This is a genomic window from Hymenobacter norwichensis DSM 15439, assembly GCF_000420705.1.
GTDB classification, from domain to species: domain Bacteria; phylum Bacteroidota; class Bacteroidia; order Cytophagales; family Hymenobacteraceae; genus Hymenobacter; species Hymenobacter norwichensis.
The window spans coordinates 288,356-403,698 of the sequence record NZ_ATVL01000007.1 but is presented as its reverse complement, the minus strand read 5'-3'; the positions used below and the strand labels follow the sequence as shown (position 1 = coordinate 403,698).

Annotated in this window: 97 protein-coding genes (1 of these 97 cut by a window edge); 58 read left to right on the top strand and 39 right to left on the bottom strand. The window is 56.8% G+C overall.

Annotated elements, in window-relative coordinates; genetic code table 11:
• Positions 1 to 1,223: the 3' portion of a citrate synthase gene (locus G536_RS0107855; RefSeq protein WP_022823041.1), read on the top strand. Its footprint begins 67 nt before the window's first position; the window shows 1,223 of its 1,290 coding nt (coding positions 68-1,290); its start codon lies off the left edge, out of view; the stop codon is at positions 1,221 to 1,223.
• A 76-nt stretch (positions 1,224 to 1,299) separates the two neighbouring features.
• On the opposite strand, the gene G536_RS0107850 is transcribed toward G536_RS0107855, so the two are convergent.
• The 8 genes from G536_RS0107850 to G536_RS0107815 all read right to left on the bottom strand — a co-directional run bounded on the left by G536_RS0107850 (position 1,300) and on the right by G536_RS0107815 (position 13,142).
• Complete coding sequence (locus G536_RS0107850) at positions 1,300 to 1,662, bottom strand: hypothetical protein (RefSeq protein ID WP_022823040.1); 363 nt, start codon at positions 1,660 to 1,662, stop codon at positions 1,300 to 1,302.
• Between the two features lie 321 nt (positions 1,663 to 1,983).
• Positions 1,984 to 2,343: a hypothetical protein gene (locus tag G536_RS0107845; RefSeq protein WP_157530487.1), complete on the bottom strand. Its 360-nt coding sequence runs from the start codon at positions 2,341 to 2,343 to the stop codon at positions 1,984 to 1,986.
• 269 nt (positions 2,344 to 2,612) lie between these two features.
• Positions 2,613 to 4,553, bottom strand: coding sequence for an OmpA family protein (locus G536_RS0107840; RefSeq protein WP_022823038.1), 1,941 nt, complete (start codon positions 4,551 to 4,553; stop codon positions 2,613 to 2,615).
• An 11-nt stretch (positions 4,554 to 4,564) separates the two neighbouring features.
• Positions 4,565 to 5,146 (bottom strand): 7-carboxy-7-deazaguanine synthase QueE, encoded by a 582-nt coding sequence (locus G536_RS0107835; RefSeq protein WP_084708576.1) that lies wholly within the window; start codon positions 5,144 to 5,146, stop codon positions 4,565 to 4,567.
• 212 nt (positions 5,147 to 5,358) lie between these two features.
• Positions 5,359 to 6,270: a bifunctional 5,10-methylenetetrahydrofolate dehydrogenase/5,10-methenyltetrahydrofolate cyclohydrolase gene (locus tag G536_RS0107830; RefSeq protein WP_022823036.1), complete on the bottom strand. Its 912-nt coding sequence runs from the start codon at positions 6,268 to 6,270 to the stop codon at positions 5,359 to 5,361.
• A gap of 10 nt (positions 6,271 to 6,280) precedes the next feature.
• Positions 6,281 to 6,472, bottom strand: a complete 192-nt coding sequence (locus G536_RS0107825) for a hypothetical protein (RefSeq protein WP_022823035.1) — start codon at positions 6,470 to 6,472, stop codon at positions 6,281 to 6,283.
• Positions 6,473 to 6,575: 103 nt separating this feature from the next.
• Complete coding sequence (lepA, locus tag G536_RS0107820; RefSeq protein ID WP_022823034.1) at positions 6,576 to 8,363, bottom strand: translation elongation factor 4; 1,788 nt, start codon at positions 8,361 to 8,363, stop codon at positions 6,576 to 6,578.
• A gap of 519 nt (positions 8,364 to 8,882) precedes the next feature.
• Positions 8,883 to 13,142: a T9SS type A sorting domain-containing protein gene (locus tag G536_RS0107815; RefSeq protein ID WP_084708529.1), complete on the bottom strand. Its 4,260-nt coding sequence runs from the start codon at positions 13,140 to 13,142 to the stop codon at positions 8,883 to 8,885.
• 589 nt (positions 13,143 to 13,731) lie between these two features.
• On the opposite strand from G536_RS0107815, the gene G536_RS0107810 reads away from it, so the two are divergent.
• The 9 genes from G536_RS0107810 to G536_RS0107780 all read left to right on the top strand — a co-directional run bounded on the left by G536_RS0107810 (position 13,732) and on the right by G536_RS0107780 (position 24,611).
• Complete coding sequence (locus G536_RS0107810; protein ID WP_022823032.1) at positions 13,732 to 14,139, top strand: GlcG/HbpS family heme-binding protein; 408 nt, start codon at positions 13,732 to 13,734, stop codon at positions 14,137 to 14,139.
• Positions 14,140 to 14,198: 59 nt separating this feature from the next.
• Positions 14,199 to 15,431: a formaldehyde dehydrogenase, glutathione-independent gene (gene fdhA, locus G536_RS0107805; RefSeq protein ID WP_022823031.1), complete on the top strand. Its 1,233-nt coding sequence runs from the start codon at positions 14,199 to 14,201 to the stop codon at positions 15,429 to 15,431.
• A 154-nt stretch (positions 15,432 to 15,585) separates the two neighbouring features.
• Complete coding sequence (locus G536_RS0107800; protein ID WP_022823030.1) at positions 15,586 to 17,436, top strand: glycoside hydrolase family 15 protein; 1,851 nt, start codon at positions 15,586 to 15,588, stop codon at positions 17,434 to 17,436.
• Between the two features lie 128 nt (positions 17,437 to 17,564).
• Positions 17,565 to 17,918, top strand: a complete 354-nt coding sequence (locus tag G536_RS0107795) for a hypothetical protein (protein WP_022823029.1) — start codon at positions 17,565 to 17,567, stop codon at positions 17,916 to 17,918.
• Positions 17,919 to 18,013: 95 nt separating this feature from the next.
• Positions 18,014 to 18,616, top strand: coding sequence for a Uma2 family endonuclease (locus G536_RS0107790; RefSeq protein ID WP_022823028.1), 603 nt, complete (start codon positions 18,014 to 18,016; stop codon positions 18,614 to 18,616).
• Positions 18,617 to 18,675: 59 nt separating this feature from the next.
• Positions 18,676 to 19,185, top strand: a complete 510-nt coding sequence (locus G536_RS26865; protein ID WP_022823027.1) for a hypothetical protein — start codon at positions 18,676 to 18,678, stop codon at positions 19,183 to 19,185.
• Positions 19,186 to 19,292: 107 nt separating this feature from the next.
• Entirely contained in the window at positions 19,293 to 22,781 is a 3,489-nt protein-coding gene (locus G536_RS0107785) for a methylmalonyl-CoA mutase family protein (RefSeq protein ID WP_022823026.1), read from the top strand.
• A gap of 94 nt (positions 22,782 to 22,875) precedes the next feature.
• Positions 22,876 to 23,484 (top strand): hypothetical protein, encoded by a 609-nt coding sequence (locus G536_RS32075; RefSeq protein WP_157530485.1) that lies wholly within the window; start codon positions 22,876 to 22,878, stop codon positions 23,482 to 23,484.
• Between the two features lie 338 nt (positions 23,485 to 23,822).
• The gene (locus G536_RS0107780) at positions 23,823 to 24,611 is read left to right on the top strand and encodes an MBL fold metallo-hydrolase (RefSeq protein WP_022823025.1); all 789 of its coding nucleotides are present in this window, start codon (positions 23,823 to 23,825) and stop codon (positions 24,609 to 24,611) included.
• A gap of 268 nt (positions 24,612 to 24,879) precedes the next feature.
• Here G536_RS0107780 and G536_RS0107775 read toward each other — a convergent pair whose 3' ends face one another.
• Complete coding sequence (locus tag G536_RS0107775) at positions 24,880 to 25,368, bottom strand: YciE/YciF ferroxidase family protein (RefSeq protein WP_022823024.1); 489 nt, start codon at positions 25,366 to 25,368, stop codon at positions 24,880 to 24,882.
• A gap of 709 nt (positions 25,369 to 26,077) precedes the next feature.
• On the opposite strand from G536_RS0107775, the gene G536_RS26860 reads away from it, so the two are divergent.
• Together G536_RS26860 and G536_RS26855 are read left to right on the top strand one after the other, a co-directional pair.
• Complete coding sequence (locus G536_RS26860; RefSeq protein WP_022823023.1) at positions 26,078 to 27,877, top strand: peptidoglycan D,D-transpeptidase FtsI family protein; 1,800 nt, start codon at positions 26,078 to 26,080, stop codon at positions 27,875 to 27,877.
• A gap of 250 nt (positions 27,878 to 28,127) precedes the next feature.
• The gene (locus tag G536_RS26855) at positions 28,128 to 29,954 is read left to right on the top strand and encodes a peptidoglycan D,D-transpeptidase FtsI family protein (RefSeq protein ID WP_022823022.1); all 1,827 of its coding nucleotides are present in this window, start codon (positions 28,128 to 28,130) and stop codon (positions 29,952 to 29,954) included.
• Positions 29,955 to 30,030: 76 nt separating this feature from the next.
• Here G536_RS26855 and G536_RS0107760 read toward each other — a convergent pair whose 3' ends face one another.
• The gene (locus G536_RS0107760; RefSeq protein WP_022823021.1) at positions 30,031 to 30,387 is read right to left on the bottom strand and encodes a hypothetical protein; all 357 of its coding nucleotides are present in this window, start codon (positions 30,385 to 30,387) and stop codon (positions 30,031 to 30,033) included.
• A 257-nt stretch (positions 30,388 to 30,644) separates the two neighbouring features.
• Between G536_RS0107760 and G536_RS30460 the strand changes: the two genes are divergently transcribed.
• The 9 genes from G536_RS30460 to G536_RS0107715 all read left to right on the top strand — a co-directional run bounded on the left by G536_RS30460 (position 30,645) and on the right by G536_RS0107715 (position 40,372).
• Positions 30,645 to 31,727, top strand: a complete 1,083-nt coding sequence (locus G536_RS30460; RefSeq protein ID WP_022823020.1) for an OmpA family protein — start codon at positions 30,645 to 30,647, stop codon at positions 31,725 to 31,727.
• A 55-nt stretch (positions 31,728 to 31,782) separates the two neighbouring features.
• Positions 31,783 to 32,250: a hypothetical protein gene (locus tag G536_RS0107750; protein WP_022823019.1), complete on the top strand. Its 468-nt coding sequence runs from the start codon at positions 31,783 to 31,785 to the stop codon at positions 32,248 to 32,250.
• 31 nt (positions 32,251 to 32,281) lie between these two features.
• Entirely contained in the window at positions 32,282 to 33,100 is an 819-nt protein-coding gene (locus tag G536_RS0107745) for a polysaccharide deacetylase family protein (protein ID WP_022823018.1), read from the top strand.
• 144 nt (positions 33,101 to 33,244) lie between these two features.
• Positions 33,245 to 34,699, top strand: coding sequence for a capsule assembly Wzi family protein (locus tag G536_RS0107740; RefSeq protein WP_084708528.1), 1,455 nt, complete (start codon positions 33,245 to 33,247; stop codon positions 34,697 to 34,699).
• A gap of 149 nt (positions 34,700 to 34,848) precedes the next feature.
• Positions 34,849 to 34,986 carry a hypothetical protein gene (locus G536_RS32070; protein ID WP_022823016.1) on the top strand — a complete coding sequence of 46 codons (138 nt, stop codon included), beginning with the start codon at positions 34,849 to 34,851 and terminating at the stop codon, positions 34,984 to 34,986.
• Positions 34,987 to 35,241: 255 nt separating this feature from the next.
• The gene (bamJ, locus tag G536_RS0107730) at positions 35,242 to 35,874 is read left to right on the top strand and encodes a BamJ family beta-barrel-assembly machinery protein (protein ID WP_022823015.1); all 633 of its coding nucleotides are present in this window, start codon (positions 35,242 to 35,244) and stop codon (positions 35,872 to 35,874) included.
• Between the two features lie 87 nt (positions 35,875 to 35,961).
• Positions 35,962 to 36,564, top strand: a complete 603-nt coding sequence (locus tag G536_RS0107725) for a hypothetical protein (protein WP_157530483.1) — start codon at positions 35,962 to 35,964, stop codon at positions 36,562 to 36,564.
• Positions 36,565 to 36,687: 123 nt separating this feature from the next.
• Positions 36,688 to 38,622, top strand: coding sequence for a KUP/HAK/KT family potassium transporter (locus tag G536_RS0107720; RefSeq protein ID WP_026879948.1), 1,935 nt, complete (start codon positions 36,688 to 36,690; stop codon positions 38,620 to 38,622).
• A 178-nt stretch (positions 38,623 to 38,800) separates the two neighbouring features.
• Positions 38,801 to 40,372 carry a S8 family peptidase gene (locus G536_RS0107715; RefSeq protein WP_022823012.1) on the top strand — a complete coding sequence of 524 codons (1,572 nt, stop codon included), beginning with the start codon at positions 38,801 to 38,803 and terminating at the stop codon, positions 40,370 to 40,372.
• Between the two features lie 235 nt (positions 40,373 to 40,607).
• Here the strand turns inward: G536_RS0107715 and G536_RS0107710 are convergent, their stop codons facing one another.
• Positions 40,608 to 42,407 carry a M61 family metallopeptidase gene (locus G536_RS0107710; protein WP_022823011.1) on the bottom strand — a complete coding sequence of 600 codons (1,800 nt, stop codon included), beginning with the start codon at positions 42,405 to 42,407 and terminating at the stop codon, positions 40,608 to 40,610.
• Positions 42,408 to 42,682: 275 nt separating this feature from the next.
• On the opposite strand from G536_RS0107710, the gene G536_RS26845 reads away from it, so the two are divergent.
• The gene (locus G536_RS26845) at positions 42,683 to 43,237 is read left to right on the top strand and encodes a C40 family peptidase (RefSeq protein WP_022823010.1); all 555 of its coding nucleotides are present in this window, start codon (positions 42,683 to 42,685) and stop codon (positions 43,235 to 43,237) included.
• A 639-nt stretch (positions 43,238 to 43,876) separates the two neighbouring features.
• On the opposite strand, the gene G536_RS0107700 is transcribed toward G536_RS26845, so the two are convergent.
• On the bottom strand, positions 43,877 to 44,158 hold the full coding sequence (locus G536_RS0107700) for a hypothetical protein (protein ID WP_157530481.1): 282 nt from the start codon (positions 44,156 to 44,158) through the stop codon (positions 43,877 to 43,879).
• 646 nt (positions 44,159 to 44,804) lie between these two features.
• Here G536_RS0107700 and G536_RS0107695 point away from each other — a divergent pair.
• From G536_RS0107695 to G536_RS0107685, 3 genes are all read left to right on the top strand, one after another.
• Positions 44,805 to 45,245 (top strand): DUF2147 domain-containing protein, encoded by a 441-nt coding sequence (locus tag G536_RS0107695; protein WP_022823008.1) that lies wholly within the window; start codon positions 44,805 to 44,807, stop codon positions 45,243 to 45,245.
• A 131-nt stretch (positions 45,246 to 45,376) separates the two neighbouring features.
• Entirely contained in the window at positions 45,377 to 45,847 is a 471-nt protein-coding gene (locus tag G536_RS0107690; RefSeq protein WP_022823007.1) for a DUF2147 domain-containing protein, read from the top strand.
• A 170-nt stretch (positions 45,848 to 46,017) separates the two neighbouring features.
• On the top strand, positions 46,018 to 46,650 hold the full coding sequence (locus G536_RS0107685; RefSeq protein WP_022823006.1) for a hypothetical protein: 633 nt from the start codon (positions 46,018 to 46,020) through the stop codon (positions 46,648 to 46,650).
• Between the two features lie 92 nt (positions 46,651 to 46,742).
• Here G536_RS0107685 and G536_RS0107680 read toward each other — a convergent pair whose 3' ends face one another.
• Positions 46,743 to 48,785: a M1 family metallopeptidase gene (locus tag G536_RS0107680; protein ID WP_084708526.1), complete on the bottom strand. Its 2,043-nt coding sequence runs from the start codon at positions 48,783 to 48,785 to the stop codon at positions 46,743 to 46,745.
• A gap of 231 nt (positions 48,786 to 49,016) precedes the next feature.
• Between G536_RS0107680 and G536_RS0107675 the strand changes: the two genes are divergently transcribed.
• Positions 49,017 to 51,206, top strand: coding sequence for a T9SS type B sorting domain-containing protein (locus tag G536_RS0107675; protein ID WP_169515058.1), 2,190 nt, complete (start codon positions 49,017 to 49,019; stop codon positions 51,204 to 51,206).
• A gap of 101 nt (positions 51,207 to 51,307) precedes the next feature.
• Here the strand turns inward: G536_RS0107675 and G536_RS0107670 are convergent, their stop codons facing one another.
• The 3 genes from G536_RS0107670 to G536_RS26840 all read right to left on the bottom strand — a co-directional run bounded on the left by G536_RS0107670 (position 51,308) and on the right by G536_RS26840 (position 52,793).
• The gene (locus G536_RS0107670; RefSeq protein ID WP_022823003.1) at positions 51,308 to 51,952 is read right to left on the bottom strand and encodes a cytochrome c oxidase subunit 3; all 645 of its coding nucleotides are present in this window, start codon (positions 51,950 to 51,952) and stop codon (positions 51,308 to 51,310) included.
• A 240-nt stretch (positions 51,953 to 52,192) separates the two neighbouring features.
• Positions 52,193 to 52,540 (bottom strand): hypothetical protein, encoded by a 348-nt coding sequence (locus tag G536_RS0107665; RefSeq protein ID WP_022823002.1) that lies wholly within the window; start codon positions 52,538 to 52,540, stop codon positions 52,193 to 52,195.
• Complete coding sequence (locus G536_RS26840; protein WP_022823001.1) at positions 52,533 to 52,793, bottom strand: hypothetical protein; 261 nt, start codon at positions 52,791 to 52,793, stop codon at positions 52,533 to 52,535. The genes G536_RS0107665 and G536_RS26840 overlap by 8 nt, the downstream gene beginning before the upstream one ends.
• Positions 52,794 to 53,146: 353 nt before the next feature.
• On the opposite strand from G536_RS26840, the gene G536_RS0107655 reads away from it, so the two are divergent.
• The 4 genes from G536_RS0107655 (at position 53,147) to G536_RS0107640 (ending at position 57,439) form a co-directional block, all read left to right on the top strand.
• Positions 53,147 to 53,938, top strand: coding sequence for a TapB family protein (locus G536_RS0107655; RefSeq protein WP_157530479.1), 792 nt, complete (start codon positions 53,147 to 53,149; stop codon positions 53,936 to 53,938).
• 79 nt (positions 53,939 to 54,017) lie between these two features.
• Entirely contained in the window at positions 54,018 to 54,527 is a 510-nt protein-coding gene (locus tag G536_RS26835; RefSeq protein WP_022822999.1) for a DUF4920 domain-containing protein, read from the top strand.
• 182 nt (positions 54,528 to 54,709) lie between these two features.
• Entirely contained in the window at positions 54,710 to 56,875 is a 2,166-nt protein-coding gene (gene ligA / locus G536_RS26830) for an NAD-dependent DNA ligase LigA (RefSeq protein WP_022822998.1), read from the top strand.
• A 183-nt stretch (positions 56,876 to 57,058) separates the two neighbouring features.
• Positions 57,059 to 57,439: a rhodanese-like domain-containing protein gene (locus G536_RS0107640; RefSeq protein WP_022822997.1), complete on the top strand. Its 381-nt coding sequence runs from the start codon at positions 57,059 to 57,061 to the stop codon at positions 57,437 to 57,439.
• Between the two features lie 100 nt (positions 57,440 to 57,539).
• Here G536_RS0107640 and G536_RS0107635 read toward each other — a convergent pair whose 3' ends face one another.
• Positions 57,540 to 58,475, bottom strand: a complete 936-nt coding sequence (locus G536_RS0107635; RefSeq protein WP_026879946.1) for a polysaccharide deacetylase family protein — start codon at positions 58,473 to 58,475, stop codon at positions 57,540 to 57,542.
• Positions 58,476 to 58,600: 125 nt separating this feature from the next.
• Between G536_RS0107635 and dapA the strand changes: the two genes are divergently transcribed.
• Positions 58,601 to 59,464 (top strand): 4-hydroxy-tetrahydrodipicolinate synthase, encoded by an 864-nt coding sequence (gene dapA, locus G536_RS0107630; protein ID WP_022822995.1) that lies wholly within the window; start codon positions 58,601 to 58,603, stop codon positions 59,462 to 59,464.
• Between the two features lie 75 nt (positions 59,465 to 59,539).
• Here the strand turns inward: dapA and G536_RS0107625 are convergent, their stop codons facing one another.
• The 4 genes from G536_RS0107625 to G536_RS0107610 all read right to left on the bottom strand — a co-directional run bounded on the left by G536_RS0107625 (position 59,540) and on the right by G536_RS0107610 (position 62,556).
• Complete coding sequence (locus G536_RS0107625; protein WP_022822994.1) at positions 59,540 to 60,280, bottom strand: hypothetical protein; 741 nt, start codon at positions 60,278 to 60,280, stop codon at positions 59,540 to 59,542.
• An 83-nt stretch (positions 60,281 to 60,363) separates the two neighbouring features.
• A complete protein-coding gene (locus tag G536_RS0107620; protein WP_022822993.1) occupies positions 60,364 to 60,837 on the bottom strand; it encodes a hypothetical protein in 474 nt (157 codons plus the stop codon).
• 3 nt (positions 60,838 to 60,840) lie between these two features.
• Positions 60,841 to 61,575 carry a (Fe-S)-binding protein gene (locus G536_RS0107615; protein WP_022822992.1) on the bottom strand — a complete coding sequence of 245 codons (735 nt, stop codon included), beginning with the start codon at positions 61,573 to 61,575 and terminating at the stop codon, positions 60,841 to 60,843.
• Between the two features lie 120 nt (positions 61,576 to 61,695).
• Positions 61,696 to 62,556, bottom strand: coding sequence for a hydroxymethylglutaryl-CoA lyase (locus tag G536_RS0107610; protein ID WP_022822991.1), 861 nt, complete (start codon positions 62,554 to 62,556; stop codon positions 61,696 to 61,698).
• A gap of 347 nt (positions 62,557 to 62,903) precedes the next feature.
• On the opposite strand from G536_RS0107610, the gene G536_RS26825 reads away from it, so the two are divergent.
• Positions 62,904 to 64,235 carry a M23 family metallopeptidase gene (locus G536_RS26825; protein WP_022822990.1) on the top strand — a complete coding sequence of 444 codons (1,332 nt, stop codon included), beginning with the start codon at positions 62,904 to 62,906 and terminating at the stop codon, positions 64,233 to 64,235.
• A gap of 198 nt (positions 64,236 to 64,433) precedes the next feature.
• Here the strand turns inward: G536_RS26825 and G536_RS0107600 are convergent, their stop codons facing one another.
• The 3 genes from G536_RS0107600 to G536_RS26820 all read right to left on the bottom strand — a co-directional run bounded on the left by G536_RS0107600 (position 64,434) and on the right by G536_RS26820 (position 67,720).
• Positions 64,434 to 65,036, bottom strand: coding sequence for a hypothetical protein (locus tag G536_RS0107600; protein WP_022822989.1), 603 nt, complete (start codon positions 65,034 to 65,036; stop codon positions 64,434 to 64,436).
• A gap of 267 nt (positions 65,037 to 65,303) precedes the next feature.
• Positions 65,304 to 66,026: a hypothetical protein gene (locus tag G536_RS0107595; protein ID WP_022822988.1), complete on the bottom strand. Its 723-nt coding sequence runs from the start codon at positions 66,024 to 66,026 to the stop codon at positions 65,304 to 65,306.
• Positions 66,023 to 67,720, bottom strand: coding sequence for a S8 family serine peptidase (locus tag G536_RS26820; RefSeq protein ID WP_169515057.1), 1,698 nt, complete (start codon positions 67,718 to 67,720; stop codon positions 66,023 to 66,025). Before G536_RS26820 ends, G536_RS0107595 begins: the two co-directional genes overlap by 4 nt.
• A 329-nt stretch (positions 67,721 to 68,049) precedes the next feature.
• Between G536_RS26820 and G536_RS26815 the strand changes: the two genes are divergently transcribed.
• Complete coding sequence (locus G536_RS26815) at positions 68,050 to 68,877, top strand: OmpA/MotB family protein (protein ID WP_022822986.1); 828 nt, start codon at positions 68,050 to 68,052, stop codon at positions 68,875 to 68,877.
• 863 nt (positions 68,878 to 69,740) lie between these two features.
• On the top strand, positions 69,741 to 69,974 hold the full coding sequence (locus tag G536_RS0107580) for a hypothetical protein (protein WP_022822985.1): 234 nt from the start codon (positions 69,741 to 69,743) through the stop codon (positions 69,972 to 69,974).
• Positions 69,975 to 70,085: 111 nt separating this feature from the next.
• On the opposite strand, the gene G536_RS0107575 is transcribed toward G536_RS0107580, so the two are convergent.
• Together G536_RS0107575 and G536_RS26810 are read right to left on the bottom strand one after the other, a co-directional pair.
• A complete protein-coding gene (locus G536_RS0107575; RefSeq protein WP_026879945.1) occupies positions 70,086 to 71,465 on the bottom strand; it encodes a M20/M25/M40 family metallo-hydrolase in 1,380 nt (459 codons plus the stop codon).
• A gap of 108 nt (positions 71,466 to 71,573) precedes the next feature.
• Positions 71,574 to 72,137 (bottom strand): histidine phosphatase family protein, encoded by a 564-nt coding sequence (locus tag G536_RS26810; RefSeq protein ID WP_084708522.1) that lies wholly within the window; start codon positions 72,135 to 72,137, stop codon positions 71,574 to 71,576.
• 243 nt (positions 72,138 to 72,380) lie between these two features.
• Here G536_RS26810 and G536_RS26805 point away from each other — a divergent pair, with 243 nt between their 5' ends.
• The 10 genes from G536_RS26805 to G536_RS32065 all read left to right on the top strand — a co-directional run bounded on the left by G536_RS26805 (position 72,381) and on the right by G536_RS32065 (position 83,724).
• The gene (locus tag G536_RS26805; protein ID WP_022822982.1) at positions 72,381 to 73,514 is read left to right on the top strand and encodes an ABC transporter ATP-binding protein; all 1,134 of its coding nucleotides are present in this window, start codon (positions 72,381 to 72,383) and stop codon (positions 73,512 to 73,514) included.
• Entirely contained in the window at positions 73,511 to 75,082 is a 1,572-nt protein-coding gene (locus tag G536_RS0107560; protein WP_022822981.1) for an ABC transporter permease/substrate-binding protein, read from the top strand. Before G536_RS26805 ends, G536_RS0107560 begins: the two co-directional genes overlap by 4 nt.
• Positions 75,083 to 75,257: 175 nt before the next feature.
• Positions 75,258 to 75,815, top strand: coding sequence for a hypothetical protein (locus G536_RS0107555; protein ID WP_022822980.1), 558 nt, complete (start codon positions 75,258 to 75,260; stop codon positions 75,813 to 75,815).
• Between the two features lie 120 nt (positions 75,816 to 75,935).
• Entirely contained in the window at positions 75,936 to 78,248 is a 2,313-nt protein-coding gene (locus tag G536_RS0107550) for a TonB-dependent receptor (RefSeq protein ID WP_022822979.1), read from the top strand.
• A gap of 138 nt (positions 78,249 to 78,386) precedes the next feature.
• Positions 78,387 to 79,265, top strand: a complete 879-nt coding sequence (locus G536_RS0107545) for a heme/hemin ABC transporter substrate-binding protein (RefSeq protein WP_022822978.1) — start codon at positions 78,387 to 78,389, stop codon at positions 79,263 to 79,265.
• A complete protein-coding gene (locus G536_RS0107540; RefSeq protein ID WP_022822977.1) occupies positions 79,265 to 80,341 on the top strand; it encodes a FecCD family ABC transporter permease in 1,077 nt (358 codons plus the stop codon). The genes G536_RS0107545 and G536_RS0107540 overlap by 1 nt, the downstream gene beginning before the upstream one ends.
• Before the next feature lie 5 nt (positions 80,342 to 80,346).
• A complete protein-coding gene (locus G536_RS0107535) occupies positions 80,347 to 81,129 on the top strand; it encodes a heme ABC transporter ATP-binding protein (protein WP_022822976.1) in 783 nt (260 codons plus the stop codon).
• 177 nt (positions 81,130 to 81,306) lie between these two features.
• Entirely contained in the window at positions 81,307 to 81,990 is a 684-nt protein-coding gene (locus G536_RS0107530) for a response regulator transcription factor (protein WP_022822975.1), read from the top strand.
• An 89-nt stretch (positions 81,991 to 82,079) separates the two neighbouring features.
• Positions 82,080 to 83,429, top strand: coding sequence for a sensor histidine kinase (locus G536_RS0107525; protein WP_022822974.1), 1,350 nt, complete (start codon positions 82,080 to 82,082; stop codon positions 83,427 to 83,429).
• 85 nt (positions 83,430 to 83,514) lie between these two features.
• A complete protein-coding gene (locus G536_RS32065; RefSeq protein WP_157530477.1) occupies positions 83,515 to 83,724 on the top strand; it encodes a hypothetical protein in 210 nt (69 codons plus the stop codon).
• 182 nt (positions 83,725 to 83,906) lie between these two features.
• Here G536_RS32065 and surE read toward each other — a convergent pair whose 3' ends face one another.
• A complete protein-coding gene (surE, locus tag G536_RS26800) occupies positions 83,907 to 84,779 on the bottom strand; it encodes a 5'/3'-nucleotidase SurE (protein WP_022822972.1) in 873 nt (290 codons plus the stop codon).
• 237 nt (positions 84,780 to 85,016) lie between these two features.
• Between surE and G536_RS0107510 the strand changes: the two genes are divergently transcribed.
• The 5 genes from G536_RS0107510 to G536_RS0107490 all read left to right on the top strand — a co-directional run bounded on the left by G536_RS0107510 (position 85,017) and on the right by G536_RS0107490 (position 90,018).
• Entirely contained in the window at positions 85,017 to 85,676 is a 660-nt protein-coding gene (locus tag G536_RS0107510; protein ID WP_022822971.1) for a hypothetical protein, read from the top strand.
• Positions 85,677 to 85,796: 120 nt separating this feature from the next.
• On the top strand, positions 85,797 to 86,231 hold the full coding sequence (locus G536_RS0107505) for a DoxX family protein (protein ID WP_022822970.1): 435 nt from the start codon (positions 85,797 to 85,799) through the stop codon (positions 86,229 to 86,231).
• Positions 86,232 to 86,309: 78 nt separating this feature from the next.
• Positions 86,310 to 88,058: a M14 family metallopeptidase gene (locus G536_RS0107500; RefSeq protein WP_022822969.1), complete on the top strand. Its 1,749-nt coding sequence runs from the start codon at positions 86,310 to 86,312 to the stop codon at positions 88,056 to 88,058.
• Between the two features lie 162 nt (positions 88,059 to 88,220).
• On the top strand, positions 88,221 to 89,117 hold the full coding sequence (locus tag G536_RS0107495) for an ABC transporter ATP-binding protein (RefSeq protein WP_022822968.1): 897 nt from the start codon (positions 88,221 to 88,223) through the stop codon (positions 89,115 to 89,117).
• Positions 89,118 to 89,256: 139 nt separating this feature from the next.
• The gene (locus G536_RS0107490) at positions 89,257 to 90,018 is read left to right on the top strand and encodes a hypothetical protein (protein ID WP_022822967.1); all 762 of its coding nucleotides are present in this window, start codon (positions 89,257 to 89,259) and stop codon (positions 90,016 to 90,018) included.
• 36 nt (positions 90,019 to 90,054) lie between these two features.
• Here the strand turns inward: G536_RS0107490 and G536_RS0107485 are convergent, their stop codons facing one another.
• The 7 genes from G536_RS0107485 to dnaG all read right to left on the bottom strand — a co-directional run bounded on the left by G536_RS0107485 (position 90,055) and on the right by dnaG (position 98,809).
• Positions 90,055 to 90,837, bottom strand: coding sequence for a hypothetical protein (locus G536_RS0107485; protein WP_022822966.1), 783 nt, complete (start codon positions 90,835 to 90,837; stop codon positions 90,055 to 90,057).
• Positions 90,838 to 90,992: 155 nt separating this feature from the next.
• Positions 90,993 to 91,565 carry a cupin domain-containing protein gene (locus tag G536_RS26795; RefSeq protein ID WP_022822965.1) on the bottom strand — a complete coding sequence of 191 codons (573 nt, stop codon included), beginning with the start codon at positions 91,563 to 91,565 and terminating at the stop codon, positions 90,993 to 90,995.
• A 213-nt stretch (positions 91,566 to 91,778) separates the two neighbouring features.
• Positions 91,779 to 93,062 (bottom strand): bifunctional 3,4-dihydroxy-2-butanone-4-phosphate synthase/GTP cyclohydrolase II, encoded by a 1,284-nt coding sequence (locus G536_RS26790; protein WP_281170603.1) that lies wholly within the window; start codon positions 93,060 to 93,062, stop codon positions 91,779 to 91,781.
• A gap of 188 nt (positions 93,063 to 93,250) precedes the next feature.
• Entirely contained in the window at positions 93,251 to 94,054 is an 804-nt protein-coding gene (gene proC, locus G536_RS0107470) for a pyrroline-5-carboxylate reductase (RefSeq protein ID WP_026879943.1), read from the bottom strand.
• 57 nt (positions 94,055 to 94,111) lie between these two features.
• Entirely contained in the window at positions 94,112 to 95,290 is a 1,179-nt protein-coding gene (locus G536_RS0107465; protein ID WP_022822962.1) for a glycosyltransferase, read from the bottom strand.
• A gap of 11 nt (positions 95,291 to 95,301) precedes the next feature.
• A complete protein-coding gene (locus G536_RS26785; protein ID WP_022822961.1) occupies positions 95,302 to 96,528 on the bottom strand; it encodes a glycosyltransferase family 4 protein in 1,227 nt (408 codons plus the stop codon).
• Positions 96,529 to 96,736: 208 nt separating this feature from the next.
• On the bottom strand, positions 96,737 to 98,809 hold the full coding sequence (gene dnaG, locus G536_RS0107455; protein WP_022822960.1) for a DNA primase: 2,073 nt from the start codon (positions 98,807 to 98,809) through the stop codon (positions 96,737 to 96,739).
• A 268-nt stretch (positions 98,810 to 99,077) separates the two neighbouring features.
• Between dnaG and G536_RS0107445 the strand changes: the two genes are divergently transcribed.
• Both G536_RS0107445 and G536_RS0107440 read left to right on the top strand, forming a co-directional pair.
• Positions 99,078 to 99,896: a DUF6597 domain-containing transcriptional factor gene (locus G536_RS0107445; protein WP_022822958.1), complete on the top strand. Its 819-nt coding sequence runs from the start codon at positions 99,078 to 99,080 to the stop codon at positions 99,894 to 99,896.
• A gap of 61 nt (positions 99,897 to 99,957) precedes the next feature.
• Positions 99,958 to 101,544, top strand: a complete 1,587-nt coding sequence (locus tag G536_RS0107440; protein ID WP_022822957.1) for an FAD-dependent monooxygenase — start codon at positions 99,958 to 99,960, stop codon at positions 101,542 to 101,544.
• A 91-nt stretch (positions 101,545 to 101,635) separates the two neighbouring features.
• On the opposite strand, the gene G536_RS0107435 is transcribed toward G536_RS0107440, so the two are convergent.
• Positions 101,636 to 102,919 (bottom strand): hypothetical protein, encoded by a 1,284-nt coding sequence (locus G536_RS0107435; RefSeq protein WP_022822956.1) that lies wholly within the window; start codon positions 102,917 to 102,919, stop codon positions 101,636 to 101,638.
• Positions 102,920 to 103,051: 132 nt separating this feature from the next.
• Between G536_RS0107435 and G536_RS0107430 the strand changes: the two genes are divergently transcribed.
• From G536_RS0107430 to G536_RS26775, 6 genes are all read left to right on the top strand, one after another.
• Complete coding sequence (locus tag G536_RS0107430; RefSeq protein WP_022822955.1) at positions 103,052 to 104,155, top strand: sensor histidine kinase; 1,104 nt, start codon at positions 103,052 to 103,054, stop codon at positions 104,153 to 104,155.
• A 106-nt stretch (positions 104,156 to 104,261) separates the two neighbouring features.
• Positions 104,262 to 104,564 (top strand): hypothetical protein, encoded by a 303-nt coding sequence (locus G536_RS0107425; protein WP_022822954.1) that lies wholly within the window; start codon positions 104,262 to 104,264, stop codon positions 104,562 to 104,564.
• Between the two features lie 2 nt (positions 104,565 to 104,566).
• Entirely contained in the window at positions 104,567 to 105,751 is a 1,185-nt protein-coding gene (locus G536_RS30455; RefSeq protein ID WP_084708521.1) for a sensor histidine kinase, read from the top strand.
• 48 nt (positions 105,752 to 105,799) lie between these two features.
• Positions 105,800 to 106,498: a LytR/AlgR family response regulator transcription factor gene (locus G536_RS0107415; protein ID WP_022822952.1), complete on the top strand. Its 699-nt coding sequence runs from the start codon at positions 105,800 to 105,802 to the stop codon at positions 106,496 to 106,498.
• A gap of 337 nt (positions 106,499 to 106,835) precedes the next feature.
• The gene (locus G536_RS0107410) at positions 106,836 to 107,936 is read left to right on the top strand and encodes an Mrp/NBP35 family ATP-binding protein (RefSeq protein WP_022822951.1); all 1,101 of its coding nucleotides are present in this window, start codon (positions 106,836 to 106,838) and stop codon (positions 107,934 to 107,936) included.
• A 129-nt stretch (positions 107,937 to 108,065) separates the two neighbouring features.
• Positions 108,066 to 108,401, top strand: a complete 336-nt coding sequence (locus tag G536_RS26775; protein WP_022822950.1) for a NifU family protein — start codon at positions 108,066 to 108,068, stop codon at positions 108,399 to 108,401.
• A gap of 418 nt (positions 108,402 to 108,819) precedes the next feature.
• Here G536_RS26775 and G536_RS26765 read toward each other — a convergent pair whose 3' ends face one another.
• Positions 108,820 to 110,802, bottom strand: a complete 1,983-nt coding sequence (locus tag G536_RS26765) for a hypothetical protein (protein ID WP_157530475.1) — start codon at positions 110,800 to 110,802, stop codon at positions 108,820 to 108,822.
• A 413-nt stretch (positions 110,803 to 111,215) separates the two neighbouring features.
• Here G536_RS26765 and fahA point away from each other — a divergent pair, with 413 nt between their 5' ends.
• Positions 111,216 to 112,502, top strand: coding sequence for a fumarylacetoacetase (gene fahA, locus G536_RS0107395; protein ID WP_022822947.1), 1,287 nt, complete (start codon positions 111,216 to 111,218; stop codon positions 112,500 to 112,502).
• 224 nt (positions 112,503 to 112,726) lie between these two features.
• Here fahA and cobC read toward each other — a convergent pair whose 3' ends face one another.
• From cobC to cobT, 3 genes are read right to left on the bottom strand one after another with little or no spacing between them, the layout of a single operon-like run.
• Positions 112,727 to 113,305: an alpha-ribazole phosphatase family protein gene (gene cobC / locus G536_RS0107390; RefSeq protein ID WP_026879941.1), complete on the bottom strand. Its 579-nt coding sequence runs from the start codon at positions 113,303 to 113,305 to the stop codon at positions 112,727 to 112,729.
• The gene (locus G536_RS0107385; RefSeq protein ID WP_342664755.1) at positions 113,290 to 114,084 is read right to left on the bottom strand and encodes an adenosylcobinamide-GDP ribazoletransferase; all 795 of its coding nucleotides are present in this window, start codon (positions 114,082 to 114,084) and stop codon (positions 113,290 to 113,292) included. The genes cobC and G536_RS0107385 overlap by 16 nt, the downstream gene beginning before the upstream one ends.
• Positions 114,081 to 115,151 carry a nicotinate-nucleotide--dimethylbenzimidazole phosphoribosyltransferase gene (gene cobT, locus G536_RS26760; RefSeq protein WP_051166913.1) on the bottom strand — a complete coding sequence of 357 codons (1,071 nt, stop codon included), beginning with the start codon at positions 115,149 to 115,151 and terminating at the stop codon, positions 114,081 to 114,083. The genes G536_RS0107385 and cobT overlap by 4 nt, the downstream gene beginning before the upstream one ends.
• Positions 115,152 to 115,343: the final 192 nt, after the last annotated feature.

Here is a 115,343-nt window from a genome sequence, read left to right as displayed (position 1 = left end):
AACACGAAAAAGCATTCGACATCGGGAAGTTGCGCGACCAGACCGGCTACGTTACCTACGACCCCGGCTACAAGAACACGGGTGCTACCAAGAGTGCCATTACGTTCCTCGACGGCGAAGAAGGCATTCTACGCTACCGGGGCTACCCCATCGAGCAGCTAGCCGAAAAATCGACTTTCCTGGAAGTTGCCTACCTACTGATTTACGGTTCGCTACCTACCCAAGCCGAGTTCGATGCCTTCAGCTACGAGGTAACCCAGCACTCCTTGGTACACGAAGACATCCGCAAAATTCTCGATGGTTTCCCATCGTCGGCTCATCCAATGGGCATTTTGTCGTCTATTGTATGTTCGCTCACCGCCTTTTACCCCAAGAGCATTGCGCCAGAGCTGAGCAAGGAAGAGCTGAATCTGAATATCGTGCGCCTTATCGCCAAGCTGCCTACCATTGCGGCTTGGAGCTACAAGAATTCGGTGGGTCACCCATACGTATACCCACGCAACGAGCTGGACTACACGTCCAACTTCTTGTATATGATGTTCAGCTACCCCACTGAGCAATATCAGCAGAACCCGGTGGTAGTAAGCGCATTGAACAAGCTGCTCATCCTGCACGCCGACCACGAGCAAAACTGCTCGACCAGCACTGTGCGCCTTGTGGGCTCAGCCAATGCCAGCCTCTACGGCTCGGTATCGGCAGGTATCAATGCCCTGTGGGGTCCCCTGCACGGCGGCGCCAACCAAGAGGTAATTGAAATGCTTGAGGCTATTGAAGCCGATGGTGGTGACACCAGCAAGTTCATTGCTAAAGCCAAGGATAAGAATGATTCATTTCGCCTCATGGGCTTCGGCCACCGGGTGTATAAGAACTTCGACCCGCGCGCCAAAATCATCAAAAAAGCGGCCGATGAGGTGCTACAAGCCCTTGGTATGCAAGACAGCCCACTGCTGAAAATAGCGCAGGAGCTAGAGCAAGCTGCCCTTACCGACCAGTATTTCATTGACCGCAAGCTGTACCCGAACGTAGACTTCTACTCGGGCATCATCTACAAAGCGTTGGGTATCCCTACCGAGATGTTCACTGTTATGTTTGCCCTCGGCCGCCTTCCCGGCTGGATTGCCCAGTGGAAAGAGCTACGCGAAAACAAAGAGCCTATCGGCCGCCCACGACAGATTTATACTGGCGAATTGGAGCGCGATTACAAGAGCATCGAAAACCGCTAAGGCAAGTAGCAGTACCGCACAAAAAAGCCGACCCTCCGTGGAGGGCCGGCTTTTTTGTGCGGTACTGTTGCGGGGGCTACCGGCCACTGAACGCCATTTGGTTGATTTTGGCTTGGTTGTAAGCAACCATCTGACGTGGACCAATGATGGCGGTAAGGTCCCACTCATAGTGTGACTGTAATTCGGCCATTTTCTTATCGAGAGCTACCGGATCAGTAGCCAGGCTTGCTTGCAGTTCCTGCATTTCTGTGATCATGCGCAGGTTGAGCTGACGCACTCTCACGTACTGACCTTCGCTGAGTTGCGCTTTTTGAGCCAGTTGCTTGGTCAACTGGGTAGCACGTGCTTCGGCTTTGCCTTGGTCGCCAGGACCAGCTACCACAGGCTGGGCAGCGCTTACCAGTAGAGCTAATGCTACAAGAGTGGAAAAGTTTTTCATAATAACGGGAATTTGGGGTTGGAAAAACGGAAATGTTGAGCTTCAGGAAGTGCTATTATGCGCATCCATGAATATCTTGTACTGAATATACCATTTTATCAAATAAACACAAATATTATTATTGATTTATTTACGCAAACGTTACTGTATTAGCACATTCATTACCATTCGCTTACTATAGCTAATGTATCACTGAGGCCATCGTAACCAGCTTGACCGGTAAGTACTAATTTTCACCTAGCTATCGACGCAGGTAATGGTCTGCCTACATGGCAGCGCTATGTCCCGCACGTGAGCACAACGCTGCTACGCAGTGACTTGCTAGCGCGGTTCCGTAAGGGCAGTCATGTTGTTGCGGGCCTGGTTGAACAAGGCTAGCTGCGCCGGCCGCATTAGGGCGGTTAGCTCTAGCTCGTAGCGAGCCTGAGCTACCGCCAGACGCTCATCGAGGATGGCGGGCTCGGCCGCAAAATGGGTTTTCAGGTTCTCCATTTCCGTGAGCATCCGGATGTTCAGGGTCTTAACCTGTACGTACTGTCCTTCGTCGAGGTGGGCTTTCTCTACCTGAATACGGGCCAAGGCCGTAGCTCTGGTTTTAATGGAAGCTTCCCGGTCGGTAGCAGCATAGGTGGCAACACCCAACATAAGCGCAAACCCAGCAAGTAAAAGGGGTCTTTTCATGATAGCATGATTTTAAAGGGTAAACAATGATTAACTCAAACTCCTAAAGCAGTCAGATACTGGCAACATCCTATCTACTTTGGAATGTCCAAATATACGAGAATATTTAAAAATAAAACGAAAATTTATAACTATTCTAATCTATTAGTTTGATGAAAGTGTATTGTTTACTTCATCCTCAGCAACTTAATAGTTCAATTAAAAAGAAATACTACAAATAAAAAAAGCCCAGCAATTTGTATTGCCGGGCTTTATGCATGTAAATAATGTTAGAGAATGCGCAACTCTATTCGGCGGTTTTGTTGCCGGTGTGCCTCCGAATCGTTTGCGACCAGCGCTTTGCTTTCGCCATAGCCCTTGAAACGGAGACGCTCGGCTTTCACGCCCTGGCTGAGCAGATACGTGTATACAGCCTTCGCCCGGTTCTGCGACAAGGCCAAGTTATCGTCGTCAGAACCTACGTCGTCGGTGTGCCCACTGACTTCCACCTGCACATCGGGGTACTGCTTCATAAAGCCCACTAGCCGGTTGAGTTCCGTTCGCGACTTGGGCTTCAACTCGTACTGATTGGTATCGAAGAACAGATTGTTGAGCACGATGCTACGGCCCGAGCGCACCGGCTCTAAATAGATGTCGAGCGTCAGCGGGTCGAAGGCGTGCTTGTCGGAGTAGTCGAAGCTGAGGCTCTTCATCAGGTACTTGTCGGCGGCGGCGTACATAGCGTACTGCCGGCCTTCGTTCAATACCACCGTGTAATCCCCGTTTTCTGCGTCCGAGGTGACAAACTGAGTTAGTTCGTCAGTATTCAGGTCGTAGAGTTGTACGTCGGCTTTAATGGGCTTCTTGGTGGCCGCATCGAACACCCGACCTTGGGTGTAGGTGCTGGTTTCGCGCGCACGGACGGACGGCGGCACCTCAAACGCAAACAGTTCTACCGGTCGCTCCCGCTCCATCCGAACACCTGGCTCGGTTGCTCTAGAGCGTGAGCAAAAGCCGCGTCGGTTATCGGAAGCAATGAAGAGCGAGGCCTCATTCTCGTGAGTATTAAGCGGATAGCCGAGGTTTTGCGGCTCGCTCCAACGGCCAGCGGCCTGCAATTCACAGCGAAACACATCCAGGCCACCCATGCCCACCAGCCCGTCAGTGACGTAGTAGAGCGTGGTGCCGCTGGCGTGAATAAAGGGCGCCATATCCTTGCCGGGTGTGTTCACGGGCTGGCCCACATTACGGGCCGGGCTCCAGTTGCCATCGGCGCCTAGGGTAGTCACATAGATGTCTTCCTGACCTTGGCCGCCCCGGCGAGTGGAGGTGAAGTACAGCGTGCGCCCATCCGCCGACAGCGTGGGCTGAGAGTCCCACTCGGGTGAGTTGACCGTGCGCCCCAGATTCAGCGGCTTACTCCAGTTGTTACCGGTTCGCCGCGAAATATACAAGTCGCAGTTTCCTACAGAATTAGGCCGGTCGCAGGAAGCAAACACCAGGGTTTTTCCGTCGCCTGAAATAGTGCCGGCACCTTCGTTATAGGGGGTATTGATGAAGGACGAAATGGAGGCCGGGTCGCCAATGGAACCGTCCTTGTTAGTTTTGGCAATGAAAAGGTCTTCGCCGCTTTCCGCAGTTGGGCGGCCCGTAAACAGCAGGAAACGGTTATCGGCAGTAAGCGCGGGGAAGTACTGAAACCGGAAGGTATTGAGCGGGGCCCCCAACCGCTGGGGCTGCACACCAACGGGAGCGGCTATGGCCTTTAAGGCAAACTCACAGTTCAGCAGCTGACGCTGGGCCCGAGCGGCGTTGCGCTGGCCTTTAGGTCCCGATTTCAGCAACCGTTTGTAGCTATCGGCCGCAATCTGATACTCCCCGAAGCTCATAGCCAGTTCACCGAGGTTAAAGTAATCGGTGGCTCTATTGGAGTCCATGGGTAGCTTGGCCAAGCCGTCACGATAGGCCTCGAAAGCCGGACGGTTTTCACCCATAGCTTTCAGCAACGAACCGCGCATGATGTGCGGCTCCCCCAGCGACGGAAACTTCTCATTGAGCACCGTGAGGGTTTCAATGGCTTTATCGAAGTTGCGCTCTTTGGCCTGAGACTGCGCCTTGTCCCAGAGGCTGCGGGCCTTGGTATTGGTGGTGCTCAAGGAGGCTTGCGCCGCGGCTCCCAGTGGCAGCAAGGTGCAGGCCAACAGCAGCGGCACTGATAACAATCGGCGCATAAAGCAGAAGCCTAAGGGATATCAAGAAATTTGTGGGTCTGCAACGAGACCTGCCAACGCGGATTTGCCTTTACATAGTCTACAATAAGCGGCATCATTTGCGCGGATTTACTCCACTCAGGCTGCAAGTACAGCCGGCATTCTGGCCCTACCAGCGCGGCGTGTTCTTCGGCCCATTTAAAGTCCGACTTGTTGAACACAATGATCTTCAACTCGTGAGCCTCGGCCAGCACAGAGGGTAGCGGTGTTTTAAACTTCTTGGGTGACACACAAATCCAGTCCCACTCCCCGCTGAGCGGATAGGCGCCACTCGTTTCAATCCAGTTCTGACAGCCCGCTTCGTGTAGGGCCTGGGTTAGGGGACCCAGGTTGTGCATTAGCGGTTCCCCACCTGTAACTACTACATTGCGGCCGGCATGTGCAGTAGCAGCGGCTACAATGACGTCGAGGGTTAAGCGTGGGTGGGCATCTACATCCCATGATTCTTTCACGTCGCACCAAACACAGCCCACATCACAGCCGCCGAGGCGGACAAAGTAGGCAGCGCGCCCGGTGTTGTAGCCTTCACCCTGAATGGTATAAAACTGCTCCATTACGGGCAGGACAAGTAGTGGGGCCGCGGCCAGGTTTGAGGGGCCCAATACAAGAGGAAGTTCGTGCAGCAAAACGGTATTCAAACAAGTAAAGCCAGGTAGTTGGCCGTTGTTCCGAACGTGTGCACATTCGGTTTTCGTTCCAGCAACCTGACTCTAAAAGTAGTACAACGCCCTGAAATTCAAAAGCTCGGAGCGCTATATATTGGATTTTAGCGCGGATAAACCTCGCCTTTACATGCTTTCAAGGTATTGAGTAGCAACATGGCAATAGTCATGGGGCCGACCCCGCCGGGCACCGGCGTGATGTACGAGGCAAGCGGAGCCACTTCATCGAATTTGACGTCGCCTTTCAGCGCCCAACCCGTTTTGCGGTTGGCATCTTCCACGCGGGTCGTACCCACGTCAATAACTACGGCGCCTGGCTTCACCATGTCGGCCGTGACGAACTCCGGCCGGCCCAGAGCGGCCACCAGAATATCAGCAGTTTTTGTGATGCTGGCCAGGTTCTGCGTGCGGGAGTGGCATAAAGTAACTGTGCAATTACCAGGCTCTAAGTTCTTAGCCAACAGAATACTAACCGGTGTACCCACTATGTTGCTACGCCCGATTACCACGCAGTGCTTTCCATCGGTAGGCAGCTTATAGCGGCGCAGCAGTTCCACAATGCCCGAAGGCGTAGCGGGCAGTAACGCTGGCAGGCCAGCCACCATTCGCCCCAGGTTCATTGGGTGAAAGCCATCCACGTCCTTTTCGGGGCGCACCGCTTCCAATACCTTTTCCGAGGAAATATGGCGGGGCAGCGGCAGCTGTACAATGAAGCCATCAATACTGGCATCCTGGTTCAGCTCCTCCACTTTGGCTAGCAACTCGGCTTCGGTTATGTCGTCTTCGTAGCGGAGCAAGGTGCTCTCGAACCCAACCCGCTCACAGGCCAATACCTTGTTGCGCACGTAGGTTTCGGAGCCGCCGTCGTGGCCGACGAGGATGGCGGCAAGGTGCGGCACTTTGCCACCGGCAGCTTTGATGGTGGCTACTTCGGCGGCTATTTCCGCTTTGATGGTTTCGGCAGTTTGCTTGCCGTCGATAAGCTGGTAGGTGGTGGCGTCGGGGGCCATGGTCATGGGCAGTAAGTTATTGCGGCTGGTTGGCCGGGGTTTCGTTCTTCTTCTCTTCGTGCAGACGGATGGCGGCGGTGCCGGCTTCCATCAGTTCTTTTTCCATAGCGGGCCAATCATCCCGCCACCGGAATTTGCGCTCCTGGCCTTTAATAATTTTCTCTAGTTGAGCTTCGCTCGTACAGTTCTGGGTGAGGCTGGCAGACATTGGATTGATGGTAAGTCATAGCACACCGTGTCAAGAAGTGTATGAGGTGAAAAAATCTATTGGGCACAAAAAACGCGGCTCCGAAAAAGCCGCGTTTCAGGTATTAATCAATCTTCAATACAGCCAAGAAGGCTTCTTGGGGTATCTCTACGGAACCGACTTGGCGCATCCGCTTTTTACCTTCTTTCTGCTTTTCAAGTAGTTTACGCTTGCGGCTAATGTCGCCGCCGTAGCACTTGGCAATTACGTTTTTGCGCAGGGCCTTCACGGTTTCGCGGGCAATAATTTTTTGCCCAATGCTGGCCTGAATGGCAATTTCAAACATCTGACGCGGCAGTAGCTCCCGAAGCTTCTCGCAGAGGCGGCGGCCCCATTCGTAGCTCTTGGAGCGGTGCACAATGGCCGACAAGGCGTCTACTTTCTCGCCATTAAGCTGAATATCTAGCTTCACCATATCTGACTCACGGAAGCCAATCAGCTCATAGTCAAGGGAAGCATAACCGCGGCTGATGGTCTTGAGTTTATCGAAAAAGTCGAACACAATCTCCGACAGCGGTAGCTCGAAACTCATTTCCACCCGCTCCGAAGTCAAGTAGCTCTGGCCTTTGATAATGCCGCGCTTCTCCATGCACAGCGTGATGATGGGGCCTACGTAATCAGCAGCGGTGATGATTTGCGCCTTGATGTAGGGCTCCTCAATCAGCTTGATCATGTTCGGCTCCGGCATTTCCGACGGCGCGTTGATGGTCAGGGCCTGATCTTTGGTTCCGATGGCGTGGAACTGCACCGAGGGCACAGTGGTAATCACCGTCATGTTGAACTCCCGCTCCAGCCGCTCCTGCACAATTTCCATATGCAGCATGCCCAGAAAGCCGCAGCGGAAGCCGAAGCCCAGCGCCACCGAAGTTTCAGGCTCCCACACCAGCGAGGCATCGTTGAGCTGAAGCTTTTCCATGCACGAACGCAACTCTTCATACTCGGTGGTATCTACGGGGTAAATACCGGCAAATACCATCGGCTTTACGTCGGCAAAGCCCTGAATGGCCTCCTTGGTTGGGTTGGCTACGTGCGTGATGGTATCCCCCACTTTCACTTCGCGCGCTTCCTTGATGCCCGAAATCAGATAGCCCACGTTGCCGGCCATCATTTCGAGGCGAGGCTCTTGGTTGAGGCCGAGGATACCGATTTCATCAGCACCGTACTCCTTGCCGGTAGCCATGAAGCGGAGCTTATCGCCCTTGCGCATAGTGCCGTTCTTGATGCGGAACAGTACTTCGATGCCCCGGTACGAGTTGAAAACCGAGTCGAAGATAAGGGCTTGCAGCGGCGCTTGCGGGTCGCCTTTAGGGGCTGGCACCCGCTCCACAATGGCATTCAGAATGTTCTCGATGCCAATGCCGGTTTTGCCGGAAGCATGGAGAATATCTTCTATGTCGCAGCCGATGAGGTCCACAATTTCGTCGGACACTTCTTCGGGCATGGCGTGGGGCAGGTCAATCTTGTTGAGCACCGGAATGATCTCCAAGTCGGCCCCGATAGCCAGGTATAGGTTGGAAATCGTCTGCGCCTCAATACCCTGCGAAGCATCCACAATCAGCAAAGCACCCTCACAGGCCGCAATACTGCGCGATACCTCGTAGCTGAAATCGACGTGGCCGGGTGTATCAATCAAGTTCAGGGTGTAGATTTCACCTTTATAGGGAAACTGCATCTGAATGGCGTGGCTCTTGATGGTGATACCCCGCTCCCGCTCCAAGTCCATGTTGTCAAGCAACTGAGCCTGCATGTCGCGCTTGGCCACGGTACTGGTGAACTCCAACAGACGGTCGGCCAGGGTGCTTTTGCCGTGGTCGATGTGAGCAATGATGCAGAAATTGCGGATGTTCTTCACTAGTGTTTTATAATACGATTCGAGAGTAGTTCAAAGCGTTTTCGCTGTATCTACCCGGGCCGTTCCTGTTCTTTTTTAGTGTACTTTTCTACCTTCCGTAGCGCTTTTACCGTTTGCCTGCCTCTCTTCACTGCCTACCCAAAGCTTGGCGCCGAAGCGCGCAGGCTTGAGGGTGCCAGCGTTGGACAGCGCTGAGAAGCTCCGCCACACGGCCAGTTAAGAGTGAAAGCGACGTCCGGCCTGCCGGCGCGAAAAAGCGCAACGAGCCAAAGGTACGAGTTTGCGGGCGCAAAAATAGAATATCGGGCCGCGCACCTGCTATTGGCCGGCCTAGTTCCCATCCGGCGACACTCAGGCACCACGGCAAAGCGGGTCGGCTAGTTGCCAAACGCCGCCGGAGTCCCCCGGCCGGTACAGTTGACTGCAACAGTAGCTACCCCGGTCCGCCGCACGTATCTACCTGAAAGAGAAAGGCCCGGCGTGTGCCGGGCCTTTCTTTGCTGTGGGACTATGTCGGCACTACTCGCGCAGCAGACGCAGCGTGCTGGTTGTGCCCGCGCCTTTCACCTGCACGATGTAGGAACCCGGCAACAGGCTGCGGACTGGCAGCTCATGGGCCTGCTGACCCGCCAGCGTGAACTGGCTGATGACCCGGCCGGCCATGTCGAGGATGCTAACCTGGTATTCGCCGGCCGGCACGGCATTTAGGTTGAGCGTCAGCTGGGTCTGGGCGGGATTAGGGTACAGGCTGATGGCCGCTTGCAGGCCTTTTTGGAACCGCACCATCCGCACGGGGCTGTAGGAGCTGGCACCATCGGTATCTACCTGATGCAGGCGGTAGTACACCACCGAGGCAACGGCTTGCAGGGCCGCGTTGGCGTCCAGGTACTGGTAGGTATGGTCGGTGGAGCTGTATCCCTGCGCTTTGCGCGAGCCAATCACTTCGAAATGGGCGCCATCCAAGGAACGCTCCACGTAAAACCGGTCGCTGTTGCGCTCAGAAGCGGTGACCCAAGTCAGGCTGGCATCCTGCCGGATAGCTAGGGCACTGAATTGCTTCAGCTCAACCGGCAGGGGCCGCGCCACCGACACGTCTTCGGCCGTGGAGCTGGCTCCTAAGTAGTTGCTGCCGGGCACCGGCCCGGTACCTGTGTAAGTGCCACCCGGCGAAACAGTGGTAGCCGCCACCGTGCGCGTGGGGTCCAGATAGGTAATCTGCGCGTCCGACTGGTAGGCTACGTTGCCTTCAACCGCAGTATTGAGATCCACCAGAAACTTGATGGTCAGGATAGCACCGGCGGGCAGGTCAATGTCGCTGAAGCTGGGGTTGGCGTCTTCGGCACCAGGGCCCGTGTAGGAGTTCAGGGCGCCGGCTGTAGTGCTCAGGTTTACCACCGTATTATCGGTGAGGGTGAGGGTAGCCGATACCGTGCTGTTGTATTTGAAGAGCGAGCCGGCCCCGCCACTGGGGTTGGTAGCGTTGGCCAGCGCCACTAGCGCCTTGACGCCGGAGGCAGCTCCGCCGCTATTTGCTACGGTTAGGGTATAGGTAGCCTGCATGGCACTGCTGCGCACCACCTGCGGTGTATTGGCCCGCAACGTAGCAGCCAGAATAGGGCGGCAGCCAATAGACGAAATGCCGCCGTTTTGGGCCGCATCCCGGGCAGACACGGGACCAGCGTTACCGGCAACCGCACCATTGGCAACGGCACCAGCAGTACCAGCTTTGGCAGTGCCATTGGCACCAGTAATAGCGGTAGCAGATGGGTCCAGTGTCATAGAGGTTGCATTGTTGTAGCTTACCCCACCGCTGCCGCCACCACCTGCACCATAAGAAATAAAGGTGCTATTAGAAGCCGTGCTGCCGCCTGCGCCACCATTAACGGCGAGGGTCAGGTTGGCCATGGAGCCCGTGCTGGCTATGAGTACCGCGCCGCCGCCACCGCCGCCACCGGCCGCGTTGCCGGTGGCTGGGGTACCAGACCCGGCACTTACCGCATTGCTGCCATTAGCACTGATAGTAGCCGTGCCGGATACTGTGCCGGTGCGCAGGATGACAATACCGCCCCCGTTGCCCCCGCTGCCGCTGCCTTCAGTACCAGTAATACCCGTGCTGCCCGCGCCGCCACCGCCACCCATAAACAGCCGGGTGGCTGACGACAGACCTGGCGCAACAGCCCCTATGCCACCGGTTGCCGTTGTGTTGTAGCTACCGCCCTTGCCACCGTTATCGGCATTTATTGCGTTGGAGCCACCGCCACCGCCCGTGTTTCCGGCGTTGGTGAGGACCGTGGCATCGGTGCCACCGCCGCCGGCATTACCGGGTGCGCCCCGGCCAACACTACCGCCCGGATACGCGTCTGTACTTAAATCAAGCGAGGTAGTTGCATCCTGAAATACGTAGCGCGGAGTGCCCGCAATGCCTTCGCCCTTGGCTCCGTGGGCACCGACACCCTCTTTAGTCGCAGCCGCGTTCCGGTATTCTGTGCTGCTATAGGAGACATTACCGGCGTAGCGGACCCCGCCGCCGCCTCGGAAGCCTTTGCCAGTCATGGTGAAGCGCATAGTGTTGGTAGCGCCAAATGTGGTGGCACCTACCACATCAAGTACCAGTACTCCGCCCGTTGTACCGTTCCAAGCCTCCCCGGTAGTTATTCCCCGGGTGGCGTCGAAGGTGGAGTACTGCGGAACCCGGATAACCTGAAACCGCCTCGGACCGGCCGCAGAGGTGGCTGCTGCCGCCATGTAGTTGTTCACTAGCGCTCTGGTTAGCACCAAGGTACCGCCGTTGGTGTAAGTCACATTGGTATTCGGAGCCACTACTGCGTATTCATAGGTACCAGCGGTTACGTTGCTGACCGTTCCGTAAGCAGTGGAATTGGTTGTGGTAATGTCGGCTCCCTGCATCTGCATAATCAGCACCAGGTCGCCGGGCATGAGGGGCTTGCTGTACCCGGTACCCGACCCGACCAGCGTAATGGTTTTGGTGCCGGCAGCCACTGAGTTCCGCCCCTGAAAATAGGTATTGATAATAGTGCCGTCGACGCTCCCTACCCCTATCGGGCCTGGCCCATCGGTGCCGGGCCCGCCACAGCCGGTGGCAGTAGCCGTGGGATTGTAGCCCGAGGTAGCTAGGGTGGCAGTGTTGTTATCTTTGTCGGGGTCGGGCACCGTGCTGGTAAAGAACGCGCTGCCCGTTACGCTGCCTGAGTTCAGAACGAAGTTCACGGAGTTGTCAACCGGGGCGCTGCTTGGCGACAGGGAGGCAATGGTGGGGAAGGTAACGGTAGTAACTTTGGCTGCGCCCGTACCAGTGGAACTGAACGTGTAGGCTGCCGAGGTAGTAACTGTAATGTCTCCGTTCAGCGTCAGCTTGGGTATGATGTTGTTCCCCGTTTCCACCCCCACGTTGGACGTGGTGGAGGTATAGGTGAGCATCGAGCCGGTGTTGGCTACTGCCGGGCCGTTGAGGGCCGTGGCCACGTCGGCCCCCGATACCACCACGGTGATAGTGCCCTGGTTGGAAATGGACTTCAGGATACTCTGTACCGTGTACGGCACCGTGAACGTTCCAGAGAAAGTACCTGATGGCGTAAACGTAACTACACCGTTGCTACCGATGTCGAATCTACCTTCTGGCACTAGCAGGCTGTTGTCGATGGCTACAGTGCTGGGATTTAAGTCCAGCGTCGCCACATCAAGGGTACTGCCCGAGGCTTCATCGTTGTTGAGCGGACTGAACGTAATTGGCGCATTGTATGCGGTACCAACTACATCGTTGTTGGCCACGGGAGGCCGCACAATTTGCAGGTCCCGGACTTCGTGGAAGTTGGTACTACCACCCGTGGAAGCCGCAAAGCCGATACGCAGGCTCGAGGGCATCACCTGGGTGGCCGAGGTGAAGGAGTAGTTGTCAATAACAGTAGAAACGGTAGTTGGGCCGTTCTGAATTCGCACCGTGACTTTGTAGGTGGTAGAGCCTTTGCTAACCGGAAACACGTCCACAAATACCCGCCGGTAATCCACCGAGTTGCTTTGGGCGCGGGTAGTAGGCACATCAATACCGTAGCCCGATGTCAGATTGCGGGTGCCGCCGCTAACCGTGTAGGTAGCCGTGCGGGCGCCAGTTATGTACGGATAAGCGGTGGCGCTTGTAGTAGCGTTGCCAGCTCCCCGAATAGCCACCCCGGAAATTACCCGAGCAGCAGTTCCACCACTTTTTCCTTCGTTTGCAACGGAATAGCCCCCAAATTCGTCGAGCCCGATGCCAAGAAAGCCCCCGGCAGCACCCGCAATGTTGGTGGAACCTGCCACAAGTTGGGCGTAACCCAACGAACCGCCGTAGCCGCCGGGCACGAAGTTAGTGGCATCGGTTACAATGCTTCCGTCAATGAGAAACAAGCTGATGCCATCGGCCTTGGCCAATTGGCTGTCGTTGGTGGTACCGCCGTATGAGAAATACTCAAACGAGATACTGAAGCCGTTTGCCGGATTGAAGGTCTGCTTGGAAATAGCAAAGCCCCTCTGGTTGCTGACGCTAGAAGTCAGCCGCAAGTAACCCGTGTCGCCAGTGGAACCGGGGTTCGTTAACGAGGCATCCCCTCCTACTCGAAACGTAGTCGAACTGTTCGTTCGAAAGTCGTCCCGGATGAAGTAGTCCTGCGCCTGCGCCGACTGAGAAGCCAGCAAACCGCCGCATACGGCCACTAAACCAGCCGACCTTATCAGGGCTTTCTGTAAGCAAGGCCGGTTGGTTGCTCGGGTAAAAGGTAGTGTCATAGAGTACTAAATGTTGATGTGTAAGTGAGAAGAGAATAGCTCGGTTGCAGCACACTGCCAACTTCAGGGAGAGCTATTAGTAAGGCACCAAGCAAAACAAGACATCAGACCATTGAAACGATAATCCATTTTTTTGAATTATACCGCCGTTAAACCAACACAATTCAAACAGCTTATTCCGACGCTATCCTCACTAAATCAGCTACTTGTATTTTCCATTCAGAAAACGCTGGCAATGTATACTTTTTGCACAAATCAATTAATAAATTAATATATTATTACTGATTAATATTGGTATTGTTATAGTTTACTGTCGAGCTTCATCCCAATCCTGCCGAGCGCCATAAGCAGCCCACTCAAGTCGTCCTCTAATGAGCCGATGGTTACTTGCTGCTTCCTGCTTTGCGGAGAAATGCGTGGTTGAGGCCACTCAAACCGGCTAACCCGGCTAGCAAATCAGGAATTGAGCTGCACTATTGTCGCAATCCTGGGTATGAATCGTCGCAATTCTACCGTTGCGCTTGTCCTCGGCAGCGGGAATGCCGTTGTTGGTAGTTCAATTCTTCCTTCCTCTAACCATACAACCACTATGGGTATCACCCTCAAGCAAGCACAACAGGCCGTGCAGGCCGCCCACGAAAAATCCCTTGAACTAGGCGTTAAGATGAATATTGCTGTGGTGGACGCCGGCGCGAATCTGGTGGCCTTCATCCGGATGGACGACGCCTGGCTTGGCTCACTCGATATTTCCATCAAGAAGGCCAAGACGGCCCGCTTCTTCGATATGCCTACGGGGGCTATTGGGGGCCTCTCGCAGCCGGGCGGCCCACTCTACAATATCGAGCACTCCAACGGTGGGCTCATCACCTTCCCCGGCGGCATCCCGCTCAAAAACAGTGAGGGACAGATTTTTGGTGCTATTGGCGTATCAGGCGACACCGTAGAAAACGACCATACGGTGGCCGAAGCGGGCGTGCGGGCGCTGGAGGGCCAGTAGAAATTCTGTTCCGGTTGACCCGGCTTTTCACTTTTCTCAGCATCTAACCCACCCACTCTATGGCTGATAACCGAGGCGTAGTATACCTGGAACCCGGCAAGGTCGAGGTACAGGACATAGCCTTTCCGGAGTTGAAAAACCCGAAAGGCAAGAAAATCACGCACGGTGTGATTTTGAAAGTGGTGTCCACCAACATTTGTGGCTCCGACCAGCACATGGTACGCGGCCGCACCACCGCCCCAGCCGGCCTGGTGCTGGGCCACGAAATAACCGGTGAGGTAATTGAAGCCGGTACCGACGTGGAGTTTCTGAAGAAGGGGGACCTAGTATCGGTGCCGTTCAACGTGGCGTGTGGCCGCTGCCGTACCTGCAAGGAAATGAAAACCGGCATCTGCCTGAACGTGAACGAGGGCCGCGCGGGCGGCGCCTATGGCTACGTAGACATGGGCGGCTGGATTGGCGGTCAGGCCGAATACGTGATGGTGCCGTACGCCGATTTCAACCTGCTGCGCTTCCCGAACAAGGACCAGGCCATGGAGAAAATCCGGGACCTGACTATGCTGAGCGACATTTTCCCGACGGGTTTCCACGGGGCGGTGAAGGCAGGCGTAGGGCCTGGCACCACCGTGTACATTGCCGGGGCCGGACCAGTGGGGTTAGCCGCCGCGGCTTCGGCGCAGCTGCTGGGCGCGGCCGTGGTGATAGTCGGCGACATGAACAAAGCCCGCTTGGCGCATGCCCGTTCGTTCGGCTGTGAAACCGTAGACCTGACGCTGGACGCTTCGCTCACCGAGCAAATCACCCAGATTCTGGGCGTACCGGAAATCGACTGCGCCGTGGATTGCGTGGGCTTCGAGGCCAGCGGGCACGGCACCGACTCCAAGAAGGAAGTGCCGGCTGCCGTGCTCAACTCGCTCATGGAAATCACCCGCGCCGGGGGCTCCATTGGCATTCCAGGCCTCTACGTAACCGAGGACCCCGGCTCCAAAGATGAGGCCGCGCAGAAAGGCAGCCTCTCGATTCGGTTTGGTTTGGGCTGGGCGAAAAGCCACTCGTTCCATACTGGCCAAACCCCAGTGATGAGCTACAACCGCCAGCTCATGCAGGCCATTCTGTATGATAAAGTGCAGATTGCCAAAGCAGTAAACGTGGAGGTCATCAGCCTCGATGATGCGCCCAAGGGCTACGCCGAATTCGACAGCGGCGTGGCCAAGAAGTTCGTTATCAACCCGCACAACCTAATTCCGGACGTGAAACCCAAAACCAAAGCCAAGGCTGCCGCAACCCACTAACGGTAGGCGTTTTCCAGCTTTTCACAAACAGTCGGATCATCCTGTGGATGGTCCGACTGTTTGGTTTCCAAGGGAAAAATTATGGGCAGGCTCGTCAGGTAGCGGCAATTATTCGTTAGCAGGTATTCCTCTAACTCCACCTGTTGTAGACTATATGCCCGGTTACCTACCGCTAGAAGACTATGGCCTCATTGGCAACCTGCACACCGTAGCGCTGGTTGCCAAAAACGGCTCCATCGACTACCTATCCTTCACTCGCTTCGACTCCCCCACCATCTTCGCCTCGCTGCTCGACGCCGAAAAAGGCGGCCACTGGCACTTACACCCGGTGGGCGACGAGGTGCGCAGCAAGCAGCTGTACTTGCCGGATACGGGCATTCTGCTCACCCGCTTTTTCACCGAAGAAGGCATTGCCGAACTGACCGACTTCATGCCCGTGAAGCGCCACGAGCAAAACTGCGCCGTGGTACGCACTGTGCGTATTATCAAGGGCAGCATGCCATTTGAAATGCGGTGCGCCCCACGCTTTGATTACGGCCGGGCCGAACACGAAGTGGAGCGGCAGGACAATGGCAGTCTGCTGTTCCGCAGCCAAGGCAAAGACGGCTTTCAATTTCGCTTACTCGGCAATCAATCTTTCCAAGCCAACGCGCAGGGCGAAGCCACCGGCACCTGGACGCTGCATGTGGGCGAAACCGCCAGCTTCGTGATTGAGGCCACGCCCGTTGACGACCCTAGTTTCATTGCCCGCGAGCTAGAGCACTACACCGAAGCCGCCTTCCAAGACACGCTCAGTTTCTGGCGCGAATGGGTGGAAAGCAGCACCTACACTGGCCGCTGGCGCGAAACAGTGCTCCGCTCGGCCATCACGCTCAAGCTCCTGACCTCGCTGCAATACGGCTCCACGGTAGCCGCCGCCACGTTCGGCCTGCCCGAAGCCGTGGGCGGCGACCGAAACTGGGACTACCGCTTCACCTGGATTCGGGACGCGGCCTTCACTATGTACGCGTTTCTGCGGCTGGGATTCACTCAGGAGTCCAAGGCCTTTCTGCGCTGGATCATGGAGCGGCTCGACCAGTTGGAAAACCCGGAAAAATTGCAGCTGATGTACGCCGTAGATGGCACCGCCGACTTGCCCGAAAAGGAGTTACCCCACCTCAACGGCTACCGCGACTCGCAGCCTGTCCGCATCGGCAACGGGGCCGCCAAGCAGTTTCAGCTCGACATCTACGGGGAGCTGCTCGACACCATTTACCTCTACAACAAGTACGGCGGCGCCATCACCTACGACTTCTGGCAGCACGTCTGTCGCCTCGTTGATTTTGTGGCTGAAAATTGGCAGCGCCCCGACCATGGCATTTGGGAAGTGCGCGATGAGGAACGGCAGTTTATTTCGGGCAAGGTGATGTGCTGGGTGGCCCTGGACCGCGCCATCCGCATTGCCCGCGACCGGTCGTTTCCGGCGCCGTTGGTGGAGTGGCTGCGCGTCCGCGACGAGATTTACGCGGAGGTCTACAACAATTATTGGAGCGAAGAAAAGCAGGCCTTCGTGCAGTTCAAGGGCAGCAACGTGCTGGATGCCAACGTACTCCTGATGCCATTAGTGCGCATGTTTACGCCTGCCGAGCCACGCTGGCAATCCACGATGCGCGCCATTGAAAAGGAGCTACTTCTCGATTCTTTGCTGTTTCGCTACCACGCTGAGGGCGGCGCCTCCGACGGCCTCAATGGCGAGGAAGGCACCTTCACGATGTGCTCGTTCTGGTACATCGAGAACCTCTCACGGGCCGGCGACTTGGATAAGGCCCGCCTGTTGTTCGAGAAGCTGCTAGGCTTTGCGAGTCCGCTGGGGCTGTATTCCGAGCAGATTGGGCCGCAGGGGGAGCAGATTGGCAACTACCCGCAGGCCTTCACCCACTTGGCCCTGATTAGCGCCGCCTTCCAGCTCAACCGCGACCTGGACGCCCGTAAGGCTGGGGAGAATGGCGGCCATCAATTCGTGTAGTTTCAGCGGCCGAACGGCCGTTTCGTCACCTAGCTCAGCCTTAACGGAAAGCAGGCCGCAGCGTAAGCACCTAGCGCGGCACCGCCGCGCCAGCTTGTCTGTTCACCCCTACTAACGTCTCCCACGTCATGAGCATTGAACTGAACCCCGCCGCCGTGCAATTCGCCAAACGCCTCATTGAAGAAGGCAAACTAAAGAACGATGAAGGTCATTGGGGCCAGCACAACCCCAAACCCAACGCCGAAAACAAGTATCTGGACCAGCACGAAATAGCCGAGTACGGCCAGTGGCACCTAGGCCTGGATATGAGCAAGGGCGAAGACACCAAAGGCCGCTACCATTTCCCCTACGGCGACTTCGAAACCGTGCACCGCGACGGCCTGCTAGCCGCCAAAGAACGCGCTGCTCAGCAAGGCTACACCGACATCGAGAAGGCCGCCGACCAGCTGTTGCAGGAGCTGGAAGAAAAGGCCACGAAGTAGGTTACAGTGGTTTCTATTCTACACGGCCGGACTGCTTTCGAGCGGTTCGGCTGTGTCGTTTTTGCGTAACTTCAAGCAGCTAACCCTTCCTTGCCATGCGCCCTACCATCACTGAAGACGTCATTACGCTCCGCAGCCCCCTACTGGCAGGTATGTCGGACGATGAGTTTTTTGAGTTTTGCCAACAACATCCTGAGCTACGAATTGAACGCAGTGCTCAACATGAAATCCTAATTATGTCCCCCACCGGTAGCCGTTCCGGCAAACGTAATGCCCGCCTAACTTTTCAATTGGGCAAATGGTGCGAACAGAATCCGCAGCTAGGAGAATACTTCGATTCCAACACCGGCTTTACACTCCCCGACACGTCCGTATTGTCGCCGGACGCTTCTTGGGTGTCAGCTGCCAAGTGGAACGCGCTGACTATGGAGCAACAGGATAAATTTGCGCCGATTTGCCCGGAGTTTGTGGTAGAGCTGAAATCCGCTTCCGACTCCACGAAAACCTTACAAGCCAAAATGCTCGATTGGCTCCGCAACGGTGCCCGATTGGCGTGGCTCATTGTACCTGAAACCGAAACGGCCTACCTCTACCGCCTCAACCAGCCGGAACCAGAAGTAGTGCAGGGCTTCGACAACGAGCTGTCCGGCGAAGAGGTGCTGCCGGGGTTCCGGCTGCGGCTAGCGGAACTGCGGTAAAACACAAGTGAATTTACAGCAAAATTTCTTTGTCATCGTTCTTACATACTCAGTTGCTCATGCCGATTCGACTTACTAGAGGTCCGGTAGCTGGGTTGGCCTTTGTAGCTCCACTTGTCGTCTTCTTTCTATTATTACTGTTAGGCTGCAAGCCAGTATTAGCAGCCGGTATCGCATTGGCAAGTATTGGGGCAACTTGGTTGGTGCAATCGGGAATGGAGTTGGACCTAGTGCAGAAAACCCAACGCACTTATTATTCTGCCATAGGCTATTCACTAGGCCGTTGGAAACCACTACCACCTATTGTAGGCATAACGCTAAAGTATTTTTCCTCTATTCAACCCAATACTACACCTTCGTCACGGTCTAGTTGGGGTATTTGGAACGACGCTTCCCAGCGCAATGAGGAAATTATTATAATGCTGTCCGTTGCTCACTCTAGTACCGGTATAGTTATCAAAACATTCCCTTTATCGGAGTTGCAGGAGGCAACAATATTTGCAAAGGATTTAGCTGAGCAGTTGGGTGTCCTGCTTAATGTATATTTACCAGCTGACATTAATAGTTAAAGAAAAGTTAGACTTAGCTGCTAGCACAGTATCAAAAGCCCCGCGCCTACCCGCCGGGGCTTTTTTCGTACCTTCGCTACCCCAATTTCCACCCAATCCTACCTGCTATGCAAGCAGCTCCCGTAGCTCCGTATAAGCCCCAGAACCACGTTCGTATCGTCACGGCGGCGGCCCTCTTTGATGGGCACGACGCCGCCATCAACATTATGCGCCGCATTATCCAGAGCAGCGGCGCCGAAGTTATTCACCTGGGCCACAACCGCTCGGTGCAGGAAATCGTGGATTGCGCCATTCAGGAAGACGCACAGGCCATTGCCATTACCTCCTACCAAGGCGGCCACAACGAGTACTTCAAGTACATGTACGACCTGCTGCAAGAGCGCGGCGCAGGGCACGTCAAGATCTTCGGTGGCGGCGGCGGCGTGATTCTGCCCTCCGAAATCGAGGAGTTGCAGAAGCACGGCATCACCCGCATCTACTCCCCCGACGATGGCCGCGCCATGGGCTTGCAGGGCATGATCAACGATTTGCTGGAACGCTCCGACTTCCCGACTGGCCAGAACCTGAACGGCGAAGCCGGCCACGTAAAAGAGAAGGACGCCCGTAGCATCGGCCGCCTGATTTCGGCCGCCGAAAACTTCCCGCAGGAGTTCGAGCGGGTGAAAGGCCAGCTGATTTCCGAGTTTCAGAAATCGGAAGGTGAGGCCGATCAGCGCATCGACTCCACTCCTACCGCCAGCAAGAAAGCACCCATCCTCGGCATTACGGGTACGGGTGGCGCAGGTAAGTCGTCGTTGGTGGATGAGCTGGTGCGGCGTTTCCTGATGGATTTCGCTGAGAAGACCATTGCCATTATATCCGTGGACCCGAGCAAGCGCAAAACCGGCGGCGCCCTCCTCGGTGACCGTATCCGGATGAACGCCATCAACTCGCCGCGGGTGTATATGCGCAGCCTCGCTACGCGCCAGAGCAACTTGGCACTGAGTAAGTACGTGCAGGACGCCGTGGACGTGGTACGCGCCGCCGACTTCGACCTGATTATCCTGGAAACGTCCGGCATTGGCCAGTCCGACACCGAAATTATCGAGCATTCCGACGCCAGCCTGTATGTGATGACGCCTGAGTACGGCGCGGCCACGCAGCTAGAGAAAATCGACATGCTCGATTTCGCCGACGTTATTGCCCTCAACAAGTTCGACAAGCGCGGGGCACTGGACGCGTTGCGCGACGTGCGCAAGCAGTACCAGCGCAACCACGGCCTCTGGGACAAGCCGCTGGACGACATGCCGGTGTTTGGCACCATCGCCTCGCAGTTCAACGACCCCGGCATGAACCGGCTGTACCGAGCGCTGCTTGCCACCGTAGAACAGAAAACCGGCGTGCCGTTCGCGTCGCAGCTCGAAACCTCGAAGGAGGACTCCGAGAAGATTTACATCATTCCGCCGCACCGCACGCGGTACCTTTCCGAAATCACCGAAACCATCCATCAATATGACCAGTGGGTTGATAAACAATCGGCAGTGGCCCAGCAGCTCTTCGGAATCCGGGAAGCCATCGGAGCCGTTGAAAGCCTCGGAGCAGGCTTCGGACAGCAGCAACCTGGAGGATCTGGCGCTGGGGACGGCAGCCACGGACTCGCACCAGCAGCACTCGTGGCCGGCTTGGAGAGCACCTTCGAAGAGGTCAAGCTTCGGCTGGACGGACAGAACTGGAAACTTCTGGAGGCCTGGCCGCAAAAAGTAGCCGCCTACAAAGCGCCGGAATTTGTGTTCAAGGTGCGCGACAAAGAAATCCGCATTCAGACACACACCACCAGCCTCAGCAACCAGCAGATTCCGAAGGTAAGCCTCCCCCGCTACACCGCGTGGGGTGACTTGCTGCGTTGGCAGCTCCAGGAAAACGTGCCCGGTGAATTCCCTTACACCGCCGGCGTGTTCCCGTTCAAGCGCGAAGGCGAAGACCCCACCCGCATGTTTGCGGGCGAAGGCGGCCCCGAGCGCACCAACCGCCGCTTCCACTACGTGTCGGCGGGCTTGCCGGCCAAGCGCCTGAGCACGGCCTTCGACTCGGTGACGCTCTACGGCGAAGACCCCGACCACCGGCCCGACATCTACGGCAAAATCGGCAACGCTGGCGTAAGCATCGCCTGCCTCGACGACGCCAAGAAGCTGTACTCCGGCTTCAACCTCGCCAACCCAAGCACCTCGGTGTCGATGACCATCAACGGCCCCGCTGCACAGCTGGCTGCTTTCTTCATGAACGCCGCCATCGACCAGCAGTGTGAGCTGTATATTAAGGAACAAGGCCTGGAGGCGGAAGTGGAAGCCAAAATCAACCAGCTGTACCAAGAGAAAGGCTTGGTGCGCCCGAGCTACCAGGGCGAGCTACCGGCCGGCAACGACGGCCTCGGCCTGATGCTGCTCGGTGTAACCGGCGACCAGGTGCTGCCCGCCGACGTGTACGCCACCATCAAGGCGCGCACGCTCAGCCAGGTGCGCGGCACCGTGCAGGCCGACATTCTGAAGGAAGACCAGGCGCAGAACACCTGCATCTTCAGCACCGAGTTTGCCTTGCGCCTGATGGGCGACGTGCAGGAATACTTCATCAAGGAGAAGGTTCGCAACTTCTACTCGGTGTCGATTTCGGGCTACCACATTGCCGAGGCCGGCGCCAACCCGCTCACGCAGTTGGCTCTCACGCTCAGCAACGGCTTCACGTTTGTGGAGTACTACGTGAGCCGGGGCATGGATGTGAACGACTTCGCGCCCAACCTGTCGTTCTTCTTCTCCAACGGCATCGACCCGGAGTATGCGGTAATTGGCCGCGTGGCGCGCCGCATCTGGGCCAAGGCCATGAAGCTGAAGTACGGCGCCAATGCCCGCTCGCAGATGTTGAAGTACCACATCCAGACCAGCGGCCGGAGCCTGCACGCGCAGGAAATCGACTTCAACGACATCCGCACCACGTTGCAGGCCCTCTATGCCATCTACGACAACTGCAACTCGCTGCACACCAACGCCTACGACGAGGCCATCACCACGCCCACCGAGGAATCGGTGCGCCGGGCCATGGCCATTCAGCTCATCATCAACCGGGAGCTGGGCTTGGCCAAAAACGAAAACCCGCTGCAAGGCTCCTTCATCATCGAGGAGCTTACCGACATAGTGGAAGAAGCCGTGCTGATGGAGTTTGACCGCATCACGGAGCGCGGCGGCGTGCTCGGGGCCATGGAAACCATGTATCAGCGGGGCAAGATTCAGGAGGAAAGCATGCACTACGAGATGCTGAAGCACACCGGCGAGTACCCCATCATCGGCGTGAACACCTTCCTCTCCTCGAAAGGCTCGCCCACGGTCATTCCGGCCGAGGTAATCCGCGCCACGGAGGAAGAAAAGCAGTATCAAATTACGATGCTCAAGAACCTACACGCCCGCAACGAAGGCACCGCCGAGCAGCGCCTGAAGCAGCTGCAACAAGTAGCCATTGCCAACGGCAACCTCTTCGAGGAGCTCATGGAAACCGTGAAGTTCTGCTCGCTCGGTCAGATTACGAACGCGCTGTTTGAAGTCGGCGGGCAGTACCGCCGGAATATGTAATTAGCTGGTTTGGCTGATTGTATAAGGGTGCTACCTTGCTGAGGTAGCACCCGTTTTTTATAGAGTCAATAATTATTTTGTTTTACTTCATTCTATGATTTCATCCTTTATTGAACTGTATCCGACAGCTAAAATCACCTATATCCAATCAACGTTTTTGGAGTTGGCTACCGATGTCGAGCTACATAGGATTGAATTTATTGGCAAAGTAGAAGCGCGACTAAAGCGCGGAATACACGGAGAACTACAGTACAGAACTGCACATTACTTACTGACGCTTTACCACGAACCGCTTGCTCATGTTTTTTTGAATAGTCGAAGTGGACGCTCTGAAGAGCTAATTGAAGCCATTGATCAGCTAATTTTGAAACTACCTGGAGGATGGCGTAGTCAATGGTTAAAATTTCAGTCTCGAGATACGCGACAGGAAATGGTGCGTGTCATTGAGCGTGGTCGTGGCCATTTGTTGAACTGTGTACCACAAGTTTTAGCAGATGAAGTCGAGACTCTATGTTGGCTGTATGATGCCAATACAACTATGAATGTTCGTCAGTCAATACCTAGACCACTTCCAGCTAAAGTAAATCTCCCATTTGCGGTTCTATTCATTGGCAATAACTATGTAATTGCTCAAGACTTTTATATCAGCACTTTATGGTCTGCACCTACTCTTAACCACTTTTCCCACGCTTGGGTTGGGTAGTCAGCCAACCATTGCCTGATCCAGTGCAATGGCACTCCCTGTGTTGCTCAAGTTAAGCGCACCGTAACTCGTGCCCCATAGAAGCTCAAGCCTCAGCAGCCGCTCCAGCGGCAAGCCGGAACCGCGCCGCTTGGAGAAATCCGGGCGGCGTTTTTTATGCTCCACCCATGTGTTACACGGCGGCTACCCTTTGCAAGCATGGCTGGCCGAACTTTCGCCCCCACTGTGGGTTAGTTAGCAATCTGAAGCTCCTTGATGCGCTTGCGGCCCGCCTATACGTCGAAAGCCGAGCTGCGTAACAACCCCTTCGCACCTATTACTCAACAAGCAGAAACCCGATGAAATCCACCCTTATCCTTGCGGCCGCCCTGGCTGTAGTTTCCGTGCAGGCGCAGGCCCAAACCGCCCCTACTACCCCCGCGCCGCGGGCGGCTGCCGACCAGATTGCCACCAAGAAAGGTCCGCTCACGGTGCAGCCCATCACCCACGGCAGCGTGGTGTTTATCTGGAATGGCAAGACCATTTACGTGGACCCTTACGGCGGGGCCGCCGCCTACGCTGGCCTGGCCGCGCCCGATGTTATCCTTATCACCGACATTCACGGCGACCACCTGGACCCGAAGACGCTGGCGGGTCTCTCTGTGGGCAAGGCCCTGATGGTAGTGCCCCAAGCCGTGGCCGATAAGTTGCCCGCCGAGTACAAAGCCCAGGTCCGCATCCTGAGCAACGGCCAGAAGCTCGATACACTGGGCATGAGTGTAGCCGCTATTCCGATGTACAACCTGCCCGAGGCCGCCGACGCGCCGCACACCAAAGGCCGGGGCAACGGCTACGTGCTGAACCTGGGCGGCAAAAACGTGTACCTGTCTGGCGACACCGAAGACACTGCCGAGATGCGCGCCCTCAAGGGCATCGACGTGGCGTTTGTGTGCATGAACCTGCCCTACACCATGGACGTGCAGCAGGCCGCGCAGGGCGTATTGGCCTTCAAGCCCGGCATTGTGTATCCGTATCATTACCGGGGCCAGAGCGGCTTGAGCGACGTAGACGGCTTCAAGAAAACCGTGAACACGGCCAACAAGAAAATTGATGTTCGGCTGCGCAACTGGTATCCGGTGGCGCAGTAAGACCACGCCCTAACGCCTAAACTGGCGCGGTGCCGGCTTCCCCCTACCGCCCCGGTAGCAAGCCGGAGCCGCGCTGCTTGGAGCCATCTGAGCGGCGCGGTTGTTTTCGGGTGGGAGTTGTAATTGGCTCCGGCATCATTATGGTTTTAGAACCATAAGGTTAGTACCCTTGCAACTGCTAGCAACAAATCAAAACCGCGCCGCCTGGAGCTATCCAAGCGGCGCGGTTGCGTTACAGTCAGAAGGAGTGCTGTAGAGAAGATTGACTCTACTCCTGGCCTTGCTCGGCGAGGATACGCTGGGCAATGTCGGTGTGCCTGTCGTCGGCCTGTTTGGCTTCCTGCACGGAGGTTTTCAGGTTTTGTTCGGTTTCAGTGAGGCCGGCGGAGGCAGCATACGAGGCTACCGTGCCGAAGGAAGCAATCCAGTAGTGCAGGGCCATCTGGCCGCTGGCGATAATGCCTAGGTCGCGCGTCGTGTCGGACTCAGCTTTTGCCCGGATTTCTTTGCTCACGCGGTAGTGCGCCTCCAGGATTTCATTGTTCTGGCTCTCCGCGCCGCCTACTTCGGCAAGGGCCTGCTCAATACGCTGGGCCCACTTCTTGGCGGTTTCGTTGCCTTCCTGAAGGGCGGCTTTCAGCTCCGGATGCTTGGCATCGTTGAGAATTTCGTCGGTTGCCTTGGCTGCCACTTGACTTCCTGCCTGCTGGGCCGATAGGCCGTCTTTGATAAGTTGTTTTAGGTCGTCCGTTTTCATAGGTCAGAACAATAAAAGAGTAAAAGCAAGTATCCCTTGCCCTGCCATTTCAACGGACCGTATTCTAGTAGGTTGACCTCTGTTGCCATCAGCAAAAGCCACGCGTTTGTTTACTATTATCGTCTTATTGTCAATATTTTACACTAACAAGCTGTTAATCTGCTTTCCAAGAAGGGCAAATAAACTCGACAATTATTATCCCCTCAATGCAATTGATGTAGCCACACCCTACCTATTGTTATTATACAATTCCTTATGTAACAGCATACGCCTGAAAACCAATAATATATTGTTTAGACTGAAGCAGTATTATCATGAATCAGAGCACGACGTCTTTGCGCGCAAATCGTTCTTTAATAATACTTCACTATCTATCATGGAGTCATCCGACAGAGCCATGTTATTTTCTGGTTAACTCGCTCCTGAAGGCTATTATATCTGATTATCCAAGCCGAAAATGACAATATCCTGTAAGTACCTTTTAAGTGAATCAAAGGTCTGTGTTTCCCAAGTCAGCAGCATACGGGTGGCTTACTTTGGGGTGGCAGCTTTGTGCGAGGCAAAAGCTATGTAGAAAGCGAAGAGGCGCACTTGTGCTAGTCGGGCGGCAACCATTTCAGCTGGGCTTATTGAGCAAGACATCTAGGAGCTCGGCTACTGCGTAAAGCAACCCAGATCCGCTTGGGTCTACCTGTTTGAAATTTGAAAAATGAGTCTACTCACAGTGTTTTTGGTGCTGGCCGCCTATTCGTCACCTCAGCAGCAAACTGACTCACTGATTCAGGCTCCCGATACGAGCATAGTGTACACCAAGCGGCGCATCGTGCTACCCGAGGTGCCGCAGCGTGGCAGCATTCTCGACCGCCACGACTCCGTATTGGTAGCCACCCGCCCGCAGTACCTGCTGAAGCTGCCGCGCCGCCCCCCACTCGATACCCTGGCGCTAGGCCAGCTGCTCGGCTGGGGACCGACGACTATGCGAAAACGTATTGCCGATGCCCTACCGTATGAAAAAGCACCAGCTGGCTATCCGGTCCAGCTCCGCCTTACGGCAACTGAAGCAGCGCGAGTGCGTCGTAAAAGTGCCGACTGGCCCACCCTCACCCTGACAGAAGGCCGCCAGCGCACGTACACCACCAACGTGGGTGCGCATGCGCTGGGCTATATGGGCGCAGAGGCAGAACCCTTCTATAGCCAGGCCAAACGCTACCGCCGGGGTCGTTTTTACCAATTGCGCAATGGCGGCGTGGAGGGGTACTACAACGGCCTACTCAACGGGCGCCGGGGCATTATGCACCCGTTGGTAGATGAGCAAGGCCAGACGCAAGGCAATTGGGCTACCGATACTGCCTTCCAGCAAGGCCAGGATTTGCACTTGACGCTCGACGTGAAGCTGCAAGCCTACGCCGAAAAGTTACTGGGCAACCGCAAGGGCTACCTCGTGGCCCTCGACCCGCGCACTGGCGAAATCCTGGCCTACGTGTCGGCGCCCATCTACAAGCCCGCCACCATCACCGCCCCCGATCTGGCCGGGGTACGCGCCAAGCTCTTGCAACAAGAAGGCATGCCGCTCATCAATCGGCCGGCGATGCGCGCCAACCCACCCGGCTCGGTGTTCAAGCTGGTAAATGCCGCCGTGGCCTTGCAACTGGGCGCCATCAGCCCCACCACCAGCTTTCGCTGTGACCAGAAGCTTGTCAGCTGCGTGCATCACCACCCGGCGCCAAGCAACCTAACCGCCGGCCTTAAATACAGTTGCAACCCCTACTTCTACCAAGTGATGGGGAAACTCATCAACTACGTGCCCGACAGCCTAGTGCAGGATACGGTGGCGGCGCGCCACGTGAACCTGGCCCAGTGGCGGCGCTACGTCCGCTCGTTTGGGCTGGATTCGGTGCTGGGCGTGGATATACCGCGCGAGGCGCCCGGCTTCCTTCCTACCCCCGAGTACTACGATAAGACCCGGGGCACCACCCGCTGGCGGTACCGCTCTATCTATTCGCTCAGCATCGGCCAGGGCGAAATCAACCTGACGGGCCTACAAATGGCCAATATGGCGGCCATCATTGCCAACCGCGGCTGGTACTACCCGCCTCACTTGGTGAGCAGCATTAGCACAGGTGGCCCACTGCCGCGCTTCACCGAAAAGCGTTACACCCTGATCGACAGTATCCACTTCGCGGCTCTAGTGCCCGGTATGGTGGCCGTGATGCAGAAAGGCGGCACGGCAGATGCTTCCAGCTTAGAGGATGTAGGCATTACGGTAGCTGGCAAAACCGGCACCGTAGAAAACGATGAGGGCGACGACCACGCCGCTTTCGTGGGCTTTGCTCCGGCTGATGCCCCCCAAATAGCGGTAGCGGTTTACATCGAGAATGGCGGCTTTGGGGCGGACGCCGCCGCGCCCTGTGCCGCATTGGTGATGGAGAAATACCTGCGCGGCTACATTGCTCCCAAGCGCAAACGCTGGGAAGCGCGCATTCAGAGTCGGGCCCGACACGGGTACTAAGTAGCCCCCGGATACCCCTGTTAGCAGCGTAGTGCAGGGCAACCTAGCCGCAGCTTACCCCAGGTTGTCCGTGGCGTCCTGAGCTGGCTGGCAAGGACTTAGCTCACCGCAGGCTTGGGTAGGATACGTGAATACCTGGAACTGCCAGTTGAAGGGGTTACCTTCTTTTTGTTTGAGTAGATGGATTTGAGCAGTGCTGGTTGTCGGCTACTCACGGCCTCAACTTCCGGCAATTGCCTAGCTTTACCCCATGCGCACGGCTTCAACCATATGGGGACAGATTCTGCTAGCACTGCTCTCAGTTCTGGCTGCCTGCTCCTCTCCCGACCAGCAAACCAGCGTCCCGACGAAAGATCCTGAAACCGGTGAAGTGTACACCCGGAAGCGGATAGTAGTGGACGACTCGCTGATTCGGGGGCGCGTGCTGGACCGCAACGATTCGGTGCTGGTTGATACTCGCTCCTACTTTGTGCTGAAGCTGCCCCGGCGTCCCCCACTCGATACGCTAGGGCTAGGAATACTACTGGGCTGGGACTCCACTACCGTTCGGCAGCGCATTGCCGAAGCACTGCCCTACCCCGGCGCGCGGCCTAGCGCCGGAGTGCAGCTTCGCCTGACGGCCACCGAGGTGAAGCGCGTGCGCCGCGACAGTGCTGATTGGCCAAACCTGGCCCTGGCCGAGCGGCGCCAGCGCGTTTATACCAGTAGTGCGGGGGCGGCCGTGCTAGGCTATAAGGCCAGCGAAGCCCAGGGTTTTTACCGCCAAGCCCAACGCTACCGGCGTGGGCGGTTTTATCGGTTGCGCAATGGCGGCGTGGAAAGCTATTACAACGGTTTGCTCACTGGGCGCCACGGTTACCTGCACCCACTACTCGATGCGAAAGGCCAGCAACACGGCACTTGGACTAAAGACACCACGTTCCGCCAAGGCCAAGATTTACACCTCACCCTCGACGTAAAGCTGCAAGCCTACGCCGAAAAGCTCCTGGGCAACCGCCGCGGCTATTTGGTGGCGCTCGACCCGCGCACCGGCGAAATCCTGGCTTATGTATCGGGGCCAGTGTATGATGCGGCTACGCTCACGGCCCCCGACCAAGCCGGGGTGCGCGCCGAGCTGCTGGAAAGTGAAGACATGCCCCTCATCAACCGGCCTGCTATGCTGGCTAACCCGCCCGGCTCGGTGTTTAAGCTAGTGAACGCCGCGGTGGCCTTGCAGTTGGGCGCCATCAGCCCCACCACCGGGTTTCGCTGCAACCAGTCGTTGGTGAGTTGCGTGCACCACCACCCGCAGGCCAAAACCCTGACCCTGGGGCTGAAGTACAGCTGCAACCCCTACTTCTACCAAACCATGCAGAGCCTCATCAACCGCATGCCCGACACGCTGGCGGTAGATACGGTAGCCGTTCGCCACGCCAACCTCGACCTATGGCGGCGCTACGTCCGCTCGTTCGGGCTCGATTCGGTGCTGGGTGTGGACGTGCCGCGCGAGGCGCCTGGCTTCCTGCCCACCGCCGCTTATTATGATAAAGCCCGCCGCACCCGCCGCTGGACCTACCGCTCGATTTACTCGCTCAGCATCGGGCAGGGCGAAATCAACCTAACGGGCCTGCAAATGGCCAACATGGCCGCCATCATTGCCAACCGCGGCTGGTACTACCCACCCCACTTGGTGCGCAGCGTTGGGGATGGTGGACCGCTACCGCGCTTCACCGAAAAGCGTTACACCCTCATCGACAGCGCCCATTTTGCGGCCCTGATACCAGGCATGGTGGCCGTCATGCAAAAGGGCGGCACGGCCGACGCTTCCAGCCTCGCCGATGTGGGCATTACGGTAGCCGGCAAAACCGGCACCGTGCAAAACGACGAGGGCGACGACCACGCCGCCTTCGTCGGCTTTGCCCCCGCCGACAACCCCAAGATTGCCGTGGCGGTGTACCTGGAAAATGGCGGCTTCGGGGCTACAGCGGCAGCTCCCTGCGCCGTGCTGGTGATGGAAAAGCACTTGCGCGGCTACATTGCCCCCAAGCGTAAACGTTGGGAAAAGCGTATTCAGCGCCGAGCCCAGAGTGGGTACTAGCCTGGAAAGCTGCCCGAATAGCCCTCATGAAGCCACACTGAAATCTGTCCGAGTGAGGCCCCAATCGGCGGGGGTATTAAAAGGGCACGCTTATAGTTTGCTCATTACAGCGTTCCGCCACCACGGTTCTGTTGAACGTTTCCAATACTTGGCTGCTGCTATTGATACTGGAAATCGACAGAGGATACGTTCCTGCCGAAACTTTCACCGTATCGGTGCCTTTTCCAGCGGCCACTGTTCTCTCCTCTATTCTGGTGGTGGAATACGCTATGCGGATAGAGTGCCGCACAGCTGTATTGCTAAACGTAAATACAACAATGCCATTGTTTTCTCTCTCGCAGGATTTGAAAGGTTCGTCGGTGTCTTTCTCACAGCCCAGGCTGACGGCCAACGGCAGTGCCAGCACGGCGATATACAGGCGGGTACGTTTCATGCAATGAGGGGTTGGCTACTGAATGTTTCTGGGCCAAGCCTGCCCCAGCCGCAAATTCAGGCTTAAATGTAGGCTGTTTTTTAGGCTTGGTAGCTGCATAGCGCCCTCAGATTTGCGGGTCAGGAAACCAGAAGTGCTATTGTTGCAGTTGAGCGCAGAACGGACAGCGGCGGACAATAGCGCACTTTTATTAGTGGCAAGCAACTTGTTGGCCCACCCTTCGACTCTTTGCAGCAAACCAGAATCACTTAAGCTAAATGAAACGCAGTTTTTGGTATGGCATGGTGGCCCTGCTTTTGGGTGGCCCCGTACAGGCCCAATCCCTGACGGGCGTATGGCAGGGCGTAGAAACCGACACCGACGAGCCGAATATCAACTGGCCGGCAGTGCTCCGGGTACAAAAAGGCAAAGGCAGCACGCTGATGGGGGTGCTGTATCAGGAATTGGGTGGGCAGCCCGGCATATCGGCCACGTTTCAAGTGCAGGGCACCCGCACAGCTAGCGGGCTTCAGCTTGAGCACGTGCAGAAGCTCAATGAAACCGGCCGCTCCCCTTTCACCTACTGGTGCGAAGGCGCCATCACCTTCACCTACGATGCCAGCCAGGAAAAGCTAACCGGTCGGGCCACCTACCGCCCCCAAGGCAACTGTGACGTGGGCACCTTCACGTTTTACCGCGTCAAGCTGAAATCGGCGGCGACGGTGGCTGCCGGGGCCGAGGCCACGCACCGGGTATCGGGGCGCAACGTGCTGTGGTATGCCGATGCCGAACTCACGCAGCCCGTGGCTACCGGCAACACCTACCGTACCAAGCTTAGCAAAACCACCACGTTCTACCTCACCCAGAGCTATTATCCTACCCGCCAGAACTCGGCCGTGCCCATCACCATTCAGGTAACTGGCCCTAAGCCGGCTGCCTCGCCCGAGCCTATTGCTCCGGCCCCGGTGAAGTTGGACACCGCCCGCACCACCTCGGCCCCACCGCTTGCCTCGGCGCCGCTGCTCACCCCCGCGCCCGTGGTGCTGCCCAAGGTGTTGTTCAAGCTAGGTACCGCCGAGCTGCTGCCCGATGGATTTCCGGCCCTCAACCAGTTGGCCACCGAGCTGAAAGCCCGCCCCACCCTGAAGCTACGGGTGGCCGGCCACACCGATAAAATTGGAGAGCCTCAAAAAAACCAGACCTTATCGGAGCAGCGGGCCGACGCCGTGAAAGCCTACCTGGTGAAAGCCGGCGTGGCAGCTGAGCGCATCAGTACCATCGGCTACGGCGACACCCAGCCCCTCTACCCCTCGCCCGATGCCCGCAACCGCCGCGTGGAAGTGGCCGAGGTGCAGGATTAAGCTCTATATTGGCTTTCCGCCGCAAATACGCCGGCATTTACACTCTATCTATCCGATGCTTGACAGAAAAAACCTGGTTTGGGCCCTGCTACTGGCCGCTCCGCTTAGCGCCTGCGACACGCTATTAGGCAAAGAAGTGGCCCGCCTTCCCATCAATGAAGTCAGTACGGAAGGACACGAGGTGGTGAAAGAAGCTTCGCTGAAACTGAAAAAAGACGACGTTATCAGCTTGTGGTCTGACATGGACATGGCCTACGAAGGCGAGGCCCCCGTCCGGTTTCAGATAATGGTACTAGCCGATGGAGCCCACGTAAATCAGTTGGAGCTGGATCCTACCGAGAAAAACGTGACGGTGGGAGAAGTCAAAACCGCCGTCAATGATAAAGTAACGTGGAGTTTTTCTGGCAAAAACGGTAGCCTTACTATTCCGAAGAACGCCAACTACACCTTCAAAGCCCGGCTGGTAGCGGCCAACAATCCTACCCTGAAAATCAAGAAAGCTGAGTTGGTGCTTAAAAAGTAGCTTGGCTTATCTACTTCCGTCTTATCTGCTGATGCGCGCTTTACACTTCCTTGTACCTACGGCCCTGCTGCTAACTACCGCCGCCAGCCACGCCCAGAGCACCCAAACGGTTTGGAACAACAAGCAGTGCGCTGTAGTGCTGACCTACGACGATGCCATTGATGTGGACCTGGACAACGTGGTACCAGCCCTGGACTCGGCGAAGCTGCGCGGCACGTTCTACCTGATTGGCTCATCATCGGTGGTGGCGCGGCGGCTGCCGGAGTGGCGCCGGGCGGCCCAGCGCGGGCACGAGCTAGGCAACCACGCCCTCATGCATCCCTGCGACGGGAGCCTGCCCGGCCGCGGCTTCGTTACGCCCGACAACGACCTAAGCAAGTACACCGTCACGCGGGCCGTGAGTGAAATCAAGGCCAACAACACCCTGCTGGCCGCCATCGACGGCAAAACCACCCGCACCTTCGCCTACCCCTGCGGCGACCTGCAAATCGGGGGCGTGAGGTTCTACGACCAGCTCCGCAACGACTTTGTGGGGGCGCGGGGCGTTACGGGCGGTTTGCAAACCGCTGCCCAGATAGACCTGACCAACATCGACGCCTATTCCATCAACGGCCAGTCGGCGGAGTACATGCTCGATTTGGTGAAGAAGGCCCAGGAGTCGCACACGCTGCTGGTGTTTCTATTTCATGGGGTGGGCGGCGGCCACGCCCTCAACGTGGAGTTGAAAGCGCACCGCCAACTATTGCGCTACCTCAAGGCGCACGAAAAGGATATTTGGGTGGCTCCGATGGTGGAAGTAGCCGAAAAAGTGAAAGCCTACCAGCAGCGCAACCCAACTACTCCACGCTAATTTTGACTTCGCAACGGGCGCCCGGCTTCCAACAAGTCGGGCGTTTTTATTTTCAGCCGACAACGCAGGCTATAGAACACCCTTCTATTATACCTTACAGACTATATTTAACGGCTTATTTGAACTCCTGCTGACACTGCTTGCATGAAGAGACTTTTACTTGCCGTATGCTTCCTGGGCTTGCTGGATGGTTTGCAGGCACAACACCTAGATTCACTGCGCATTACGGTCGGCACTTTGACTACGGTAGCTTCGCAAAGCTACCAGCCTCTGTGGAGTATTGCCAACCGCTACGGCAGCGTATCCAGCCAGCAAGCCGACCTCTCTACGTTTTTCAGGCTGCGCAACGAGCATGCGCTAGGCACTGCGGCTCCTGCCACCGAGGCGCCGCGCCGTTGGATTGTTGGCTACGGGGTGGCCATGTACAACAACCGCCACTTTGGTAGCACGTTTTTGCAGGAAGGCTACGCCAAGGTCAGCTACGGTGCTTGGCAGCTGCGGGCCGGCCGTTACCGCGAAATCACTGGCGCCCTCGACCCCAGTCTAAGCAGCGGCTCGTTCGGTATCAGCGGCAATGCCCTCCCGCTACCCAAAGTGGAATTGGCCGTTGCCGAATATACCAACGTACCGCTCACGAAAGGCCTAGTGCAGTTTAAAGGCAACTTCGCGCACGGCTGGTTTGGCAGCCAAGACTACATCCGGAAGTATCTGCTGCACCAGAAATCGTTGTACGTGAAGGTGGGCCGGGATAAGCTGAGCGTGTACGGCGGCCTTACGCATTTCGCACAGTGGGGCGGGGTGTTTCCTTCGGGCCGGGCACCAAGCCGCTTCCAAGACTACCTCCGCATTGTGGCCGCCCGGAGCGGCAACGCCGCCGACCCCGTGTATCAGCAAGGCCCCATCGACAACGACAATGCCGTGGGCAACCACATTCTGGTACCCGATTTCGGCTTGACCTTCCGCAAAAATCACACAACCATCCGGCTCTACACCCAAACCATTTTCGATAAGGGCGTGGCCGACACTGCCAACCTCAACCAGCGCGACCAAATCAAGGGTCTGAAAATACTGGGGCGCGACCGGTTACTTGGGCTGAGCTGGGAAAATCCCACCTCGAAATTCCTGCAAAACGTGCTGCTGGAAGGTATTTACACCAAGTATCAGGGAGGCCCCATCCTGTACCAGGGCCGCGACAATTACTACAACAACGGTACGTATAGCGTCGGCTGGCAGTACCAAGACCGGATTATCGGGACGCCGCTGTTTATCAGCCAGCAAGACGCCAAACGGTACCAGCTAAACCCCGGTACGCTGGCCGGTGGAACCGTTATCAGCAACCGGGTGGCGGGCGTGCATGCCGGTTTCAAGGGCCGCGTGGCGCCAGCCGTGGCGTACCGGGTGCTGGCTACCCACCTGCGGCACTACGGCAACTACTACAACGACACTTATTTCACTCCCGCCAAGAGGCAAACGTCGTTGTTGGGGGAGCTGCCGTGCCGGTTCTCCCACTTCGCCGTTACCCCGGCTGTGGCCTACGACTTCGGCGACTTGTCCGACAACGTGGCGGGCCTGCTGCAACTGGAATGGTTTGTGCGTTAAGTGGTTCCGAGGGCTACGTGACGGGCATAGACTGGGTAGCTCAGTGCCGTTACCTTTGAAAATAAGTATGCTTGCATAACAATTTTCCCAGCGTCTCGTATTATCTTTGCACTCAACAAGCTGACCCGCATTCTTATCCATTCATTGCCATGAAAAAGCGCACTGCTGCCTTATCCTCTTTGCTGGTCCTCGGGGGCCTTGGTTCTTTGAGCTACCTGACTGCTCAGGTACTGGACCTGAATTTATTTTTCGACCTCCGCGACGAGGAAGAAATGCATTTCTGCTAAGCGCTGCTTGCCTATAAATTCCCCAAACCCCGCCCCTGGCGGGGTTTGTTTGTTTAGGAGTATTTAGAAAGCCCTATTCTAAATCAGCATCTTACCAAGTGACAGTAAAAAAACCGTATCTATTCTGCGCTGTTTTCGGTACTTCACACTCCGGCGGCTCACAAAGGGCTGGCGGTTTTCTCTCACCTGTTGCTGGTTGGGGCTGCCCGTATGGAGTGGCCACATTGCAATCAGCAGCTAAAAAGCAGTGATTCTATGGACTTGAGTAGCCTTAAAGACCAAATCAGCTACATCATTGGGCGCGACTTAGCCCGTAATTTCTCCCAGCAGGGCCTCGACCTTGATGTGGACGTGCTGGCCGCCAGCATGAAAGAGGGCCTGAGTGGCGAACCAAGCCGCCTCACCCAAGAGCAAATGCACGCCGCCATGCAGCAACTTCAGCAGCAAATGGGCGGACCCGAAGACGAAGACGACAACCAACTCTCCAACGACATGGGCAACAACAAAGAGGAAGGCCAGGCCTTTCTAGATGAAAACAAGAACAAGCCGGGCATAACCACCCTGCCCAGCGGCTTGCAGTACGAAGTACTCACCGAAGGTAGCGGCAAGAAGCCCGGTCCTTCTTCGCAGGTAACCACGCACTACCACGGCACGCTCATCAACGGCACCGTATTCGACAGCAGCTACCAGCGCGGCCAGCCTGCTACCTTCGGCGTAAACCAGGTAATTTCTGGCTGGACAGAAGCATTGCAACTGATGCCCGAAGGCTCGAAGTGGCGCCTCTACATCCCCTCGGATCTGGCGTACGGCAAGCGTGGCGCCGGCCGTGACATCGGCCCCGACACGGCGCTCATCTTCGACGTAGAGCTGCTGAAAGTAAACAACTAAGCACCCTTGAAAGCCCCGCTGTCCACTACTGCCGCTGCCCCGCTCCGCTGGGTATCAACCAGTACGGGCAGCGGGGTTTCTTTGCTTATGACCGATTCTACTTTTCCTTCGCCTGAGGCAACACCGCCCGACGATGGACCTCCTGCCACTGGCAGCGCCGTTCCAAAAGAGCCGGAAGCCCCTGCCGCGTGGTTTGTGCCAGCTCTGCCGCCGCCTTTGCCGCCCCCGCAGCAGTTTCCGGTGGTGCAGAGCGAAGATGGCCGCCTGGTGCTTACCAACGATGCACTGACGGTTAATGGGCAGTCGTTTGGGTGGTGGGAGCTGGAAGGGGGTGAGGTGAAGCGGGTCCGGTGGCTGCTGTGGCTGCTACTGGGGGGCTTCACGCTGGCGGGTTTCCTGCTGGGCTTTCTTCAGAACTGGCTGCGCACTATGCCCGCCGCCTTGGGCATGACTGTCGGCGCTTTGCTGCTGGCGTTCGGCCAACGGGGCGCCAACCGGCTGCAATTGCACCGCCTGGGCCGCGAGGCCACCAACTTTGCTTTGCCTGGTGAGCTGGCCTCTTGGCAGAAATTGATTGCCGAAATCAACCGCCGCATCCGGCAGCGGCAGCACGAAACGGCCGCCGCGGCTACGGCGGCGCTCTTGGCCGCTCAGGCCAATTCTTCTGATACATTTTTTGCCGCTGAGTAACCGCGTGCAATACCATTTCGACAACCCACAACAACTGGGTGTTTGGTTTGCACGCTGCCCGTTACCTTTGGGCGCTTTTTACTGCGCTTAGCCAACGCCCTCTACTCCTTTTTTACGCCACTCATGGACGCCAAACACCAGCATACCGCCATTTCGACGGCGGGTTTGCTAATTGCCCTCGGTATCATCTACGGGGACATCGGGACCTCGCCGCTGTACGTAATGAAGGCCATTGTGCCGGAGCAGATAACGCCCATGCTCGTGTATGGCGGCATTTCCTGCGTTATCTGGACGCTCACGCTCCAAACCACCATCAAGTACGTGTTGCTCACGCTCAACGCCGACAACAACGGGGAAGGTGGTATTTTCTCGCTCTACGCCCTGGTGCGGCGCAAGGCCAGCTGGCTTACCGTGCCGGCCATCATTGGCGGCTCGGCGCTGCTGGCCGATGGTGTAATTACGCCGCCCATTTCGGTGTCGTCGGCTATTGAAGGGCTGGAAACGGTGTATCCGAATATCCCGACGGTACCCATTGTCATCGGTATTATTGCGGGTTTGTTTCTGCTGCAAAGCTTTGGCACCCAAATAGTAGGCAAAGCCTTCGGGCCAATTATGCTGATTTGGTTCTCGATGCTGGGCATATTGGGTGTGAGCGGCGTGATGCAACACCCCGAGATTTTGAAGGCCTTCAATCCCTACTACGCTTACGATTTGCTGGTAAACTACCCCGGCGGATTCTGGCTGTTGGGCGCCGTATTCCTGTGTACTACCGGGGCCGAGGCCTTATACTCCGACTTGGGGCACTGCGGCAAAGGCAACATTCGCATCAGCTGGGTGTTCGTGAAAAGCACGCTGCTGCTCAACTACATGGGCCAGGGTGCCTGGCTGATTGCCCACCAGGGCGAGCAGCTCAATAAGCGCAACCCGTTCTATGAGCTGATGCCGGAGTGGTTTCTACTCATTGGTATCGGTATTGCTACCATTGCGGCCATTATTGCCTCACAGGCTCTCATTACGGGCTCGTTCACGCTGGTAGCAGAAGCTATCCGCCTGAATATGTGGCCCAAAGTGAAGCTTAACTACCCCACCGACGTGAAAGGCCAGCTGTACGTGCCCAGCATGAACCGGCTGTTGCTGCTCGGCTGCATTGGCGTGGTGCTGTACTTCCGGCGTTCCGAGAACATGGAAGCGGCCTATGGCCTTGCCATTACGCTTACCATGCTCATGACCACGCTGTTGCTTACGGTATGGCTGCGCACCAAGCGGGTGCCACTGGCGGCTGTGGTGCTGTTTGCTACTCTATATGGCTTTATTGAGGGCTCATTTCTGATTGCCAACCTGGTGAAGTTTCCGCACGGCGGCTGGGTGTCGTTGGCCATTGGCCTGACGCTGGTGGGCGTGATGTACGTGTGGCTGCGGGCCTTCTACATCAAGCGCCGCCTCACCGAATTCGTGAAGATTGAGCCGTACATGGACGCGCTGAAGCAGCTCTCCGACGACGATACCATCCCGAAGTATTCCACCCACTTGGTGTTCATGACGTCGGCGGAGCGGGCTTCAGAAATCGAGTCGAAAATCATCTACTCCATCTTCCAGAAGCGCCCCAAACGTGCTGATATATACTGGTTTGTGCACGTAGACACCACCGACGAACCGTACACCATGGAGTACAAAGTGGTGGAACTGGCCCCCGATGATGCCTTCCGCATCACGTTCCGGTTGGGTTTCCGGGTGGAGCAGCGCATCAACCTCTACTTCCGCAAAGTGGTGGAAGACCTGGTGCGCAACAAGGAAGTGGACATCACCTCGCGCTACGAGTCCTTGAGCAAGCAGCACGTCACCGGCGACTTCCGCTTTGTGGTGCTGGAGAAGTTCCTGTCGGTGGAAAATGACTTCCCCACCATCGAGAAGTTGGTGATGCAGGCATACTTCTACATCAAGCAGTTTATTGCCTCGGAAGACAAGTACTTCGGCCTGGATACCAGCTCGGTGAAAGTTGAGAAAGTGCCACTCGTTATTACGCCTGTCCGCGACGTGGCGCTGAAGCGGATTTCGTAACAATTATTCTTTTGCCTAGGAAAGCCCTGCTGATACTCAGTAGGGCTTTTTTATTGCAGAACAGGTTGCGGCGAGCAGGGTATTTCGATGGACAACTGCTTAGGATGCTTGCATTTACTGTTGCTTTTGCGTCCCTTACACAACGTGCCAATCTACCACAACCTAATTCCCCCAACCCATGCGTACTCCTACCCTTTCTGCGGCACTAGCCGCGCTGCTTTTAGCAAGTTGCCAGCACCAACCCGACGAGCAGCTAGCCCCACAGCCCACTGCCGACCCCACCGAAGCCCTCAGCACCCAGCAGCTTGACGAGCAAATTATGAGCCGCCTGCGCGAAACCGGCCGTTTCGACTGGAACCAGGCGTCGGCGCATGTGGTGTGGAGTGCCCTCACCCGCTCCGACTACGTGCTGTCGGTGGGCTACCAGCCGGCCACGGGTTGCGCAGGCGACATTCCGGCCGACGTGGCCAGCAGCCCCGCTTGGCAGCAGGCCCGCGCCCAGGTGCTGGCCCTGGTTCTGGCCGAAGAGCAGAAAGCTCACCCCGATATGACGCTGGAAAAGCTAGTGGCCTACCAGGAAAATGTGCTGCCCGTGCTCGACGTAACGGTGCGTGAGTTGAGCACCATCAAGGCCCTGCGTGCCTCTAAGTTGGTGCGCTACGCCGAGCCGATGGGCTACGAGCCCAACCGCCCGGCCAGCACCGCCAGCAAAGGCACCGCCGGCCTCACCAGCAGCGGCTGCGACAATAACACCGCCACCCCCAACCTGCTAGCCGGCTCCGACTACACCGTGCTACCCAACGGCAGCAAATCATCTTGGAACCAAGACGACCAATACCACGGCATGCGCACCGCCTGGAACCAGAGCACCGGACAGGGCGTGAAGATTCTTATCATTGACACAGGCTGCTCCAGTGGGCAGGAAAACCTGGGCACGGCCTTCAACCAGGGCCTGAGCAGTGGCCGCACCATCGAGCGGCTCGTGACGCTGCCCCGCAATTCAATCTTTGGCATTCCGTACGGCGCCGCCGAAACGCCCGACGACGGCTGCGGCCACGGCACCAGCATGGCCGGCGCGGCAGTAGCCCCGCGCGGCACCGATGGCGCCGCAGTGGGCGTGGCGTATAATGCCAGCCTGATTACGGTGCGCGCTGCCGAAGACGTGTTTCTGGATGGCAGCCGGGAGGTGAAGGGCGTGTCGGATGCATATGTACTGGCCGGCAACCGCGCCGATGTACGCATCATCAGCATGAGCATGGGCCGCCTCACCAGCTCGTCGCAAATGACCGATGCCATTCGCTACGCCTACAACCGGGGCAAGCTGATTTTCTGCGCGGCGGGCACTTCCTTTGATTGGTCGGCTGGTTTGGTAAGCGTTATCTATCCCGCCACGTTGCCCGAAGCCGTAGCCGTAACCGGCGTGAAAGACAACCTCACTACCCGCTGCGACGAGTGCCACGTAGGCGCCGACGTGGAGTTTTCCGTGGTTATGCAGCGCTCTAGCAACGACCTGCGCGCCCTCACCCTTGCCATGACCGGCGACGCGCCCAGTACCGTCGGTGGCTCGTCGGTAGCCACCGCCAGCATGGCCGGCATGGCAGCCCTGGTGTGGGCCCGCTACCCCATCGAAACCCGCGCCCAAATCATGAGCCGCCTGGTAGCCGCCAGTTCCAACCGCAATGCCCGCAGCAGCAGTTTCGGCTGGGGCCGCGTGAACGTAGCTGCCGCCGTAGGGGTGCCAGTGCTGTAGAGAAGCTAACTGCGACGCTGTGTAGAGGAAGAAACCAAAGCTGACGGTCATACTGAGCTTGCCGAAGCATCTCTCCCACAGTGGTAGATCCCGACGTGGAGACAAAGCGGTAGAGATGCTTCGACAAGCTTAGCATGACGGCTAACTTTTAAAGTTCTACATCTTACTGCATAAAAAAAGCCCCACCTGATTTTTCCAGGCGGGGCTTTTTATGCAATCAATTAGGTCTCTTCAATTATCTTATTGACAACCACTTACTCAACACCGTTTGCTGCTCGGGCGTTGGGCTGGTTACCTGCTCGATGCGGTAGCGCATGGCCGTGCTGGCCAGCAGCGGGAACGTTAGCTCCTTAAGTCGGCCGTCACGTGAGACGGTCATTTTCACTTGCGTACCGGCCGGGCGGCTAGCTAGCTGCTTGCTGGGGTCTTCGGTGAGACGGCTACCGTCGAGGGCCAGTAGTTCGTCGTTCACATTGAGGCCACCCTGCCAGGCGCTGCCGTTGCGCTGGGTGCTCGTGACGGTCAGCTTGCCGCCGGCGGTGCTAACCGTAGCGCCCAGAGCTGCATCCGACGAAACGGGAGCCTTGCTCAACTTCAGGCCGGCGTAGCCCAGCACGGTATCATAGGGCAGCATTTCGGTGCCGTACACATAGCGGCGGAAAAAGTCGTCGAAGCGGCGGCCGGCTACTTTGGCTACCGCAACTTGGTACTCCTCGTCGGTGAAGCCACGCTTTTTCTGCACGTAGTACTCGTCGTAGAGGTAGCGCATCACGTCATCGAGGTGCTTCTGGCCTTTGGTTTCGTTGATGATCATCAAATCCAGCATGGCTCCAATTAGCTCTCCTTTATTGTAGTAGCTGATGCCGGTGTTGTTGGAGTTTTCGTTGGGCCGGTACCCCTTAATCCAGGCGTCGAAGCTGGACTCGGCGGCCGACTGTACTTTGTTGCCGGGCGTATTCTCCACTTGCGTGATGCCGGCACTAGTGCTAGCCAAGTACTCGTCCGGGTTCACAAAACCGGCCCGGTGCACGATAAGGTCGCCGAAGTAGCTGGTGCCGCCTTCGCTCACCCACAGCATGTGCGTGTAGTTCTCATTGTCGTAGTCGAATGGCCCGAGGGCCACCGGACGGATGCGCTTCACATTCCAGAGGTGGAAATACTCGTGCGCTACCAGGCCCAGGAAGCCTTTATAGCCAGCGTCGGTAGTATAGGCATTGCGCGAAACAGAAAGGGTGGTAGAGTAGAGGTGCTCCAGGCCACCGGTGCCCCGCTCGATGTTGTGCACGATGAACACGTAGCGGTCCAGCGGATTTTTGCCCACCACGCGGTGCGCTTCTTCGCACACCCGCTTCATGTCGTTGAGCACTTTGGTTTCGTCGTATTTGGCGCTGCCGAACATGGCAACCGTATGCGGCGTGCCGTTGGCCTCGAAGCTCAGCACCTTGTGGTTACCGATTTCAATGGGCGAATCGGCTAGCTCATCGTAGTTGGAAGACGCGTACGTGAACTGTCCGCCTGCCGGCTTAAGGCTGGTGCTTACCTGCGCCCAACCAGTAGCGGGCTGCACTTGCAGGGTGCTGGCTAGCTCTTTGCCATCGGCGGGGTACATGAATACGCTGGTGCCGTTCACGTAGCCGTGGGCGGCATCGAGGAAGCTGGTGCGCACGCTCAGCTCGTAGGCATATACATCGTAGCGCACCGTAAAGTCTTTCGACTTAGGGTGATACACGCGCCAGGTGTTTTTGTTGATTTTTTCGGTGCGCAGCGTGGTGCTACCAGCTTTGGCCTCGAAAGCCTCTACGTGCCGGGCAAACTCGCGCACCAAGTAAGAGCCGGGAGCCCAAACGGGCATTTTTAAGTCGGTGTACGGCTTGCCAAACCCATTAAGGGTCATGCCAACTTCAAAGTAATGAGTTTGGGGAGCCGGCATAGCCAGCGTGTAGCGCAACGTAGGAGCGGCCAGCGCCGGGCGTAAGCCAGTCAGCAGCAGCAGCAACCCCAGCGCCGCAAGCCGGCGGAGACGAAAAGACTTCATGCAGGAAAGTGAATAAGTGAGTGGCCCCGGCTATTAGCACGGCCGGGTTTGCCGCAAAGAACGGCGAAAACCGGGCAGGGCTGCAACCTAACACTGAAATTGCCTTTTCCTGACAGCTTCGCAACTCATTCCGCGGCGGGCGTTGTGGTGGCGGCTACGCAGGTCAGAATAACACTTGTGCCATTCCAGCCATTACCCACCGCCGGAACCCGCCCCCAAACTCCACCGTTAGGGAAGCAAATTTGCCGCTTCTTCTCTCCGTTATTAGCCTTTCGATGCGCTACGTCTGGATAACCTTTATTGCTCTCTCGCTGGTGATGCTTGCTATGTTTGGCTGGCCGAAATGGCGGCTGGCCTTCTCGCCGGTTCCCCGAGCCTCAGTGGCGGAATTACCCGTGCAGCGCACGGCATGGGTGAGCCCACGGGCCGCTACCCGCGCCGATAGTGTGGTAGGCTTTGCCATGCGCCAGTTAGGCATCAGCTACCGCTACGCCGGCAACACACCTGCTACCGGCTTCGATTGCTCGGGGTTTGTGCAGTACGTGTTCAACGAGTTCGACGTAGCCATGCCACACTCCACCAGCCTGCTAATTTCGGTGGGCCGGCAGGTACCGCGCGAACAAGCCCGCCGCGGCGACATTGTAGTATTTACGGGCACCGCCGCTACGGCTACTACGCCCGGCCACGCGGGTATTGTGGTTTCCGAGCCCGGTCAGCCGCTACGTTTCATTCACTCCTCCTCGGCCCGCCGCGAATCGGGCGTGAAAATAAGCCAGGTGGAAGGCACCGACTACGAGCGGCGTTTCATGTCCGTACGCCGGGTGCTATAAGAGTAGCTAAGAAATTGTTCTGAATGCTCAGCTTCACTGTTAGAACAATTACTCCGTTACTCACTTGCTCGGTTACTCTTGTAAAAGAGCGATGCCCGATCCGCCTATGCAGAACCTCAGTTGAGAGGCTGCTGGGCGAATCGGGCATCTAATCCTTCAAATCTTACCAAGCGACGAGTCTGGGGTACAGCCCCGTCATCCTATGTGTAAGACCTTGCCAGAATGCGGGAAAAAGCCAAATGGGGCGTTTTTCCGCGCGAAAGCTGTTGTTAAGCGCGTCCGGCGGTGAAGCAGACTACATTCGACAGGCTTGGCAGGATTCGTTTGGGACTATCAGACATTTTGTACCTCCTTTCTTTACGTTCGACATAACCCCGGCCGCGCCTCCCAGCACCTTAGGGCTGCTTGGGCGGGGCTGTAGCACTCGCTACGGAAGGTAAAGTTAAAAGCCCCCGTGATGGTTCAAAATAAAAATGGCTTTTTTTGAAGCGCTAGGCGCTATTCACTGTCATTACGCTGAGGTTCAGGACTTTTGTTTTTACAAGACATCTGCACTTCCAGTCTTTTCAGGATAGTGGCCGTATAGCTGATGGATGGATGGCCTTGCTACTGCCGTTTCCTGCTTACCAATGCAGCTCTTCAATGAATATCCAGGTAGTGCCCAACCAGCAGCAGCAGCAACTGCCGCCCCTCGCCCACCTGGTATAGATCCTGCTGCCGGGCTTTGGTGTACTGAATCAGGGGGTCGGTGAGGCGGAGTAGCCGCAGCCACTCCGCCGCAGGCACCTGCGAGAAGAGGCCCTCGGGGAAAAGCGTCCACCGCAGTTGGTGTAGAATTGCTAGCTGGCTTGACGACGGGTACGCCAGAAACCGCTTTATTACCACGGTAGAAGGACAAGGTTCAAATTCGGCAAGGGGCATACAACTCGAAGATTTGCCTTTCTACACGATAGGCCATTGGCAAATACGCAGCAAAACTACCGTACCCGAATGGCTGGTCTTATAGCCGAAAAGTTATCTTTTCATTACAGTTACTCTACCTACTGGAAGGCATGTACTAACCCGCTTTAAGCGCGAAGTAAGCAGATATCCTCTTTAGATGTGTAAACCCTTCAGCCTTAGATAATATAAATAAAATCTAATGAATCGTATGCATTGGCTCTGCCATGATTTCCTTAAAGCCGTAGTACTCTGCAAACCATAACCCTACCCAAGCTCAACAATTTCCAACGAAATTTCAGCTGCTGCTATTAGGTCCTATCATCCCAAATTAGCGTTGATTGTTGGGTAATGATAGTAAGCGCCGTTTTGCTTGGTGGTCAACTCGTCGTTTGGCGCAATACCTATTTCACTGTTTATAAACGTTTTATAGTAGCAATTCACTGTGGAGCTCGGGCGGTACAACTTCCGGCTTCCGTACTACGTCAAAGGCTTTGTGGATGCTTGCTGAGAGGTTGGCGCCAAACTTGCCTAGTGGCGTTAACCGGGACCGACATGGGCGGCAGCGCATTTTCTGAAGTTTTCTCCTATCTTTTTCTCGACAACCTCACTCCCACTTTATTTTTCCATGAAAAAATTCCTCTTCCTGTGTCTGACCTGCCTGCTGGGCAGCCTGGGCGTAGCCTCCGCTCAAACATTGTCGCCGCTGGGTATCTGGACTAACGCCGAGAAAAAGGCCACCTTTGAAATCTATAAGTGCGGCGATAAGCTGTGCGGTAAGATTGTGACCCTTACGGTGCCCAATGACCCCAAAACCGGCAAGCCCAAAACCGACTCGATGAACCCCGACCCCAAGCTACGCAACCGCCCTCGGTTAGGCCTCGTGTTCATGCAAGGCTTTGAGTACGACGACGACAACAAGTGGGATGATGGTAAGATTTACGACCCAGAAAGCGGCAAGACTTACTCCTGCTATATGAAGATGAACAATGCTAACTCGATGGAGGTGAAAGGCTACATCGGCTTCTCCATGATTGGCAAGTCGCAGGCCTGGACACGGGTGAAATAGCCCCTATTCAGTTGTACCGCGTATAATCAGCGACGTTCCTGCTCCGGCGGGGGCGTCGCTTTTTTACTATCTTACCCGGCTGAGCCATTGAAAATCAGCGGTGTCCTGCTCTGCCAACCTACTGTTCTGCTGTGAAATACACGCTACTCCTTGTTCTATTTATTGCGGCTTTATTCCGTTCGGCTAGCGCCCAAACCGCCGCGCCACCAGTTGTACCCCTGGGCGTGTGGGCCGATGATACCGGCGACTCACACATCGAATTGTACCGCTGCGGCGAGGAGTTGTGTGGCCGCCTAGTGTGGCTGCGCCAGCCGACCGACGCCAACGGCAAGCCCCGCCTTGATGAGCATCATCCTGAACCCAACCAGAAGACCCGGCCACTACTTAACCTAACGGTGCTGGAACGCCTCACTTATAACCCCAGCAACGACCGGTGGGAAGACGGCAAAATCTATGACCCTGAAAACGGCCGCACCTACTCCTGCTACGTGGCGCCGGCCGGCAAAGACCGGCTGGAAGTAAAGGGCTACATTGGTTTTTCGATGATGGGCAAGTCGCACTACTGGCAGCGAGTGAAGGCCACGAAACCGGGGGCAGAGTAACCACCCGAACTAGTATTTTTCGGGTTTTATTGCAGAAGGCAAGCTCCGGCACGGGGCTTGCCTTCTGCTTTTTCGGCCCCTTTTCTGCGTTTTTATGGAGTTAGTGTACGGTAGCTACCGAAACCATTTGCGCAGGCTGGTGTTCTTTCCTCATACTGCCCCACACCACCTTGCACCCTTTTCTTAAACGTCTTTTCGCCTCGCCCTCGGCTCCTGCCTCCACCGAGTGGCAGCCCCTGCGCCGCACCCCGGCTGAGGTTCGCAGACACGTCCAGTGGGTAAAGCAGCAGGTGTACCTAAACTGGGCGGGCCCTTATTTTAAGGCCTACCACTTTCAGAAAGCGGGCGTGCAGGGCCAGGGGCTACGGGTGCAACTGCTTTCGGAAGCGGGCCGCAAGGGTGCGGTATTTTTCTACGACCCCAGCATCGGACCCGGTAACTTCCGCCATTTCTTCGATTTGCTTCGTGACCGGGTGCTGGCGTTGGGTTACCACCTTTCTACCTCCGACCGGCGAATCTTACCTCACGAGCGGTACACCGAAACCATCGAAAAGCACTTCCTGAAGCCGCTACCCAACGATTGTTCCTACACCGGGCGCTGCGTGCAGCAGTTCGGCACCGTCACTATAGATTTGGTTAGTATCAACGAGCAGCCGGGCTTCATTCGGTTCACCAGCAACGCTTATCAGGACGACATCTTTACGCCGGCCCACTCCTTCGATGAGCTGATGGCCGCGGCACTTGATATGCCTACTGCACCGCCTGAGGTGCAGGCGCTCATCAATGAATATTATAAGGGCTAAGAAGCCCGAACTCTCGCTTTAAAACGCTAAAAGCCCTTGACAATTATAGCGTTGCCAAGGGCTTGTGCGTAAATCAACTGATGTCTTTCGTCCTATTCTCGCACGAATCGGGCCAACGAAACGACCCCGTCGGATGCAGTGAGACGCAGGTGGTAGAGGCCAGCCGCTAGGCGGCGAGTGTCGAGTTGAGCAGCTAGGGTGCTCACGGTTTGGCGAAGTAATACGCGGCCGGTGGCATCTGTTACTTCTGCCTCGGCGCGGGTGGCGAGGTCCGCTAGCATCAACGTTTCACGGCACGGATTGGGGTACACCTTTAAGGGCGCAATAGCAGCAGTGGCCCTACTACTCAGCACCAGGCTGTTGTCGCGCAGGGTTGTGCCGTCGCCTTTCAAAATCCATTGGTTAGGGTCTACTTCAAGGCGCACCACCGTTTTAGCAACAGGTATGCTAAAGGAGGACACCATCTGGTTTTGCCGCAACCGCAAGGTTTGGGTGGTGTTATCGGTGAAAACTAGCCGATAGTCCAGTTCGGTATCGAAAAAGGGCGTGATAGTGCCCATACTCACGGTTTCAGTGTTGCGTAGGTATAGATTCTGGCCCACTTGGTTCCAACGGACGTTGAAGGTGGGGTAGCCCTGTCCAGCATACCACTGGTCGAAAAAGTACTGTAATGGTCGGCCAGCTTCGGCTTCAATAATGCGCTGCAAATCGATGGTGCGAGCAGTACGGCCCGAGTAAGTGGTCTGATAAGTTCGCAAAGCCCGGAAGAACTTCACGTCGTCGTTCAGCAGGTAGCGCAGCATATGCACCACCGTAGCGCCCTTTTTGTAGGTGAGATAGTAATCAAAAATGCGACCTACGTTGGTGGTATCAGGCACGCGTACACTGCCGCCGAGCATAGGAGTCCACTGGCCGCCACCAGCATAGCGGTAGCGGGCGTAGTACTGCGCCTCCTCCATCCAATCCTGCGCTGTCCGCGGAGCAGTGGCCGCAAAGGCATTGAGCGCCAGATACTCCCCGTAAGAAGCAAAGCTTTCGTTCAGCCAGATATCTTCCCACGAACCGCAGGTTACGTTGTCGCCAAACCACTGGTGGAACAGCTCGTGGGCGGTGAGCGTGAACGTGAAACCGTCTTGGGTGGTCATGGTTTGATGCTCCATTCCGCCCCCAATAGGCGCCATGCTATGGCCGTACTTTTCGGTGGCAAACGGGTAGAGGCCAACTAGGCTAGAGAAATTTTCAATAAAGCCCGGCGTACGGTCTATTTCAGTTTGGAAGGTATTGAGTGCCGCCTGGTTATACACGTAATTGACAATCGGAATACGGGGGCCACCGGTGGGGTTGGCGTAGTTGACGTACTCGATGTAAGGCGCTACGGCCACCGATACAAGGTAGTAGGCAATGGGTTTGGCGCGGTGCTTCCACTCGTAGCGGCTTTTGCTGCCAGGCAGCGCCGCCACGCGCTGCAACACGCCGTTGGAACCTACTTTGTTGCTGCTGCTCGTTGTCACCCACACATCCACCGAATCGGCTTTGTCGGTCAGCACTTGCTTGCAGGGCCACCACTCGTGCGCTGAAAACGGCTCCGATAAACTCCACGTCACGCTTACGCCATACGTGGGGGCCGTGTTGGTACTCAGGGCATTGCCAATAGCCGCCGACTGCCCGCTGGGAGCAGTGCCCCGGTAATAGATGAGCGTGTTAAACAATGTGCCCGCTGCCACCCCCGATGGCAGCGCGGCGGTTGCATCAGGGCCAGCGCGGCGTACGCCCGGTGAGCGGCGCCCATTTACCACTACCGAGTCGATAGTGTAGGTTGGGTACAGCTCGAAAGCCACGGAATCGAGGGTTTGTACGGTGCGGGCCAGCATTCGTACGTTGCCGCTCACGTTGCGCGAGTTGTTTTCCAGCGCAATGTCCAGCTTGTAGTATTTCACGTCGTAGCCATCCATTTTCTGGCGGTGCCGCACAGTCGAAGTCGGTTGCCGAAGGGCGGCTCGCTCATGAGTTAAAGCGCAACTAAAGGCTGCATCGGCGCCGAGGTTGGGAGCTCCGGGGCGAGGTCCCGGCTGTTGGGCCCGCACGCCGGAAAAACCCACCAACGCACTCAGTAGCAACAAGTAAAAACGTGGCATGGAAAACAGCTATAGGAAAAGTAAAAATGCGAAAAACACAGATTACCAAGGTGGAACAAGATACGCAGGAGCCTGCATAAACCGTTGTACCTTACAATAACCTGCTTGCTTTGGGCAGGTTGTATATTTCGGAAGTATTCCCCTGCCCTTTCCTGTTGCTCTATGCTCCTACCTATACCCCGAACTACCTGTTCCAGTGCCCGACGGCCCGGTTTGCTGCTCTTGCTTGTTTTGCTGCTTGCCTTCAGCCGGCCGAGTTGCGCCACCCACATTGTAGGGGGCGAAATGGACTTGCAATACCTGAGTGGCTCCACATATCAGATTACGCTCAACCTATATTTTGACGCGCTTAATGGCCAGCCGGGTGCTCTCGACAATGACCTGACGGTCAGCATTTTCGACAAGAACACCAACAACCGCATGCAGAATGTGGTGCTGCCGCTGGGCAACAACACGCTGGTCAACTACACCAACCCGGCCTGCTCCAAGCCCGATTTGATTACGCGCCGCCTCGTGTACACGGCGCGTGTTGAGTTGGCGGCCAACCGCTACAACAGCGCGGGCGGCTACTATGCCGCCGTGGAGCGCTGCTGCCGCAACAACGGTATCAACAACATTTTGAATGCGGCCGACGCCGGCCAAACGTTCTACTTGGAGTTTCCGGCAGTGGTGCGCAACGGCCAGCCCTTCCGTGACTCCACGCCACGCATCTTCCCACCCTTGAGCGACTACGCTTGCATCAACGAGCTGTTTTACTACGACTTCGGGGGGCAGGATGCCGACGGCGACTCGCTGGTGTATGAGCTGGCCACGCCCTACAATGGCCACGCCACCAGCGCCTTCCCAAAGCCGGTTGCCGAACCTCAGCCCTATCAGGAAATCAGTTGGGCGGCGGGCAACAGCGTGAACAGCCAGATTCCGGGGGCGCCTACGCTAAGCATCAACCGGCTGACCGGCCGGTTACAGGTGCGCCCCAGCCGCCAGGGCTTGTTTGTATTCGGTCTGAAATGCGTGGAATACCGCATGGGAGTGAAAATTGGTGAGGCCCGGCGCGACTTCCAGCTCAAAGTAATTCCGTGCGCGCAAAACTCAACTCCTACCATGACGGTGCAGGCCGCCACCAGCCGTGGGCCTTATCGAGAAGGCCAAGACACGCTACGGCTACGCCCCGGTTTCAGCCGCTGCCTGAACCTGCGTTTCACTGATGCCGATTCGCCTTCACGCTTAAGTTTGAGCTTGCGGGCCGTGAATTTTCCTAGCTCGCTGCTACCCAATTTCACGCTCACGCAAGGCATGATTAAAACACCGGGGGCGCCTGACACTTTGGTGTCTCAGCTCTGCTTTCCGAACTGTTTTAACTCGCGCGGGCAGGTGTACTTGCTGGATGTAATAGTGGCCGATGACGGCTGCAGCTTACCCAAGCGCGACACCGTGCGGGTGGCTTTCACGGCCCAGCCCGACCCCAATGGCCCACCCGCCTTGGCAAGCACGGCTGGCCCCACCCTCCCGCTGCGGGCCCGCGTCGGCGACTTGATTACGTTTGACGTGACGGGCACTGACCCCGACAGTGACCCGGTGACGCTGACGATGGCAGGTGTTGGGTTTCAGCCCACTGAACTAGGCGCTACGTTTGTGCAAGGACTGAATGGCAACCAGACCCGCGGCCGGTTTACATGGCGAGTTGACTGCCGGGCCGTGGGGCGACCCTTGCACGAATTTCGGTTTCTGGCTTCGGCTGGGCCGTGCAATGACCCACAAACCGTTACTCTGACAGTGCCCATTCAGGTGGAGTACACCAACGCGCCGCCTCTGCTGGCTACGTCGCTGCCAAGGGCGCCTTCCACTACTGAGCCTACAGTAATCCGGCGGTTGGTGGGAGGCATGTACGAGGCCACCTTCAACGGCACCGATACCGACCGGGACGCGTTAGTACTTTCGGCCACTGGCAACGGCTTTGATTTGGCTGAGGCTGGGATGAGTTTTCGACCTACCAACGGCAACGGACAAGCCTCGGCCACTTTTCGGTGGGATGCCAACTGCGCTGGCTACGACCAAGCGGGCCGGGCCCTGGAAGTTACGTTTCAGTTGCAGGAATCCACCTGCCAGCCGATCCCGCAAACACGAGTCGTCCGCTTCGAACTGGTAAACCCGGATACAGTGGCGTTTCGGCCCGTTAATATTTTCACGCCCAATGGCGACAATAAGAACGCCATCTTCAATGTACCGGATTTGCCGCCCGATTTCTGCGACTCTCGCTTTGCTAATGTGAAAATCTTCTCGCGCTGGGGCAACCTAGTCTATCAATCCAAGGACCGCAACTTCCGCTGGGATGGTGGGCAGGCCGTGCCAGGGGTGTATTTCTACTTCATAGAGTACACCGACGGCCGTAAGTACAAAGGACCGATTACGCTAGCAAGATGATTTGGTTAGCTAATAAAAGCGGGGAGGTTGATGTTCCACTGGTGCTACCTGCACAGTTAAAACATCAACCTCCCCGCTTTTATTGGCTCAGTAACTTACTTCTAATACAGGAACACAAAAACCACAAAAAGTATCACCCAGAGCGCATCAACGAAGTGCCAGAACCGGCTGAGCAGGCGGAGTTGCAGTCGACGGTAGGGGTTGCGGATGAAAACCAGGGTCCGAACGGCGTCGCGCGAGGCGTGGATAGTACGCAGCAGCAGCGCCAGCAGAAACAGCATGCCCCCTAATAGGTGCGCCACGTGCAGCGCCGAAATCATGTAAATGTATTTGCCAGTATCGGCGCCATCCATGAATACGTTCTGTATCATTAGCTCGCGCCAGCCCAGCACCTGCAACCCGGCAAAGATGCAGCCCAGCAGCAACGTAGCACCCAAGCACCGCGACAGATTCAGCACGTCGTCGGCGCGGTAGAGGCGCTGGCCTTGGGCCAGCACGTAGCTGCTGATTAGCAGCACGATGGTACTGATGGAAAAGAACTTAGGAAACGGGTGCAGGCCGCGGGGCAGGTCTTCGTGGTAGCGGGTATAGGCAAAGGCTACCACTAAGCCCAGAAACAATACTCCAATGCCCACCATACCCAAATACAGCATCATGAGCAGCGGCGGCATACGCTCCATGCGCTGGAAGGTGGAGGCCGACCGATTGGCCCCTACTTTATCTTTACGTTCTTTATCGGAATTCATGCGGTGGGGCGGAATGAAGCGGAGTCTTTGGCTAACCAATTCACCGGCCTTTAGTTCCGGACGAAACTAAACCGTTGAAACTGGAGCCTGCAAAGCAAGTTACGCAAAAGCCCTACCCACCAACAAGCACCGCCCCCTGAATTCCGGCCTACTGCCGCCAACCAGCTACCTTCTCTGTTTCAGTGCCACTGTGGCCCCGAATAGTAACGCTTAGTGGCTTGGCAGGCAGCTATCAGTTTATCAGTCGCCCCGAAAGAAAGACCCAATTTTACCCAGTACGGCGTTGATGGTAATCTTGGCGCTGCGGCCTGTCCCGAACGTGACGTGGGTTTTGCCGGCCACGCGCATATCCAGCACCAGCCCCAACCGGAGCGCCAGGTCGTTGAGTTGCTGTAGTGGGTCGATGCGTTTAGTTGATTTGGGCTTAGGTGGGGCGTTGGGGTCTTTGGGGGGGCCGCTGGTGATTTTGTCGAAAACCCGCTGGCTAGGGAAGTTGACAATTAGATAGGTACCCGACGCGGCAATCTGCACATCGTCGCCGTCCAGCGTTACCACCAGTTGCGCCTCTATTTCCAGTGAGTTAGCCAAGGGAGGTCGGCTTTGCGGGTGGCAAGGCAGCAGGGTTGTTACTGGCCGCAGGTGGGTTTTCGCCGCGGGTACGAATGCGCAACGAGCCGTTCAGGCGCCAGGTAGCGGCGGGGGCGTTAGGGTTTTGCGGGTTAGGCACTTGCAGTTCCATCTGGTCGAAGGCCAGGGCCAGTTCCACCCCGCCCGACAGTTTGGAAAGTAGAGAAGCGGCCGTATCGGCCCAGGAAGTGGCTTGTTGCGAAGAATCAGGCATGAGGGTAAGGTGGAATGGTTGAGTATAATACCATGAAAACGGACTGGCTTGGGCGCAAGTTACGTGTCGGCGCAGGTTTGGCACCGGCAAAGCACGCGCGCTGTAGCTCAAGTATACGGTAGAGAACCTGCTGGCACCTCACCGCCTGTTAGTTGCCTTATGGCAAGCGGCAGGAAAATCTGCTGGCTCGCTATTTGCACTTATTCCTTGGCCTTGCATAAAGGCTGCATACTTTTTGGTAACTCTACCGTAATCCAAAAAAGATGTCCTACGTATGTGGGGCCATTACCGACCTTTTGCCGCTCTTATCCATGCTAATTCCACCTATTCGCACCGTATTGCTTGCACAAGCTATGTTGCTGCCTCTTACAGCTACGCAGGCTCAGAACAGCACCATAGCTGTTCCTACAACGTCGGCCACCAGCCAAGCTTTAATACCTGACGCAGCCCAGCCTGCTTCTACCGAGGCCGTGTCGCCGTTCAACATGGCCGACAACATGGAGCTGACATACCGAGTGCTGAGTGGCAATGGCAAACCAGTTGGGGAACTGCGGCAACGGGTGGTGACGCTGGCCCTAAAAGAGCGGGAAGAGAGCAAAAAACGCATAGTACCTGAGTACACCGCTTCTCTCAAAAGTGGCCGCTACAACACTCGCAACGGCTTACTGCACCTCCAAGACCTCACCTTCCGCACCCGCCGCGACACCAGCTTCACCGATGGCCTCGCCGAACTGAATACTGACGCGCTCCGCTCCTTCCGGGACCGGAAACTGGTGTACAATCCTACTCCACTAGCTTGGCCCAACGCCCCCACCGTGGGTAGCACCCTCCCGCCTGGCGGCATCAGCGTGCAGGTCAGTAGTTCGGTCGTGAGCATTGCAACAGTGAGCACCACTATTCGCAAACGTAAAGTGGTGAGCGGGCCAACCCCCTTGAAGACACCCGCCGGCACGTTTTCCTGCTACAAAGTGGAGTCAGCCCGCGAGAGTGCCACCGTACCGCGCCCCGATATGGCCATCCGTACCAACGTGAAGCAGGTGGATTTCTATGCCCCCGGCGTAGGCATCGTACGGACGGAGATTTACAACAAGAACGGTAAACTGGATGAAGTGCGGGAACTAGCGGCCCGCAATGCTGGCAAGTAGCGGAGGCTGGGCGGCAGAAAAGCCAGTTGAAAATCGTATTTTTCCGGCAGCAACCTTCCAAACTTCATTGCCCAACTCCATGACTTCCAAGATTCTTGCTTTCGCCGCCCTAGTTTCCTTGAGTGCCTGCCAGTCTACGCCTGCCTCGGAAACGGCTGCTACCCAGCCGGCCGCTCCGGTTACCCAGGTAGCAGGCAAAACCTACGGCGCCGCCGTAACGGCTGAGGGTGCCAAGCCACTGTCGGAGCTGAAGCAAGTGCTCGGCGACAAGGATTCGGCGCAGGTGAAGCTGGTGGGCACTGCCGATGCCGTATGCCAGGCCAAAGGCTGCTGGCTAACCATGAAAACGCCCGAAGGCCAGGAAATGCGGGTACGCTTCAAGGACTACGCCTTTTTTGTGCCTAAAGATATTTCCGGCAAAACCGTGGTAATCAACGGCTGGGCGCACCGGGAGGAAGTACCCGTAGCTGATTTGCAGCACTACGCCAAGGACGCCGGCAAATCCGACAAAGAAGTAGCCGCCATTACCAAGCCCGAAGAGCAGTTGAATTTTGAGGCCGACGGCGTACTGGTTGCCGACAAGCTGTAAGCTGAAATAAAAATAGGTAGCTGGCTCTAACTCAGCGCCGATAAAGCCCGTCTGTTTCTTACAGGCGGGCTTTTTACGTCCCAACTACGCTGAAAGCCGTAGCTTGCAGAGTAGCTGGCCGCAGCAGGTTTCCAGCCCTGGCCTGGCAGCAATACCCCCCTGAAGCTTATGCTATTTTTCCTATGATCAACGACATTCAGCAGCAGATAACGACCCTCACCGAGCGCCTGCATCACCTCAACTACCAATACTACCAGCGCGACATTTCTGAGATACCCGACCAGGAATTCGACCAGTTGCTGGCCGAGCTGCAACGGCTGGAAAAGGAGTACCCGCAGTTTGCGCACCCCAACTCTCCCACCCAACGCGTGGGTGGCACCATCACCAAGCAGTTTCCTACGGCGCTGCACAAATATCCCATGCTCAGCCTCGGCAACACCTACTCGGAAGAGGACTTGCGCGAGTTCGATGAGCGAGTGCGCCGGGGGCTGGAAGGCGCCGAGTTTGCCTACGTCTGCGAGTTGAAGTTCGACGGCGTGGCTATGAGTTTGACCTACGAGAACGGCCAACTCACGCAAGGCGTGACGCGCGGCGACGGTACCCGCGGCGACGTGGTAACCAACAACGTGCGCACCATCAAGAACCTGCCCCTGCATCTGCGCGAAGCCGGCCAACAGCCCGCGGAAATGGAAATACGCGGCGAGATTTTCATGCCGCTACCAGTTTTCGCCGAGCTTAATGCCGAGCGTGAAGTGAATGGGGAAGCCCTGCTGGCTAACCCGCGCAATGCGGCCAGCGGCGCCCTCAAGCTCCAGGACTCAGCACTGGTGGCAGCCCGCAAGCTGCGGTTCTACGCCTACTCGTTTCTGATGCCCGGCCGCAGTATCTTCCCTACCCACAGCGCCTCCCTGGAAGCTATGCACGCCTGGGGTTTACCCGTGTCGGATACCTGGCGGCTGTGCGGCAACATCAATGAAGTGCTGAATTTCGTGCACGAGTGGGACAAGAAACGCTTCACATTGCCCGTTGCCACTGATGGCATTGTTATCAAAGTCAACGACTTCCGGCAGCAGGAACTACTTGGCTACACCTCTAAGAGCCCGCGCTGGGCCATTGCTTATAAGTACCCCGCCGAAGCGGGCCGCACCCGGCTGCGCGAAATCCAGTATCAAGTGGGCCGCACCGGCGCCGTTACGCCTGTAGCCCTGCTCGACCCCGTTCCGCTGGCCGGTACTGTGGTAAAGCGCGCTTCGGTGCACAATGCCAACCAGATTGCCGCCCTTGACCTGCGCCTCAATGACATGGTGTTTGTGGAGAAAGGCGGCGAAATCATCCCGAAAATCACGGGAGTCGACTTGGCGGCCCGCCTACCCGAAAGCCAGCCGATTGTGTACCCTACCACCTGCCCGGCTTGCAGCACCCCACTCATCCGGCCCGAGGGCGAGGCCCACTTCCGCTGCCCCAACGACCGGGGCTGCCCGCCCCAACTCAAAGCTAAGTTGGAGCACTACGTGTCACGCAAAGCGCTAGATATTGATGGGCTAGGCGCTGAAACTGTAGGTCGTTTCTTCGACCTGGGGCTAGTAACTGACGCCGCCTCGCTCTACGATTTGCCTGGCAAAGCCGCCGAGCTGGCGCAGTTGGAACGCCTAGGCGAGAAGTCGGTGCAGCGGCTGGTAGCCGGCCTGGAAACCAGTAAACAGGTCCCGTTCGATAGAGTGCTATTTGGGCTGGGCATCCGGTACGTAGGCGAAACCGTTGCCGAAAAGCTGGCGGCTCACTACCGCACCGTAGAGGCTATGGAGCAAGCCACCGCCACCGAACTGGCCGCTGTGCCGGAGGTGGGCGGCGTCATTGCCGAATCGGTGGCGGCGTGGTTTCAGGAGGCTGCCAACCGCAACTTGGTGGAACGGCTGCGGGCGGCTGGGGTGCAGTTGGCCCTCACCGGCGAGGTACCCCAGAACGTGAGTAACCGCCTGGAAAACCTGACGTTCGTGCTGTCGGGAGTATTCGAGCAACACAGCCGCGACGAGCTGCAAGCCCTGATTCAGGCGCACGGTGGCAAAGTGACGGGCAGCATCAGCAAAAAGCTCAGCTACCTGGTAGCCGGCGACAAAATGGGCCCTGCCAAACGCGAAAAAGCCACCGAGCTAAAAGTGCCTATCATCTCGGAAACCGACCTATTGGCTATGCTGCCAACTACTGCCGCCGAGGCAGACAACGACCTGAACACCTTGGATATAGCTCCCGACGGCGTACAAAATTCAGGCATTACCACCGATTCTTCGATTTCTGACACATTCCCCGCCGAAAACACTGGTGCAGCTCAGCAAGGTTCTCTATTTTAGTGCTCTCATAATACCGGCCTCCCGGGCTGCGTACTTTCACAAACGGGTTAGTCTCGCTACCGCGTAGCCAGTCTCAAATCCCCCCTGACCAGTTCGGGGAGTACGCGCCCGGGAGTACCGGTGGCCAAGTCTCATGGCCCGCGGGATACTACCCGCCGCCACTTCCACTCCTGACTATATCGTATGTCCCGCCTTTTGTTGCTGGCCCTGGCTGGCGCTCTTTTCCTGACGCAACCTACTCTGGCTCAAACGGCCTCGAAACCGGTACCGCCCGCCGTAGCCGCCAACTACCTCAAGAAGCCCAACACAATACTGCTAGACGTGCGTACGCCCGCCGAATTTGCTGTCGGCCATCTGAAAGGCGCCCGCAACATCGACTTCAGAGCAGCTGGTTTCAGCTTCGAAATAGCCAAGCTAGACAAAAACAAAACCTATTTACTGTATTGCGCCTCCGGCAACCGCAGCGGCCAAACCACGGTGTTAATGGAGGAAACCGGCTTCAAGAAGATCATCAACATTGGAGCTTTCGAAGATCTGAAGGCCGAAGGCATAAAGGCTGAATAGCTAGCCCTTAGCCAACGCAACAAGCCCTTACAGCCTAGGCTGCAAGGGCTTGTTGCATTTCACGCTTCTTGGGGATGAAGTGAGCCTACTGCTGTGCGGCTTAGAAGCTCTGCACGATGCTGTTGTGCAGCGTGCGGGCGCTCCAGTAGCCACTGGCAATAATGCGGCGAATGGTAAACAGCGGATCCTGCGGGTCGCGCTTTTCGGCTAGCACAAAGGCGGCCACCATACCGCGCTGCTTGAGCTGCGGAATGGCTTCGGGGTTCCAGAGGCCAAAGGGGTACGCAAAATACTTGATGTCCTTGCCAGTGATTTCCTCCAGCGTTTTGGTGGGCTTCTCAATTTGCGTCACCCAGTCCTGACCCTGGTATTTCTTCACGTTGTGGTGGTCCCAGGTGTGTGAGCCGATGACGTTGCCTTCGTCGGAAAGCTGCTTGACCTGGGCCTTGCTCATGTAGCGCGGCCGGCCGAGGCTTACCGTCATAACGAAGTACACCGCCTTGAAACCGTACTTTTCCAGCGTCGGGCGGGCCACCGTGAACTGGTCGAGGTCGGTGTCGTCGAAGGTGAGCATGATGGGCTTGCTGGGCAGCGGCGCGCCAGTGGCCAGATAGGCGTATAGCTGGTCGGGCAGAATGGAGTGGTAGCCGCTGTCAGCCAGCATCTGAATCTGCTTTTTGAAGGCCTCGACGGGCACGATGTAGTCTTTGGCGCCTTTCGAGTCTTTGGCGCGCCAGTCCCGGATTTGGTGGTAGCACAGGATGGGCACCTGCGGACGGGCCGTGATGGTAGCCGCGTCGGCAATTTTGCTGGCCGGAATGCTGGCCGGATCGGGTGCCGGGGTGCCGGCAGAAGCTGCTGCGTGTGCGGCGGCCGAGTCTTCTTCGGCGGCCACGGCGGCCGTGCCGCTCATTACTTCGCGGGTGGGCGAGCTGGTTTCAGCGGCGGTGGCCGTCTTGGAATCGTTGCAAGAAGAAAGAGTGAGAGCCGCGGCGCAAACGGCGGCAGTGGACAGCGCAGAGTAAGAAAATTGCATAAATGTGAAAAACGCGGCCATACCGCTAGCAAATACTTTAATTTTGAAGCCAAGAAGGCGAATCTGCGCTGAGCAGTACAACTCGCCCGTCTTGCATTCCTACAAAGCAACAGTTAATTCCCCGCATGGACAAGCTCCGAGGCACGGGCGTCGCCCTCGTCACTCCCTTTACCACCGACCACTCCGTTGATTACGACGCCCTGCGCCGCCTACTTGATTTCGTAATCGAGGGCGGCATTGAATATTTGGTTATCAACGGCACCACCGCCGAATCGCCCACCATTACCAGCGAAGAGAAAACTGAGATTCTTCGCGTGGTGAAGGAACACGTAGCCGGCCACGTACCGCTGGTCTACGGAATCGGCGGCAATGATACAGCTGGCACCGTAGCCACCATCCGCACTACCGATTTGTCGGGTGTTACGGCGCTGCTGTCGGCTAGCCCTTATTATAATAAACCCTCGCAGGCGGGCATCATTGCCCATTACGAGCTGTTGGCCGATGCCTCGCCGGTGCCGGTTATCCTGTACAACGTGCCCGGCCGCACCGCCTCCAACCTCACGGCGGCTACCACGCTCCGGCTGGCACAGCACCCCAACATCATCGGCATCAAAGAAGCCAGCGGCAACCTGGAGCAGTGCCAGCAGATAGCCGCCCGCAAGCCCGTTGACTTCCTGCTCATCTCCGGCGACGACATGATGACGACTTCGCTCGTCAGCTTCGGAGCTGTAGGTGTTATTTCGGTACTGGCCAATGCCTTCCCGCGGCCCTTCACCGATATGGTGCGCCACGCACTGGCCGGCGAGTTTGCGGCAGCTAGCCAGCTGCTTTTCAAGTTCGTAGACCTGAACCCGCTGATGTACGAGGAAAGCAACCCCGTTGGGGTGAAAGCTACCTTGGAAGCGTTGAGCGTTTGCTCTGGCGCCGTCCGGTTGCCGTTATTGGCTGCTTCAAAGGAGCTAAAAGACAAGCTTGGGAAGCTGGTGTAAGCTTTCTTACAGCAACATCTCAGTGAAAGGACGGCTCATTACTTGGGCTGTCCTTTTCGTTTATATGGTACTACTTCACTTCTTGAAGTAAGCACCACCATCAAACTTGTTTTCTATCCCAACATAAATCAACTGAAGTTTCATCTTGCTGGCATCAATATTCACATAGTCCAGCAGCACAAAGCCATACTCAGGGTGATATAGCGTGCGAAGCGTAGAACGGCCCGCTGCGCATGTGGAAGTTGCTAGTATTTCCTGGCAAGTGAGTTTTCCGAGTGCCGTTTCTATCGTTTGCTGGCCCGTGGCTTTATAACGAGTTTTCACCAGCATATTTCCTTGCCATACAGCCCAAGCAGGATTGGCGTATTGGCTACCCACTTCTAATCCCCAATACCACTGTTGGCCCGGAATAAAGGGCTTTTTAACCTCCGGGAAGGGACTTAACTCCAGGATTGCATACTGGTCGAAACGCGGAGGATGAATCCAAAGCCGTAGGCTGTCTTCAACCACTCCGGTCCCATTAAGTCCGGTATTCTTACCAGCGGTTCGCTTTCCCCAAGCTATTTTCTTCTGACCTACATTCAGATTCCAGGGGCTACCGCTTGACAACAACACAAGTGTATCTGCGCTGGCAGTTTGGCCGTTGCTGCTGGTACAACTCACTCGATAGATGAACTCCTTGTGTTCAGTGAAGATTTCCTTGGGAGCGTTAGCCGTGTTTTCTGAATTAAATAGCTCCACGTTTTCGTCAGGCTTCCCACAGAATGTCAGTGAAAGTAGACCGAATACCCCCAGTAGTAATGAGTTGACTTTCACGGCAAGTACGGAGCTATAGAAGAGCGGCAATTCATAATATTACCAACAACTCGCCAATATATTGACTCCGTGTTTGTCACTAGTTATGGCAGAGGTTCTCGCCAGTTTTTAGGGTCCAGATAATCAAGCGGACTACTAGCTGTGGTGTGAAGTTTCCCCTCCAGCAAACGACTGAACAGCTGGCCCACTTTAAGGAATATGGCAGTGGCAACAGCAGCTGTCCAGATTCCGTCAGGGGGTTGGTATTGGCGCTGATTGAGAGTTTCGGCGGGAATGAACTCGCCGTGAGCAGCCAGGAGATGGTTGGTTTGGGCGGCTAGTTTCAGCAAGGTTGCTACGCGGCTTTCATCAGTTGCCACCTCATCCAGCAGCAATTCGATGCAGCCCACAAAGCCCACCGTGGCCTGCACCTCCCAATCCTGGTGCAGTTGCTGCAACCAGTCGGGCAGGTTTTTCTCTCGGTCAAGCACCTCCAGGAAGTACGAAAGCCAAGTTTCCAGCACGCTGTCGTTGCACCAAAAACCAAAGCGCCGGAAGGCTACGAAGCTCGTTGCCATCGATTACCAGCCACTGGCTAACACGTCGGCTACGTGCAGGGCTTTGATGGGCTTCTGAGTACGGCGGATGTAAGCGTCGAGGTGCATCAGGCAGCTGGTATCAGTACTGACGATGTAGTCGGCGCCGGTGGCCAGGGCGTGCTCCACTTTCTGTTCGGCCATGGCCACTGATATAGCCTCGAACTTCACGGCAAAAGTGCCCCCGAAGCCGCAACAGGTTTCGTTTTCAGCCATTTCCAGGCGCTCCAAGCCAGTAATGGCGTCGAGTAGCTGCCGCGGGGCCTGCTTGATGCCGCACTCCCGCAGCGCCGAGCAGGAGTCGTGGTAGGTATAGGTACCCGTGAGCTGGGCCTGCGGAATAGAGGTCACGCCCAGCACATCCACCAGAAACTCCGTCATTTCGAAGATGCGGCGCTGGGTGGCGTGATAACGCCCTTGCTCGGGGCTGCCATCGAACAGCTCGGCGTAGGTGTTGCGCACCATACCCACGCATGACGCTGAAGGACTCACGATGTAGCGGTTCGGCTCGTTGGGGAAATCGTCGAGGAACTTGCAGGCTACTTCGCGGCTCTCTGCTTTGTAGCCGGCGTTGTAGGCGGGCTGGCCGCAGCAGGTTTGGTTGCTATTATAGTGCACCTCGCACCCCACCGATTCCAGCACTTTCACCATGTTCATGGCAGTCTGTGGGAAAAGCTGGTCTACGAAGCAGGGAATGAATATATCGACGGCAGTTGGCATGGTGTAGTTTCGTTCGGGTGGTAGGAACCTCACCCACCTAGGTCCCCCTCCTTGTAAAGAGCGATTAGCTGATAGCTGTTAGCTTTTTGTTTCCTCTACCTCTCTTTTGGCGAGGGGGTGTTAGGGGTGAGGTTGCGCTGCAAATATACCCTGGTTCAAGACCTGTGCCTCTGCCAATGCTTGCTTGTTTAGGTGTAGCTCCTCTCCCATTTCCGCCGCAAACTCCACAAGCCGCTCGGTGGGCATGTTGCCGGTAAGCTCATCGGTGGCCATGGGGCAGCCGCCATAGCCGCCCAAGGCCCCATCGAAGCGGCGGCAACCGGCCTCGTAGGCGGCTTGCACTTTCTCGCGCCAGGTAGTTGGGGTAGTGTGTAAGTGCGCCCCAAACTCGATGTGCGGGAAAGCAGCCGTCAGCTCGCGAAATGGGGGCGCAATGGTGGCCGGTACGGAAGCTCCAATAGTATCCGACAATGCCACGATGCGCACGCCCAGCGCATCCAACCTCTGGGTGAATTCACCCAAAATTTCTGGACTCCATGGGTCGCCGTAGGGGTTGCCGAATCCCATGCTCAAATATACCACTTGCTGCTGGCCGGTGCGAGCACACAGTTCCTGCATGCGGGCTACATCGTCGAGGGCCTCACGGATGTTCTTGTTGGTGTTGCGCTGCTGAAACGTTTCGGATACCGACAGCGGGAAGCCGATGTAGCGAATCTGCGAGTACTGGGCGGCGGTTTCGGCGCCGCGCAGGTTGGCTACAATGGCCAGCAGCTTGGTACTCGACGGCTCTAGCTCCAGACCAGCCAGCACCTCGGCAGTATCGGCCAGTTGCGGAATGGCTTTTGGCGACACAAAGGAACCGAAGTCGAGCGTATCGAAGCCTACCCGTAACAAGGCGTTGAGGTAGGCTATTTTTTGGGTGGTTGGGATGAACGTGAGCCAGCCCTGCATGGCGTCGCGGGGGCAGTCGATGAGTTTCATGGGAGCGGGAACAGTGGGTTGGGGCCGTAAAGGTAACTTCCTGCCGGCTCCCACCGGTTCTGCTGCCAGCCGCTCAGTTTTTCACCACCTCAAAGCGCCTACCAGCCACATCTACCACAATAGTATGCCCGCTGAAAGACTCCATTGCCAAGCATGCCGCCCATGCCCGAGCTTCTACCACCAGCGCTCATGCCTTCCATATACGAGGCGGTTCGCAGGGGCAGTGTGGCCGCTCCCACTTGCATAATTGTCGCCGTAGGTATGGTATGCGAAGTAAGTTTCTTGCCCTGGCGGCGTGCATCGAACTACCCAGCCCCGGCAGGCGTTTAGTGGGAAACAGCTACTCCATGCCGCTTCGCCTTCGCGCCCCATTTTACCTCGCTTTCTTTGTGCTTCTTACTGCTTGCAGCCAGCAACAAACGCTGCAAGGCATCTTCCAGAAATCAACGCCTCACGAAACATACGCCCGCCGCTTACGGCAGGCAGGCCTCGATGAAACTGCCCTGGGCCGCGACTGGCTGGCCGCCGCCAACCGTGCCCTGCGCGACTCGCTGGTAGTAACCCTTCCCTTTCAGGAAACTGGTTATTTCAGTGCCGACCGGGCCACGGCCGCGGCCTACCGTTACCAGGTGCGCGAAGGCGAAACCGTGCGCATCAGCCTCACACTGGGCGCCGGCACCGAGGCCCGGGTGTTTCTGGATGCCTTCGAGCTGGACCCTAGCCGTACCACTCCCCGCCCCCTTACCTCGACGGATACCACAGCCCTAGCTTTCAGCTATGTAGCCGCCGATAACCGCCAACACCTACTGCGAGTGCAGCCGGAATTATTGCGCACCGGCCGCTTTACATTGCGCATCCAACGGGAGCCTAGCCTAAGCTTTCCGGTGCGCGGCAAGAACGATGTGGCCGTGGGCAGTTTTTGGGGCGTCGATAGGGATGGTGGTGCGCGTCGGCACGAGGGCATCGACATTTTTGCCAAGCGTGGCACTCCAGCCGTAGCGGCGGCGGCAGGCTACATCACCCGCGTAAACGAAACTCCGCGGGGTGGCCGGGTGGTATGGCTAGCCGATACTGAGCACGGCCAACACCTTTACTACGCTCACCTCGACAAGCAACTAGTGCAGCCCGGCCAGCAAGTGAAGATTGGAGATACGCTGGGGCTGGTGGGCAACACCGGCAACGCCCGCACCACGCCACCGCACCTGCACTTTGGCATCTACCGGAGCGGGCGTGGCGCTGTTGATCCATTTCCGTTTGTGCGCCGCGCCGATGCGCTGCCGCCGGCTCCGCGCACTGCCCCGGAGCGGCTCGGCCAATGGGTGCGGGTGAAGGACAAGCAAACCAACCTGCAGAACACCCCGGCCAGCAAGGGCACCACTGTAGCCGGCGTCGCGCGCAATACCGCTCTGCTGGTGGTAGGTAGCCACACCGACTGGTACCGCGTGCAGCGCCCCGACGGGCAGTTAGGCTATATTGCGGCGCGGGCCGTGGTGCCAGCGGCAGCCCCGTTGCGCAGCATGGCCCTACCCGTAGCCACCGACCTTTACACCAAGCCGCTAGTCGGCGCCGCCACCTTGGATTCGTTGCCGGCCCAAAGCAAAGTGGCAGTGCTTGGCGAATTTCAGGGGTTCCGGTTGGTACGTAGTGCCAGTGGTACTATCGGCTGGGTGGCGGGCTAAGGCCGCCTATTCCATACTTCACCAATTGCTCACCCAGCTTCCTATACCTTCATGGCGGTGATTGGAGTATTCGCGGCGTAGCCTTAGTTGGGGCTGCGCCGCGTTTTTTGCGCGTACGTTCGAAACTCACTTCCGTCAGAAACAGCAAAAGCTCCTGGGGTTGCCAAGAGCTTTTGTTGTAATAATCTGATAGCTAAACTATTCGGCTACAATAACTGCTTTGCGTAGCTTCTTGGCATATGCAATTCGCCGCTCTTTACCGCCGCTGGTAACGTAGTCGAAGCCTACCGCTTTATTGTCTTCCCGGATGGCCTGCCAGGCTTGCGCATCAATGTCGGAGGGCTGGCGCGCCGAACGTGGAATGGCTGGCTGCGTGAACTTATCTTCCCGGAAGAAAGTGTTCATACCCTGTAAAATGGCAATTTCCTTGTCGCGGGCAGTGGCAGCGCGGGGGTCTTCTATCATCCGCTCGTCCACGAGGGCGGTGGCCGGCATCAGTTCCTTACGCAGAGTGTCACCGGTACTACTTAGGATGATAAGGCGAGCCTGCGAATTAAGGATTTTGGTGCCCTGCAATTGCAGCACAAAGTTATCCTTGGTCTTATTGTTTGAAAAGTAATGCGCTGAGTTGACGGTACGCAGTATCGTACGCTCATTTACGCGACCCCGCGCGCCCTCTGGCACTGGGGTGTAGGGCCGGTCATTGTTGCGGGAAGTAACGGTTTCCCGCTCGGTGTTGATGCAAGAGGTAGCTTGAAGTAAAAGCCCAAAGCAGGCGGCAACTAGTAATTTTCTTTTCATTATCGGTCGGCAAACTATCATTAGATCAAGTTGGCAAAGTACAAGTTACTCTTCAATAGAGACCAACACCCAAGCCAGAGCTACTAATTTTATATCAAAGCTACGGCTAACCCTTCATCTACCCAAGAAATAGCCTGGGATTAAGAAACAGAACTGTAGGATTCAACTTCTTGTTTTCTCGCCCACAGTTCCCACCACTTATATGCGGAAGTAGGCGCATATACGCAACGCACCAGATGCAGGATTTGTATAATGCCAGTTAAAATTCTATAGCCAGCCTATTTCCAATCCTACCGTCCAGCGGGGTAGCTCGGGGTAGGCATCTTGGTAAGATGACGTGAACGTATCGGATAGGCGGTAGCGTGCAACGGCGGCGTACCGGCCGGAGCCCACTCGGGCGCCTACGCCGTAGGGCCAGCGCCGCAGGTACGGCAGCCCCCGCTCGTTGGTTTGTACCCGCCGCGGGCCCGCACTGGGGCGGTCTTCCACTCGATGGGCCGTACTCATCACCCAGCCACCCCAACCCGTCAGGTCGAGGTAGCGGCCCACCACGTTGCCACGGGCCCCGGCATTGAGCCGCACGAACCCCTCCAACTGCCACTGCGACAGTGCCAACGACTCGCGGTAATGTACCACGGGAGTAGGCAGCCGTTTGTGGTCGGTTTGGGATAATAAGTAGGACAAGCGCACAAAACGCAAATCCAGACCGATGCTAAGTGGCTCGCTCAACCGGAACTTGTTGCGCAACCCCAGCATAAACTCTCCAGAACTGCCATACCTTATTTCCGAGCCGACACCGGATTTGCCTACCACAGGCAAGTAGCCTAGGTAGATGTGGTTAAAGAACTTGCGGTTAGGTCCGAAGCTGCCGTAAATGGTGTCCGTGGCTACATCTGAGTGCAGTAGTACCCGTTGGGCGTAAGTGGAAATCGGGCACAATAGTCCGGTTACTATCCCCAAAGCCGCCGCAGGTTTCAGAATACGCTTCATTTAATGGGGTAGCTGTGGGTGATGCCCTGGTAGAATACCCGCACGACGTCGCCGGGCAAGAGCGTGCGGCGCGGAATTCGCAGTATGGCCCGCTGGCTAACTTCCAGTACTTCGTAGCGGCGCAGTACGCCTTTGGCATCCGCTACGTGCCAGTAGAGGTAACTGGCAGCGGGTAAGGCTGGTGGCCGGGCTACCACTGCAGGCGTGGTCTCACTAGGTGCTTCCAACGACGACGCAGGACGGGCTTCTTCCTTGCCCAGCGGCGCTACCCGGCTGGGCACCTCATCCGAGCCGCCAATTGAGTCGGTGTACAGCGGCAATTGCTGGGTCAGAACCATTTGGGCAATTTCGGGTCGGATGAAAACAGCCAGCACACTATCCTGCGCCACGAAGTTGACCGTAGCGGCTTGCGGTTGCTTGCTTGCTTGCTGGGTTTGGCGCAGCAGCGCTTCGGCTTGCGGAATGCCATAGCCGTGGGCGTAGTCATAATACGGGTACAGGCTGGCCGATTCCTGAATCTGCTGAAACAGGGCCATTGCTGTTAAGGTACGCTGCTGCTGCCAAGCGCAGGCAGCAAACCCGGCAACCAAAGGCGAGGCAAACGAAGTACCGTCGATGCGGGAATAGCCACCCGGTGAGGCCGCCAACACCGTCCCGAAAGCCGCCACGTTAGGTTTAAGCCGCCGGTCGGCGGAAGGTCCGTAAGCGCTGAAATCAAGGTGCAAGCCGGTTTCCGGGTTGATGCCACCGACAGCCAGCACCGAATCGGCATCGGCAGGTGTGCCTACCGTACGCCAGTCCTCGTTGTCGCCATCGTTGCCGGCTGCATTTACCACCAATATGCCTTTGCGAGCAGCTAATTCAGCAGCGCGAGCTACTAGGCTGGTGCGGCCGTTCATCTCCTCCGGAAAATAGCGGCGCGATGTATAGCCCAATGACGAATTGATAATGTCGGCGCCGTTGCGGTCAGCCCACTCCACGGCGGCCAGCCAGTCCAACTCCTCGGCGTACACTTCCCGGTGCATTCGTTCGGTGCGAGCCAGCAGGTACTCTGCCCCTGGCGCCAGCCCTAGTAAGGTACCATCAGGCAGTCGGCCGGCCAAACACGACAGCACTTCCAGCCCGTGGGTACCGCCATGAAACACGTCGGGTACGTGGCGCACGAAATCGTAGCTGGCTACCACCTTCTTCTGGGCAAACAGCTCCCGAAACGCCGGATGCTGGTCGGCTCCGCTGAAACCCACATCGAAAATGGCAATGCGCAGCCCGCGCCCATCCAGTCCGGCCCGGCGAAAAGCATCGCCGCCCAAAGTCCGGGTTTGCTGCCGCGCCAGCTGTCGGTCAGCCGTACTAAGCGTCATTTTATCTTTGCCGACAACCGGTCTGACAGCAGGCAAGCGAGCTGTCGGCAACAAGGGCCGGTCGGGTAGTTCCGTTACGCGACGCACTGCTGGCAGCTTAGCGAGGGCCGTTAACTGGGCCGCTGTAGCCCGACACGCTACGGCATTAAACCACCGGCTCACAAACAGAACAGAATCGGAATAAGCCTGCACCTGCACTATGTAGGTGGCTTTTACGGGCAAGTCGGTTTGGTCGAAAGCTGGGAGATGCTGGCGTAGACGCCGGACCTGGGCGGCTGGGTGAAAATATGCGGCCGGGTTAAACTCCACTCCTGCTTTGTCGCGCAATTCCACCCAATACCGATGAGTAGGCGCAGAAGCTTGCCCCCAAGCTGGCAGAACGACAAAGCTTGTTAGCAACCCAAGCAGTACATATTGAAAATAACGAGCGAAGTGTGGCAAAGGCATAGAAATAAACGAACAAAGATAAGTACGCTCATTTCAGCTAAACAGCCTATCTATTGCACATATCAGTGGAAACTAAGCACTAAAATAAAATTTACGTACGCACAATTTGAGAATATTAGAAAGGCTATTAGTTGAGCTTATTGACTGCAACTCAACCTTGTCCACTGCCGTTCAAGCGCAACACATAGTTTCTCTACCTTTCTTCACCGACTTCTATGAATTTGCTCTCTGCTCGTCTGGCTACTGTATCCTTATTCAGTGCCGGTGCTTTGTTACTCGGTGGTTGCAACGCCAAAGAAATTGCGGCCCTTCAGCAGCAAAATGCTTCTCTTACCTCCTCTCGTGACCAGCTTCAGGCACAGAAAACAGCTTTAGAGCAAGAGAAATCACGCAATGAAGCGGCACTGCGTTCTAGCCTACTCAACAAAAACCAACAAGTAAATCAGCTCAACGACAACCTAACGGGAGCCGAGCAAGCCAACAGCGCCCTCTCAGCCGACCTGCGCTCCAAAGAGCAACGAATTACTGAAATGCAGCGCATCCTCGACCAAAAAGATGCGGCAGTAAAGGCGCTTCGGCAAAAAGTTGGCGATGCGCTATTGGGTTTCAACGCCCAGGATTTGCAGGTAACCGTGAAAAACGGCAAAGTGTACGTGTCGTTGTCGGAACAACTACTGTTTAAATCAGGCTCCACCAAAGTTGACCCTAAAGGCCAGGAAGCGCTAAAAAAACTGGCCACTGCTCTAAAAGGTAATCAGGATGTGAATGTGTTAGTGGAGGGCCACACTGATAATGTGCCCATTGCCAAAGGCACCGCTGGCATGCGCGACAACTGGGATTTGAGCGTGTTGCGCGCCACTGAAATTACGCGTTTGCTCACAGAAAATGGCTTGCCTACCAGCCAAGTAACCCCCTCGGGCCGTGCTCAGTATGCTCCTATCGCTCAGAATGATACTCCAGCCAACAAAGCATTAAATCGTCGCACCGAAATCATTTTGACACCCAAACTGGATGAGTTATTCCAAATATTGGAAGCCAATTAATACTATAGTTGAAAAGATTTTTAACGCAACGGCTTCCGAGAAATTGGAAGCCGTTGCTGTATAGTATCTTCTGCAGTATAATGTTAATGATGGGCTCATTGTATTTTTAGCTTTATAATAAGACTGTATGAAGGCGCTAATAATAGTCTTAAAGCATGTGCCATAAGATGATGGCGTTAAGAATCCATTTAGTAGTGTTCAGCTTATCAGATAGACCTCCAGTTTGCAATTATAGCTACAAGGCTCAAACTACTTCAAGCAAGTATATTCTGTAATCGTGCCTACTAAACCTGATTGAATATCCAGCTATATAGTCATTAATGTGCTCGACGTATAAATATCAACCCAAACATCTTTATATATTTAAAATAAATATTAGCACAATTACACGATACGATTTAATCGTCTGTACTCTAGCATACGTATGGAGACAGATTGCAAAAATTCGTTTTTGCTGCTTTACACACCAAAAGAATTCTTTATATAACCCCTAACAATCAATTTTTTCTCACTTGGTGCAGAGGCAGCTACTTGATTAAGCGTGATACGCGAGAATATTGCTTGCTTAATGCATCAGTTGCATGCTCATCTTGATTAGCAGAATGCCCTTTTGATACTAGGACATCATGTATCAAGGCTGCTTTAGATGCTATCATCTCCTGTAAACGCATGTACTTAAATAACTCCAATCCTAGACTTATCATTCTAGCTTATTTCTGTTAGCCATTAACACAGTAGTAACGATTAAAAAATTTATAACTGAAATGTTTTTTTAATCGTTACAGCAGAATAGTATTTGATATAAATACTTTTTGAGTAAACTTTGAGCGTTATTTCACTTCCTTCCAAAAATCATTTCACGAATGGCTACTCCTGACCTCAGTAAATTACAGCAAATTCTGGCCAGCGCCGAAGACAATGAAGCGGTACTAAACCAGATCCGAAAAAACATGTCGAAGGTGACTGAATTGATTACTGAAATCAGCACTATGCTAGAGCCCGGCTACACGGTAGAGAAAAAAGAGCGTAAACCCCGTGCTACCAACGGTACTGGCAAGCGCCCAGGCCGTCCTAAGAAAGAAGTTGCTTCAGCTTAATTAGTAAAGCACCAACAAAAAGCCAGCTGCATCTAAATGCAGCTGGCTTTTTGTTTTTCTACTTCTGTCAACAGTACTCGGGTAGCTACACGAATTTTATTTCACTTGATACTATAATCCGTATTTGCTAATTAAATAAATAAGCGCGGCCATACTGGCACCACCTAATTCTAGTTCGCGGCGGTTCACTTTGTCGAACGTATCGGAAGCGGCGTGGTGAATATCGAAGTAGCGCTGGTCGTCGCAGTCGTAGCCGATGAGGGCCTTGGCTTGGCCTTTCAGAGGGCCAATATCGGTGCCGCCGTGGCCGGGCTTGATATCGCCGCTGCCGTAGGGAGTGAAAAGTGGCTGCCACTGCTGTACCTTCCGCACCACCGCCGGCTCGGCCTCAATGCCAAAGCCACGCGGCGTGAAGCCTCCCCCATCCGACTCCATGGCCGCTATATGCACCTCTTTGGCGGCCTTGGCCAGTTCAGCGTACTTGTTACCGCCGCGGGTACCGTTTTCCTCATTCATAAACATCACGGCCCGAACAGTGCGCTCAGGGCGCAGGCCAGTGGCTTTCAATAAGCGCAGCACTTCCATACTTTGCACGCAGCCAGTGCCATCGTCGTGGGCGCCTTGGGCAAGGTCCCAGGAATCGAGGTGGCCACCTACGGTGATGATTTCGTTGGGGTATTTCGAGCCCTTGATCTCGCCTACTACATTGTAGCTTTTCACGTCGGGCAGGGTTTGGCAGGCCATTTCCAGCTCTACAGTCAGGTCGGAATCCACCTTAAGGAGTTGGCTGAGTTCATCGGCGCCGTTGGTGCTGACAGCGGCGGCGGGTACCTGAGCCACATTGTCTTCGTAACGCATGGCCCCGGTATGGGGCAGGTCATCATGGGCCAGAGAGAGGCTGCGCACCAGGGCACCTACGGCCCCGCGCTTGGCGGCCTCGGAAGCCCCAATGCGGCGTTGGTCGCCGGCTTCGCCGTAGGCGCGGCCCGTTTCAATGTACAGCGGGTTCATGGGGCGGTTGAAGAACACAATTTTGCCTTTCACTTTTTCGGCGGGCAAGGCGGCCAGCTCGGCCATGCTGTGCACTTCTACCACCTGCGCTTTCAGCTTACCGTTGGTGCCCACTGAGCCGCCCAAGGCACATACAGCCAGCGGCAACCCCTTGCCTTTGGCAGGTTTAATTTCGGCTTTTTCTTTGGCCCCACGCACCCAGTGCGGCACCATTACCTCTTGCAGATATACCCTATCAACGCCCAGTTTTTCCATGGCTACTTTGCTCCACTGCACGGCCTGCTCGGCTTGGGGTGAGCCACTTAGCCGCCCGCCAATTTTGGTGCACAGTTCGCGCAGGTTTTCGTAGCTCTGCCCCCGCAGCAGGGCCTCATCGTAGATTTTGCGGACAGCCAGGGAGTCAATCTTAGTGGTCGTTTGGGCAGCAGCAGGGACCGTAATGGCTAGCGCCAGCAAACTACCGAACAGCAAACGAGGCATGGAAAGCAGCATAGAAAAGAGAAGTCGAATAATAAAGAAACCTCCGGTAGTAGTGGCTCTCACGTTAAAAGTAGCAGGAAACAGTGGGCAAGTTGCACACTAACGCCATTATCGGCTGGGTTGGCCGTACCGCCGAGCTACGGCAGTAGGCACTCGCGTCGAATCTTTGGCCATTCGCACTTCCAGCAGATAGTCGTACTCATTGTCGCCGATGGAGGGTACCGGTCGAGCAGCCCCAAAAGCCTGCACAGTTTCCAGAATAGTGTTGGAATGCCCTACTACCAGTACTTTCTGGCCTGCATAGTCGCGTCGAATACGGGCTACAAGTGTCGGTAGCTGCTTGGCATCGTAATCCTGAATGGTGAGGCCGAGAGCTTGGGCCAGCGGTTCGGCGGTGGCGCGGGTGCGCGTGGTAGCAGTGCTGAAGATGGCGCTCAATGGCCGATGGCGCAGCAAGGTGTCGCGCAGAGCGAGGGCGCGCTGCTGGCCGGCAGGAGTCAGGAGTGGGTCGGGCAGGTTAGGCGTGAGGTCCTTCTCGGCGTGCCGCACCACGTAAATGGTAGTGGTGATTTGCCGGTCGAAGTGTTGCCGCACGGCTCGACCACAGTTGCCGCCCATCAGCAATACCAGCAGGGCCATCAGCCAGAGCAGCGGACGAGAAGCAAGTTTCATAAACGCATAATGTTGTGAATGGTGCAAGATAGAAGGTCACTTGCTTGCAACAGCGCCACGGGATGGCTAGCGCCGCTGCCAGCCAAAAAAAGCACAGCCGGGCTTCAACGGTTTACAACTATTGAAAGGCATCAACTCAAGATACATACCGGACGCTGGCCCGACGCTTTAGGTTGCTTGCGTGAACCGTGGCAACCTAAGCTCGAGCTACATTCTTTACCTTACTGCCTCCTATCCTATTGTATGCTCGATTCTCAACCTGTTATCCGGGTCCGCGGCCTCAGTAAGCACTACGGCGCCCAGACGGTGGTGCAAAACGTGTCGTTTGAATTGGCCGCCGGCGAAACGCTGGTGCTGCTCGGCCCGAGTGGCTGCGGTAAAACCACTCTCCTCAAAACCCTTAACCGCCTGATAGAGCCTGACGCTGGCACCGTGGAGGTGCAGGGCCAAGACGTACGCCACCAGCGGCCCGAATTGCTGCGGCGTGGCATCGGATACGTTATCCAGCAGGTGGGGCTACTGCCGCACCTCACGGTAGCCGAAAATGTAGCGGTAGTACCCAAGCTCCTCGGCCATCCGGCCGCCGAAATAACTGCCCGCACCGAGGAACTGCTGACGCGCCTGCACCTGCCACCGGCCCGCTATGCCGGGCAGTACCCCCGGCAGCTCTCGGGTGGGCAGCAGCAACGGGTGGGACTAGCCCGGGCGCTGGCGGCCAACCCGCCCATTATTCTGCTCGATGAGCCTTTCGGTGCCCTCGACCCTATCACGCGGGCGGGCATCCGGCGGGAGTTTCGAGAGCTAGAAGAACTACGTCAGAAAACGGTGGTGATGGTTACCCACGACGTACAGGAAGCCTTTGAACTAGCCGACCGGATTATGCTGCTTAATGCCGGGCAGGTACAGCAGCTGGGCACTCCGCGGGAACTGCTGTTCCGGCCAGCTAACGACTTTGTGCGGCAGTTTTTTGCAGCCGAGCAACTTACACTGCAACTCCGTACGCTAACCCTGAACGACCTGCTTCCATATTTAGCAAATCATAGCCCATCTGGCTATGTATATAATTCACAATCAGGTACAAACACCATAAGACCTGATGCAACAGTTCAACAGGCGTTAGAGCAACTTAGCGCACAAGCTGGCTCTGTTGTGGACGCAGCTTTTTTCCCTGCTCCGCCTCCCACGCCTTCTCTTCCGGAGCCTCCGCCCGCCCCCACTGTACTGTGGTTACAAGCAATAACTAGCTTCTCTACCCCGCCCGAATTGCCAGTTGCCAACCAGCTAGTAGCGCCCACATTCAAGGCTCCGTTTCCCTTGACGCTTCCCTCTCTAATGGCCGCTTTCGGGCAGGCTATCCAGCACTTCCAACGCCTATGAACACGCTCCACGAACTCCTTGACTTCTGGCAATTGCAGGCCGGCAAGCTAGGCCAGCAGACCGTGCAGCACATCGGCCTGACGGCGGCCTCCTTGCTGCTGGGTGTGGCGGTAGGCGTGCCGCTAGGACTGCTGCTTACGCGCCGGCCACGGCTGGCGCCGTGGGTGCTAGGAGTTACCGGCATCCTGCAAACTATTCCAAGCATTGCGCTGCTGGGCTTCCTGATTCCGGCAATGGGCATCGGGCCGGTGCCCGCTATTTTTGCGCTTTTTCTGTACGCCCTGCTACCCATTGTGCGCAATACTGTAACTGGTATCCGGGGCGTGGATGCGGGCGTGGTGGAGGCAGCGCGCGGCCTGGGGTTTACTGATGGGCAAGTGCTACGCCGGGTGGAACTGCCGCTGGCCTTGCCGGTGCTGCTGGCGGGCATCCGCACAGCGGCTGTTATCAATGTGGGAGTAGCCACGCTGGCGGCATACGTGGCGGCGGGCGGCCTGGGCGAATTCATTTTCGGGGGCATTGCACTCAATAATCCGGCTATGATTCTGGCCGGCGCTATTCCGGCGGCGGCGCTGGCGCTGGTGTTCGATGCCGCCCTGGGCGCGGTACAGCGGCTAGCTAGTCGTAAGCGCAGCAGCGTGGGGGTAGGCGTATTGCTGGCCTTGCCACTGCTGGCCACGCTTTATTTGCTACCCCGCGCAACGGGCCGGTTACAGGCCGGTTTCAGCCCCGAGTTTGTGGGCCGGGCCGATGGTCTGCCGGGCCTGACGCGCACCTACGGTTTGCGCCGCCTGCCCAGCGTAGTGCTAGCTCCCGCTTTGGTGTATGAAGCTGCCCGCAATGCCAATGTAGATGTTATCGACGGCTACTCCACCGATGGCCGCATCAAGGCCTACCACCTGCAAGTGCTCCACGACGACCAGCGCGTGTTTCCGCCCTACTATGCCGCGCCAGTGGTGCGCACCGGCCTCCTAACAACCCACCCGGAACTGCGGCCGGTGTTTGGCAAGCTGGCCGGCCAGCTCTCCGATTCGGTGATGACGGAGCTGAACTACCGGGTTGACTATCTACATCAAGCGCCGCAAGCGGTAGCGCGGGCGTTTTTGCGGCGGCGCGGTCTGTGGCGGGCACCACGCCCCATCCGGCCGGACGCCGCTACCGTGAAGCTGGGCTCCAAGATTTTTGCTGAGCAGTACATTTTGGCTGAAATGTACGCCGACCTAATTCGAGGCTATACTGACCTGAATGTGGAAACCAAAACCGGCCTGGGCGGCACCACCATCTGCTTCGAGGCCCTACGCAGCGGCGCCATTGATATGTACCCCGAGTACACCGGCACCGGGCTGCTGGTGCTGCTCCAGCCGCCTACCGCTGTCATCGACTCATTGGGCGGCGACGCGGGGGCGGTGCTGGGCTACGTGCGGGCCAGGTTTCAGCAGCGCTTCGCGCTGGAATGGCTGGCCCCGCTGGGGTTCAACAATACCTACGCCCTGCTTATGCGGCGGCAACAGGCCCGGCAGCTGGGCATAACCTCGATTTCGGATTTGGGCGTGTACTTGCGGCAGTAAGGCGGCCCGGGTGAGACATAGTGCCAGGGAGAACTGTACCCTTTAGTCTGCTTTATTTCTGCGAAGTCTCAAGCTCATTCAGGGCAGATTTGCTGCTGTTGAGCTTGTAATAAAAATTGATTGTACACGCTATAACTAAGATTTTAATCTAATTTTAAGGTGTTGCTTACCTCGCTTGAAACACTTTACCACCTTTCTGCTGCTTGCTGTCTTCCTCTACAATTTGGTGGGGGTGTATCCTGTGGCTATGTGGCAGCAGCACCAGTTACGCTGCGAGGCTGAGCGTATGCGTCGTGCAAACCTGCCCGATGAAGCTCTGGTTCGCATTGTAGTAGCCAGGCAACCGGCGCAAAACAAACACCAGGTGCAGTGGCACGAAGAACACGAGTTTTCATACCGAGGGCAGCTCTATGATGTGGTGCGGCAACGCGTAACCCCCGACTCGGTTACGTATTTCTGCTGGCACGACCACGACGAGGAAAAGCTACTGGCTGGCCTCAACAAGCACGTACGAGAGTATGCCTACCCCGCCGCCGGGGCGCGAAAATCAGCGAAAAAGGCGTTCAGCTATTGGTTTAAAATAAACTATCTGGTGCCTGCCAGCAATGTGTTGCCCATGGCAATAGCTGTTGCCAGCCAGCCAACTTATCCAGAATATACCACCCCTTTGCCAGTGGCAGAAGCAGTGGTAGCGGTTCCGCCCCCCTGGTGCCCGCTGATTTTGCGGGGGTAGTGGCCGCACAGGCAGCCATTTCCTGCCTTAGCTGAGAAGTTTCTATTTACTGCTCTACCGCTTCTTGTATCGGAAGCCGGGCAACCTATTCTGACCATTTCGGTCCTCCTTTCCCTTATTATGAAAACTTTTTTTACCACGTTGCTGCTGCTAGCAGTGATGCTCGTAAGTGCGCCTGCCTGGGCGCAATACACCGCCACCGGTACCGTGCTCGATCAGCAAACCCGGCAGCCGGTAGTAGGTGCCGCTGTGGTGGTGGCCGGCCAAACCAACGCCGTGGCTACTGATGCGCAGGGCCGCTTTTCGCTGACGGCCAACGAGGAGTTTCGGGCTGTTCGGGTGCAGTCGTTGGGGTACATCACCCAAGAAATTGCAGTGAAAGACGCCAGCATTCCCCTGACCGTCACGCTGGCACCGTCCAACACGGGCCTGAGCGAAGTGCAGGTAATTGGCTACGGCACGGGCACCGAGCGGAAACTGCTCGAAACCCCAGCGGCCCTCACCATCGTGACCGAGAAAGACTTGCAGCGCAACAACACCATCTTCCTGCAAAACACCCTCAACCAGGTGCCCGGCGTGCGCATGAATGTGCGCAGTGCCACTTCCCAATCCAACCTCGTGATTCGCGGGATTGGCAGCACCTATGGGCGCTTCAGCATCCGCGGCATCAAGCTGTACCAGAACGGCATTCCGCTTTCGGAAGCCGATGGTACCACGTCCCTCGATGATCTGGACTTCACTACCCTCGGCCGCATCGAGGTAATCAAAGGTCCTGCCTCTACCATCTACGGCGCTACGCTGGGCGGAGTGGTATCGTTTCAGACCCGCAAAGCTGCTCCCGGCACCAGCATCAACCTGGGCACGACGGTAGGTAAGTACGGCCTGTTTCGGACCAACACAGGCATTGGCGTGGGCACCGACAAAGTGAACCTATTGGTAAACTACGGCCACCAGGAAACCCGCGGCTTCCGCGACGCGCATTCTAATAGCCGCAAAGACTACGTAACCGTAGCCGGCGACTTTTACGTGAGCGACAAGCAGACGGTGAGCGTGCTGGGCACCTACACCAACCAGCACGACAACTACGCCGGAGAGCTGGACAGCACCGATTTCTTCAGCAACTACACCAAAACGGCCCCGGCCTACGTGCAGAAAGACGTGGGCGTGGACGCTGAAATCACCCGGTTGGGCCTGACCCACACGTACCGCTTCACGTCTAACTTCGCTAATACCACTACGCTGTTCACCTCGAACACTTACTCATTGAGCCCGGTAGAACCGAACTTTGCGCACACGCAGCGCGGCAAGCGCGGCGTGCGTAGCGTGTTTACGTATGCCCCTGAACTGGGCAAATTGCGCACTCGTTTTGTACTGGGCACCGAGTACATAGCCAACCAAGACAATAACAAGCGCTACGCCATTTCCGCCACCGGCGTGTCTGGCGCCATTACTTCCGACCAGGAGCTGCGGGCCACGCAAACCAACGTGTTTGCTCAGGCCGAGGCATCCGTAACCGAGCACACCACCGTCACAGCTGGGGTGGGCTACAACGTGGTGTCGTACGATATTCAGGATTTGATTCCGAAGACCTTGCCAGCGCGGAGCTTGACCGGCTACCGGCAATTCAAGCCGACGTATACGCCCCGCGTGGCGGTGCTGCACTCGTTCAACGACCAATTTTCGGTGTTTGCGCAGTATAGCACCGGCTTCTCACCGCCCATTAGCAGCCAGATTTCCCTATCAACGGGACCAATTAATCCGGATTTGAAACCGGAAACCAACACCAACATGGAGCTGGGCTCGCGCGGAACCATCTTGGGCAACCACCTCAACTACGACGTGACGCTGTTCCGGATGCAGGTGAAGAACGGTTTGGTGTCGCAGACTAATGCCGACCGGGTGACCTACTTCGTCAACTCTGGCGAGTCGGAATATAAAGGTGTGGAGCTGGCGTTATCAGGCAATTTGATTGATGTAACCCAGCCCGGCGTGCTCACTCAGGTGCGGCCCTTCGTGAGCTACACTTACACCGATGCCGAGTTCAAATCGTACGAGCTGGGCGCCAACAACTACCGCGGCAAGCAAGTAACGGGCTCGTTCAAGAACCTGTTCACTGGTGGCCTCGACGTGGAAACCCAGCCCGGCGTATACCTGAACCTGACTTCGTACTACACCGACAAGACGCCGATGAGCGACAACAATGCCCGCTTCGCGCCCTCGTACTGGCTGTTCAACAGCCGCCTCGGGATTCGCAACAAGCTGGCCGGGCACCTGAGCTACGACGTTTTTGGCGGCATCGACAACATCGGTGACAAGCGCTACGTGGCTTCGGTGGCTTTGAACCAGGCTACGCCGGTAGGCCGCCCAACCTTCTACAACCCCGGCATGCCGCGCAACTGGTACGCCGGCGCTAACCTGAGCTATACTTTCTAATCCGTTTCTCCGCACGCTGTAGACATGACACTTGGTGTCTCATTGTTAAACGACCTAGCTGGAATAAGCCAGCATAACAACGTCAGCAACGACGAGACGCTAAGTGTCGCGTCTCTACAGTGTTAGCCTCCTCTCTACATGAAAAGAATATTCTACGCGACCCTGCTGTTGGCTTCCGTAGCCTGTAACCGGTTCCAGAACGAAGAATCTGCTAGCACGACTATGCCTCAGCAGGAGCGCATTGTGTCGGTGTCCAAGCAACTGACGGAAATGATTTTTGCGCTGGGTGCGGAAAATCGGCTGGTGGGGGTGGACCTATCCAGCACCTACCCGGCGGCGGCCAAAAAGCTACCGACTGTGGGCTACCACCGCCTACTAAACGCCGAGGGCATCATTTCCCTGAAACCCACCGTGGTGTATTCTGATGGCAACGTGGCCCCGGAGGCCGTTATTACCCAAGTGCAGAAAGTGGGTATTCCCATCAAGGAATTCACCCCCTCCAAGACCATACCTGAAACCTGCCAGCTACTCCAGCAGCTCGGCGACGAGTTCAAACAACGCCCCCAGGCCGACAAGCTGGCCCAACAGCTCACCGCCGATATGGCGCAGGCCGCCGCCAACGCCAAGCAGTACCCCAACCATCCGAAGGTGGTCATCATTCACTACGGCCTGCAAAAGAACATCTACCTGGCCATGGGCCAGAAAAGCATTGGTACGCAGATGGTGGCCTGGGCTGGCGGCGTCAACTCGCTTAACGCGGCCGAAGGTATGAAGCCCATCAGCCCCGAACTGATTGCAGAAGCCCAGCCCGACGTAATCCTGGCCACCGACTTTGGCTACGATCGGCAAGGCGGACTGGAAAAATTCAAGCAACTGCCCGGCGTGGCCCTCACCCCCGCCGCTAAAAACAACCGTATCTACCGCGTTGAGGAGCACGACATGGTGTACCTCGGCCCGCGCACCGGCCAAAACGTGCTGATGCTGCAAAAACTTATTCACCAACAGCCTGCGCAATAGTGACTCTATCCCCTGGGCGTGTGCGCCTGTATTTCAGTTGCTTGACCGTGAGCTTGCTGGTCGTACTGGTGCTGTCGGCGCGGCTGGGCGCTATGGCGTTGACGTATCCGGAACTGGGCGGCTTTCTGCAAGAGGCGTTTGGGGTAGCGGCACCGTCGGCTGATCCGGTAGCGGCGCTGCACCGGGGCGTGTTCTTCGAGATTCGGCTGCCACGGGTGCTGCTTTGTGCCTGCGTGGGGGCGGCGCTGTCGATGTCGGGCACCTTGATGCAGGCCTTATTTCGCAACCCCATTGTGGAACCGGGCCTGATTGGCACTTCCGCCGGCGCGGCATTGGGGGCGGCCGTAATCTTCGTGCTAGGTAATTCCTTAAACTGGGCGAACGTGCCTGTACTGGGGGCGCTGGTATTGCCGGCCGCGGCTTTTGTGGGGGCGCTGGCTGCTACGGCACTGGTTTACCGGCTATCGGCGGTGCAAGGGCGGGTAACGGTGGCATCGATGCTGCTGGCTGGTATTGCCGTGAATGCACTGGCCGCCGGCGGCACGGGGTTCCTCTCCTACATTGCCCGCGACCCGCAGGCCCGCTCCATTACGTTCTGGAACCTAGGCAGCTTTTCCAGCGCCGATTGGCCTTCGTTCTATTTAGTTGGTTTGGTTACGGTGTTGGGCGGGTGGGCGGCTTTGCGTTTTGCTAAGTCGTTGAATGCGTTGCAGCTGGGCGAGACTGAGGCACAGTATCTGGGTATCAATGTGCGGCGCCTGCAAACCCAAGTACTGCTGCTCAACACGCTGCTGGTAGCCGTGGCTACTGCCACAGTAGGCGTTATCGGGTTTGTGGGACTGGTGGTACCCCACCTGCTGCGGCTGGCCGGCTTTTCCGATAACCGCCTACTCATTATGGGCGCCGCGCTGCTGGGCGCCATCCTGATGATAGTGTCCGATACTGTGGCCCGCACCATTATTGCCCCGGCCGAGCTGCCTATTGGGGTGCTTACAGCCTTTGTGGGCGCTCCGGTGTTTCTGTGGCTGCTGTCTAGGTACCAGCAGCTTTCTTCCCGTGGTGGTTTCTACGCCTAGCTCGTATGCTTGAAGCCAATCTTGTTTCTTACGCCATCGGGGAGAAGACCTTACTCCACGACGCTACACTGGCCTGCCGGCCCGGCGAGGTAACCGTGCTGCTGGGCCCTAATGGGGCCGGCAAAACCACTTTGCTGCGCCTGTTGGCCGGCCTGTATCCGCCCAGCACCGGCCAAGTGCTGCTCGATGGGCACCCCCTATCCAGCTTCAACAGCACCCAACTGGCACGGCAGCGGGCGGTAATGTCCCAGCAAATTCATCTGGCTTTCCCGCTCAGCGTGCAGGATGTAGTGCTGATGGGCCGTTACCCGCACTTCCAGCGCAGCCCCACCCGGCACGACCAGCACCTTGCACAGCAGGCCCTGGCCGATATGGGCATGAGCAGCTTTGCCGGGCGTGACTACTCCACGTTGAGCGGCGGCGAGGCACAGAAAGTACAAATGGCCCGGGTGCTGGCCCAGATTTGGGAGGCTCCCGCTCAGGGTAGCCGGGTGCTGCTACTCGATGAGCCAGTATCCAGCCTGGATGTTCAGTACCAGCATCAGCTCCTCCAACGAGCTCGGCAACTTGCTCACGAACAAGCCATTGTGGTTGCCATCCTGCACGATATCAACCTGGCAGTCAGCTATGCCGACCGGTTGGTACTGCTCAAGAACGGTCACATACACGCTACCCTCCCCGACCCGGCCGAGCTTACTGAGCCATTGCTGCGCGATGTATTTGCGGTAGATATGCGCCTGCTTATCAACCCGTACACCCAAAAACCGGTAGTTGTAGTAGCTGGCTAGAGTAGCCACCGGATAGTTGCCTGGTGTCACCGAGCGGAATCAGCCGGCAGGGGCTTAGCAGCGAGGTACCGGCTGGCTATCTGTACCAGGGCAGGAAGCCTACCGGCGCGTCGGTTCTTCACCTGCGCTTCACTACAATTGTATGTATGTTGTGCACTTAATTCAGCTACCACCCCTATGCACGTTCTAATAGTAGAAGACGAAAAAAGCCTGCACGATGAGGTGCGGCAGTTTCTGTTAGTATCACAGTACCTCGTCGATTCGGCTCATAACTACACCGATGCTTCCGAGAAAATCTTTGTCAATAGCTACGATTTCGTGCTGCTCGACTTGGGTCTACCCGACGGCGACGGTCTGGATTTGCTGCGCGAAGCCCGCCAGAACGACCGGCAAGAAGCCTCATTCATCATCCTGACGGCCCGCGGCGCCCTCGACGACCGGATAAAGGGCCTGGACTTAGGCGCCGACGACTACCTACCGAAGCCTTTTTCGCTGCTGGAATTACAGAGCCGGATGCAGGCCATTACGCGCCGCAAGTTTGGGCTGAAGCGCCAGGAAATTGTGTTTGGGCCTGGCTTCGTGATGGACGTGCAAGGCCGTGTGCTGCGCCACGCCGAACAGGAAGTACCGCTCACCAAAAAGGAATTTGACCTGTTGCATTACCTCGTGCTGCACAAAAACCGGGTGCTTACCCGCCTCCAACTCGGGGAGCATCTGTGGGGCAACGTGTTGGAAGACGACTCCGACTCCAACTACATCGACGTGCATATCAAGAACATCCGCAAAAAACTCGGTCAGTTCGCTCCCGCCGATTTTCTGGAAACCGTGCGCGGCATTGGCTATAGAGTAGCAGAGGGTTAATTACTAACCCAAAACTATTATAAACAGAAAAGCTGGTCATGCTTCGCTGCGCTCTGCATGACCAGCCTCAGGCTTATTACTCCTAAAAAATGCGCCTCGAAGCCAAGCTTGCCCTATTCAATGCGCTGTCGAAGCTGCTGCTGGTGCTATTAGGGGCGGCGGTTATTCCGGCCATTGTGAGCCGGGTGGCCGTGGCCCACACCGATCAGCGCCTGCACGAAAAGAAGCGGGAGGTACTTGGCTTAATTCAGCGCGACGGGTTAGTGGCCTTCGTGCGCCAGGAGCAGGCCTACGCCGACTACAATATTCTTAAGCAAGAGTACATTACGCTCACCCCAGAGTCTGCCGCTGCCCCCACTGCGGCTACGCCCGAAGAAAAGATTTTCAATGAGCCCCGGCAGGTAGACGACGAGGTGGAGGATTTCCGCATTCTGAGCTACCGGTTTGTTTCAGGTGGCCGGCCCTACCGCCTGGAAATCGGTTCATCATTAGCGACGGTAGAACTGCTAGAAGAAACTTTGCGGCGGCTGGCGCTGTGGGTGTTGGTGATTGGGGCGGCCATTACGGTGGTTACCGATGCGGCTTTTGCCCGGTTTCTGTTGCGGCCCCTCGGCGACTTGATTTCAAGCAAGCTACGCAACGTACGCCACCCCTCGGGCTTCTCGTTCACGCCCATTCCCACCACCACCACCGACTTCCGCCAGCTCGACGATAGTCTCAACGAAATGATGCGGCAGATGCAGTCGGCCTTCGAGAAGGAGCGCGAGTTTATGAGCAACGTGTCGCACGAGTTGCTCACGCCGGTTAGCATCCTGCAAACGCGCTTCGAGAACATGCTCCAAGACCCCACGCTGGCCCACGTACACTCCCTAAAGCTGGTTGATTCGCAGAAGACGTTGTACCGGCTGCGCAACACCGTGAAAACGCTACTGCTAATTGCCAACATCGAAAACGACCAGTATCTGCGGGAGGAATCGGTAAGCTTGGCGGCCGTGGTGGCCGATGCTACCAATGAGCTAGAGGACCGGCTGGCCCAGCGGGAACTGCATCTGCGGGTGCACTTAGAGCCCGACTTTGTGCTCCTGCGTGCCAATCAAACGCTGCTGTTTACGTTGATTTTCAACCTACTCAGCAATGCCATCAAGTATAACCGGGAGGGCGGCAGCATTACGGTTACGGGCCTGGTACCGCCCCAGGGTGGCTACCATCTGTCGGTAGCCGACACCGGCCCTGGTATAGCTGCCGAAAACCTACCCCACCTCTTCGACCGGTTCCGGCGCTTTCATGCCAGCGGGCCTAAGTCGCCGGAAGGGTTTGGGCTGGGACTACCTATTGCCCAAACCATTGCCAACTTTCACAAAGCCAGTATTACGGTTACGTCGGTAGTGGGCAAGGGCAGCACATTCACCTTGGAATTTCAGCCTCCGGCAGTTGACTAGTTAGGAGCTAGGGTGTTGCGCTACTCACGCAGTCTTCATGGTTGGCACCCGAACTTAGGGTACTGATTCATTGAACGTTCTGTCTATGAAAACTTCCCTGAATGGCTTGAAAGCTCCCATCGGAATCATCGTATTCTTCCTGATACTGTTGGCGATACTCCTTTTTCTGCCCGACCCTTTGAAGCTGAGCCAACCCAGCCCGGTGGCCCACACCGCTCCGCTCATTCTGCGGCACACCCCCGCGCCCGTGGTGCACCATGTCCGCGACGTAAGGCGCCCGCCAGCCCGGATGTAGCTACCCTTCAATGCTAGTTTAAAATAACTTCAAAAATTGGTATAGCCGGTCCGACGGCCAAAAAGCCGTCGGACCAGAGTAACTGAATCAACACACATTGTCTGGTAAGCCGCCATAGCAGCATGAGGCCCATTAGCTGGTGTGCTAATGGGCCTCATGCTGCTATGGCGGCTTAGCCAAGATTATCCAAGCCCTTCTGCCGACTCGCCGGGTTCGGGAGTGGCGCTGCCGATTACCGGAGCGGGCTTCGTGGCAGTTGCAGCCGGCGATTCGCTGAGTTGCCAGGTGGTATTCATAGATTTCATGGCAGCGTTAGACGTAAGGTCGAACTGGCAGGGCACGATGGAAATGTAGTTGTTGGCCAGGGCCCATTCGTCCGTATCAGTGCCGCGGTCCAGATTCACAAACTCGCCAATCAGCCAGTAGTAGGGGCGCTTGTAGGGGTCGTGGCGCAGGTCGAATTCTTCCTGCCACTTGGCGTGTGCCTGCCGGCAGAGCTTGGCGCCTACAATCGGTCCGGCCGATTTTTTGGGGATATTTACGTTCAACGCGGTGTGGGCCGGAATACCATTTGTTAGGGCTTGGCGCGCTATCATTTCAATCCATTCGGCGGTGTGTGAGAAGTCAGCATTGTGCCCGTACTCACAGAGTGAGAAGCCAATAGCTGGCAATCCTTCAATGGCTGCTTCAATAGCCGCCGACATAGTTCCGGAGTACAGCACGTTCACCGAGGAGTTGGAGCCGTGGTTGATGCCCGACACTACTAGGTCGGGCTGCCGGTCTTTCAGTACGTGGTGCTTGGCCAGCTTCACGCAGTCGGCGGGGGTACCGCTGCACTCGTAGGCCTCAATGCCCTCGAAGATGGTGCTGGGGTCGAGGCGCAGCGGGTTGCCGATGGTAATGGCGTGCCCCATCCCCGACTGCGGCGAGTTGGGAGCTACGACCACCACTTCGCCAATGCGCCGCATCACGCTCACTAGCATGGCAATGCCGGGGGCCGAAATGCCGTCGTCGTTGGAAATCAGAATCAGGGGCTTGGAATTGTTGGTAGACACGGGCGGTGAAGTAGTGAACTGGTGATTGGTGGGTTTGACGGGCTGCCAGCGCAGAGCCCCTAAACCGAAGGTAACTGGTACGCATACGAAGGTACTGGGTTAGTAAATGGCGGAATGGTGCACCTGGCATTCAGGCTGCATAAGTGGCGCTGGTATCACAGCGGCTCGCTAGTTCATTGAACGCCGGAGCCGTGGTACCCGTAAGCAACGCATTGCCACTATGTAATGTCCAGCTTCATGTCCAGCTTTTCTCTTGTTCTGCGGCCGGCGCGTCTGGCGCTACTTGCCTTTGCGTCTGGAGCCTGCAATGGCAGCTCCCCCTCTTCCAACGGCGACGTACCCTTTGCTGGCGACTCGCGCAGCAGCGACCCGGCTGCCGCCGAGCAGCGCCTGGCTGCCAACCCCAACGTGCCCGATTCGTTGCATTTGCTGAGTCCGGGCCGGGCGGGCCGCCTGCGCCTGAACATGAGTGAGCGGGAGCTGCTGAAACGGGTGCCCGAAACCCAACTGCGGCGTACCACTTACCAGGACAAAGACACCACCTACCCAGCCTATGAAATGCTGGATGCCCAGAAACCCGATGCCCCGGCATCCGTGCTGCATTTGCTCCCCGATTCGGTGAAGGGCGGCTACCGTCTGCGCCGCATCCGAATATACGACCCGCAGTACCGCACGGCCGAGGGTATTGGGGTCGGCTCCCCTTTTGGAGCGGCTCGCCAAACCATGGGCCTCACGCGGGTTCGGGATACGCCAGCCGGTTTTGCGGGGGTATCTGGCTTGGTGAAAATGGCCTGGGTAATCGACCCAAAATCGTTGCCAGCCAAGCATCCCGATGAAATGAATTCCGCTGATATTCCGCCCGCCGCCCGCATTACCTGCGTGCTGCTGTACCAATAGCCGGCGCGCCTAGAAAATAGCACTCGAAGAGAAATAGTGTATTTTGGCCACACTAAGGAAGATTTTCATCCTTCCCTCCCGGTCACCGACACTTAGGCTTCACCGCTTTTCCCCGTCCCTATGGCGCTCTTCAACAACTACTACCGTACGCACGATTGGGGCCTGCTGCTGCTACGGGTGGGCATCGGGGTGATGTTCACTGTGCACGGCTACCCCAAGCTGGTAGGCGGGCCTGAAACCTGGGTTGAATTGGGGGGAACAATGAAGGTTGTTGGTATCAGCTTTGCACCTGGTGCGTGGGGCTTCCTAGCAGCCGTATCCGAAGCCGTGGGCGGGCAGCTACTAGCGTTGGGGTTGTTTTTCCGTATCACCTGCGCTTTGCTACTGGCTACCATGCTGGTGGCCACCGCCCAGCACATCAGCGCCGGCGACGGGTTCAATGGCTACGCCCATGCCCTAGAATCAGCGTTTTTGTTCTTGGGCCTAGCCTTCACTGGCCCCGGCCGCTATAGCCTCGACCAACTGTTGTTTCCCGGTCGGCGGCGGTTGTATTAAGGGGGAAGCATCTGGCGTAGGGTAGCACAGTACAACAATTTCTGATGTCATGATGGCGGGTTTTGTTTCCTTTGCCGCATGCTTTCGATTCTACTTTCCACCCTGCTGCTAGTGTCTGCTCCCCCAGACGACTGGCGTACCCCATTCGAGAAAGGCAACGGCAACACCACGGCCACCTACGCCGAGTGCATTGCCTACTACAAAAAACTGGACGCCGCCTACCCAGAAATTCAGGTGCGCGAGGCCGGCACCACCGATAGCGGGGAGCCCCTGCACGAAGTGGTTGTCTCGCTCGATGGCCAGTTCCAGCCCAGTGTTCCTACCGGCCGCAGCCGGCCGGTGGTCCTGATTCAGAACGGTATTCATCCCGGCGAGCCAGAGGGTATTGATGCCAGCATGGCCTTGGTGCGCGACTACGTGCAGAAGAAAGAGTTACGCCGGCAGTTGGAAAACGTGACGCTGGTGGTTATCCCGATTTACAACGTGGATGGCGCCCTGAACCGCAACTCCACCACTCGCGTCAACCAGGACGGCCCCGAGAGCTACGGCTTCCGCGGCAACGCCCGCAACCTCGACCTGAACCGCGACTACGTAAAGCAGGACTCGCGCAACGCCCGCTCGTTTGCCGATTTATTCCGCCGCTGGCAGCCTGATGTGTTTGTTGACACCCACACCTCTAATGGCGCTGACTATCAGTATTTCATGACGCTGATTGCCACCCAAAAAGATAAGCTGGCCCCAGCACTGAGTGAGTACCTCACCCAGCGCCTGCTACCTGCTTTGAACACTGGCATGGACAAGCGCAAGTCGCCTCTCACACCCTACGTGGACTTTGAGGGTCGCACGCCGGACGCGCGCGGATTGGTGGGCTTTTTGGAAACGCCGCGCTACTCCACCGGCTATACCACCCTGTTCAACACCATCGGCTTCGTGACGGAAACGCACATGCTGAAAGCCTACGCGCCCCGCGTACAAGTCACCTACGATTTCCTGGATGTGCTGCTGCGCTTCGTGCACCAAGATGCCGGTACCCTCACCCAGGCTCGCGCCCAGGCCTCCCAAAAGCTGAGTGAACAGCAGGCGTTTCCGTTGGCTTGGAAGCTGGACACCACTGCTGCTGAGAAAGTGAACTTCCGGGGCTATACCGGCCGCACCAAACCTAGCGACGTAAGCGGCCAGCCTCGCCTCTACTACGACCGGAAAGCTCCCTTCACGCGTGCCATCAACTATTACAACACGTTCCGGCCCACGGTCACGGTCTCGCGCCCGCAGGCCTACCTGATTCCGCAGGCTTGGGGCGAGGTACTGGACCGGCTCCGCACGGCAGGCGTACCGTTGCAGCGCCTCCGCCGCGACACTACCCTCACGGCCGAGGTCTACTATATCAGCGACTATAAAACCAGCCCGCGCCCCTACGAAGGTCACTACCTGCATACCTCCGTAACGGTGCGCCCCACCCAGCAGGCTCTACCCTATCACCGCGGCGACTATGTTGCTCGCCTCGACAACACTACTGCCCGTTTCCTTATCGAAACCCTGGAGCCACAAGCCACCGATTCCTACTTCGCCTGGGGCTTTTTCGACAGCATCTTGCAGCAAAAAGAGCACTTTTCGGAGTATGTGTTCGAGGACGTAGCCGCCGACCTGCTCCGCCGCGACCCGGCCTTGCGCGAACAGTTAGAGAAACAGAAGCAGCAAGACCCGGCCCTAGCGAAAAGCGGCGCGGCCCAGTTGGAATGGGTGTACCGGCACTCCAAGTATTACGAACCCACCCACCTACGCTACCCCATAGCCCGCTGGCAAGGCGGCGCGTTACCGGTGCAGTAAGCTGGTGTCATATTAGCGGACCGTGCTGCAGAGCACAACGAAGCATCTCGCGTGCTGACGTTGCCCAAGCACTCAAACATCAGATATAAGATACTGTGCTCTGCATGACGTTCATTCTGGCGTCGTTACTACGGTTGACATTCTTTCCCCTAGCTTCGCGGCATGCCTATTCTCGAACTCGACAATGTTTCTAAAAGCTACGGCAGTACCACCGCCCTTAAAGGTCTCACGCTGAGCGTAGAGCCAGGCAGCGTATACGGGTTGCTGGGACCGAATGGCAGCGGCAAAACCACCACGCTGGGTATTGCACTGGGGGTGCTACGGGCTTCGGGTGGGTCGGTGCGCTGGTTTGGGCAGGCGCCGTCCAGTGACAACCGCCGCCGTGTGGGCGCCTTGCTGGAAACGCCCAACTTCTTCCCCTACCTCTCGGCCCGCCAAAACCTGCTGCTGGCCGCCGATGTAAAGCGCGCCGACCCTCGCACCGTGGATCAGGCCCTGGACCTAACCGGCTTGGGCACTCGCCAACACGACAAGTTCCGGGGGTTCTCACTGGGTATGAAGCAGCGGCTGGCCTTGGCATCTACCCTGCTCGGCAACCCCGAGGTACTGGTACTCGACGAACCCACCAACGGCCTCGATCCGCAAGGCATTGCTGAAGTGCGCGACTTGGTAACGCGCCTGGCCGCCGACGGCAAAACTATCATTATTGCTAGCCACCTACTCGATGAGGTGGAAAAGGTGTGCACTCACGTAGCCGTGCTCCAGCGTGGCGACCTGCGCGCCGCCGGCCCCGTGCACAGCATCCTGGCCACTGCCGACCGGGTAATTCTGCGCCCGGCCCCCGATACCAGCATCGTCACGTTGCAACAGGCTCTGGCGGCGCTACCTTGGGTATCGGACCTGAAGCCGGAAACGGCCGGGATTTACAGTGCTGTGCTAGCCGCCGGCCACGGCCCCGCCGACCTGAACCGCGCCCTCTTCGAGCAGGGCATTGCCCTAGCTGGGCTGGAAGTCCGCCACCGCAGCCTGGAGGCTCAGTTCCTGGAGCTGACCCGTTGATGCGCCCTTGATGTGCTAATTTTTGCTGCGTTGATGTGGTGGCTACGCACGCCCTCAACCAATCAACGTGTTATTAATCAGCATCATACTAAGCATCAACGATCGAAACACTACTAATCAGCACACCAATCATCAATTTATGTTCCGCGCTGAACTTCGTAAAATACTACCGTACCGTACCGTCTGGATTATTCTGCTGCTGTTTGTGGTGCTGCTGGCGCTGTTTGTGTCAGCGGGGGGCAGCGTGACATTGAACGGACAGCAGGTGGGCGCTACGCTCTACACGTTTCCGGGGCTGTGGCAGAAGCTAACCTACGTAGCCAGTTACTTCAACCTGCTGCTGGGCATTCTGCTGATTATCCTGATAACCGACGAGTTTCAGTTCCGCACGTTCCGGCAGCAGATAATTGATGGGTCATCGGTAGCCGAGCTGCTGCAAAACAAGCTGCTGGTTTCGGTGGCCCTGATGGTTTTCGGGATGCTGACGGTGCTGGGGCTAGGCTTCTACTTTGGCCTGACCCGCGCCGCCGAAACGGCCAATAAGGCCGCTGAAGGCATTACGGGTATTGCTCTGTACGGCGTGCAGGTGCTGGGCCTACTGTCGATGGCGGCGCTGGTGGCGGTACTGGTACGCCGCAGCGGGCCGGGTATCCTGCTATTCCTGCTCTACGCCTGGGTGGCCGAGCCGCTGCTGCGCTTCTCCCTCCCCGACTCGCTAGACCGGTTTCTGCCCGCCAAGGTGTTCAACAGTCTAACGCCCCTGCCCGGCCAGGAAATGCTCGATACCGTAACCGGTCCATCATCGGCACTACTGCCTACTGAAGCGCTGCCGCTGGCTCTTGTGTACACGGCGCTATTTTGGGGGTTGAGCTACTTGGTGCTCCGCAACCGAGATTTATAGAAAAGAGTAAATGAGCAACTTAGAATGATTATTCAGCTACTCTTTCACTAGCGAGTTGGCGTAGTTCACGATAAAGGCTAGTTCGCGGGCCACGGTGAAGCTGAGCTGGTTCTGTTTGGCGTATTGTTCGAGCTGCTTGGATTGGGCCCGAAATACGTTCAGCAAATCTTTTTTGGGATTACGCAGGGTAATAATGTCGCCGGTGGGTGTGGCTAGAAAGAAGTCGTCCTTCATTTCGGTGTAGGTGCCCATGTAGCGGCCGGGGCCGTACGGCGTGCCATAACCGTAGCCGCCGTAGGCGCTGGAAGTCGGAACGCTGCGCTGCATCAGCGACTCGCGGCGCAACAGCATCCGGGGGCCGTTGCTGAGCTGCTCGAAAAACGCCGGCGACTTGAAGTCGCTGTAATCATTGCCGCGGTTCCAGCGAAAGGTTCGGAACACCCGTACTCGGTTCAGGTCGGAGGGCTCGGTGCGCCGGGCGCTGAACATGGGGTTGCCGTAGTAATAGCCAGCGCGGGCGTCGTAGAAATTGTCGTAGTAGCCGGTGGGTCGGCGGCTGTCCCGATCTTCGCCCTTCACGGCAAAGCTGTTGATAGCCACCGCCGAAAGCGTGGTAACGGTGCCGTCGGCCTGTGCCATCATCAGTACGTCCTGGTCGCGGCGGAGCGTGATGGGGCCGCGCAAGGTGTCGCCGTTGGTGAGCAAGATGGTGCTACCGGCAAACTGCTGGGTGAGGGGTGTTTGCTGGGCCTGGGTGGTAGCCGCTACCGTCAGTAGTCCGGTCAGCAGGGAGAAGAAAGTAGCGCGAAGTAGGGTCATAGCCGGGGAAAGATAACCGAAAAAACGAGGGTCAACCAGCTGGACAACGTCGTTTTTCAACGGCCAACTAGAAACCGACCGTCTTTGGGGGTAACTGCCAAACCCGCCGCTCGGTTCACTTCCATTCAGTGCTCTTTCCTTTGCTTTGTCGGCTTTTAGTCCGGATTAATTCGGCCACCGACGAAGATGGTATCATTCTTTGCAGCCAACGCTTTGCGGGCTTCCGGATTTTGGTCGGGCATTTTGGCGGCGATGCGGAAGTACTCTTCCATGTTGCCCGCTGGCTGGTGCATAACAATCAGGCGGGCCGGACCTTCACTGTTTTTCACGAAAGCATGCGCCACGTTGCGCGGCACCATCAGCGAATCCCCCGTTTTTAGCCGCAGAATATCCTCTCCTACCTGAAACTTGAACTCCCCGCTCAGCACGTAAAACCACTCATCCATTTTAACGTGGATGTGCAAAACAGGACCAATATTTCCCCGCCGGAGCGTATCGAAAATAACGCACCGTCCCTGCGTGTCCTTGCTCGATACTTTCACGGTGAAAGTAGCGTCGAGAAACTCGAATGGCTGGTTGGTTCGGTCATCACCGGCTCTTACCAAAACCGCTTTTTGAGGTAGCTCATCGTTGGCCCCAAAGGTTGGAGGGGCAGCAATAGTCGAAGTGCCGGTATAGGCTAAAGCTGGGGCTGCTAACGACAGATGAAGAAAAGAACGACGTTGCATAGCGAAGCAGATATAATCAGTGAAATTGAATATATAGCTTAACTCGCTATGGACCAACGAACTCACCCTTATATGTGATACTCGACATAAGTCGAATTCAACCAATTAGTAACGCCAAACCTAAGTTATTTACTAGCCCCCTAAAGCCAAAAACGCCCCGCACATTACGTGCGGGGCGCTAACTAAGCTGGTTCAAGAAACCGGAGGCAACGACTAGGCGCCGGCCACTCCTACCACCGGGTCGGGGCTGACGTGCGGGGCGCGGCTGGCACTCAGAATGGTATGGCCCATTTTGTCGCGCTTGGTAGCCAGGTAGCTCTGGTTGTGCTCGTTGGGCTCGATTTCAATAGCCACCGACTCCACTATTTCCAGACCGTAACCAATCAAGCCGGTACGCTTGCGGGGGTTGTTGGAGAGCAGGCGCATCTTACTGATACCCAGGTCACGCAGAATTTGGGCACCTACGCCATAGTCCCGATCATCAATGCCGAAACCCAGCTCTACGTTGGCTTCCACGGTGTCGCGGCCCTGCTCCTGGAGCTTGTAGGCGCGCAGTTTATTGAGCAGCCCGATGCCGCGGCCTTCCTGGTTCATGTACACCACCACTCCCCGGCCTTCGCGCTCAATCTGCTCCATAGCTTTGTGCAGCTGCGGCCCACAGTCGCAGCGGCAGCTCCCGAAAATGTCGCCCGTAACGCAGGAACTGTGCACGCGCACCAATACAGGCTCGGGCGTGGAAATGTCGCCTTTCACCAGAGCCAGGTGCTGGGCACCGTTGGAGCTTTGAGTGAACGAATACAGGTCGAAGTCGCCCCACTGGGTGGGCATGCGCACCGAAATATCGCGCGAAATCAGACTTTCGTTGTTGAGGCGGTACTTGATGAGGTCCTGTACCGAAATCAGCTTCAGGTTCCACTTGTCGGCCACTTTGCGCAGCTCGGGCAAGCGGGCCATTTCGCCGTCTTCGCTCAGAATTTCCACCAGCACGCCGGCCGGCTCGAAACCAGCCAAGCGGGCCAAGTCAATGGCGGCTTCAGTGTGACCAGCGCGGCGCAATACGCCTTCCTTGCGGGCTTTCAGCGGGAAGATATGACCAGGCTTGCCCAGTTCCTCGGGCTTGGTTTCTGGGTCAATAAGGGCCAGGATGGTCTTGGAACGGTCAGAAGCCGAAATGCCGGTGGTCACGCCGTTCTTCAGCAGGTCTATGCTCACCGTAAAGGGAGTGGCGTGCAGGGCCGTGTTGCGGCCCACCATCAGCTCCAATCCCAGTTCTTCGCACCGGGCTTCGATGAGCGGTGCGCATACCAGGCCGCGGCCGTGGGTGGCCATGAAATTAATAACCTCAGGCGTGGCGCAGCGGGCAGCACAAATAAAGTCGCCTTCATTCTCGCGGTCCTCGTCGTCAACTACTACTACAACCTTGCCGGCCCGGATATCGGCAATGGCGTCTTCTATGGAATCAAGCATGGAACGCTGATTTTTCTGATTAAAAAGGATTTCACGGATTTTGCAGCGGTGAAATCCTGCATGAATTTGCTGCTACAACCACGAATGGACTCGCGAAGTTACGAGCAGTGAAATTGTGAAGTGGTGAAATGGTGAGTTTGACGTTTTAACCGCACCAACTGCGCAAGCTGAACATCAAACTCGCTGAATCACTAAGCCATTAAATCACAATTTCACCACTACTCCTTAGCCAGTTCGGTGGCGCGTTGTTGGGCGGCTTTCATGCCGTCAATGAGAGTTTCGGCGAGGTGGCCGGCGCGGAAGGTGCGGAGAGCGGCTTCGGTGGTGCCGCCTTTGGAGGCCACGTTGGCTATGAGTTGGTCGAGGCTTTGGTCGGAGTTGTTGAGCAGGTGGAAGGCGCCCAGCATGGTCTGTTTCACCAGCAGCCCGGCCACCGATTCGGAGAAGCCCAGCTCCTGCCCGGCCTGCATCATGGCCTGCACGATGTAGTAGAAGTAGGCCGGCCCGCTACCGCTCACGGCCGTTACGGCGTCGAGCAAGCTTTCATCTTCCAGGAAAATAGACCGGCCCGTGGCGTTCAGCAGGTTCTCAACCTGGTGCAGCCGGCTGCGCTCCACTTCCGGAGAAGCCGAAAAGCCGGTGATGCCCATGCCTAGCAGCGCGGGCGTGTTGGGCATGGCGCGCAGCACTTGCCGGTGGTCTAGCTCCCGCTGCAACCGCGCAATTGGGATGCCCGCCATGATGGACACTACCACTTGCTGCGGCTGCAATACCTCTCGCAACCCAGCGGCGGCCTTGCCAAAATCCTGGGGTTTCACGGCTACCAGCACCACATCGTAGGTACCCACCGCCTCGGAAAGCAGGCTGGTGGGCAGGTTCAATACGCTGGCGTTGAGGCGCTGACAGTGCGCATCGTCGCGGCCCAGCAGCAGCATGTTGGTGCGGGCTACCAGGTTGTATTGCAGGAAAGCCTTGGCAAACGCCTGTCCCATGTTGCCGCAGCCCAAAATGGCAATACGCAGGTTATCCATTTCAATAAGCTAGTCGGTGAAAAGGCAAATATAGGGCGAAGCCAAAGCTTAGCTCGGCTGCTGCCCAAACAACACTTCCAACTGATTAGTGGATGCCTGCCAGTCGTAGTGCTGCTGCACGAACACGCGGCCTTGCGCGGCTAAGCGGGTAGCGACGGTGGTATCGGTTAGGAGCAGGCTGATGCTGTCGGCCAGTTCAGCGGCCGATTGGGCTACCAGCAAATCCTGGCCGGGGTGTCCATGGAGGGCGTTATTGGCCAGTGGGGTCGTCACGCAGGGCAGCTCCATGGCCATGGCTTCGAGCAGCTTGTTCTGCAAGCCCGTGCCCACCCGCATGGGGGCCACAAACACCCGCGCCGCCGCGTATGCATCCCGAATATCCTCCACCCAACCGCTAATCGTTACGGCTTCAGAAGCCAAGGCCCGAACCCGCGGGGCCGGCGAGGTACCAGCCACCAACAGTCGCGCCATTGGGTGCGTGCGGCGTACCAGCGGCAGAATTTCCAGGGCCAGAAACTCGGCGGCATCCACGTTGGGGTGGTAGTTCATGTTGCCGCAGAACAGCATGTCGTGCGTTTTCTCGGCCGTGCGGGGCTGGAAAAAATCAACATCGATGCCGTTGCGGACGATGTGGATTTCCTGGCGGCGCGGGTGCTCAATCAGCTGCCGGTCTTGGTCGGAAATGATAGTATGATGCTGAAACCAGTCGAAGGCGGCAGCTTCGTACGCCTGCAAGCGGCGGCCTTCATGGCTAAATAACCGCCGTTCGGCCCAGCGGCACTGCTCGGCGCGGCGCAGCATCCCCGTCGAAAACACGTCCATATAGTCCAGCGTCATGGGCAACTGACCAGCATAGTTGCGCACGTACTGCGCCATCCGAATCAGCTGGCAGTACACATGGTCGGGGCGAAACGCTTGCATCAGCGCATCAAGCTGGCGTTGGGCGGCGGCATCGTAGAAGTAGCCGACTTGCAGCGGCAAACCCCGGAGCGTGGCCAAGGCCATATTGCGGGCAATGCCGGGCCGGCGCAGGCGCTGCACGTGCAAACCACCCGTGCACAGGGGCCGCACCGCCGCGTAGCTAGCCGCCGATACGTCCTCATCGGAGAGGCAAAACAAGCAAACTTCGTGGTGGCGGGCCAGGTAGCGCAGCTGATGATACGCCCGGAGCTTGTCGCCTTTGTCAAGTGGGTACGGAAACCGGGACAGCAAAACCAAGAGCTTCATAGCAGGCAAACTTACGCCGTTTCCACGCGCCGCTGCTGCACCACGCTGTATAAGTCAAGGAAACTCTCCACCACGCGGCGGTTGTCGTAGAGGCGCGCAATGGTGCGGGCGGCCTCGCGGCCAATCAGGTCGGCGGGCAGCTGGCCGTGGTAGTAACGGCCGATGGCTTCCACCCAGGCGTCGGGCGTGTCGCGCACCAGAATGTCGTGGTCGTCACGGACGTGGATGCCTTCGGCGCCCAGCGTAGTGCTCAGAATGCACTTGCCCAGCGCCATCCCTTCGATGATTTTGATGCGCATACCGCCCCCACTCAGCAGCGGCACCAGCATCACCTCATACTGCTGCATAAACGTGGCCGCCGATTCCACGAAGCCGTGCACTGTGACGCCCGGCAATTGCAACTCCCGAAACCGCACCGGCATTTCCTTACCCGCCAGATGGAATTCCAAATCTGGATACAGCTCGTGCACCCGCGGCCAGACTTCCGCCAGAAACCAATCCAAACCCTCCTGGTTGGGCAGCCAATCCAGGGAGCCTATCATGAACAGCGTGCGGGGCTTGGACTGGATGGCTGGGTCGGGCTGAAACCGGTCGAGGTTTACGCCGGCCGGTATGAACACCACCGGCTCGTGGCAGCCCAGTTGGCGCAGGCGCTGCTGGTCGGCTTCGGTAATGGCCGCCACGGCATCAAACCGCTGCCACACTTCCAGCTCGTACTGCTTGAGCCGCTTGGCCATCGTGCTGAGGAAGAACTTCTTAAGCGGGTTCCCGGTACGGCTGGCCAACATTGCCCAGATAGAATACTCGATGTTATGGGCCCGTAGCACCAGCGGCGGCAGCGTTGCGGTAGCGTCCAGCCAAGGCGTGGCGTATAGTGCCACAAATGAGCCTTCCATTTGTACCACGTCGAAGTCGTCTTCGCGCAGCAGCTCCGCTAGCCGCACGGCTACCGCGTCGCTCAGAAACCGCTCTATATTATACGGCAGTTCACTGAACAGCAGGTTACGGAGCGCTTTCACCGGCGAGAGGCGGGTATCCACATCCACCGTAACCAGGCGCAGATTAGGGCCGAGGTGGGCCAGCGCATCGGCAGGCTGGTCGTGCTTGGGCGTATTAATGGCCAGTACTGTTACGCGGTGCCCAGCCCGGATGAGGCCTGCCGCCACGTCGTACATGGCAATGGCCCCGCCATCGGTGGGTGGAAACGGTACGCGCGGACAGAATTGCAGTATATGCACAGAAAACAGGACAAGCCGAACAGGCCGCAAAGCTACAAAGAACGTGCAGGTGGCAAAGCGGCCACGCTATCCACGTTATTTTAAGCGCAAAGGGGCTATCCAAACAGATGTTGTCATTCCGACGCAGGAGGAATCTGGGTGCAGTCGTTCACTGATTTCTCTCAGATTCCTCCTGCGTCGGAATGACAACGCATTTAGCGGCTTACCACTACGCTCCGCGCGAAAGCACCGTCCCGAGCATACCTGCCAGCTGGTTATCCATCTGCTTGAGGGCGCGAATGGTTTGCAGGTGGCCGTCGAGGGTGGCCTCGTCCATGGGGTGTCGTAGGGCGTCCATGTGCTCGGCCAAGGCCCGTTCCACGTTCACTTTGTTGAGGCGCAGAATGGCGTTGTCGCAGGCAATTTGCAGCAAATCAAGCTCACGGGGCACGTGTATCTGGTGGGTGGTCCAGTTGGGGCTTAGCTCGTAGCGTTCGGTGGCTAGTTCGGCTACTAAAGACCGGATATCGGAGCGGCTGTGCTGGATGAGGATGCGGATTTCCGGCCAGCGGCCCTGGGTTAACTCCTCGCGGCACAAGTGCAGCAAGTCGCCGTACACGCCGGTTTTGAAAGGCGTATCATCAAGCTGCCCGAAGATGTACTGCGCCACGCTCACGTCCGGAGCCAGCGGCTGGGCCGAATACAGCAGCAACAGCCGCACTACTTCCCGTTCGCACTGCTCCTGCACGTCGGGCACGGGCTCCAGGTCCTCTTTGGTGAGGGTTTGCAGGTCGCCGCCTCCGCCCATCAAATCTTCTGGCGAGGCGCCGTACATCAGGGCTTCCGCTTCTTCCTCGGGGCTCATGGGCCGTGGGGCCGGGCGGGCCGTGGCGGGCGTCTGGCCAGTAGCCGAGGCACTGCCTGAGCGGGGCTTCTGCACATCTAGGCCGGGGAGGCTGGCCGGCGACTTGGCAGTTTGGCGGGCAATCTTGTTGTACTCGGTGATGAGCACCTGCTCGTCGATGCCAAACGTCTGGGAGGTTTGCTGCAAAAACACCTGCCGCTTGATGGGGTCGGGCACTTTAGCAATGCTTTGCAGCACCTCCCGGATGGCTTCGGCTTTTTTCACCGGGTCCTGGGCCGCTTCGCGGGAAACCAGGTCGGTTTTGAACTGGATGAAGTCGTGGCTGGCCTGCTCCAGGTGCTCCTTGAACTTCTGGTCGCCGACTTTGCGGATGTAGCTGTCGGGGTCGTCGCCATCGGGAAACAGCACCACGCGCACGTTCAGGCCGCCTTCCAGCAGCATGTCAATCCCGCGCAGCGAGGCTCGAATACCGGCCGCGTCGCCGTCGTAGAGCACGGTTACGTTGTCGGTGTAGCGCTTGATCAGGCGGATTTGGCCGTCGGTGAGCGAGGTACCCGACGAAGCCACCACGTTCTTGATGCCGCCTTGGTGCAAGCTCAGCACATCGAGGTAGCCTTCCACTAGGTAGCACTGCTCCTCGGTCCGGATAGCCTGCCGGGCGTGGTAGAGGCCGTAGAGCACATCCGACTTGTGGTAAATCTCCGACTCCGGCGAGTTCAGGTACTTGGCGGTTTTGTCGTTGGGCTTGAGCGTGCGCGCCCCAAACCCAATCACCCGGCCCGAGATGTTATGAATCGGGAACATCACCCGGCCCCTGAACCGGTCGTAGCGGCGGCCGGTATCCTGGCCGTTGTCGTCTTCGCGGCGCACTACAAGGCCGGTTTTCTCCAGGTACTTCTGCTCGAAGCCGGCCGCCGTAGCTGCTTTCAGCAAGTCGTCCCACTGATCGAGGGAGTAGCCCAGTTCGAAGGTGGCAATGGTGGTTTGGTTGAGGCCGCGCTGGCGCAAGTAGCTCCACCCGATGCTCTGGCCTTCCTCGTTCTTTTGCAGCAGCTGGTGGTAGCGGTCCTTGGCCCAGTTGGACACGATGAACTGCGAATCCTTTTCGTTTTGGGCCAGCTGTTGCTCGGGCGTTTTTTCTTCTTCCTGAACCTCGATGCCGTACTTTTTGGCCAGGTACTTCAGGGCCTCCACGTAGCTGGTGCCCTCGATGTCCATGATGAACTGCACCACGCCGCCCGCCTTGCCGCAGCCGAAGCACTTGTAGAGCCCCTTGGCCGGCGCCACCGAAAAGCTCGGCGACTTTTCGTGGTGAAACGGGCAGCAGGCCCACATGTTCTGGCCTTTGCGCTTGAGGCTAACAAAGTCGCCCACCACCTCCACAATATCGGCGTGGTGAATTATCTGATCAACTAGTTCTTTGGGAATCCGAGCCATACTGCCCGCAAAGGTAGGCAGGAACCGGCGCGAAGTTTTCGCCTTTTCACGTGAACACCACCCTAGCAACTAGCCCGTCATACGGAGCTTGCCGAAACATCTCGCCTGCTTCGTTGGCTTGACCCTGGAAGTAGTCAGCTAAGGCAAAGACCTGTGCCCCCGTTGCCACCAAGCCAGGTTCCAGCTAACAGTGTCTACGCCGGCACATTAGGCAACTCAAGAGGCTACGGAACTTGTATCAGTACGCCCCAGTAGGCTATCTTTCAACATGCGGCACCAAGAAGTTGAACCTCCGAAAGAGCTACAGGACACCATTAAGTGCTTCTGGCACACCCGCCTGAATTTCGGAGATGTAGCATCGAGATTTGAGGTACTGCCGGATGGCTACGCGGAAATTATTTTTCATTTTGGCAGCGCCTGTAGCATTGCTATTGGAGAAGAATTGCAGCCATTACCATCCCCATTTATAGTAGGGCTGCTTACTCAGCCAGTGCATTTTCATACGAGAAACCAGCTGGAAATCATCGGTATCCGATGCTTTCCCTGGACTGTATTTGATTTGCTGGGCCTACCGCCTGATAAAGACGGCGTGCGTATTGTGGAGCATCCCATTGCTCAGCTGCATGCGCTGTTGCACAAGTGTATTCAGGCGGACCAGATAGCTGAAGCACTGGCACAGGTAAGTCAGTATTTCGTGCAGGCCCGGACGCTGATGCCCAATGGCAGCCTACTAGGCAAAGCGGGCGTGGCGATGCGGGAAGCCAACGGCACCCTGCCAGTCAGCCAGGTTGCGGCGGCGGCGCACGCCACGGTTCGCACGTTGGAGCGGAAGTTCAAGCACTCTTCGGGCTACACGGTGAAAGACGTATCCGGGCTGATGCGCTTCGAGCAGGTACGCAACCACTTATGGCTTACCCCGAATACCAACCTGGCCGGCTTAGCACAAGAGTTGGGCTACACCGATCAGGCCCACCTCAGCCGGGAATTCAAACGCTACAGCGGCACTACGCCCGCGGCCTTTGCCCGGAAATCCAGGAGCGGACAACCGGCGGCAGGCGCCGATTTTGTCGTGTTTATTCAAGCCTAAGGCAGAAGCTTTCCGGAGTTTTGTGTTGCAATCATTCTCTGAAAAAGCAACCCTGGAAAGCATGAAATCCGCACGCAATCAACCTATTTACGATGTCATCATTGCCGGTGCCGGGCCGGTCGGGCTGTTCCTCGCCTGTGAGCTGGCGTTGGCCAACTGCTCTGTTCTGCTCCTGGAAAAGGCGGAGAACCAGCACTCGCCCTTGAAGCGACTACCGTTCGGGCTGCGGGGGCTCAATGCACTTTCGGTGGAAGCTCTTTACCGCCGGGGGCTGCTACAGGAGCTGGAAGTACCCAAACGCTTTAAAGCCTCACATTTCACTACCCCGGCCAAACCAGGCTCGAAACATCAGGCGGGTGGCCACTTTGCTGGCATTCAATTTAATAGCGACACTATTGACGCCTCCCAGTGGCCGTACCGCCTGCCTAGCTCGACCGATATCCAGCTATTTTCGGAGCTAGAGGAGCTGGAAACGGTACTGGCTCGCCGCGCCGAAGCGTCGGGCGTAGCAATCAAGCGCGGAGTAGCCATCAGCAATTTTCAGCAAACTACGGATGGGGTAACGGTGCAGGCCGGTAGCCACTCGTTTGAGGGGAAATGGCTGGTAGGTTGCGACGGAAGCCGGAGTGCAGTGCGCAAGATGGGTGGTTTCGACTTCGCCGGTACCGAGCCAGAATTCACCGGCTACTCAGCCCAGGTTGACCTGGCCGACCCGGAGAAGCTTCGCCCAGGCCGCAACGTGACGCCCACCGGCATGTACATGCAGGCCCAGCCCGGTTACTTGGTACTACAGGATTTTGACGGCGGGGCGTTTCATAGCACCGGAAAGCCCGTTACGCTTGAGCATGTGCAAGAATTACTACGCCGCATCTCAAACACTGACGTTACCATCAGCGCCTTGCATATGGCCACCACATGGACGGATAGGGCTCGGCAAGCCAGCACCTACCGCAACGGCCGGGTGCTGTTAGCCGGCGATGCCGCGCACATTCATTCGCCGCTGGGAGGCCAGGGGCTCAACCTGGGGCTGGGCGATGCCCTGAACTTAGGCTGGAAGCTGGCCGCCACCATCCAAGAGCAAGCGCCGGACGGCTTGCTAGACAGCTATTACACCGAACGGTACCCAATCGGGGCCCAAGTGTTGGACTGGTCCCGCGCTCAGGTTGCCATCATGAAACCAGACCCAGCGGCTAGTGCCCTGCACGCCATTGTCCGCGACCTGATGAACACGCGTGATGGGGCCACCTATTTTGCCGGCAGAGTGTGGGGCATTTCCACTCACTACCCTCTCGGCAGCGGCCACCCGCTGGTAGGCCGTAGCGTGCCCAACTTTGAATTTGAAACCGGAACGACGATCGGCGAGTACCTGCATGATGGCCACGGGATACTGCTAGATTTTACCGGGGATGAGTCCCTCAAAACGCTAGCGAATGAGTTCGGCCACCAACTAAAGTACGTTTCAGGCCCGGCGAAAGAACAGTTGGGCATCAGCGCCGCCCTGATACGCCCGGATGGGTTTGTGGCTTGGGCTTCTGACAACGCCCCCGATTATAGCGCACTCCGACAGACCGCCGCTCATTGGTTTGTTGAATCTGCCGTTAACCCGTGGCAAATGCAGCACAGCCTAGTGCAAGTACAGCAGCAATGAAGGCCGCATCACTCACTACGCACTACATATGCAGCCAGTTCGTCATCAGCGAGCATACTTGAAGCTGCCCATCCAATGAACCAGAATGCCCCTAATAATTCCGGCTGGCGGTGGTTTCGGGTATAATGACCACGTAATCGTAGCCTAGGATGGTGGCTTGCAGCTCCTGATCGGCGACGGGCATGTTTTTGTAGAGCATGGCCCGGCGCAGGGGGCGCAGGTCGAATACCTGCCAAGCGCTGCCGGCGGGCGTGACGGCCATGAAGGGCTTGACCATGGGCTCGTCGGCGGATGAGTAGGAGGTGGCGTTTTTGCTGAAGTCTACCGGATTCTGGCCGGTTACTTTCTGGCCCTGTTTGCCTATCACGAAGATGTGCAGGCTTTTCTGGTCGTGGGCGTCGGCTAGGTTCACGGCCAGGTTGCCCACGTCGTAGATGTCGCCCCAGATGCTGCGGCCCCGGCCTAGGTGGTAGGCCCCGAACTTGAAGAGCATGGGCGGCAACGGCTGCCCGGCTTGCTGGTACGGCTGCAACTCCGCTAGCAGGTTGCGCTTCATCAGGTTGATGCGCGTCTGGTGGCCACCGGGCTTGCCGGAGGCGTTGATTTTGAAGATGTTCGCGCTGGCCTCTAGGTCCTGGAACAGCTGGCGCACCGCTAGCGGCTCCGTGGCCGTCATCTTCCGCAAACTATCGAGCAGCGTAGGGCGCATGTTGTTGATGGTGATGCTGCCGTAGTTATCGGCTATCAGGGCGGCCCGGTCGTGGGTTTGGATGGCGGTGGCTTGTTTGCGCAGAAACGTGCGGGTCGTGGGGCTTTTCACCTGGTCGGCCATGAGCGTGAGGGAGCGGCCGGTGGAGGCAAAACCCAACTGCTCGATGCCCACCACTGTGGTGTTCTGCGCCCGTAAGGAGCGCGCTAGCTCAAACTCCTCTGCCCAGCTATAGAACGACAAGCTCATGGGGAACTGCTGCAAATACGCCGTGGGCAGCCCCGGCTGGGCGGTCAGCCGCGTCAGGTCCTGCGCTTGGTACTTGTCGATTTCAGCTACGTACACCTTGGGTTTCAGTACCTGAGCCACGGCCTGCGCGAAAGGCGGAATCTGGGCCATGCCGTGGTCTTCGCCCAGCAGCACCAGCGTGCTTTTCTGTATGTCTTGCTGAAGCTTGTCCCAGCCGGGGCCGCTGCATTGGGTGCCGGTTTGGGTGAGGGCGAACTGGTTTTTCCGCATCAGCCGTGCAAAAGTAGTGTCGGTGGGCGCCTGGGCGTGTGCTGGGCTAGCCAGTACACCAACTACCACCGTGAAAGCCAACTGCCGCAGGCGGCAGCCCAGCGTGGGGCGAACTAGGGACTTGGCGGCGAGGAGAAACCGATTCATGAGGCAGGACATTTGGGAAAGGAAGAAGATCTGGCACGAAGAAATTGCAGAGCTTTAGGCCCCGGAAGTTTATTCGACCAAAGCGCGGCCCAACACCACCAAAGCGCGAGTTGGTCTGCCGTTTTACCTGGTATGCCCGCACCTATTTCGTTTGCCGCTTTCCACTGGCGCCGCCTGAGTGCCCGCACGACCACCGTGCTGCTGCAACTAGTGCTGTGGGTGGTGCTGGCGGGCTTCTACTTCGCCTGGAACAACCGGCCCAACTTCCACTTCGAGGGGCCGGTGTGGCCGCTGGTAGCTTTGCAAATGGGCTTTTCCGTGCTGCTGTTTAACAGCTTGGTGTACCTGATTATTCCGCGCTGGCTGCTGCAAGGGCACTACTGGCGGGCACTGGCGGCGGGCGTGGCGGTGCTCTACGCATTTGAAATCTGGATGTACCTCGGCTCCCGCGTGGCCCAGGCCTACCTGCCCATTTCGCCCCTGATGCACCGCACGTTGCAGCAGTTCTACGTGGCCAACTTTTGGCCGGAACTGCTTAGCCCGGTGGCGCAAGTGAATGTATTTCTGGGGATGTTGGCCGTGGTGCTGTTTCCGGTGCTGGTTAGTTTTCTGGCGTATGCGCTGGTGGTGGACCGCCGCCGCCTGGCCCTGGAGCGCGACCATCTGCACTTGGAGTTGGGGTATCTGAAGTCGCAAATCAACCCGCAGTTTCTGTTCAACACCCTCGGCAGCCTCCACACCATGACCCGCACCCACGACGAGCGGGCCGGCGACGTGGTGCTGCACCTGGCCGACCTTATGCGCTACACCCTCTACGAAACCGACACGGAACGCGTACCCCTGAGCCGGGAGCTGGAATTTCTCGATGATTACCTAGCCCTGGAACGCCTGCGCCGCCCCGCCACCGTCGGTATCAGCCACACCGTGGCGTGCACCACCGGGGCACAGCAGGTAGCCCCTCTGCTGTTGCATCCGTTTTTGGAGCGCCTGTTTGCCGGGCTCAATGCGGCTTCCGAGGCCGCCGCGCAAGTGCACAGTGAAGTGCTGGTGGAAGCCGAAGCGGTGACGTTGCGGGTAAAGCGCACCACCGAGCAAGCCCTGCCCCTCACCTACCGCACCGATGCGGCCATTGGCGCAGCGTTGCGGCGACTGGCCTTGCAGTACCCCGGCCAGCACACAATCAACCTGACCGAAACCGCACACCAGGTGCAGGTCGAGCTGTACATTCGTCTGTGATGTTCTCTACTACATAAGCCCGTTCCTTCCTAGCTCCGCTCGGGACGACAACGGTTCTTCGGCTATAAGTAGTTACGCTTTCGTTTTCACCCCCGCTTTTTACCAGATGCCTTTCGCATTGCTACTCTTATCGGAACAGGCTTCACCGGGCGTACTGCCTGCCGTGGTAGCCGTGGCTGGCATTATTGCCTTGGGGTTTGTGCCCTGGCTGGTGTACCGCAACCGGAAAAACAAACGCGCCATCGGCATCATCCTTCTGTGTTTGGTTGTGCTGTTTGGCTTATCGCTGGGCCAGTACACGCCGTTGTTTCTGGTTGCTTTCCTGGTACTGCCCGTCATGGGCATCGTGTTTCTGATGTTCCGTAAGCCCACCGACACCACCTCCAACCGCCCCGACTCACCCCAATAGCTATGGCAGTTTCAGGCTCCCGTATGCTGCGCTACGCCGCCACGCCAGCGAGCCGGGTGGGTCGGCATCTGTTCTGGTGGACGCTGTTTGTCGGCTTCGAATACCTCGTGTTCAGCCAGTGGCAGCAGCAGCCGGTTGTCACGTGGGGGTTTGTGCTCAAAGACACGGTGGCGGCAGTGGCTAGCTACTATTTCTTCTCGCTGGTACTGCTGCCGCGCTTTTTGCTACGGCGCCGATGGCTGCTCACGGCCTTGGGCATGGGCGCCATTTACTACTTCTGGGCGCTGCTGTGCTACGTCTGCTTCACGCTGTTCGACCACTACAACCTGATTTCCAAAGACGCCTACGAGTACATGCACCGCTTTCTGGATGGCAGCCTGTGGGAAGGGGTGTTTTCGTGGCGTAGCGTGAGCATGGGCCTCAGCGACTTTGCCGTTACTATTGTGCCGCCCATTCTGCTACGCTTCATCCAGTTTTTGCTGGCCAGCAGCAACCAAAGCCTGCGCCTGCAACGCGAAAACCTCACCCTGGAAGTCAGTTTTCTCAAAGCCCAGGTGAACCCGCATTTCCTGTTCAACACCCTCAACAACATCTACACCATGGTGGTGAAGCAGGACGAGCGCGCGCCCGATATGGTGGCGCACCTCTCGCACCTTATGCATTACACGGTGTATGAGTCGGATGCGGCGCTGGTGCCCCTGAGCCAGGAAGTAGGTTTTCTGGAGGCGTATCTGGAGCTGGAACGGCTGCGCTACGGCCAGAAAGTGACCATCAGCTACCACAAAGCCGACCTGCCGCACGATTATCGCCTCACGCCGCTGCTGTTCTTTCCGTTCGTGGAAAACGCCTTCAAGCACGGCGTTGATAGCAGCCTCGACGCCTCGTGGGTGGCTATCAAACTGACGGCCGAGGCCGAACAGCTGCACTTTGAAGTCAGCAACAGCTTGGCTCCGGCCGCGCCCAGCCGAGCGTTTGGCGGCGTAGGAATTGCCAACGTGCGCAAGCGCCTGGCCCTGCACTACCCTGCGCAGGACTACCAGCTCACCATCCAGGCGGCCCCCGATACCTACCGCGTAACGCTCACGCTACGCCTGCAACCACCCGCCCCCGCTGGCTCGCCTACTGCTCCCCCGCCCCTAGCCGAGGCCGCGCCACCCCAGGTAATTCCGCTTGCGGGGCGCCCCTAGAACGGGCATTCTGGTCACGTTTTCGCTTCTGCTTTTCTTTCTTCGCTTATGATTAATTGCCTAATTATCGACGACGAGCCGTTCGCCCGCGAGCTGCTGGAAAGCTACCTCGCCAAGATTCCGTCGTTGCACTTGCTGGCCAGCTGCGAGCATGTATTCGAGGCGCTGGAAGTGTTGCAGCAGCAAAAAGTGGACCTGGTGTTATCGGATATCAACATGCCCCAGGTCAACGGCATCGAGTTTATCCGCTCCCTGCACAATCCGCCCTACGTAATTTTCGTGACGGCCTACCCCAACTACGCGCTGGAAGGCTTCGAGCTGGACGCCCTCGACTACATCGTGAAGCCGGTGTCGTTTCCGCGGTTTCTGAAAGCCGTGAACAAGGCGCTGGCCGTGCTCAACACCCGCCCGACGGTGCCCGTCCCGCCTGCGCCTGAGTTTCTGTTTGTGAAGGAAGGCAACTCCTTGCAGCGGGTGCTCTTTCATGAGATTTACTACATCGAAGGCATGAAAGACTACATCAAAATCATCCTCAAAAACCGCGTCATCGTCACGTATCTGCGCATGAACCGTATCGAGGACCAGCTCCCCCCCGACCGATTTACGCGCATCCAGAAATCCTACATCGTCAAGATTGACGCCATCAAAGCCATCAGCGGCAACGAGGCCGAACTCTACGACCTACCCGAAAAACTGCCCATCGGCAAACAACATAAGGAAGCTCTGCTAGCCCGCTTCGGCCTATAAAACCACCCTTCTATTAATAACCTAATCACCACTGACGGTAACCAAACAGAACGTCATGCAGAGGCGGCGCCGAAGCATCTCGCGTGGCGTCGTTGGAGTAGCATTGCAACGTCAGTACGCGAGATGCTTCGGCGCCGCCTCTGCATGACGGCCTTTCTTACTTGTGAGTTATAACCCGTTACCCTGGGCTATACCACGCAGTGAATGCACAACGGCGCAGCTTGTTGCTGGGCGTAGTTTTATTCTCCCCAGTTCATGTTGCTACGCGGGTAACTTCCGCCCCCGTTTCCGGGTTATCTTTGCACTTCGATTCGCATTTTCCGACTCCTCGATAGATATGGCAATTACCCAAGAAGACGTCCTCAAGGCCCTGAGCTACGTGGAAGAGCCCGATTTGGGCCAGGACCTCGTTACGCTCAACATGATTGAGGACGTGCAAATCAACGGCAAAACGGTGTCGTTTACGGTGGTTCTCACTACGCCGGCCTGCCCCCTCAAAGAGCTGATTCACAACGCCTGCGTGCGCGCCATCCATACGATGGTGGACAAAGACGCCGACGTACAAATCAAGATGACCTCGCGCGTGACCACCATGCGCCAGAACCGCGACATTCTGCCCGGCGTGCGCAACATCATTGCCATTGCCTCGGGTAAGGGCGGCGTGGGCAAAAGCACCGTGACGGCCAATCTGGCCATTGCGTTGGCCAAAACCGGCGCCAAAGTAGGCCTCGTTGATGCCGATATTTCCGGCCCTAGCATGCCCCTGATGTTCGGGGTGATGGATGCCCGCCCTCACGTCTACCAGACCCCCGAAGGCAAGAACCTGATTGAGCCAATCATTGCGCACGGTGTGAAGTTAATGAGCATCGGCTTCCTGGCGCCCGCCGAATCGGCCATTGTGTGGCGCGGCCCGATGGCTTCGTCGGCGCTCAAGCAGTTCATCACCGAAGTGGACTGGGGCGAGCTGGACTACCTGCTCCTCGACATGCCGCCCGGCACCTCCGATATTCACCTCACCATGGTGCAAACCGTGCCCGTTACCGGCTCGGTTATCGTGACCACGCCGCAAAAAGTGGCTCTGGCCGACGCTGAGAAGGGTTTGCAGATGTTCAAACTGCCGCAGATCAACGTGCCAGTGCTAGGCGTGGTGGAGAATATGGCCTGGTTTACGCCCGCTGAGTTGCCCGACAACAAGTACTTCATCTTCGGGGAAGGTGGAGGAATCGGGCTGGCCGAAAAGCACCAAGTGCCGCTACTGGGTCAGATTCCGCTGGTGCAGGGCATCCGCGAAAACGGCGACCTGGGTACCCCGGCCATTCTGCAAACCGGCACCCCCGCCGCCGCCCTGTTCGAGCAGCTGGCCGAAGAGCTGGCGCGGCAGGTATCCATCCGCAATGCGGTGGCTCCCAAAACCAATATTGTGGAAATGAACTCGTAAGTGCGCTGGCGGGGCAACTTTGCCACTAGAAAGTTGGTTTACCGTTTACCCGCCAGAAGCCTTACCTTTGCTAGTACCCCACGGCTGGCTGCTTCCTGTGAAGCTGATCAGTCGCTCAACCTGTAGTTTATGACGCATTCCGCCGCCGTAGAAGACCACCCGTTACTGTCACGCATTGAAGTAGCCTTGGACGGTATCCGTCCGTATCTGGCAGCCGATGGCGGCAACGTACGGGTGCTGGAAATTACCGACGACATGGTGCTGCGCCTGGAGTTGCTCGGGGCCTGTGGCACCTGCCCTATGTCGCCGATGACGCTGAAAGCTGGTGTGGAGGAATCGGTGAAGAAGGCCGTACCCGAAATCCGGTCCGTAGAGGCCATCAACATCACCCCCATGTCAGAGCAGCCGGCCGGGCAAACGGGTCACCCCGTTTCGCCAGCCCCGGTACCTACTCCGCAGTTCTAAGTTAGACTAGTCACATACGAAGCGCCCCGCTCCTACCGGTTTTCGGTGGAAGCGGGGCGCTTTGATTTTGGGAAAAGTGTTACCGGGCAGGGCTTAGCGAAGGCGGGGTATTGTTGTTGTGTCCGTCCGGGGCGATGCGCAATAAAGTTGTGATGATAAATTGGCGGTGGTATAAAGGGAGGTGACGCAGCAAATCTTTCAATCTAATGAATGGCCATCCTCTGATCCCCACTAGCAGCTTTTGATTCCGACTGTAAATCCCCAATCACATCCCATTATACCACCACCTAATAAATAATAATCAAAGTTTAGGACTAATGCCCAACAGAATTCCGTCCGCCGAAACCAATGGATATGCACTGCCGATGATTGTACTCCCGTCAAGCCCCAATTACACAAAACCTTTTGTTGGACGTTTTTACTTAAAATCATTATCTGTAAGAGGTTCATTTATTTTGATCTGAGTAGTGATTGTTTTTGTGAATGAATTATTATAAGTTAAACGAGCTGATGAATTATTGCGATACGTAGATGTCCTAGTAAAAGGAAATTTAATTCCATTTACTTCTTTATAGTCAAAATTGAAATTATACGAAACTGATGTTGTGTTATTACTCGAAATTGAAGTTGCAGTACCAAAATATAAGCCATTATCCATTTCAAAATAAAACTTAGTGGAAATAGTCATTCCATTTATTAGCTCTAAGGGTTTAATAATGGTGACATAATCTTTTTGCTCAACGGTTTCAATTGTACCAAGTGTCAAATCTTGTCTTGACTTCAGTTCAAGAATGCAGAACGGTTGAGATTTTTTATGAGATAAAACGGCCATTTCGTCCATGGGCATAATCCTGCCATCGTATTCTATATAGCCTTTTATACCATCAAATATTATTTTTGAAGATTTTCCTTCAAAAACTCCTACAGATGAATATTTCCCAAAAGTTATAATGGTCTTAGAACTGGATTTTTCATTTTCACAGTATTCAAATATGTTTTCAACAGCGCTTAGCTTTTCTTCTCCTCCCATTGCAGTAATACACTTATCAATAATCGATTGAACTGTTATATCATTGCCAATAATCTTGTCGGATTTCACAGGAGTGATTTCCGTAATTTTTTGTATATTCTCTCTAGTAGCATTTTCTTTTTCTGACTGTGCTGCTTTTTCGCGTAGTTCCTTGGCTTCTTTTTTTTGTGCATTACTTGGAGAAATTCCTTTTAATTCTAAGCCTTTTAAATTGCCTCCTAAGACAGCTAATCGTTCTCGTAATTTTTTCTCCCGATACCTGAAACTTATGCTATTATAGAAATCATCACTGGCTGGATGAATAAAAATTAGCATAAAATCATTGATGTTCGCCACGTCGTTATTCAAGGTGATAATTACATAATTGTCTTCATGTTCTGTCTTCCGAAGCGTATATCCCAAACCTTTAAAAATTTGGATTATATTTTGAGTGTAATTGGTTGGGTTTTCTGAATTTACAATATCTATTAATGCTTGCCCATCTTCTTTACTCAATGAATTCCTTAAAGCATTTTTTCTGTTTGCAAAATAAGATGCTAAATCAACTGTTGCTGTTGTTAGTTGATTTATTCCTTGTTGTAGTTGCTGTTGGCGTTTTTCCTCCTGCTGTTGTTTTAGTAATTGTTGTTGCCTTTGTACTTCTGCATTATGATTAGCAATTTCTTGATTTTGTTGTTGCATTCGTCTTTCAAGGTCTGCCTTGCTTCGATTGTATTCGGTAAGGTCGTTTTGCTGAGTTTGTTGAGCTGAGTTGTTAGATTGAGTTGTTAGATTATTTGAATTTGTGTTTTTTCGTGCAATAAGATTTTCCAAATCTCTTATTCCGTTGTTTACTATATTTAGTTTGAAATTTTCAGTATTTCTATTATTATTTAATGCAGTTTGAATATTATTTTGTATTTGTGTAGCTCTTTGCTGGTCTACTGTTCCTGCTTGATTTATCAATGAATTAAATTTTGCAATAGCTTCTTGTATACTTTGATATGCAGCACTGTTCCCCGTAATTGTATTGGCATTATTTTGCGTAGTTATATTTTGACTACTGCCATTGCTTTTTTTAATATTCATGTAATTGAGGGTGATATAATAGGACACCTTTGGATAAGTATCATTTGTATAAACTACATATGAATTTGAAACGTTGTAACTTGGCTTTAATTCAGTTAAAAACCCTAAAGCTTGACCTGGAAATGCTAGCCTTACATCACCAGAGGCATCGGTATAGGAAGTTCCTAATCCACATTTTCCAGCCGCAGGGAACATATTACGACCAGAAGAGAGAACTATATTACTACCCGCAATGCTTATATAGTCGTCACCACTATTTCTCATTGAAATCGTAACTTTATATTTTTTTGCAATTACCATCATTGCCTAAGTATTCGGTGCAATAATTAATATTAAGGTTACTGCTTGAATACATGCTTTTGCTATCGACACATACTACTTGTCCAAAAGAAATTGATACCCGTACTAAAAGTGCAAGAAGTACTAATAGCTTTTCCATTGTATGAAAGTTTGATTAGTGAGTTGAGTTCTTAAAAAATTGCCGCCAACATCTGTATTGCTGCTACTGAAGGTAGGCTGAGTAGCGGCAATCATACCAACGGTAGCATGCTTGCCGCCACTGCTATTCCCGAAACCTTAGCGGCAATTTGCTTAAAATTCAAATTATAATATATACTCATATTATAATTTAAACAAATTTTTATCCTAGAATTTGCTTATCCATCATTTAGCGGGCGGCTTTACCTTTGCCGCTTCTACCCACAACCACCCGAAACATGGCCAACCTGAACGACCCGGCGCTCCGCTCCTGGATTGATATTCCGCCCACCAGCGACTTTCCCATCCAGAACCTGCCGTTTGGGGTGTTCGAAACCGACGAGCGAGGCCCACATTTGGGCGTGGCTATCGGCGAGTACGTACTGGATTTATACGCCGTAGCGCAGTTTGGCTTCTTCTCCGACCTCGATTTGGGCCCGAAAATGCCCAAGGTATTCCGGCGCCGCTCGCTCAACCAGTTTATTGCCCTGGGCCGGCCAGCGTGGCGGGCCGTGCGCCAGCGCGTATCGGAGTTGCTGCGCCACGACAACCCGGCCCTGTCCAGTAGCCTGGAGGTGATGCGTGAGTGCCTAGTGCGGCAGAGCGAGGCCCGCATGCTGCGCCCCATTAAGCCTCAGAACTACACCGATTTCTACAGCAGCATCGAACACGCTACCAACGTGGGCATGATGTTCCGCGACCCGGCCAACGCGCTGCTGCCCAACTGGCGCCACATTCCCATAGGGTACCACGGCCGAGCCAGCAGCATTGTGGTATCGGGCACCAATATCCGGCGGCCTAACGGGCAGCGCAAGGCCCCCGATGCCACTGCACCTACCTTCGGGCCGTCGCAGCAGCTGGATTTCGAGCTGGAAATGGCGTTTGTGGTGGGCCGGGCTACCGAGCTTGGTACCACCGTGGCGCTGCCCGATGCCGAGGACCACATTTTCGGGCTGATGCTGTTCAACGACTGGAGCGCGCGCGACATCCAGAGCTGGGAATATGTGCCGCTGGGGCCGTTTTTGGGCAAGAGCTTCGGCAGCAGCGTGTCGCCTTGGGTGGTGACGCTGGATGCGCTGGAGCCGTTCCGGGTGGCCGGGCCGGTGCAGGAACCTGAGCCGCTGCCCTACCTGACCCAGTCGAACCCGCACAACTTCGACATCAAGCTGGAAGTGGCAATCCAACCCGAAGGCAGCGAGGAAACTGTGGTGTCGCGCTCCAACTTCGGGCTCATGTACTGGAGCATGGCACAGCAGCTCACCCACCAAAGCAGCAACGGCTGCAACCTGGAAGTCGGCGACGTGTACGCCTCGGGCACCATCAGCGGCGCCACCCCCGACTCGCTCGGCTCGATGCTGGAACTGGCCTGGAAAGGCACCCGACCCCGACCCCTGGCCGACGGCTCGGAGCGCAAATTCCTGCTCGACGGCGACACCGTAACCATGCGCGGCTACTGCGAGCGGGAAGGCATCCGCATCGGTTTCGGAGAGGTAACGGGCACGGTACTACCGGCCGCGAGCATCTAAAGAACGAGTGTACTTCTCACTTTAGTTTGCAAAGGAAAAGGCCTGTCTCACGAATGAGCCAGGCCTTTTTCTGTACTTCAAGAGGTCTGTCATCCTGAGCTTGCGAAGGACCTTGTCAGGTATGAACCCCCAGCTTGATAATGGCTTGTTCTAATGTAATAAGGTCCTTCGCAAGCTCAGGATGACAGACCTCTTGAAGTAATATACAGTTTCTATAAGCCGCGTCAGCCGTTGGTGTAGGCCACGTTGAACTGGCCGTGGCGGTAGCGTATTTTGGTGATGGAGCCGTAGTCGATATCGAGGCGAAAGGCGCGGGAAAGTGGCAGGCCCAGGCAGTGGCAGACGAGGCTGCGGATAACGGCTGAGTGGCTCACTATAACGATGGTGGCGTTGGGGTCGGCGGCGGCAAGGGCTTCGGTCAGGAACTCGGTGGCGCGGTCTTGCAGGGCCTGGAAGGTTTCGCCGCCGGGAGCAGACACCTGCACGAAGTCGGCCATCCAGGGGTCGAGTTCCGTAGCCGGCAGGTCGTTCCAGGGTTGCAGCTCCCAGCGCCCGAAGTCGTACTCCATGAGCCGGTCGTCGAAGACCAACTGCTCCGGCACCAGGGCTTCGGCCAGTTGGCGGCAGCGGCTAAGCGGACTCGCATAGGCTATTATTGGCCCGGCAGCCAGCACTGGCGTCAAGCGGGCACGCACAACGGCTTCGTCTTCGGGGTAGGTGGCGGCAACGGGCACATTAGAGCGGCCGTAGCAAATACCGGCGGCGGTGGCCACTCGGGTGTGGCGGACTAGATAAATCTCCATACAACGCAGAAAAACAGATAAACCACTACCTCTGCTACCTGTTGGGTTGCGCCCAAACAGTCGCCGGTATAACCGCCAATCCACTTCTGGAAGTAGTTACCCAAGTAAGTTTTGGTAAGGGCAAGCGGCAGCAGCACCAGCAGCAGCCAGGGGTTGCGAAGCCAAAAAGCGTAAGCCAGCAACGGCAGGACTCCGAAACTCAGGCCAATCAGCAATTCTGTTAGGCTGATCTTCTTGGCTACCGGCTTGGCTTTGCTGTCCTCGTTGGCGCGGGCGTACTCGTGGGTGTAGATGAACGTGAGGGCCGTGCCCCGGCTCAGAGCGTGTGCCACCACCAACAGCGGTACTACGGAATGCAAGGCCGGCATTGGGGTTGCGGCTACGCTATTCAGGGCCAGAAACTTCAACGCCAGAATCAGCCCGAGGCCGGCGGCCCCGTAGGTTCCCAGGCGACTGTCCTTCATGATTTCGAGGATGCGCAGTTGGGTCCAGCCGCCCCCAAACCCGTCACAGACGTCGGCGAAACCGTCTTCATGGAAGGCGCCAGTCATCAGGATGCTGACCACCATGCTCAGCAGCAGCGCAATATCAGGTGAGAAAAGATACAGCAGCAGCCAATAGGTAGCCGCGGCTACCCCGCCCACCAGCCAGCCAATCAGCGGGAAATAGATGGTGGATTTGTTGAGCAACTCCTCGGAGTGCCCCACCCAGCCCGGGCACGGCACGCGGGTGTAAAACATGAGGGCCGTGAAAAACAGCTCGATCTGGCGGCGCATCATTCGGCAGTTATAGTAGGCTCGATGGGTTCCGCCGCAGCCTGACTTACGCCGGCGCTTTCAAAGGAGGCCATGTCGTTGAGGAAGCCCACGGCTGCAACCAGCAGCGGGTAGGCCAGCGCGCAGCCGGTACCCTCCCCCAGCCGCAACCCCAAGCTCAGCAAGGGCCGCGCGTGCAGGTAGTGAAGCAGCTGCTGGTGCCCGCTTTCCTCGGACTGATGCCCGAACACGCAGTATTCCAGCACGGTTGGGTGCAGCGCCGCCGCTACTAACAGGGCCGCCGTAGCAATAAAACCATCGATGAGCAGCACCAAGCCCGCTTCGGCGGCGGCCAGCATGGCCCCGGTCATTTGGGCAATTTCGAAGCCGCCGAACGTGGCCAGCACGTCCAGCGGGGCAGTTACGTGGGCGTGGGTTTTAGTAGCAGCGGCTAGCACGATGGCTTTGTGGGCGAGTTGCGCATCATCTAGGCCCGTGCCGCGGCCCAGACAGTCGGTGAGGGGCAGGCCGGTGAGGCGGTGCATGAGCAGGGTGGCGGCCGACGTGTTGCCGATGCCCATTTCGCCGAAGCCGAGTACGTTGCAGCCAGTAGCTGCCACCTCCCGCGCCAGTTGGGCGCCTGCGGTTAGTGCCTGCTCGCACTGGATGCTTGTCATGGCGGGCTCACGGAGGAAGCTGCGGGTACCGGCGGCTATTTTCTGGTTGCGCACGGCCGGAAAATCGGCGAAGCTGCCTTTAACGCCGGCATCAATGATGTGCAGCGCAATGCCTTGCTGGCGGCAGAACACGTTGATGGCCGCCCCGCCACGCAAAAAATTCAGCACCATCTGGTAGGTGACTTCCTGGGGGTACTTGCTCACGCCCTCAGCGGCAATGCCATGGTCGGCAGCAAATATCAGCAGGTGCGGCTTGCGCAACGTTGGCGTTAGGGTTTGCTGTACCAGCGCCACTTGCCGGGCTAGCTGCTCCAACTGCCCGAGCGCACCCAGGGGCTTAGTCTTGGTGTCGATTTTGTACTGGATGGCGGCGGCCAGGGCCTGGTTGAGCGGCGGGATGTGGAAGTCGGGCATGAAGGCGGTAGTTGCTGCGAAGGTAGCGGCGCGCCGCACAACAACTAGCGCCAGCTACCAGGCCTAGTCTGGTTTGATAAGGGTTACGGGCACTCAACAGGCCAATAGCTTTTGGTGTCCTACCAGATAGGGATTTATACCTACTACCCCGTGTTAACCGCAGATAGGGCGCGTCAAACACGGATTTGCGGC

Coding starts and splice junctions, on each gene's coding strand:
- G536_RS0107615 (WP_022822992.1), bottom strand. CDS start 61,575: ATGCCAACTGCCGTCGATATATTCATTCCCTGCTTCGTAGACCAGCTT.
- G536_RS32065 (WP_157530477.1), top strand. CDS start 83,515: ATGAAAACTTCCCTGAATGGCTTGAAAGCTCCCATCGGAATCATCGTA.
- G536_RS0107835 (WP_084708576.1), bottom strand. CDS start 5,146: ATGGAGCAGTTTTATACCATTCAGGGTGAAGGCTACAACACCGGGCGC.
- G536_RS0107510 (WP_022822971.1), top strand. CDS start 85,017: ATGTCCAGCTTTTCTCTTGTTCTGCGGCCGGCGCGTCTGGCGCTACTT.
- G536_RS0107385 (WP_342664755.1), bottom strand. CDS start 114,084: ATGATGCGCCGCCAGATCGAGCTGTTTTTCACGGCCCTCATGTTTTAC.
- fahA (WP_022822947.1), top strand. CDS start 111,216: ATGGCCAACCTGAACGACCCGGCGCTCCGCTCCTGGATTGATATTCCG.
- G536_RS0107810 (WP_022823032.1), top strand. CDS start 13,732: ATGGGTATCACCCTCAAGCAAGCACAACAGGCCGTGCAGGCCGCCCAC.
- G536_RS0107580 (WP_022822985.1), top strand. CDS start 69,741: ATGGCTACTCCTGACCTCAGTAAATTACAGCAAATTCTGGCCAGCGCC.
- G536_RS0107425 (WP_022822954.1), top strand. CDS start 104,262: ATGCCTTTCGCATTGCTACTCTTATCGGAACAGGCTTCACCGGGCGTA.
- G536_RS0107845 (WP_157530487.1), bottom strand. CDS start 2,343: ATGAAAAGACCCCTTTTACTTGCTGGGTTTGCGCTTATGTTGGGTGTT.
- G536_RS30460 (WP_022823020.1), top strand. CDS start 30,645: ATGAAACGCAGTTTTTGGTATGGCATGGTGGCCCTGCTTTTGGGTGGC.
- G536_RS0107760 (WP_022823021.1), bottom strand. CDS start 30,387: ATGAAACGTACCCGCCTGTATATCGCCGTGCTGGCACTGCCGTTGGCC.
- G536_RS0107710 (WP_022823011.1), bottom strand. CDS start 42,407: ATGAAGTCTTTTCGTCTCCGCCGGCTTGCGGCGCTGGGGTTGCTGCTG.
- G536_RS0107640 (WP_022822997.1), top strand. CDS start 57,059: ATGTCCCGCCTTTTGTTGCTGGCCCTGGCTGGCGCTCTTTTCCTGACG.
- G536_RS0107680 (WP_084708526.1), bottom strand. CDS start 48,785: ATGCCACGTTTTTACTTGTTGCTACTGAGTGCGTTGGTGGGTTTTTCC.
- G536_RS26775 (WP_022822950.1), top strand. CDS start 108,066: ATGACGCATTCCGCCGCCGTAGAAGACCACCCGTTACTGTCACGCATT.
- G536_RS0107700 (WP_157530481.1), bottom strand. CDS start 44,158: ATGCCCCTTGCCGAATTTGAACCTTGTCCTTCTACCGTGGTAATAAAG.
- G536_RS26865 (WP_022823027.1), top strand. CDS start 18,676: ATGCCGATTCGACTTACTAGAGGTCCGGTAGCTGGGTTGGCCTTTGTA.
- G536_RS0107780 (WP_022823025.1), top strand. CDS start 23,823: ATGAAATCCACCCTTATCCTTGCGGCCGCCCTGGCTGTAGTTTCCGTG.
- G536_RS0107535 (WP_022822976.1), top strand. CDS start 80,347: ATGCTTGAAGCCAATCTTGTTTCTTACGCCATCGGGGAGAAGACCTTA.
- G536_RS0107715 (WP_022823012.1), top strand. CDS start 38,801: ATGCGTACTCCTACCCTTTCTGCGGCACTAGCCGCGCTGCTTTTAGCA.
- G536_RS0107750 (WP_022823019.1), top strand. CDS start 31,783: ATGCTTGACAGAAAAAACCTGGTTTGGGCCCTGCTACTGGCCGCTCCG.
- G536_RS0107695 (WP_022823008.1), top strand. CDS start 44,805: ATGAAAAAATTCCTCTTCCTGTGTCTGACCTGCCTGCTGGGCAGCCTG.
- G536_RS0107525 (WP_022822974.1), top strand. CDS start 82,080: ATGCGCCTCGAAGCCAAGCTTGCCCTATTCAATGCGCTGTCGAAGCTG.
- G536_RS0107430 (WP_022822955.1), top strand. CDS start 103,052: ATGCCCGCACCTATTTCGTTTGCCGCTTTCCACTGGCGCCGCCTGAGT.
- dnaG (WP_022822960.1), bottom strand. CDS start 98,809: ATGGCTCGGATTCCCAAAGAACTAGTTGATCAGATAATTCACCACGCC.
- G536_RS0107505 (WP_022822970.1), top strand. CDS start 85,797: ATGGCGCTCTTCAACAACTACTACCGTACGCACGATTGGGGCCTGCTG.
- G536_RS0107620 (WP_022822993.1), bottom strand. CDS start 60,837: ATGGCAACGAGCTTCGTAGCCTTCCGGCGCTTTGGTTTTTGGTGCAAC.
- G536_RS0107670 (WP_022823003.1), bottom strand. CDS start 51,952: ATGAATTCCGATAAAGAACGTAAAGATAAAGTAGGGGCCAATCGGTCG.
- bamJ (WP_022823015.1), top strand. CDS start 35,242: ATGGACTTGAGTAGCCTTAAAGACCAAATCAGCTACATCATTGGGCGC.
- G536_RS0107490 (WP_022822967.1), top strand. CDS start 89,257: ATGTTCCGCGCTGAACTTCGTAAAATACTACCGTACCGTACCGTCTGG.
- G536_RS0107610 (WP_022822991.1), bottom strand. CDS start 62,556: ATGAAACTCATCGACTGCCCCCGCGACGCCATGCAGGGCTGGCTCACG.
- G536_RS0107775 (WP_022823024.1), bottom strand. CDS start 25,368: ATGAAAACGGACGACCTAAAACAACTTATCAAAGACGGCCTATCGGCC.
- G536_RS32070 (WP_022823016.1), top strand. CDS start 34,849: ATGAAAAAGCGCACTGCTGCCTTATCCTCTTTGCTGGTCCTCGGGGGC.
- G536_RS26845 (WP_022823010.1), top strand. CDS start 42,683: ATGCGCTACGTCTGGATAACCTTTATTGCTCTCTCGCTGGTGATGCTT.
- G536_RS0107550 (WP_022822979.1), top strand. CDS start 75,936: ATGAAAACTTTTTTTACCACGTTGCTGCTGCTAGCAGTGATGCTCGTA.
- G536_RS26835 (WP_022822999.1), top strand. CDS start 54,018: ATGACTTCCAAGATTCTTGCTTTCGCCGCCCTAGTTTCCTTGAGTGCC.
- ligA (WP_022822998.1), top strand. CDS start 54,710: ATGATCAACGACATTCAGCAGCAGATAACGACCCTCACCGAGCGCCTG.
- fdhA (WP_022823031.1), top strand. CDS start 14,199: ATGGCTGATAACCGAGGCGTAGTATACCTGGAACCCGGCAAGGTCGAG.
- G536_RS26825 (WP_022822990.1), top strand. CDS start 62,904: ATGCCGCTTCGCCTTCGCGCCCCATTTTACCTCGCTTTCTTTGTGCTT.
- G536_RS0107465 (WP_022822962.1), bottom strand. CDS start 95,290: ATGAAGCTCTTGGTTTTGCTGTCCCGGTTTCCGTACCCACTTGACAAA.
- cobT (WP_051166913.1), bottom strand. CDS start 115,151: ATGCCCGACTTCCACATCCCGCCGCTCAACCAGGCCCTGGCCGCCGCC.
- G536_RS0107745 (WP_022823018.1), top strand. CDS start 32,282: ATGCGCGCTTTACACTTCCTTGTACCTACGGCCCTGCTGCTAACTACC.
- G536_RS0107825 (WP_022823035.1), bottom strand. CDS start 6,472: ATGTCTGCCAGCCTCACCCAGAACTGTACGAGCGAAGCTCAACTAGAG.
- G536_RS0107595 (WP_022822988.1), bottom strand. CDS start 66,026: ATGAAGCGTATTCTGAAACCTGCGGCGGCTTTGGGGATAGTAACCGGA.
- G536_RS26805 (WP_022822982.1), top strand. CDS start 72,381: ATGCTCGATTCTCAACCTGTTATCCGGGTCCGCGGCCTCAGTAAGCAC.
- G536_RS26860 (WP_022823023.1), top strand. CDS start 26,078: ATGAGTCTACTCACAGTGTTTTTGGTGCTGGCCGCCTATTCGTCACCT.
- G536_RS0107790 (WP_022823028.1), top strand. CDS start 18,014: ATGCGCCCTACCATCACTGAAGACGTCATTACGCTCCGCAGCCCCCTA.
- G536_RS0107720 (WP_026879948.1), top strand. CDS start 36,688: ATGGACGCCAAACACCAGCATACCGCCATTTCGACGGCGGGTTTGCTA.
- G536_RS0107415 (WP_022822952.1), top strand. CDS start 105,800: ATGATTAATTGCCTAATTATCGACGACGAGCCGTTCGCCCGCGAGCTG.
- G536_RS0107840 (WP_022823038.1), bottom strand. CDS start 4,553: ATGCGCCGATTGTTATCAGTGCCGCTGCTGTTGGCCTGCACCTTGCTG.
- G536_RS0107545 (WP_022822978.1), top strand. CDS start 78,387: ATGAAAAGAATATTCTACGCGACCCTGCTGTTGGCTTCCGTAGCCTGT.
- cobC (WP_026879941.1), bottom strand. CDS start 113,305: ATGGAGATTTATCTAGTCCGCCACACCCGAGTGGCCACCGCCGCCGGT.
- G536_RS0107800 (WP_022823030.1), top strand. CDS start 15,586: ATGCCCGGTTACCTACCGCTAGAAGACTATGGCCTCATTGGCAACCTG.
- G536_RS0107445 (WP_022822958.1), top strand. CDS start 99,078: ATGCGGCACCAAGAAGTTGAACCTCCGAAAGAGCTACAGGACACCATT.
- G536_RS26810 (WP_084708522.1), bottom strand. CDS start 72,137: ATGAAACTTGCTTCTCGTCCGCTGCTCTGGCTGATGGCCCTGCTGGTA.
- G536_RS0107600 (WP_022822989.1), bottom strand. CDS start 65,036: ATGAAAAGAAAATTACTAGTTGCCGCCTGCTTTGGGCTTTTACTTCAA.
- G536_RS32075 (WP_157530485.1), top strand. CDS start 22,876: ATGATTTCATCCTTTATTGAACTGTATCCGACAGCTAAAATCACCTAT.
- dapA (WP_022822995.1), top strand. CDS start 58,601: ATGGACAAGCTCCGAGGCACGGGCGTCGCCCTCGTCACTCCCTTTACC.
- G536_RS0107830 (WP_022823036.1), bottom strand. CDS start 6,270: ATGACCATGGCCCCCGACGCCACCACCTACCAGCTTATCGACGGCAAG.
- G536_RS0107575 (WP_026879945.1), bottom strand. CDS start 71,465: ATGCCTCGTTTGCTGTTCGGTAGTTTGCTGGCGCTAGCCATTACGGTC.
- G536_RS0107655 (WP_157530479.1), top strand. CDS start 53,147: ATGTTGCTGCCTCTTACAGCTACGCAGGCTCAGAACAGCACCATAGCT.
- G536_RS0107740 (WP_084708528.1), top strand. CDS start 33,245: ATGAAGAGACTTTTACTTGCCGTATGCTTCCTGGGCTTGCTGGATGGT.
- G536_RS0107495 (WP_022822968.1), top strand. CDS start 88,221: ATGCCTATTCTCGAACTCGACAATGTTTCTAAAAGCTACGGCAGTACC.
- G536_RS0107435 (WP_022822956.1), bottom strand. CDS start 102,919: ATGAATCGGTTTCTCCTCGCCGCCAAGTCCCTAGTTCGCCCCACGCTG.
- G536_RS0107530 (WP_022822975.1), top strand. CDS start 81,307: ATGCACGTTCTAATAGTAGAAGACGAAAAAAGCCTGCACGATGAGGTG.
- G536_RS0107440 (WP_022822957.1), top strand. CDS start 99,958: ATGAAATCCGCACGCAATCAACCTATTTACGATGTCATCATTGCCGGT.
- G536_RS0107410 (WP_022822951.1), top strand. CDS start 106,836: ATGGCAATTACCCAAGAAGACGTCCTCAAGGCCCTGAGCTACGTGGAA.
- G536_RS30455 (WP_084708521.1), top strand. CDS start 104,567: ATGGCAGTTTCAGGCTCCCGTATGCTGCGCTACGCCGCCACGCCAGCG.
- G536_RS26815 (WP_022822986.1), top strand. CDS start 68,050: ATGAATTTGCTCTCTGCTCGTCTGGCTACTGTATCCTTATTCAGTGCC.
- G536_RS0107850 (WP_022823040.1), bottom strand. CDS start 1,662: ATGAAAAACTTTTCCACTCTTGTAGCATTAGCTCTACTGGTAAGCGCT.
- G536_RS0107560 (WP_022822981.1), top strand. CDS start 73,511: ATGAACACGCTCCACGAACTCCTTGACTTCTGGCAATTGCAGGCCGGC.
- G536_RS0107795 (WP_022823029.1), top strand. CDS start 17,565: ATGAGCATTGAACTGAACCCCGCCGCCGTGCAATTCGCCAAACGCCTC.
- G536_RS26765 (WP_157530475.1), bottom strand. CDS start 110,802: ATGATGGTAATTGCAAAAAAATATAAAGTTACGATTTCAATGAGAAAT.
- G536_RS26840 (WP_022823001.1), bottom strand. CDS start 52,793: ATGCCTGATTCTTCGCAACAAGCCACTTCCTGGGCCGATACGGCCGCT.
- G536_RS0107815 (WP_084708529.1), bottom strand. CDS start 13,142: ATGACACTACCTTTTACCCGAGCAACCAACCGGCCTTGCTTACAGAAA.
- G536_RS0107725 (WP_157530483.1), top strand. CDS start 35,962: ATGACCGATTCTACTTTTCCTTCGCCTGAGGCAACACCGCCCGACGAT.
- G536_RS26795 (WP_022822965.1), bottom strand. CDS start 91,565: ATGCAACGTCGTTCTTTTCTTCATCTGTCGTTAGCAGCCCCAGCTTTA.
- G536_RS0107635 (WP_026879946.1), bottom strand. CDS start 58,475: ATGCAATTTTCTTACTCTGCGCTGTCCACTGCCGCCGTTTGCGCCGCG.
- G536_RS26855 (WP_022823022.1), top strand. CDS start 28,128: ATGCGCACGGCTTCAACCATATGGGGACAGATTCTGCTAGCACTGCTC.
- G536_RS0107500 (WP_022822969.1), top strand. CDS start 86,310: ATGCTTTCGATTCTACTTTCCACCCTGCTGCTAGTGTCTGCTCCCCCA.
- G536_RS0107785 (WP_022823026.1), top strand. CDS start 19,293: ATGCAAGCAGCTCCCGTAGCTCCGTATAAGCCCCAGAACCACGTTCGT.
- G536_RS0107485 (WP_022822966.1), bottom strand. CDS start 90,837: ATGACCCTACTTCGCGCTACTTTCTTCTCCCTGCTGACCGGACTACTG.